We start from the raw sequence: 114,826 nt of genomic DNA, 5'->3' as shown, positions 1-114,826 counted from the left end.
TGATCGGCAAGGGGGCGCCGAACAAGCAGGGCGGTCACGACGTGCACGGTGCGCCGCTGGGTGCCGACGAAATCGCCGCCACGCGTGCGTCGCTCGGTTGGCATCTGCCGCCGTTCGAAGTGCCGGCCGATGTCTACACCGCATGGGATGCCAAGGCCGCCGGTCAGCGCGCCGAAGGCGCCTGGAACGAGCGCTTTGCCGCCTACCGCAGTCAGTTCCCGGCCGAGGCCGCCGAATTTGAGCGTCGCATGAAGGGTGAACTGCCGGGCGATTTCAAGTCGGCCGCCGCCGCGCTCATCGCCAAGACCAACGAGAAGGGCGAAACGGTCGCCACGCGCAAGGCCTCGCAGCTTGCAATCGAAGGCCTGGCCGCCGTGCTGCCGGAGTTCCTGGGCGGCTCGGCTGACCTGACCGGCTCGAACCTGACGAACTGGAAGGCCAGCAAGGCGGTGCGCGCCAATGAGGACGGCGTGCAGTTCGGCAACCACATCAACTACGGCGTGCGCGAGTTCGGCATGAGCGCCATCATGAACGGCATGGCGCTGCATGGCGGCTACATTCCGTTCGGCGGCACGTTCCTGACGTTCTCGGACTACAGCCGCAATGCGCTGCGTATGGCGGCGCTGATGAAGCTGCGTTCGATCTTCGTGTTCACGCACGATTCGATCGGTCTGGGCGAAGACGGCCCGACGCACCAGTCCATCGAGCACGTCTCAAGCCTGCGCCTGATTCCGCAGATGGACGTTTGGCGTCCGTGCGATACGACGGAGACGGCAGTCGCCTGGGTGGCGGCCGTCGAGCGTCACGACGGTCCGTCGAGCCTGGTGCTCAGCCGTCAGAACCTGCCGTTCGTCACGCGTGACGATGCGCAGATCGCCGATATCCGTCGGGGCGGCTATGTGCTGCGCGACGTGGCAAATCCGCAGATCTTGCTGATTGCGACCGGCTCGGAAATCGAGCTGGCCCTCAAGGCCGCTGATGTGTTGGCGGCTGAGGGCGTCGCGGCGCGCGTCGTTTCGATGCCGTCGGCCAACGTGTTCGACCGTCAGGACAAGGCGTACCGCGAGCGCGTGTTGCCGCGTGGCGTGTCGCGCGTGGCGATCGAGGCCGGCGTGACGGCGTATTGGCATAAGTACGTCGGCCTGGAAGGCGGCGTGGTCGGCATCGACACCTTCGGCGAGTCGGCCCCGGCCGGCGTGCTGTTCAAACACTTCGGCTTCACCGTCGACCATGTGGTCGCGACGGTCAAGTCCGTGCTTGGCTGATTTCGTTAGACCTTACGGAGAAACCCCCATGACCATTCGCGTCGCTATCAACGGCTACGGCCGTATCGGCCGCAACGTACTGCGTGCTCACTACGAAGGTGGCAAGAAGCACGACATCGAAATCGTCGCCATCAACGATCTCGGCAATGCGCAAACGAACGCTCACCTGACGCAGTACGACACGGCGCACGGCAAGTTCCCGGGCACGGTGTCGGTCGATGGCGATTTCATGATCGTCAACGGCGACAAGATTCGCGTGCTGGCCAATCGCAACCCGGCCGAACTGCCGTGGGGCGAGCTGGGTGTGGACGTCGTGCTCGAGTGCACGGGCTTCTTCACCACGAAGGAAAAGGCCGGTGCTCACCTGAAGGGCGGCGCGAAGAAGGTCATCATCTCGGCGCCGGGCGGCAAGGATGTCGACGCCACCATCGTGTTCGGCGTGAACGAAGGCGTGCTCAAGGCGACCGACACGGTCATCTCGAACGCCTCGTGTACCACGAACTGCCTGGCCCCGCTGGTCAAGCCGCTGCACGAGAAGATCGGTCTGGAAACGGGCCTGATGACCACGGTGCACGCCTACACCAACGACCAGGTGCTGACGGACGTCTATCACGAAGACCTGCGTCGTGCGCGCTCGGCCACGATGAGCATGATCCCGACCAAGACGGGCGCGGCGTCGGCCGTGGGTCTGGTACTGCCGGAACTCAACGGCAAGCTCGACGGTTACGCCATTCGCGTCCCGACGATCAACGTGTCGATTGTTGACCTGTCGTTCGTTGCCAAGCGCGACACGACGGTGGACGAAGTCAATGCGATTCTGAAGGACGCTGCTGAAGGCCCGCTCAAGGCCATCGCGACGTACAACACGGCACCGCTGGTGTCGGTCGACTTCAACCACAATCCGGCCTCGTCGAACTTCGACGGCACGCTGACCAAGGTGTCGGGCCGTCTGGTGAAGGTCAGCTCGTGGTACGACAACGAGTGGGGCTTCTCGAACCGCATGCTCGACACGACCGTTGCCCTGATGTCGGCGAAGTAATCGGGTTCGACGTCTGTCGTAAAAAAAGCCGCTGTCGTGAGACAGCGGCTTTTTCTTTGGTGTGAGGCGTCGTGCTGGACGTCGGAGGCTTACGCGACAGCAGCGGCTGTCATTGTCCACTGTAAGTACCCTTGCGCGGCGCCGTCATGCGTTTGGCACCCTGCTCTGGCTCCGATGGCGGCATCTCTCCGCAGTTCAAGGTCTGGGGCTTCGCCGACGATGCGTATGAACACTCAATACATCAGGGGCTCGGGCTTGGGGAGGATCCCAGAATGTCTTCATCGGAAGACATTCTGCCGAAACAACGTTTAATTCTTTTGACGATGCGGGCAGGGGTCTTTCGTGCAGCTCCCGTACATCGCGAGCGAGTGCTCCTGGAGCGCGAAGCCGCGTTCCTTGGCAATCAGTTTCTGGCGCCGTTCGATCTCGGCGTCGAAGAACTCTTCGACACGCCCGCAGTCAAGGCACACGAGGTGATCGTGATGATGCCCTTCGTTGAGTTCGAAAACGGCCTTGCCGGATTCAAAGTTGCTGCGCGACAATAGTCCCGCTTGCTCGAATTGCGTCAGGACACGGTAAACCGTGGCCAGGCCGATATCGAGATTTTCGTTGAGCAGATGACGATAGACGTCTTCAGCGGTCAAATGGCGCACCTCGCTGTTCTGAAAAATCTCCAGAATTTTGAGGCGCGGAAGCGTGGCTTTCAGTCCGATATTTTTCAGATCGGCGGGATTCGGCATCGCTCTACGTCCCTAGAGTACAATACAGCCCCAATAATAATGCCTTTTTGCCTTGCCCGGGCGCAAACCGGGGCAATCGGGACGGTTTGTGCCGTCAACGGGGGCGATGTGGCGGCGCGCCCGGCGTGCCGGATTCAAGTTCGATTTTTTTGAAAGCGAGTCAGATTTGCGTCGTTATCTCTCCCTTCCGCTCTCCGTCTGCGCTGCGGCGGCATTCCTGGCCCTGGCCGGTTGCTCTACGTATGACAGCGTGACCGACAAAGTGATCGGCGTGGTCACGCCGTATCGAATCAACATCGTTCAAGGCAACTTCGTTTCCAAAGAGGCCTACGATCAACTCAAGGCCGGCATGACGCGCGATCAGGTCCGTCAACTGCTCGGCACGCCGCTGCTCACAGACATCTTCCATGCGAATCGTTGGGACTACGTCTTCTACTTCAAGCGCGGCAACGCGTCGGTGGTGCAAGAGCGCCACCTGAAGGTGTATTTCGACGGCGATACGCTGGCGCGCTGGGAAGGCGGAGAAAATCTGCCGACCGAGTACCAGTTGGTGCAGGAAATCGATGGTCAGAAAGGCAAGTCGGTGAAGACCGACGCCGCTGCCCCGTCGACGGCAAGTGCTGCCGCGGCCGAAACCTCCACCCCGTCCACCGCATCGACCGCATTACCGGCCGCATCCGACGGCGCTACCGTGTCGACCGCCGCGACAGCAACGAATGCCGCTTCCGAGTCGGCGTCCAGCGCGCAGTCGGCTACCGGTGGCGCGTCGGGCAGTACGGCGACGGCTACGGGCACGGGGCTTGTCCCGTCGCCGCGCGTGACCTCCGGCGGTGGCCTGTTCTCGATGCCCAAGTAAGCTGTCTGAAGAGTCAAGAATTCCATGATGAAGATTGCGATTGCTGGCGCCTCCGGCCGTATGGGCCGGATGCTGATTGAAACCGTACTGGCGGCCGACGACGCCGAACTGGTCGGCGCCCTCGACCGCGCGGACAGCCCGGCGCTGGGCCACGACGCGGGCGCCTTCCTGGGGCGCGAGACGGGCGTCAAGATCACCGCCGATCTCGATGTGGCACTCGCCAACGCGCAATACCTGATCGACTTCACACGTCCGGAAGGCACGCTGGCGCATCTGGCCGCCGCCGAAAAGCATGGTGTGAAGATGATCGTCGGCACGACCGGCTTCTCGGAAGCCGACAAGGCGCGTCTGGCGGCCGGGGCGGAGCGCGTGGCCGTGGTGTTTGCCCCGAACATGAGCGTTGGCGTGAATGCCACGTTCAAACTGCTCGAAGTCGCGGCGAAGATTCTGAACACGGGCTACGACATCGAGATCATCGAAGCGCACCACCGCCACAAGGTCGATGCGCCGTCGGGCACGGCACTGCGCATGGGCGAAGTGGTGGCCGACGCGTTGGGCCGCGATCTGAAGGAATGCGCCATTTACGGCCGCGAAGGCGTGACCGGCGAGCGCGATCCGTCGACCATCGGTTTCGCGACCGTGCGCGGCGGCGATATCGTTGGCGATCACACGGTGCTGTTTGCCGGCATCGGCGAGCGCATCGAGATCACGCACAAGTCGTCGAGCCGTCTGTCGTATGCGCAAGGCTCGCTGCGCGCCGCCCGTTTCCTCGCGCAACACAAGACCGGCCTGTTCGATATGCAGGACGTCCTCGGCCTGCGCTGACTCAGCGTTCGCTCGCGTGACAGTTGCCGGACGTGCATCGAGGCGTCGCATGACGCGGCCCAGGATGCGCCAGCCGGCACCGCACACCGCCCTTGCAGACCCACGCCACCGCGCATGGCATGACGCATCGACGGGCATCCGTGCCAAGGTGGCCGCAAGGCCGCACCCGCTTGTCGCCGTCGCGCCGAATCCGCTGCCGGCGGCGTTATAATCATCGTTTTCCCCGGATCTGCCCCAAAACGCTAGCGTGCTGCGCGCCCTCTGCCGCGCACCGGCGGGGCCGAAGCCGAGCCGAATCCTATCCGCCGACCCATCATGCAAGAAAAATACGTTCCCGCCGACGTCGAAGCCTCCGCCCAGTCCCACTGGCAGGCGATCGACGCCTACAAGACCACCGAGCGCGCGGACAAACCGAAATTCTATTGCGTCTCGATGCTGCCGTATCCGTCGGGCAAGCTGCATATGGGCCACGTGCGCAACTACACCATCAACGACGTGATGTACCGTCAGATGCGCATGCGCGGGTACAACGTGTTGATGCCGATGGGCTGGGACGCCTTCGGCATGCCGGCAGAGAATGCGGCGATGGCCAATGGCGTGCCGCCGGCCAAATGGACATACGACAATATCGCGTACATGAAGAAGCAGATGCAGGCGATGGGCCTGGCGATCGATTGGTCGCGCGAAGTCGCCACCTGCAAGCCGGACTATTACCGCTGGAATCAGTGGCTGTTCCTGAAGATGCTCGAGAAGGGCGTCGTCTATCTGAAGACCGGCACCGTGAACTGGGACCCGATCGATCAGACCGTGCTCGCCAACGAGCAGGTGATTGACGGTCGAGGCTGGCGTTCGGGCGCGCTCATCGAAAAGCGCGAAATCCCGATGTATTACATGCGCATTACCGAATACGCCGACGAACTGCTCGGCGACCTGGACGACCTCGGCTGGCCCGAGCGCGTGAAGGTGATGCAGCAGAACTGGATCGGCAAGAGCTTCGGCGTGAACTTCGGCTTTCCTTACGAGCTGGACGGTGAGCGCAAGCTGCTGCGCGTGTTCACGACGCGGGCCGACACGATCATGGGTGTGACCTTCTGCGCGATCGCCGCCGAGCATCCGCTCGCGACGCGCCTGGCCGCCGAGCGCCCCGACCTGCAGGCGTTCATCGCCGAATGCAAGCAGGGCGGCGTGGCCGAAGCTGACATCGCCACGATGGAAAAGAAGGGCATGCCGACGGGCTTTTTCGTCACGCATCCGCTGACCGGCGACAAGGTCGAGGTGTGGATCGGCAACTATGTGCTGATGGGCTACGGCGAGGGCGCGGTGATGGGCGTGCCGGCCCACGACGAGCGCGACTTCGCGTTCGCCCGCAAGTATGACCTGCCGATCAAGCAGGTCGTCGCGGTGTCGGGCGAGACCTATTCGACGCAAGCCTGGCAGGCCTGGTACGGCGACAAGGAAAGCGGCACGCTGGTCAACAGCGGCAAGTACGACGGCCTGGGCTTCGCCGCCGCCATTGACGCCATCGCCGCCGATCTCAAGGCGCAGGGTGTGGGCGACAAGCAGGTCACGTTCCGTCTGCGCGACTGGGGAATTTCGCGCCAGCGCTACTGGGGCACGCCGATCCCGATCATTCACTGTGAGTCTTGCGGCGCGGTGCCTGTCCCCGAGAAGGATCTGCCGGTCGTGCTGCCCGAAGACCTCGTGCCGGACGGCACCGGCAACCCGCTGGCCAAGTCGGAAGCGTTCCTCAAGTGCGATTGCCCGAAGTGCGGCAAGCCGGCGCGCCGCGAGACCGACACGATGGACACGTTCGTGGACTCCTCGTGGTATTTCTCGCGCTATGCCTGCCCGGACGCCGACACCATGGTCGACGCGCGCACCGACTACTGGATGCCGATGGACCAATACATCGGCGGCATCGAGCACGCGATTCTGCACTTGCTGTACTCGCGCTTCTGGACCAAGGTGATGCGCGATCTGGGCCTGGTGAGCTTCAAGGAGCCGGCGCAGAACCTGCTCACGCAGGGCATGGTGCTCAACGAGACCTACTATCGTGAAGACGCCTCGGGCAAGAAGACGTGGTTCAACCCGCTCGACGTACAAGTGCAGTTCGACGACAAGGGCCGTCCGGTCAGTGCCACGTCGAAGGCCGACGGTGCGGACGTGACGCTCGGTGGCATCGAGAAGATGTCGAAGTCGAAGAACAACGGCGTGGATCCGCAGTCGTTGATCGATCAGTACGGTGCCGATACGGCGCGCCTTTTCGTGATGTTCGCGGCACCGCCCGAGCAGCAGCTCGAGTGGTCCGGAGCCGGTGTGGAAGGCGCGAGCCGTTTCTTGCGACGTCTGTGGGGTTTTGGCCAGTCGCAGGCCGCACTGCTGCGTCAGGCGGACGTCGCCATCGATACGGCAAACCCGGCGGCCAAGGCGCTGCGTTTCGAGATTCATGGCGTGCTCAAGCAGGCCAACTACGACTATCAGCGCGTGCAGTACAACACGGTCGTGTCCGCGGCGATGAAGATGCTCAATGCCATCGAGAGCGACAAGGGCGCGGCCGGTGCCGGCGCAGTGCGCGAGTGCTACGGCATTCTGCTGCGCGTGCTTTACCCGGTGGTGCCGCACGTCACGCACGGGCTGTGGGTCGAGTTGGGCTACGCGGCGCAACAGGGCGATCTGCTCGATGCGTCGTGGCCGGACGTCGACGAAGCCGCGCTGGTGCAGGACGAAATTGAACTCGTGCTGCAAGTGGCGGGCAAGGTGCGTGGCGCCGTGCGCGTAGCGAAGGATGCCTCGCGCGAAGCCATCGAACAGGCCGCCCTGGCGCACGAAATGACCGCCAAGTTTGGGGAAGGCAAGCCGGTGAAGAAGGTCATCGTCGTGCCGGGCCGTCTCGTGAATGTAGTGATCTGAGGCGGCAATCATTGCCGCCGGTCGATGAATTGATGACGTTTGGTGACAAGAGGGCACATCACGTGCAAATGACATCCGGGCAACGAGGCGTCGGTATGACGCGCAGGATCTTCGGTGGGATTGCCCTGCTGGGTTGCGCGCTCGCGTTGTCGGCGTGCGGCTTCCAACTGCGCGGTGCGAGCGATTACGCGTTCCACCGTTTGTACATTTCGGGCGGTGGACAGATGGCGACCGACATCTCCCGCTACATCCGGTACGGCAGCAAGGACACGGTCGTGGTGACCGAGCCCAAGGATGCCGATGCTCGCCTCGAGATCGTGAACACTGCATCATCGCGTACGGCCGTCAGTCTCGATGCCAACGGCCAGGCACGCGAATACGAGCTGCGCAGTGCGTTCACTTTCCAGCTTGTGACACCGGATGGCACGCCGATCATCCCGTTGACCACGATTCGCCTGACGCGCAATCTGCCCTACAGCGACAGCGAAACGACCGCGCGTGACGCGGAAGGTGCACTGCTCAACCGCGACATGCAGAAAGATGCGGTCGCACAGATTATTCGCCGCATGGAAGCCGTGAAGTCCTTGCCGACGACGAAGCCGGAAGAGTAACGCCTGCCGCCATGCAATTGCGTCCCGACGCGCTCGACGCGCATCTCGCCAAGACCCTCTCGCCGATCTACACGATTTACGGCGACGAGAGCCTGCTTGTGCAGGAGGCAGTGGATCGCGTGCGCGCGGCAGCGCGTGCGGGCGGCTTCACCGAGCGCGATGTGCTCAGCGTCGAGCGCAGCTTCGACTGGGGGGCGCTCGCGAATGCGGGCCAGTCCATGTCGCTGTTCGGCGACCGCAAGCTCATCGAGTTGCGCATTCCCGGCGGAAAGCCGGGCAAGGACGGGGGCGCCGCGCTCAAGGCGCACGCCGGTGCCGCGAACAGCGACGTCCTGACCATCGTCACGCTGCCCCGCCTGGATGCGGCAGCGACCAAATCCGATTGGTTCACGGCGCTCGATCGCGCGGGCGTGACGATCAAGATCGACCCGGTCGACCGGAGCCGTCTGCCGGACTGGATTGCTCAGCGTCTTGCCGCACAAGGGCAGCGCGTCGAAGCCGGTGAGCCCGGGCGACGCGTGCTGCAATTCATCGCCGATCGTGTCGAGGGCAACCTGCTCGCGGCGCATCAGGAGATTCAGAAGCTGGGCCTGCTGTATCCGTCGGGCGTGCTCGCGTTCGAGCAGGTGCAGGACGCCGTGATGAATGTGGCACGTTACGACGTGTTCAAACTCAGCGAAGCCGTGTTGGCCGGCGACGCTGCCCGGCTGGTGCGCATGCTCGACGGCCTGCGCGGCGAGGGCGAAGCGGCGCCGCTCGTCCTGTGGGCGTTGACCGAGGAAGTGCGCACACTCGCCAAGATCACGCGCGGGATGGCGGCTGGCAAGCCGCTCGCGATGTTGCTGCGCGAGTATCGGGTCTGGGGGCCGAGAGAGCGCCTGATGGAACAGGCAGCCAATCGCGTGACACCTGTCAGGCTTGCGCAAGCCCTGCAGTTGGCCGCGCGTCTGGACCGGCAGGTCAAGGGCTTGCGGGCCGATGGTCTGCCCGGCGATCCCTGGGACGGCATGCTGCAACTCGGCCTGCTGCTCGCCGGCGAGCGACCGCCGATGGCGCGCTCCGCTCGCGCACCCCGTCCGGTGCCCGCGTAGACCGCGCCCAAATCCCTGCCGAACGCCGGAGACTGGCTCCCGAGACACGGGAGCCGCGCCAGCAAGGTTCCCACAATTGACGGACAATCTGGCGCATGACCGGCGACATATCGTGCAGCGCTGTCCGATTTCCGCGACCGCGGCCTGCACCGAAAGCCAACCGAATGCACTGACGACAGCGTCGCCAAGAGAACTGCGAAACAGACGATATGGATATCAAAGCCTACATGCAATCGTTGGGCCAGCGCGCCCGTGAGGCGTCGCGCGCCATGGCGCGTGCCGACACCGCCGCCAAGAATCGCGCGCTGCTCGCGATTGCCGATGCCATCGAGCGCGATGGCGCGATGTTGCAGGACGTGAACCGCCGCGATCTCGAGCGGGCCCGGGCCAACGGTCAGGACGCGGCGTTCATCGACCGTCTCACGTTGTCCGACAAGGCGCTGCGCACGATGATCGAAGGTCTGCGCCAGATCGCGGGCCTGTCGGACCCCATCGGCGAGATCGGCAACGTGCGCGTGCAGCCGAGCGGTATTCAGGTCGGTCAGATGCGCGTGCCGCTAGGGGTGATCGGCATCATTTACGAATCGCGTCCCAACGTGACCATCGACGCGGCCGCGCTTTGCCTGAAGTCGGGCAACGCGACCATTCTGCGCGGCGGCTCCGAAGCCATCGAGAGCAACACGGCGCTGGCGGCCCTGATTGCCCAGGCGCTGGCGGCAAGTGGGTTGCCCGGCGACGCCGTGCAAGTCGTGAGCACGCCTGATCGTGCCGCGGTCGGCGAACTCATCACGATGACCGACTATGTCGACGTGATCGTGCCGCGCGGCGGCAAGAGCCTGATCGCGCGCCTGATGCAGGACGCGCGCGTACCGATGATCAAGCACCTCGACGGCATTTGCCACGTCTACGTCGACGGTCGCGCCGATCCGGTGAAGGCGCTGGCGATTTGCGAGAACGCCAAGACGCACCGCTATGGCACCTGCAACACGATGGAAACCTTGCTCGTCGACCAGCAGGCCATCGACCAATTGCCCGCCATCGCGCGCATGTTCCAGGGCAAGCAGGTCGAGTTGAGGGGTTGCGAACGCACCCGCGCGGCGCTCGACGCCGCCGGAGTGGCCGACATCGTGTCGGCGACCGAGGAAGACTGGTCGACGGAGTATCTGGCGCCAGTGCTGGCGATCAAGATCGTCGACGGCCTGTCGCCGGCCATCGCGCACATCAATCGCTACGGCTCGCATCACACCGACGCCATCGTGACCGAGGATTACACCGCCGCGATGCAATTCCTTCGCGAAGTCGATTCCGCCAGCGTGATGATCAACGCGAGCACGCGTTTCGCCGATGGCTTCGAGTTCGGTCTGGGCGCCGAGATCGGCATCTCGAACGACAAGCTGCACGCCCGCGGGCCGGTAGGTCTCGAGGGCCTGACGAGTCTGAAGTATGTCGTGTTCGGACACGGCGAAGTCCGCCAATAAGCCGCTGGTTAAGCCGCCAGTTCGTCAGAGACGTCGTATGAAACTGCAAGTGCTCGGCCCGGCCGACTTTCAAAAGATGCCGTGGAAGAACGGTTTGGGCGTGACGACCGAATTGGCGGTGGCCCGATGTTCCGGTGAAGACGGCTTCGATTGGCGCATCAGCACGGCCACGGTCGCAAGCCCGGGGCCGTTCTCCGTGTTCCCAGGCATCGATCGATCGCTGGCCATCGTGCGGGGCGGCACGCTCGCGCTCGATGTCGAAGGCCGCCCGGGCGTTACGCTCTCCACACGCACACCCCCGTACGCCTTCGGCGGCGAGTTGGCCGTGACCAGTACGCCGACGCTTGAGACGGCCGGCGTGCCCATCGACGACTTCAATGTCATGACGCGCCGCGCCGCATGGCAGCACACGCTGGCGCAGCATCGGCTCGATGGCGACGCCGTGACGTGGTCGCTGCCAACGGACGCCGACGCCGTCGCCTTCCTTTACTGTGCGCAAGGGCAGGTGCGGGCGACCTTCGCGGACGGCCAGACCGTGAGCGTGCCCGAGGGACATGCGCTTCGCGTCGACGGTGGCGATGTCTGTGAACTGCGGGCCGACGCAAGCCCCGCCCACCTCTTCCTGACGACACTTTCGCGACGGTGACCCCCTGGCCTGTGCCGTGCAGACGCCCACAGGCCGATCTCCCCCCCTTCCCATCCGGCTCGCCTGATGCCGCGCCCCGATGCGCGCCTCCCCGTCGCCCTCGTATTTTCCCTAGGCCGATCCCGATTCTTTTCCAGTCAGCGAAACGGCATACTTCCATTTATCCACAGATAAATCGAAGTTCCACCCATGAAACGCATTAACCTTCGCGTCATGCAAGGCGGGGTGGCATGGACCCGCTGAGCGACGTTCTCAACGATTTGCGAGCGGATGCGGTCGTGACAGGCCGCTTCACGTTCGGTGCGCCCTGGTCGCTGCGCAAGCCCGCGCTGGACGGTGCGCCGTTTCGCACGGCGACGGGCGAGCCGTTCTATCTCGTCGTGGCCGGCATGGCGCCGGTGCGCGTGGAGCCGGGCGACTGCGTGCTGTTGCCGCATGGGCACGAACATGTGATGTGCTCGTCGCTGGATGAGCCGCCGGTCGTTTTCGAGCAACTGATGTCCGCCCAGGGCATCGAGCCCCGGCTCGACACGCCACTCGCGTTTCGCGCGGGCGGTGCGGGGCCTGTGAGCGATCTCTACACCGGGGTGGTGATGTTCCGTGAGCGTTTGCGCAACCCGTTGCTCGCATCGCTCCCGCCGGTGATTCATATCCGTGCCGGCGATCCGGCCGTCCCCGCGCGGCTCACCACGACCCTTGCTGGCTTCATCGAAGAGTCGATGCAACGTGGCGCGGGATGGCGCGTGGCCGTTGCGCGTTTGGCCGATGTCCTGTTTATACAGATCCTGCGCGCGTATCTCGGCGCTGCCGGCGGGGCGACGACGCATTGGCTGCGCGGCATGAGCGATCCCCAACTGGGGCGCGCCATTGCCTCGATGCACGACACCCCCCAGCGGTCGTGGACGGTCGAGCAACTGGCGGATATTGCCGGCATGTCGCGCTCGAAGTTTTGCCTGCGCTTTCGCGACCTCGTGGGCGAATCGCCCATGTCGTATCTCACCACACACCGCATGTACCTGGCCGCCGAGCGACTGGCGGGTACAGGCGTGCGGATCGCCGACGTGGCCGATGCCGTCGGCTACGCGTCGGAGAAGGCGTTCACCCGCGCCTTTCGACGCTGCTACGGCCTGCCGCCGCGCGAATACCTTAGAAGCTGCGCGCTGGGCAACTAGGGCGAGCGCGATGCCGCGCTCGTGAGGGTTTTCCCGTCTCTGGACGAACGGCATCCTTTTCGGGCCGCGCGGCCGTTGTTCGCCAATTTTCTCGTTGTGAGAATTCACTCACCCTCTGCCGGTGCGCCGTGACGCGCGCCGGGGCAGACGGCAGTCACAACGGGAGAGTCAATGGAATTCCAACTCAACGGGCGGCCCTTCGTCTTCGACGGCGATGGCGACACGCCTTTGCTGTGGGTCATCCGCGATGCCGCGGGGCTGACCGGAACCAAATACGGCTGCGGCATTGGCGCGTGCGGCGCTTGCACGGTGCACCTCGAGGGCGTGGCCACGCGCACCTGCGTGTTACCCGTCTCGAGCGTGGCGGGCAAGCGCATCACGACCATCGAGGCCTTGTCGCCGACGCGCTCGCATCCCATTCAGCAGGCCTGGATCGCCAAGGATGTGCCGCAGTGCGGCTACTGCCAGTCCGGCATGGTGATGGCGGCCGCGGCGCTGCTAGACAAGCATCCACATCCGACCGATGCCCAGATCGACGAGGCGATGACCAACCTCTGTCGTTGCGCGACCTATCACCGTATCCGGGAGGCGATCCATGCCGCTGCAAAACGCTGAGCGCACCCTGGCCGCCGTCAACGAGGCCGCTTCCGATCTCCCCGCCTCACTGTCCCGTCGTCACTGGCTCAAAGGGATGTCGCTGGCGGCGGGCAGTCTGCTGATTCCGATTTCGGCGTCGTGGGTGGCCAGCCCCGAAGCGCGTGCGGCGGGCGAGAACCTCATCGAAATCAATGACTGGATCCGCATCGACGCCGACGGCACGACCGTGCTCGGACTCTCGCAATGCGAAGTCGGGCAGGGGGTCTACACGGGGCTGCCGCAGGTACTCGCCGACGAGCTCGACGCCGATTGGCGCCGCGTGCGCGTCGAATTCGTGACTGCGCGCGATGCTTATCGGACGGCGGCAGCCAACGAGGCGTTGCAGCAGTTCGTGGGCGCCTCGATGTCGGTCACGTTGTTCTACGAGCGACTGCGCATCGCCGGGGCGCAGGCGCGCGAAGCGCTGGTCGCGGTGGCCGCACATCGGTTGGGCGTTCGCACGACCAACTGCGTGACGCGCGAGGGTCGCGTCATCCATCCGCAATCGGGGCGCTCGCTCGGGTACGGTGAGCTGGCTGCCGAGGCGGCAAAGGTGCCGCTGAATTCGCATCCGCGACTGAAGAACGAAGCTGCCCATGCGCTGATCGGGAAGCCGGTGTTGCGTCTCGATACGCCATCGAAGGTCGATGGATCGGCCGTCTTCGGCATCGATGTGAAGGTGCCGGACATGCTCGTCGGCGCCGTGCGCATGGCGCCGACCACGGGGGGTGTCCCGCTGTCGGTGCGCAATCGCGACGAGGTCAAGGCGCGCAAGGGTGTGCACGATGTCGTCCAGGCAAAGGACGCCATCATCGTCGTGGCAGACGACTACTGGCGGGCAAAGCAGGCGTGCGACGCGCTCGACGTCGAATGGAAAACCGGGGCGGCGAGGGACAGCGAGACGATATTTGCGCAGCGCCGTGCCGCGCTCGTCGATGGGAAGGCGGGCATTGCGACCGACATCGGCGACGCCCCGGGGCTCATCGCTGCCGGTGCCGCAGGTACGGCCGGCGGCAAGGTCGTGACGGCGGACTATCACACGCCGTACATCGTCCACGCGACGATGGAGCCGGTGAACGCCACCGTGCACGTGCGCAAGGACAAAGGCGAGATCGAGGTCTGGGGGCCGATCCAGGGGCAGGACAAAGTTCGCTGGGCGCTCGGGGGCATCTTCAAGTTGCCACCGGAGAAGGTCATCTTGCACACGACCTTCCTCGGCGGCAGTTTCGGACGCAAATACGTGCCCGATTTCGTGATCCATGCGGCGGTGGCGTCGGCGGCGATTGGGCGTCCCGTGAAGGTGATTCGCTCGCGCGAAGACGACCTGCGACACGGCTTTTACCGCCCCTGTGCTTCTGGACGCTTCCAGGCGGTGCTGGGACATGACGGCCTGCCCACGGCGCTGCATGTGCGTGTGGCCGGGCAGTCGCTCTACAACGTCATCAAGAAGGATCACTACGAGAAGGCCGGTTACGACGAGACCATGCTCGACGGGCTCTACGACCTCGCGTACGCCGTGCCGAATCTGCGCGTCGAAGGCATCGACGTGCCGCAGCCGAACATTCCCGTGAGCTTCCTGCGCTCGGTCGGCTCCACATCAAGCGTGTTCTTTCTTGAGAGCTTTATCGACGAGTTGGCCGATGCGGCGGGCGCCGATCCTGTCGAGTATCGCAAGCGACTGCTCAAACACGATGCGCTGGCAACGCGGGTGATCGAGACGACGGCGGCGTCGGCCGGTTGGCACACGAAGGCCAGACCCGGTGTGCATCGCGGCTTCGGCTACTGCACCTATACGGGGCGCGGTGCGGCCTTCTCGACCTATGTCGCGATCGCCGTCGAGCTGCGTGTTGTGAACGACCGCTTCAAGATCGAGCGCGTGGTGTGCGGCGTCGATTGCGGCCGTGCGATCAACCCAAACCTGATCCGCGCCAACCTCGAAGGCGGCATCGGCTTTGCGCTGACCAACACGTTCAAGAGCCAGATTACCTTCGCGGAGGGCGGCGTAGCGCAGAGCAACTTCGGCGATTACCCGCTCCTGTATCTCGTCGAGATGCCGACCATCGAGACCGTGATCGTGCCCAGCGACCGTCCGCCGCAAGGTTGTGGCGAAGTGTCGCTGCCGCCGGTGGCCCCGGCCGTGGCGCAAGCAATCCGGCGCGCCACCGGCGTGCGTGCGCGTTCGATGCCGTTGCCGCAGACCGTGGCCGATGCCCGCGCGCTGACCCTTGATGGGCATGAGGCGGCGGTAGCGGGCAAGGGGCACGCCTGATGGACGGGGTCGACGCCGATGTGCTGGACGCCGTGGCGCGCTGGCAGGCCCGGGGCGACGACGTGCTGCTCGCGACCGTCGCACGGACGTGGGGCTCGGCGCCGCGTCCCGTCGGCGCGATGATGGCGCTCGCCGCGTGCGGGCGCATTGCCGGGTCGGTCTCGGGCGGCTGCATCGAGGACGATCTGCTCGCCAAGGTGGCGGGCGGTTTTCGGCCGGGCTTGCGACCGCATGTGCAGACGTATGGCGTCACCGCCGATGAGGCACACCGCTTCGGCTTGCCGTGTGGCGGCACGCTCGAATTGGTCATCGAGCGTGTGACCCCGAGCAGTGGGCTCGACGCCATGCGCGAGGCCATCGGCCACGGTCGGCTCGGGGTGCGCGAACTCGATTTGCGCACCGGGCTGGCACGTATTCGCCGTGTGACGGAACCGGCCGCGTTCGGCTATACGCCGATGCGCCTGACGGTACCGTTCGGCCCGCGCTGGCGAATCATCGTGATCGGCGACGGGCAACTGACGCAGCATCTCGTGACGATGGCGCTGCCGCTGGGGTATCAGGTCGTGATATGCGATCCCCGCGAGATCCACGAGGTGACACGCGACACCCCGCGCAGCGTCCATGTCACCCACGCGCGAGAGATGCCGGACGACTTGATCGTGCGTCTGCGTCCCGATGGCAATACGGCGATTGTGGCGCTCACGCACGACCCGAAGCTCGACGACATGGCATTGCTCGAAGCGCTCAAGTCCGAGGCGTTCTATGTCGGTGCCATCGGCTCGCACCGTAATCAGGCGTCGCGTCGCGAGCGTTTGGCGATGTTCGATCTGAGCGCGGCGCAGATCGCCCGCTTGCACGGGCCGGTCGGCTTGCCGCTGGGGGCGCGCACGCCGCCGGAGATTGCGCTGGCGATTCTGGCGGAGATCACGGCGCTGCGCAATGGCGTTTCAAGTGCCATTTCAGTCAGTCACTTGCAGGGCACGAGGGAATGCCGGGCGCGAACGGCATGATGCATCAATGGTTTGTAATCCGATATAAAAAACAGGGGATGTCATGAAACACAAGGTCTGGTTGGCAATGGCGTTGACGCTTGGGGCGGGCTGCGCCAAAGCGGATGGGCTGCAAATCTACGGCATGCTGGACAACAGTCTGGAATACCTCAGCAACGCAGGCACCGGCGCGAACGGCAGCAAGCAGTCGCTCTTTCGTGTGAATAACGGGTCTCAGGTGGCCAACCGGTTCGGCTTCAAAGGATCGGAAGATCTTGGCGGCGGCCTCAAGGCGATCATGCAGCTCGAGGCGGGCTTCAATCTCGATTCGGGACAGCTTCAGCAGGGGGGGCGGATGTTCGGTCGTCAGGCCTACGTCGGCTTGCAGAACCCGTGGGGCGCACTGACGATGGGGCGCCAGAAGAACCTGATCTACGATGCGTTCCTCGAACTCGATCCGCTCTCGTACTACAGTTATTCGCTGCCGGGGCTCGACGCCCAGTTCGTCGGCAAGGCCGACAACTCGATCAAGTACGCCGGCAACTTCAACGGCCTCAAGGTCGCTGGCCTGTTCTCGACGGGCTACGACGCCACCATCGCCAACGGCGCGCAGGTGCCGGGGCAGTGGCGCGTGGGCAAGGAGTACAGCGTGTCGGTCGGGTACGGTAACGGTCCGCTCAATGTCTCGCTCGTGTACGACCAGCAACGCGGCACGTCCGTCGCGACGCAAGGCAATACCACGCAGCGCGTGGCGGCGGGGGCAAGCTACGCCATCGGCAATTTCAAGCCGTTCGTCGGATACCGGTGGTATCTGAGCGATGTGCCCGGCGCCGCAGGCCGTAATGAACTCTACTTCGCCGGCTTGCAGTACCGGCCGGTGACCGAGGTGATCCTCTCGGGAGCGATCTACTACAACAACATCACCTCGGCCAATCAGCACCCGTACCTGCTGGCCGCCAACGCCGCGTACCTATTGTCGAAGCGCACGCAACTGTTCGCGGAAGTCGGCTTCTCGCGCAATCAGAACGGCTCCAATCTGGGGGTGACCGGCTACGGCACGAGCATTGTGCCGGGCAGCAATCAAGTCGGTGTGGCCGTGGGTCTCGCGCACTACTTCTGAGACTGGCGCAAAGAAAAAGGACACCCGGAAACGATCCTGGGTGTCCTGTCCTGTCGCCTGTCGATGACCCGGCGAGGGTCATCGTGGCGAGGGCTTAGTGACGGAAGTGACGAGTGCCCGTCATCAGCATGGCAACGTTGCGTTCGTCGGCCGCGGCGATGACTTCATCGTCGCGCATTGAGCCGCCCGGGTGAATCACGCAGGTCGCGCCCGCGTCGACCACCACGTCGAGCCCGTCACGGAACGGGAAGAAGGCGTCCGAGGCCACGGCGGAGCCGCTCAGCGACAGGCCGGCGTTCTGGGCCTTGATGCTGGCGATGCGCGCCGAGTCGACACGGCTCATCTGACCGGCGCCCACGCCCAGCGTCATGCCGCCGGCGCAGAACACGATGGCGTTCGACTTGACGTACTTGGCCACGCGCCAGGCGAAGAGCAGGTCTTCCATTTCCTTCGGCGTCGGATGACGCTTCGTCACCACGCGCAGTTCATGCGGGGCCACGTTCTTCGCATCCGGCGACTGCACCAGCAGGCCACCGCCCACGCGCTTGAAATCGTACTGGTTCACACCGTTGCCGAGCGGCACTTCGAGCACGCGCACGTTCTGCTTGGCGGCGAAGACTTGCTTGGCAGCCTCGGTGAACGACGGCGCGAGCAACACTTCCACGAACTGCTTGGCGACCGCTTGTGCGGCCGCTTCGTCGACTTCGCGGTTGAACGCGATGATGCCGCCGAAGGCCGAGGTCGGATCGGTCTGGAATGCCTTGGCGTAGGCGTCGGCCGGCGAGGCAGCCACGGCCACGCCGCACGGATTGGCGTGCTTGATGATGACGCAGGCGGGTGCGTCGAACGTCTTCACGCATTCCCACGCCGCATCGGCGTCGGCAATGTTGTTGTACGACAGTTCCTTGCCCTGGAGCTGGCGATAGTTCGCCAGCGAGCCTTCCGGCGTCACGATGTCGCGGTAGAACGCCGCGCTCTGATGCGGGTTCTCGCCGTAGCGCATGTCCTGCACCTTCGTGTACGCGAGGTTCAGCGTGGCCGGGTAGGCGGAGCGCTCGGTGTGACGCAGCGACTCGCCAAGGCTCGTGAGGTAGTTCGTGATCGCGCCGTCGTACTGGGCGGTATGGGCGAACACCTTCGTGGCCAGACGGAAGTTCGTGGCGTAGCCGACCGTGTTGCCGTTCGCCTTCATTTCGTCGAGCACCACGGCGTAGTCGGCCGGATCGACGATCACGGTGACGTCGCGATGGTTCTTCGCGGCCGAGCGCAGCATCGTCGGGCCGCCGATGTCGATGTTCTCGATGGCGTCTTCGAGCGAGCAGTCGTCGCGCGCGATGGTCTGCACGAACGGGTACAGATTCACCACGAGCAGGTCGATTGTCGGGATGTCGTGCTGCGCGAGGGCAGCCATGTGCTCGGGCAGATCGCGACGGGCCAGAATGCCGCCGTGAACCTTCGGATGCAGCGTCTTCACGCGCCCGTCGAGCATTTCCGGGAAGCCGGTGTAGTCGGCCACTTCGGTCACCTTCAGGCCGGCGTCAGCCAGCAACTTGGCGGTGCCGCCAGTGGAGAGGATCGACACGCCCTGCGCAGCGAGCGACTTGGCGAAGTCGACGATGCCGGTCTTGTCGGAGACGGAAATGAGAGCTTGCTTAATCATGACGGACGGTAGTGAAGCGGCAAAAACGGGCGACGTGGGCAAATGGGGCGTGCACCTTGCGACGTCGTCGACGCAGGCGCGCCCCGCGATGGGGCTGACGGGCGGCGCATGAATCTCGATGGCCTCCCGCTCGCGCGCAACGGCTAGAGCAGGCCGTGCTGCTGCAACTTCTTGCGCAGCGTGTTGCGGTTGATCCCCAGGTATTCAGCAGCGAGCGACTGGTTGCCGTCGGCCTTGCCGAGCACGAACTCGAGCAGCGGCTTCTCGACGACCGAGACGACCATATCGTAGACATCGTGTGGCCGTGCGCCATCCAGATCGCGGAAATACGAATCCAGACTGTCGCGCACGCATTGTTCTATGTTTGTTTTGCTCATGCGGCTAATAGCTCCCTCGGCGATTCTTGTTCATAGCAGAGGCGGTCCGAGTGCGCCTTCTGCTGTTCGAAAAACTCGTTGACTGCAGCCAACTGTTCCTGCGTGGTGTCGAGCGTATTCATCCGCTGGCGGAACGTGGCTGCCCCCGGCAGGCCACGCGAATACCACGCGATATGTTTGCGCGCGGTCCGCACACCGGTGTATTCCCCGTAAAACTCGTAATGATCCTCGAGGTGTTCGTTCATGATTTGCTGGATCTCGTCGACGCGCGGCGGCAAGGCAATCTCGCCCGTCGTGAGAAACAGCTCGATATCGCGGAACAGCCATGGACGCCCCTGGGCCGCACGGCCGATCATGATGGCGTCGGCTCCCGTAACTGCCAGCACGTGGCTGGCTTTTTGCGCCGAGTCGATATCGCCGTTGGCGACCACCGGAATGCGCGCTGCGGCCTTGACGGCAGCGATGGTCTCGTACTCCGCATCGCCGTGATAGAGGTCGGCACGCGTGCGGCCGTGCACCGTGAGCATGCTGATGCCGCAGTCTTCGGCGATGCGGGCGACCGTGAGGGCGTTCTTGTGTTCGCGATCCCAGCCCGTGCGAATCTTCAGCGTGACCGGCACCGCATCGCCCACGGCGCCAACGACGGCGGACACGATGCGGGCGACGAGCGGTTCGTTTTGCAGCAGGGCCGATCCGGCGGCGACGTTGCACACCTTCTTGGCCGGGCACCCCATGTTGATGTCGATGATCTGCGCACCGCGTTCCACGTTGTAACGGGCGGCCTCGGCCATCATGGCCGGGTCGGCGCCCGCGATCTGCACGGCGATCGGCGCGACTTCGCCCGCGTGATTGGCACGCCGCATCGTCTTCTCGCTCTTCCAGAGCTGGGCGTTCGAGGCCACCATCTCCGAGACGGCATAGCCCGCGCCGAGTCGCTTGCACAACTGGCGGAACGGCCGATCCGTCACGCCCGCCATGGGGGCGACGAACAGGTTATTGCGGAGTTCGTGGGGGCCGATATGCACGATGAAGGGAAAAGGCGGGAAAAAGTTTGTATTTTACTGCGAAAACCCATTCCCGTCGCCTAAAAAATGAGCAGGCGGGCCGGCCGGACCGCCCGGGAAGCCGGACACTCAGCCGCGCTGGCCGAACATCATCTGGCGGGCGAAAGCGGTTTTGAGCGGCGGAACGAGGTCGAGGCTGGCGAGGGCCACGCTGCGCAGCAAGGCGACGGGGGCGGCGTCGATGCCGAAGACGCGGGGCAGCAGGTCGGTGATGCGGATCGTGAGGCCGCGGTCGGCGCGACGCCGGCGGGCGAAGGCGGCGAGGGCTGCCGGGCCAGGTACGCCGCGACTGTCGCGAACGAGTGCATCGGCCAGGTCGAAGGCGTCGCGCAGGCCGAGGTTCAAACCTTGTCCCGCGACCGGGTGGAGCGTTTGCGCGGCGTTGCCGATGGCGGCGACCCGGCCGTCGACCACCTGGCCGAGGGCGTTCAGGCCCAGCGGGAAGCCCGCGCGGCCGGCAATCGAGGTGAACCGGCCCATGCGGTCGCCAAAGGCGGTGTGCAGCTCACTCAGGAACGATGCATCGTCCAGCTCGCGACGACGGTTGGCCTCGGCGTGGGAGCAGCACCACACCAGCGCGTAGCCGTTTTCCTGCGGCAGCAACGCCAGCGGGCCGTCCGGCGTGAAACGCTCCCATGCCCAGCCGATGCGCGGGAGCTCGCAAGTGACGAATCCGACGAGCGCGGTCTGACCGTAGTCTCGCGCGTGAGGACGGGCCGTCTGACGCTCGAACAGGCCGCCTTCCGCGTTCACGGCAAGCGCGGCGTGCAGCGTTTGCACGTGATCGTCGACGGTCGTGCCGAGGGTAATCGTGACGCCTTGGGCGTCCTGACGCAGGGCGATCGCGCGATAGGGGCGGAAGTGATGCAGTCCCGGTCGATCCAGTGCATCCGCCGCCTCCCGCGCCTCCCGCGCCTCCCGCCCATCTGGCGCAGCGGACGTTGACGGCGCGTGCGCGACGCGGGTGGGGACGCCCAACATGGCGGCGTCCAGCGCGCGCATCAAGGCGCCGTAGCGCACCACGTAACCCAGCGCCGGTACCCCGTGATCGAGATAATCGATTTCGGTGCTGCCGAAGCGCCGCGCCTGCGAAACGTGAATATGTTGAATCGGTGTGCTGGCGAGCCCCGCGCCGTGGTGCGGCCAGGCGCCTGCGCGTGCGAGGATCTCGCGGCTGCCATGCGAGAGCGCCAGCGTGCGCGGGTCGTCATAGCCGGCCTGCGCACCGCGCGCGTCCACCAGCGCGATTCGCAACTGCGGCGCACGTTGCGCGAGCAGCAGCGCGAGCGCCGTGCCGACCGGACCGGCGCCGACGATCGCCACGTCGAAACGGCGGGCGCGGTCGTCATGCGCCGTGTGCGCGGCCTGTTCGGTAGGTTCGGTATGCGCTGTCGACATGGCGGCAGGGGAAGCCTGTGCGTCAGTCATCAGCCACGCATCAGCGCTTCGATCTCGTCGGCATCGACCGGCACGTCGCGCGTGAGCAGCATGCAGCCGTCGGCGGTCACGACCGCATCGTCTTCGATGCGAATGCCGATGTTCCAGTAACGCTCGTCGATATCGGGCGCGGGCCGCACGTAGATACCGGGCTCGACCGTCATCACCATGTTCGCGGCCAGTGTGCGCCACGGGCGTTCGCCGTTCGGACCGTCCTCGCGGTATTCGCCGCAATCGTGGACGTCCATGCCGATCCAGTGCCCCGTGCGGTGCATGTAGAAGCGGCTGAACGACTTGTTGGCGATCACGTCGTCGAGGCTGCCCACCGCATCGCGCTTGAGCAGGCCCGTGTCGAGCATGCCCTGGGCAAGCACGCGCACGGCGGCGTCGTGGGGGGCGTCGAAGCGTGCGCCGGCGCGCGTCACGTCGATGGCGGCCTGTTGCGAGGCGAGCACGATGTCGTACAGCTCGCGCTGTGCGGCAGTGAACTTCCCGTTGACCGGAAACGTGCGCGTGATGTCCGACGCGTAGCCATCGAGTTCGCACGCGGCGTCGATCAGGCAAAGGTCGCCGTCGCGCAGCTTGGCGTCGCCCGCGCGATAGTGGAGCACTGTGGCGTTGGCGCCGGTGGCGACAATCGAGCCGTAAGCGGGGAATTGCGAACCGTTGCGGCGGAATTCGTACAGCAGCTCGGCTTCGAGGTGATATTCGCGCAGCCCCGGGCGCGACGCTTTCATCGCACGCACATGGGCTTCGGCCGAAATCTTGCCTGCGCGCGCCATGATATCGAGTTCGATGGGGTCTTTGACCAGCCGCATCTCGTCGAGGATTGCGCGGATATCGCGAGCGACAGACGGTGCCGACACGCCCGTGCGACCTTGCGCGCGCACCGCGCTCAGCCAGTGGCGGACCTGACGATCCTGCTGCGCCGAAGCCCCTAGCGCATAGAACAGCGCCGGAGCGTCGGCCAGCAGTTGCGGCACACGCGTGTCGATTTCGTCGATGGGGTAGGCCGCGTCAAAGCCGAAGGTCTCGCGCGCGGCTTCCGGGCCGTAGCGATAGCCGTCCCAGATCTCGCGCTCTTCGTGCTTCGCGCGGCAGAACAGGATCGCGTGGCCCGTGCGGCTGTCGAGCACCACGACCGCGTCAGGCTCCGTGAAGCCGGACAGGTAATAGAAATAGCTGTCGTGACGATAGGGGTAGTCGCTGTCGCGGTTGCGCGGCACTTCCGGCGCGGTCGGCAGGATGGCGACACCGCCGCCGGCCTTGCGCATCTGTTCGATGACGCGCTCGCGGCGGGCACGGTACGGGGAATCAGTCATCGCGGGCTCCATTTCGGTCGGTTCGGTCGAGGTCAAACGTGTTCAGGCGATTCTACTGCCGGGGGCGAGGTCGTGCCGCGCCTGCACGTCGGCATTCAGGGCGGCGAGCTGTGCCGGTGTGCCAACATTTTCCCAAATGCCGTCGAAGCGCTCACCGCTCACCCGTGCTGCGGCAATCGCGCGTTGGTAGAGCGGCGTGAGCGCCATACGAGTGCCCGACGCGATGTCGGCAAAGAGCCGCAGGTCGTACAGCGCAATGCTGCCGAACGTGAGCGCCTCGGCTGCAGGCGGGGCCGCCTCGGGAAGATAGAGCCGGCCGGCGGGGTCGAGCGCGAAGTCGCCGCGCGGATGAAACGGCGGGTTGGGCACCATCACCAGATGCATGCCGGGCGCGGGCTGCGCGGCCATGCGTGCGGCGTGAGGGCGCAACGCGGCATAGTCGAACGACGTGAAGATATCGCCCGCAATCGCCAGGAAGACATCGCCGCCGCCTTCGAGCAATGGGCGGGCGCGGGCGATCCCGCCTGCGGTCTCGAGCGCTTCGCCTTCGGCCGAGTAGGCAAGCCGCACGCCGAACGCGCTGCCGTCACCGAGCGTGGCTTCGATCTGCTCGCCCAGCCAGGCGTGATTGATGACGATGTCCGTGAACCCCGCACGCGCCAGCGCCTCGATCTGCCAGACGATGATCGGCTTGCCGCCGACACCGAGCAGCGGCTTGGGCGTGACGTCGGTGAGCGGGCGCATGCGCTCGCCGCGCCCCGCGGCGAAGATCATCGCCTTCATTGCGCTCATGCGGTGTGCCTCAGAACGTGTAGCCGACATCCGTGCGCTGGCCGGTCAGTGCGTCGAGCAACTGGGCGAGCGGGCGGAGCGGCGTATAGCGGTCGGCGACCTTGCGCGCATAGTCGAGGAAGCGCGGCGTGTCGGCCAGGTAGCGCGGCTTGCCGTCCCGATAGTGGATGCGCGCGAAAATGCCGAGCACTTTGAGGTGACGTTGCAGCCCCATCCACTCCGCCTGACGGTAGAACTCGCCGAAATCGGCGTCCACGGGCAGGCCGGCCTTGCGGGCACGTTCCCAGTAATACGCCAGCCAGTCGAGCTGACGCGCCTCGTCCCAACTGAGGAAGGCGTCGCGCATCAGCGAGATCACGTCGTACGTGAGCGGGCCGTAGACGGCATCCTGGAAGTCGAGGATGCCGGGTCCCACGGTACCCGGCAGACCCGGCATCAGGTTGCGCGGCATGTAATCGCGGTGCACGAACACCTTGGGTTGCGCGAGCGCGTTGTCGATGAGCAACTGATTGATCCGGTCGAGCGTCGCGCGTTGCTCCGCGCTCAGCGTCACCTTCAGGTGCTTGCCGACGTACCAGTCCGGGAACAGATCGAGTTCGCGCTGAAGCAGTGCCGTGTCGTAGGCGGGCAACACGTCCGGGCGGGACGCCTTCTGCCAGACGATCAGGGCATCGAGCGCCGCGCGCATGAGCGGGCGGGCATTGTCTTCGGTGAGGACGTCGAGATACGTTTCGCGCCCGAGGTCCGTGAGCAGCAGGAAGCCTTGCGCGAGATCCTCGGCGAGCACCTTCGGGGCCTGCAGGCCCGCGTCGGCAAGCAATTGCGAGACGTGCACGAACGGACGGCAATCCTCCTGGGGCGGCGGCGCATCCATCACGATCAGGCTCGGATGCGCGGGATTGCGGCTGCCGATGCGGAAGTAGCGCCGGAAGCTGGCGTCCGCGGAGGCCGGCGCCCACTGCGTCATGTCCAGCGCGAACGGTTCGGCAATGCTGGCGAGCCAGTGGCCGAGGGCTTGCAGACGAGAATCGGAGGCGTTGGAGAGCGAGTGGGAAGCGTCGGAAACACTCGCGGAGGCGGTGGGGTGTGCGGTCATGATGGGGGTCGTAAACGTCTTGCCATATAATACCCGATCATGTTTTCCAGACGCCCTGTTTCTCGACCTCGATCGACCGTCCCGAATGTCCCGGCAATGCCGTGCAGACACGCGGGATTGGCTGCCTGCAAGCGGCGCCTCGATTGTCACGCTGTTTGCGTACATGCCGGATAAACAAGTCCATACGAATGATGTTTCTTCGCTGCGGCGCCTGATGCGCGCGCGGCGCAAGCCGCTGGCACTGCTGCTCTCCCTGCCGGGAGTGTGGTGTTCGCTCGCCGGCGCGCAGGAAGCTCCCCCTCCCGATATTGCCAAGAGCGACGGTCTGGTGTTGCGCACGGTGCCGGCGCTCGTCGACAACCCGCTGGGTGCCGGTGAAGACGTGCCGATGTATGTGCGCGGCATGCACCTCACCGGCCGGACCAACGTGGATGCGACGGTCGATGGCGACGCCGAGGCCCGCAAGTACCGCTCGTTCGTGAAGGGCGATCGCCTGACGTACGACCAGGATTCGGACGAAGTCGTGGCGCGTGGCAATGCCCGTCTGTCGCAGGGCGGCAATCTGTTCCTCGGCCCCGAGGCGCATATGTACACCGGCGCGGGCGATGGCTACATGCTCACGCCAACCTACAAGCTCGTGACGGGCGGCGGCGGGAAGTCGGAGCGTGCGGATGTCGAGGCAAGCAACCTGGTGACGTTGCAGCACGGCACCTACTCTGCCTGCGCGTGCACGGACGACGGCAAGACGCCGGCCTGGTACATCAAGGCGTCCGAGTTCGAATTCGATCAGGAGCAGCAGGAAGGCACGGCATATAACGGCATCCTGTTCTTCCAGGGCGTGCCGATTCTCGCCAGTCCGTATCTGTCGTTCCCGACGTCGAACGAGCGCCGCTCGGGGTTCCTGGCGCCGACCTTCACGCAGTCGAGCCGCACCGGTTTCGAGCTGGCGACGCCGTATTACTTCAACATCGCGCCGAACCGTGACCTGACGATCACGCCCCGCTTCATGACCAAGCGCGGTGTGATGCTCAACGGCGACTTCCGTTACCTGGAGCCAACCTACGCCGGGTTGTTCCACATAGAATACCTGCCGAAGGATCGAATCACGGGTGATGCTCGCTACACGTTCACCTGGCAGCACAGCCAGGCGCTCGGCTATGGTGTGAACGGCTACGTCAACTTCACGAAGGTCTCGGATGACACCTATCCGGACGATTTCGGTGCGGGCACCAATTTCCAGACCGGTGTGCAGCGCGTGTACAACCGCGAAGCCGGGTTGACGTGGGCGTACGGCAATTGGTCGTTCCTCGCCCGGGTATTGAAGTATCAGACGCTCGCGCCAACGGCGCCGCAGTATGAATCGGTGCCGGAGCTGTCGGCCACGTACAACAAGCTGGACTTCCACGGCTTCGATTTCACGATGCCGATCCGGTACAACCGGTTCCAGATTGCGTCGTCGACGGGGCAGCCGAACGGCGAGCGTCTGTATGCCCAGCCGACGTTGAGCTACCCGATCCTGACGCCGGGCTACTTTGTCGTGCCGAAGGTTATCTTCAACGCGGCCGCGTACAACATCGATTATCCGAACAGCTCGACGATGCAGTCGTCGATCACGCGTACGGTGCCGACGCTCAGCCTCGACACCGGGCTGACGTTCGAGCGCCCGCTGAACCTGTTCGGCTCGGCGATGCGCCAGACGCTGGAGCCGCGCCTGTTCTACGTCTACACGCCGTACCGAAATCAGAGTTCCATTCCGATTTTCGACAGCGCGGTGTCCGACTTCAACCTGGCGGAAATCTTCAGCGAGAACTCGTTCATCGGCGTCGACCGGATTCAGGATGCCAATCGCGTGACGGCGGCGCTGACCTCGCGCCTGATTGACGCGGAATCGGGGATCGAGCGCGGTCGCATCTGGTATGCGCAGCGTTACAACTTCACCCGATCGCTCGTGACGATGCCGGGCGGCACGCCTGAGGACACCGGCATCTCCGACTTTCTGGTCGGTGGTTCGGCATTGCTTTACCGAAACATCACGTTCAGTACCGCCGTGCAATACAGCCCGAGCACGTCGGAGTTCAACCGCTCGGATGTCGGCGTGACATGGCGCCCGGGGGAACGGCGCGTGTTCAACGTCTATTACCGCTACCTCCGAAACCCGGTGCCGGTCGTGGGACAAACCGCATTGACCGTCACGCCGATCAACCAGGTCGAACTTTCCGGTCAGTGGCCGATCACACCGCGGTTGGGGGTGGTGGGACGCCTGAACTACAGCATTACCGACAAGACCTTCATCGATGCCCTGGCGGGTTTCGAGTATGATGCCGACTGCTGGGCCTTCCGGGTGGGGCTCCAGCGCTACGCGACCAATGCCACTACGACAACTTCGCGTATCTTCGCGCAGTTGGAGCTGAAAGGCTTGACCAAGTCCGGCAACAGCGCCACAGAAGCCTTCAAGGTTGGGGTGCCGGGGTATCAGGCGCCGCCGACGAACCAGATTCCTTCTCGATTCAGCAACTATGAATGACATGTTTGTGAAGCGTGCCTCGCTGCTGGCGAGCCTGTGTCTCGCTGCCGGGGTGGCGATGGCCCAGCCGGCGCCGGTCGGTAGCCGTGTCGTGGGTGCGCCGGCCTCGTCCGCCCGCCCGGTCGATTCCATCGTGGCCGTGGTCAACGACAGCGTGATTACCCGCAAGGAGCTCGACACGCGTATCGAGGAGGCCAAGCACCAGCTCACGCTCGCCAAGCGCCCGATTCCGGACGCCGATTTGCTGCAGCGGCAGGTGCTCGAGCAAATGATCGTCACGCAGGTGCAACTCCAGCGGGCGAAGGAAGACGGCATCGTCGTGAAGGATGCCGACGTTGAGCAGGCCCTTCAGCGTATTGCCGCCGACAATCACCTGAGCGTCGATCAGTACAAGGCGCGTCTGTCGCAGGCCGGGGTGCCCTGGGATGCGTTCCGCAAGGAAGTGCGCGAACAGATCCTGATGGCGCGTTTGCGCGATCGTGAAGTCGACAGCCAGGTGCAGGTCAGCGACTCGGAAATCAACACCTTCCTCGCCGCTCAGCGCGGTGCCACGGCGGCGCCGTCGGAGACCGAATACCGTCTGAGCGAAATCCTGGTGAAGCTGCCCGAAGGCGCCACGCCCGATCAGGTGAGCGCAGCGCAGAAGAAGGCCGGCGAAGCGCTGGACAAGGCGAAAGCCGGCGCAGACTTCGCAGCACTCGCGAAGCAGTATTCGGACGCCTCCGACGCCGCCAACGGTGGCGACATGGGCTTTCGCATTCCCGAGCGCATTCCCGATCTTTATCTGACGCAGATCCAGAAGCTGCAGCCGGGGACGGTGGTGCCGCAGGTGCTTCGCAGCAACAACGGATTCCACGTCATCAAGCTCGTCGAGACCCGCAAGCAAGGGGGCGAGCAGGGCATGACCGTGCCGCAGATCCACGCGCGCCACATCCTGATCCGGGTGGGCGACGGCGTGTCCGAAGCGCAGGCACGTCAAAAGCTGCTCGACATCAAGGCAAAGATTGAAGCGGGCAAGGGCGATTTCGCCGACTACGCGCGACAGTTCTCGGTGGACGGCTCGGCATCGCAGGGCGGCGATCTCGGCTGGATCTCGCCGGGCGAGACGGTGCCGGCGTTCGAGCGCGCGATGTCCGAACTCAAGGACGGTCAGATCAGCGACCCGGTGCGCTCGGAATATGGCTATCACCTGATTCAGGTGCTGGGTCATCGCGAGACGCAGGTCTCGGGCGATCAGGAGCGCAATGTCGCGATGCAGGAACTGCGGGGTCGCAAGGCCGAGCAGCAGTACCGCGACTGGTTGCAGCAACTGCGCGACAGCGCTTATGTCGACTATCGTCTCAACAACGCGCAGCAGTAAGCGCGACGTGAGACATTTCGCTCCCCCTCTCTTCTGCGCTCAGGCATGACTTCCGACCGGTCCTTCGTCCTCGCCATCACCACGGGTGAACCGGCGGGCGTCGGGCCAGAGTTGACGGTGCAGGCGCTCGTGAAGTGCCTGACCCCGTCGGGAGGTGCCACCGACGTCGGCGTCGATGCCTGCCTTGCCCATTGCCAGTTTGCCGTGCTCGGCGATACCTCGCTGCTTGCAACGCGTGCGCAGGCCGTAGGGCTGGGCGATGCCTGGCAGGCGCTGCTGGCCGGCGGCCGTGTGCGTGTCGTGCACCATCCGCTCGCCGTCCCGGCGCGGCCGGGCCGTCTCGATGCGGCCAACGGCCATTACGTGTTGGCGCTGCTCGACGACGCCATCGACGGCGCGCTGGCCGGCGCCTATGACGCCGTCGTCACGGCGCCGCTGCAAAAGAGCACGATCAACGATTGCGGCGTGGCCTTCACAGGCCACACCGAATATCTCGCCGAGCGCACCGGCACGCCACGTGTCGTGATGATGCTCGCCGGCGGCGGACTGCGCGTGGCGCTGGCGACGACGCATCTGCCGCTCGCGCAGGTCCCCGGCGCGATTCGTCGCGATGATCTGCTGCAAACCCTCGTCATCCTCAACCAGGATCTGATGCGTCATTTCGGTGTGACGCGTCCGCGCATTCTCGTGACCGGACTCAACCCGCATGCGGGCGAGTCGGGCTACCTCGGGCGCGAAGAAATCGACGTCATCACACCGGCACTGGATGACGCGCGCGCCGCCGGCATCGATGCCCGTGGCCCGTATCCCGCCGATACGCTGTTCCAGCCGCGCCATCTCGAAGGGGCCGATGCGGTCCTCGCGATGTATCACGACCAAGGGCTGCCGGTGCTTAAGTACGCGAGCTTCGGCGCCGGCGTGAACATCACACTTGGCCTGCCGATCATTCGCACGTCGGTCGATCACGGCACGGCACTCGACCTCGCGGGCACCGGCCAAGCCGAGAGCGGCAGCCTGCTCGAAGCCTTGCGCACGGCCGCCACGATGGCGACCAACGCCGCGACACACGCATCATTGACCGCAGGCGCGAGCGGCGATCCGCACGCCGCACAACCGCGTTCATAAGGAATTTTTCATGAGTAGCGCATCGAAGCGCACGGGCGTCCAACAGGGCCACGTGGCGCGCAAACGTTTTGGCCAGAATTTTCTCGTCGACATGGGCGTGATCGACGCGATCGTGGGCGCGATCTCGCCGCGCACCGACGACCTGATGGTTGAGATCGGGCCAGGACTGGGGGCGTTGACCACGCCGCTCACCGAGTGGCTCGCCCATCTGCATGTGGTCGAACTCGACCGTGACCTGGTCGCGCGGCTCACGCGCAAGTTCGGCGAGCGCGTGAGTGTGCACGCGGGCGATGCGCTGGACTTCGACTTCGGATCCCTCGTGCCGGCGGATCGTCGAGACGAAGCCCCGTTGCGCATTGTCGGTAACTTGCCGTACAACATCTCCAGCCCGCTGCTGTTTCATCTGATGCGCTACGCGGCGCTCGTGCGCGATCAGCACTTCATGCTTCAGGACGAAGTCGTCGAGCGCATGGTCGCGCCGGCGGGGTCGAGCAACTACAGCCGGCTCTCGGTCATGCTCCAGTACCGCTACTGGATGGACAAGGTGCTCGACGTGCCACCGCAGGCATTCAATCCGCCGCCGAAGGTCGACTCGGCCGTGGTGCGGATGATCCCGCGTGCGGTGGCGGACCTGCCGCAGGTCGATCTGGACGTGTTCGAGGCCGTGGTGGCGCAGGCGTTCTCCCAGCGCCGCAAGATGCTGCGCAACACGCTCCACAGTTACCGCGACCGTGTCGATTTCGACGCACTCGGATTCGATCTCACCCGTCGCGCCGAGGACGTTCCGGTCGATGAATACGTAACGCTTTCGCGCGCGATCAGTGGCGCCGGTTCACCAGGCTGATCCCGGCGAATACCAGCACGACCGCACCCGCAAAGCGCCAGCCGACCGATTCGCCGAGCACCAGCACGCCGAACGTCACACCGAAGAGCGGGCTCAGGAACGAGAACGACGCGAGACGGGCGGCGCTGTAGCGCGTCAGCATTCCGAACCAGATCAGGTAGCTCGCAAACGCCACGCCGATGGACTGATAGGCGAGGCTCACCCACGTCGTGACCGTCATCGGGCCGACGTGCACGTTTCCGGTGCCGAGTGCCAGCGCGCACAGCAATACGGCCGAAACGGCGAGTTGGTAGAGCAGCGTCTTCGACGGCGCGGCGCTGGCCAGTCGCGACGCCCGGACGATCACCGTCGTCATGCCCCAGAACACGCCGGCGAGCAGGCCCAACAGGTCGCCGGGCCACGTGGTTGCGAGGTTCGAGCCGCCGCCGTCCGAGAAGGCCACGACGATGCCACAGAAGGCGATGGCCATGCCGAGCCATTGCATCGGCCGCAACCGTTCGCTCGGCACCGTCCAGTGCAGGCCGATGGCGGTGAAGCAGGGGGCCGAGTACAGGAAGACGGCCATGCGCGAGGCGGTTGTGTGCGTCAGACCGACGAAGATACAGAGGAATTCCAGCGAAAAGAGAACGCCCGCGAGCAGGCCCGCCGGCAAGGTACCGTCGCCCGTGATGAGCTTCTGACGACGCCACAGCATCCAGCCGCCGACCAGCACGGTCGCGATCAGGGAGCGCAGGCCCGCCTGCAGCACGGGAGGCACGACGGGCACCGCCAGCTTGACGGCGACCTGCTGGCCGCCCCATACCGCACATAGGCCAAACATGATGGCGAGCGCGGCGGCATCGATCGGACGCGGTGTGGATTTCATGACGTTGGTTTGGATGGCGAGGCATCGTGAGCACGATGCGCTGGGTGGCTCATTGTCTCCGATCCGGCACACCAGGGCATCATTCTGGTGCAGGCAACATGGGTAATGCGCACAGCATTGTTGCGCGGCTCGACACAATGTCTCCCCGTTTTACGGGTTTATTGCTCTGCGCCGCGTCGATACAATGCTCCGCGGGCCATTGTGCCCACCCCGCCGTCAATTTCTGCAACCCCGCGCATGTACAAGAAAGGCTCAGCCGTCGAACTTCAGTTCTCCCCGTCACGACTCAATGATGGGGCTGGTGATCCGTACTGGATCGATCTCACGCGCGACGAGGCGCAGGCGCTGCTCGCCGCGCTGCAATCGCATTTAGGACAATCGGGACACGATGCCTTGGGCACCGAAGCACCGCTCGTATTTACGCTGCTCGATCCGGGGGCGATGCAGACGACCGAATCGACGCGAGACGATGGCGTGACGCCTGTCTTGCCGGGGGAGATGGCGCCCACCTACCGCCAATGGGTTTGCGTGATCTGTGGCTGGATTTATGACGAGGCGCTCGGCTGTCCAGACGACGGCATCGCCCCCGGAACCCGCTGGGAAGACGTGCCGGAAGACTGGCGTTGCCCGCTATGCGACGTAGGCAAGGAGGACTTCGCGATGGTGGAGTGCTGAGGCATTGCGCGGATCCGCGCGGAGGAACCCGGGACGATGTCGGGTCATTGAAGGCATCGGCCGCCGTATGAATGGGCGGCCGTCACGGTAGCGCGCTCCGCTTGTCAGACCTTACAGGCCGCCCTTGGCCGAGTGCTTCTGGATCAATTCAATCTTGTAGCCGTCTGGATCTTCGACGAAAGCGATGACCGTGGTGCCACCCTTGACGGGACCGGCTTCGCGGCTGACCTTGCCGCCGGCCGCACGGATCGTGTCGCAGGCGGCGTAGGCATCGTCGACTTCGACGGCCAGATGACCGAACGCGGTGCCGATTTCGTACTTTTCTACGCCCCAGTTATAGGTCAGTTCGAGCACGGTGTTCTCCGACTCGGCGCCATAGCCGACAAAGGCCAGCGTGTACTTGTACTCGGGATTCTCGCTCTGACGCAGCAGTTGCATGCCGAGCACGCGCGTGTAGAAATCGATCGAGCGCTGCAGGTCGCCGACGCGCAGCATGGTATGAAGCATTCGCATGGTGTTTTTTACCGATGGGGACAACGAGGATTCGATTGTACTCGTGCCCATGCAACTGAGCCGCATTCACGCGGCATTGAATTATTCTGATGATCGGGTGCGACAGACCGATCAGAATTCGGGTAGCCACTCCGGCGCATGCGACTTGAGGGTGTCGCGCGCGGCCTCAAATTCCGGGAAGATCGAGGCCACGGCTTGCCAGAAACGCGGCCCGTGGTTCATCTCCTTCAAATGCGCGAGTTCGTGCGCGACCACGTAATCGATCACGCCCAGCGGGAAGTGGATCAGCCGCCAGTTCAAGCGGATGCGCCCGTCGGCGCTGCAACTGCCCCAGCGCGTTGTGGCCGACGACAGTCCGAGCGCCGAATGACGCACGCCCAAGCGCTCGCCGTAGACCTCCAGCCGTGTCGTGAAGAGTTTGCGGGCTTCCTGTTGCAGCCAGCCTTGCACACGATCGCGCATCTGTTCCGGTGCCGCTTGCGGTGGCAGATCGAGCCAAAGCGTATGTGTGTGAATATCGTACTCTGCCGCACGTGCGCTTGCGCCGAGCCGAATCGTCAGCGTGTGGCCAAGGTACGGGAGTGTGGCGGCGTCCGCCCAGATCACGCGCGGAATGACGCGACGCGCGGCACGGTCGCGAAATTCGGCGATCTTGTTGAAGATCCAGCGTTTCTTCTCGACGACGGCTGCCTCGACATCTGCCAGCGTGACCCAGCGCGGGGCCGTAACGGCGAGTCCCGATTCGTCGATCATGAAGCCGATGGTGCGTCGTGAGGAGCGTTTGAATCGGTAGTAGATGGCATGGCCGTCGAGCACGATCACGCGTTCGCCGGTGCCGGGCTGGCGACGCGGACCCATGCCCCCTGAAGTAGGCCCCTGAAGTGGGCTCGTATCCATGGTTGACGGGTTCAATGCCGCCGAGGGGCCGGGCACGTCGGTGGCCACGCCATTCGCTTCGGCCGCCGGGTTGCCGAACAGATCGAGTTCCATCTGGGGAACAGCGGTCTCATGCCGGGAGCGGGTGTCGCGCATAGCGGGTTGAACTTTCGACATGAGACGGTCTCGGGAGGTGGCGTCAGGTCCGTGGCGTGGTGTCGGGTTTGTCCGATGAACCGGAGGCATCCGACGAATGTGGCGCGGCTTTCGCCGCTTTTGCCGTATAGGCGCTCGGGTCGATGCGCACCATCTCGCGCTCGATCCATTCCGCCACATCGGCGTTGACGGCCTCGGCCGTACGGCCTGCCGTCTCGATGACCGGCCCGATCGATACGATCACTTCCCCGGGGTATTTCACGAACGAGTTGCGCGGCCAGACGCGTCCCGCATTGTGCGCGATGGGCACGACTGGGGCGCTGGTCGCCACCGCGAGGCGGGCGCCGCCCGACTTGTACTTGTTGCGTGAGCCGGTTTTCGTTCGCGTGCCTTCCGGGAACATGATGATCCACGATCCCTCGGCCAGACGCTCGCGCCCCTGCGCCACGACCGACTGAAATGCGTCGGTGCCCTTGCTGCGATTGATGTGGATCATGCTGAGCAGGCCCAGCGCCCAGCCGAAGAACGGCACATAGAGCAGCTCGCGCTTGAATACGAAACACAGCGGACGCGGCATGAGTGCCGGTAGCGCGACTGTCTCCCAGGCCGACTGATGCTTCGACAGCAGGACCGCGGGCGTCTCCGGCAGATTTTCCCAGCCGATGACGCGGTAGCGCATGCCACACAGCTTGTCGCCGACCCAGATGACGACCTTGCACCAGCCCGCCGCGACCCAGTAGCGTCTTACGCGCGAGAGGAACGGGAACGAGATGAAGCAGACGATCGCGTAGGGAATCGTCCAGACGATCTGGAAGATGAAGAAGAGAATCGAACGAAGTTGCAGCATCGGGTCTGGGTCTGAAATAGGGTGCCGGAGCGATTGTCCTACGTGCGCGGATGCGCATCCTGGGTCATGTGGCGGGCGATCGCTGCGCCCGTCACACGCTCTTGGCGTCCTCGTCGGCGAGCAGGTCGTTCACAAACGCTTGCAGACTGTCGTGCACACGCGTGCCTTCGGGCAGGTTGCCCGCGGCGAGTGTTTTCTTGCCCTTGCCGGTCAGCACCAGGTGCGGACGCGCCCCCACCGCCGCTGCCGCCTGCAAATCGCGCAGCGAGTCGCCCACGGCCGGCACGCCGGTCAGGTCGATCTCATAGCGACGCGCGATTTCCTGGAACAAGCCGGGCTTCGGCTTGCGACAATCGCAGGCGTCCGCGGCGGTATGCGGGCAGAAGAACACGGCGTCGATGCGACCGCCTGCGGCGACGGCCAGCTTCGACATTTTCGTGTGCATGGCGCCCAATGTTGCCATGTCGAACAGCCCACGTCCCACGCCCGACTGGTTCGTCGCCACGACGACCCGGTAGCTGGCCTGATTCAGACGGCCGATGGCCTCCAGACTGCCGGGCAGCGGCACCCACTCATCCGTGGACTTGATGAACTGATCCGAGTCGGCATTGATGACGCCGTCCCGGTCGAGAATCACAAGCTTGCGGGCGGCGGGGCCGGGGGTGCGATCTTTACGCGAATCCATGACGAACGGGCTTCCGGGACAGTGGGCCGTGCTTAAGCGGCGAGCTTCGAGAGATCGGCCACGAGGTTCATCTTCAAATGCAGATGGCTGAGCAGGGCGAGGCGATTGTTGCGCAGTGCCTCGTCGTCGGCCATCACCATCACTTCGTTGAAGAACGCGTCGACCGCATCGCGCAGCTCGGCCAGCGCGGACAGGGCTTGCGCATACTCGTGCGCCCTGAACTTGGCCTCCACCACCGGCGTGACCTTGTCCAGGGCGGCGGCGAGCGCTTGCTCGGCCGGCTCGACCAGCAGCGACGCCGCGATGACGCCCTCGGGCGGCGGCGCCGTCTTCTTCAGGATGTTGCCGATGCGCTTGTTCGCGGCGGCAAGCGCTTCGGCTTGCGGCAGTGCCGAGAAGGCGCGCACGGCCTCCAGGCGCTCGATCAGATCGCTCAGATCGAGATAGATCGACGGCGACACCAGCACGGCCTCGATTTCGTTGGCCGCGTAGCCCCGCTCACGCAGATAGCCGCGCAGGCGATCGAGCAAGAACTGGTAGACGTCGCTCAGGTAGGCGTCGCCGGCGACCCCCGACGTGAATTGCTGGTAGGTCACGTTCAGCAGGTCCGACAACATGACCGGAAGACGTCGCTCGACGAGCATGCGCACGATCCCCAGCGCATGGCGGCGCAGCGCGAACGGGTCTTTCTCCCCGGTCGGTTGCAGGCCGATGCCCCAGATGCCGACGAGCGTTTCGAGCTTGTCGGCCAGCGCCACCACAAGGCCGGTGTTGCTCGCGGGCAGGGCGTCGCCGGCGAAGCGCGGTTGGTAATGCTCCGAACAGGCGCGCGCGACATCGTCCGCTTCGCCATCGTGACGCGCGTAATACGTGCCCATCGTGCCTTGCAGCTCGGGGAACTCACCGACCATATCGGTCAGCAGGTCGGCCTTGGCCAGCAGGGCGCCACGTTCGGCCAGCGCGACGGCGTTCGGGTCGGTGCCGCCGAGCATCTGCGCGATGGCACCGGCCAGTCGCACCAGGCGCTGCGTGCGCTCGAACTGCGAGCCCAGCTTGTTGTGATAGACGACGTTCGCGAGTTGCGGCACGCGGTCCGCGAGCGGCTTCTTCTTGTCCTGCTCGAAGAAGAACTTCGCATCGGCCAGGCGCGGACGCACCACGCGCTCGTTACCCGTGACGATTTGCTCGGGCGCATCGGTGGCGATGTTGGAGACGATCAGGAAGCGGTTCGTCAGGCGACCACCCTCGGCGAGCGGCTTGTCGGTGAGCGCGAAGTACTTCTGGTTCGTCTGCATCGTGAGAATCAGACATTCCTGCGGCACCGAGAGGAAGACTTCCTCGAAGTGGCAGGCGTAAATCGCGGGCCATTCGACGAGGGCGGTCACTTCATCGAGCAGCGCGTCGGGCATGATCACGTGATCGCTGCCGGCAGCGTCAAGCAGTTGCGTGCGAATGGCGTCGCGGCGATCCGCAAAGCTGGCGAGCACCTTGCCTTCGGACGCGAGCGTCGAGGCGTAGGCATCGGCATGAGCGACGACGACGTCGCCCGACGACAGGAAGCGATGCCCCAGGGTCCGGTTGCCCGAGGCCAGGCCGATGGCCGTGGCGGGCACGACGGTGTCGCCGTGCAGCGCGATCAGGCCGTGCACCGGGCGCACGAACTGCACCGTCTCGCCGTCCGGGCGCTGGTAGCTCATGACCTTCGGGATCGGCAGCTTGCCGAGCGTCTCGTCGAGCGCCGCTTGCAGCGCGTCGCCCAGTTGGGCGCCCGCGGCCGTGTAGGTGTGGAAGAAGGCTTCGGCCTTGCCGTCCATCGCGCGCTCCAGGCTGGCAACCGGCAGGTCGGCAAAGCCCATGGCAGCCAGCTTCTTCGCGAGCGGTGGCGTCGGGTTGCCGTTGGCGTCGAGGCCGACGGAGACCGGCAGCACCTTGACGCGGAGGGTCGCATCCGGGGCACGCTCGAGTGTGTTCGAGATCGTGACAGCCAGGCGGCGCGGCGTGGCGTACGGCGTGACGACGCTGGCGTCCGTGGTCAGGCCGCGCGTGCGCAGGCCGTGGGCAATGCCGTCGGCGAACGCGTCGCCCAGACGCGCCAGCGCCTTCGGCGGCAGTTCTTCGGTCAGCAGTTCGACCAGCAGGGTGCGTTGTGCGGTGCTCATCATGCGGCTTGCGTTTGGGTTTTGGCGGCGGGGGCGTTCAGCATCGGGAAGCCGAGCTTTTCGCGCGAAGCGTAGTAGGCCTGTGCGACCAGGCGCGACAGCGCCCGGATACGGCCGATGTACGCCGCACGTTCAGTCACCGAGATGGCGCCACGCGCGTCGAGCAGGTTGAACGTGTGAGCGGCCTTGAGAATCATCTCGTAGGCGGGCAGCGCGAGTTCGGCGTCGATGAGACGCTTGGCCTCGCTCTCGTAGTTGTCGAAGAAGCCGAACAGCATCGGCTGATTCGAATGTTCGAAGTTGTACGTCGACTGCTCGACCTCGTTCTGATGGAACACATCGCCGTACGTCAGGCGACGTGTGACCGGGCCGTCGGGGGTCTGTTCTTCCCATTCGGTCCACACGAGATCGTAGACGTTCTCGACCTGTTGCAGATACATGGCCAGGCGCTCGATCCCATAGGTGATTTCGCCGAGCACCGGCTTGCAGTCCAGCCCGCCGACCTGCTGGAAGTAGGTGAACTGGGTCACTTCCATGCCGTTGAGCCACACTTCCCAGCCCAGGCCCCAGGCGCCGAGCGTGGGGTTCTCCCAGTCGTCTTCCACGAAGCGCACGTCGTTCTCGGTCAGATCGAGACCGAGCGCGCGCAGCGACCCCAGGTACAGGTCGAGAATGTTCTCCGGCGCCGGCTTGAGCACCACCTGGTACTGGTAGTAGTGCTGCATGCGGTTCGGATTTTCACCGTAACGGCCATCCTTGGGGCGGCGCGACGGCTGCACGTAGGCGGCGCGCCACGGCTCCGGGCCGATCGCGCGCAGGAACGTGGCAGTGTGCGAGGTACCGGCGCCGACCTCCATGTCGTAAGGCTGGAGCAACGCACAGCCTTGCTTGTCCCAGTAATCCTGCAACGTCAGGATGACTTGTTGAAAGGTGAGCATGATGAATTCGCGCGGACGAACAGGAAAATATGCGGATTTTGCGCAGTCTTTCGGCCCGGCCGCGAGCGCGGCCAAAAGACTAAAACGTTGAATTTTAGCGGGAATTCGACCCGAATGGGGCACCGATGCCCTTCGGACAGCGCAACAGGGGGATTTTCACGTCCCCCGGCATTGTTTCGATGGCGTCGGTGCGGCTCAGACGCGAGTCAGACGCAACGCCGGCGCAACTCAGCGCGCCCGGCGTGTCATCGCCAGTCCGAGGCCCAGCGCGACGAGGGCGAGCCCCAGCGCGGGAAGATTTCCGAAGCGAACGTAAGGCGTGAGGCCGCTGTATGGCTGCACGCGGCCTGTAAGCGCGCCCGTGGTCATCGCCGGCAGACGGCCCTGTACGTGGCCGTGCGCATCGATGATCGCCGTCGTGCCGGTGTTCGTGGCCCGCAGCATCGGACGTCCTGTCTCCAGCGTGCGCATGCGTGCGATTTGCAGATGCTGGTCGAGCGCGATGGTGTCGCCGAACCATGCGAGGTTGGTCGAGTTGGCGAGCACCGTCGCGGGCGCGGGCATGCTGCGCAACGTCTGGGCAATTTCCTCGCCGAACAGGTCTTCGTAGCAGATGTCGAGCGCCACGCGCTGGTCGCCGACCGGAAAGCCGCTCGGCGTGGCCGTGCCCCGCAGGAAATCGCCCAGCGGGATGTGCATCATGTCGACGAACCAGCGAAAGCCCCACGGGACGAATTCACCGAATGGCACGAGGTGATGCTTGTCGTAGCGGTACAGGGTCATGTCGCGCGGCGTCACGCCGAACAGGCTGTTGGTGAGATCCGTGGGGCCGCGATCGGTGAGGGTGGCGCCGACAGCTCCGAGCACCACGTGCGAGCCGGTGCGATCGGCAAATTCGCGGATCGGGCCGGCCACATCGGGTGGAATGCCTTGCAGCAGGACGGGGAAGGCTGTCTCCGGCGTGATGATGAGGTCGGCTGGCGCGGCCACAATCATGTCGCGATACAGGGCCATCGCGTGATCGATGCCAGCGCGCTCGAATTTCATGTCCTGCGCGATATTGCCTTGCAGCAGTCTCACGGTGAGCGGCTTGCCTGACGGCGTGGTCCAGGCGTGCCGCGCGAGCCCCGCCCCCGCGCCGAGCAGCGCCAGTACGCCGACCACCGCGGCCAGTCGCCATGCCGGCCCAGCCGGTTGGGTCGTGCCGACGGCGGGAAGTACTGCGCGGGCGAGCCAGGCGGCCGCGAGCGCGGCGAGTCCGCCAATGCCATAGACCCCGACGAGCGGCGCAAAACCGGCCAGCGGGCCATCGACGTGGGCATAGCCGGGCGACAGCCACGGGAAGCCGGTGAAGACGGTACCGCGCAGCCATTCCGCGAGCGTCCAGGCGCCCGCGAACGCGAGGGCGCGCCACGGGCCACGGGCCGTGATCCCGCGCGTGATGACGGTCGCCAGCGCGGGGTAGATCGCGAGATAGATCGAGAACAGCACGACGGCCGCGCCGGCCATGACGCCCGGCATGCCGCCATACGTGTGCATGCTGATGTAGAGCCACCAGATGCCGGACGTGAACGACGCGACGCCGAAGCTGCCGCCGAGCCAGAGGGCGTCACGACGCGATGCGCTACGCTCGACGAGCGCGAACAGTCCCGCCATGGCGATCAGTTGCAGCCACCAGACGTCGCGCGGTGCGAACGCCAGGGTCTGCGCGATACCGGCCAGACCGGCGAGCGCACGGGCACGCCAGGCGGGCCACGAGCGCCGCTCGGGCGCTTGGAGGGTCATTTCCTGCATGGGTCGATGAAGACGTGGGTCGGGACGCAAGTCGGGGCGCAACTCAAGACGCCCATCGCGACGTCAGGCGGACGACGCATCGGCAGCAGCCGGCTCCACGCGCCGCAGCAGCAGCATGTGAACCTGACGGCCGTCGGCGCGCAGCACTTCGAACACGAGATTGCCGATACGCATGCGCTCACCGCGGCGTGGTACTCGCCCGAACTGGTGGGTGATCATGCCGCCGATGGTGTCGTTCTCGGCGTCAACGAACTGCGTGCCGAACGCCTCGTTGAACTGCTCGATCTCGGTGAGGGCACGAATGCGATACGTGCCGTCGGGCGCTGCGATGATGTTGTCTTCTTCCTCGTCGAAGTCGTACTCGTCCTCGATGTCGCCGACGATCTGTTCCAGCACGTCTTCGATGGTGATGAGGCCGGCCACGCCGCCGTATTCGTCCACGACGATGGCGATGTGATTACGATTGACGCGGAAGTCGTGCAGCAGCACGTTCAGGCGCTTCGACTCGGGGATGAACACCGCCGGGCGCAGCATGTCGCGCACGTCGAAGTCGTGATTGGCGTAGTAACGCAGCAGATCCTTCGCGAGCAGAATGCCGATGATGTTGTCGCGATTGCCTTCGTATACCGGATAGCGCGAGTGCGCCTGTTCCAGCACGAAGGGGACGAACTCGTCGGGGGTCTGTTCGATGTTGATGGCGTCCATTTGCGCGCGCGGCACCATGATGTCGCGGGCACACAGGTCGGCCACCTGAAACACGCCCTCGATCATCGCCAGCGAATCGGCGTCCATCAGGTTGCGGGCGTGGGCGTCTTGCAGAATTTCGAGCAGCTCCGCACGCGACTCCGGCTCCGGGGAAATCAGATCGGTGAGGCGTTCGAGCAGCGAGCGGGGTTTATCGGTGTTTTTTCGACCGGGTCGACTGGGATAAGGGTCGTTCATGACGGCGCGTCCAAGGTGGGCGGACGCCGAGCTGTTACAGGAAGCTCAAGGATACACCAGATGCATGGCATCTCTGCGTCAGCAACGCAGCGTTTCGCCCTACGGCGTTCGCGCCCGCGCAATGCCGCGGATGTCAGGACGATCGAGCCGCGTCAACGCGCACCGCAGCGGTGCAATACGGCTTCGAGCGCCGGGTCGGGCATGCCGGCGTCGCGCAGCGCCTTGACCGTGCGGGCGACGTAATCGTGTGTGGTGCCGTAGCGTCCCTGCGCCTGATTGAAGACCTTGCGAATAATGTCGTCAGGCAGGCGGCCGGCGTAGCTCTTCACGTCGCGTCGCATGACGAACGCGAGCGCGGACGCGCTGCGGCCGTCGGCGAGCGAGCAATTTAGCCATGCCGGACGATACGAGCCCATCGCCATCTCGCGATGCCAGAGGGTTTCGAGTTCGGCGCGCGCCCTGGCCGCCGAGAGCCGCAGCGCCACGCCTGCGCACGACCCGCCACGGTCGAGTGCCAGCACGAGTCCCGGTTGCTCCGGGGTGCCGCGATTGACGCGCGACCACAGATACAGCCCCCGGTGATAGCCGAACACGCGCGCGTGCAGGCTCTCTTCGACGGGCAGCCCGGGATTCCAGATGAGTGAGCCATACGCGAAGATCCACAGATCCTCGCGACCGTCCCAGTGGGCGAGCGCGGTGTCGAGCGAGCCGGCCAGTTCGTCCCGGCTCAGATGACGGGCGTCGCCGAGATCCGGCGGGTACTGGTTGCACCCTGGGCCGCTCGACACGCTGGCCGGCAGTGTCCCGGGGGCAGTCGGGCGGTCGGGCAGGCGATCCATGTGATATTGATTCAGGCGCGGCGCGTGTTGGCCGGTGTGCGGGACGTCGGGGTCTTCTCCGCCGCGTAAGGGTCGGCGTAGCCGAGCCCGGCGAGAATCTCTGTTTCAAGCGCTTCCATCTCCTGCGCCTCGTCGTCCGCTTCGTGGTCGTAGCCTTGCGCGTGCAGCACGCCATGCACGATCAGGTGGGCGTAATGCGCTTCGAGGGTAATGCCCTGTTCGTTCGCCTCGCGCTCGACCACCGGACAGCACAACACGATGTCGCCGGTTACCGGATCGCTCTCGTCCTGCGCATAGGCAAACGTGAGTACGTTGGTCGCGTAGTCTTTGCCGCGATAGCCACGGTTCAGCGACTGTCCTTCTTCGGCGTCGACGAACCGCAAGGTCAGTTCGGCGTCGGCGAGCAGCGCGGCCTGTACCCAGCGGCGTACGGCGGTGCGCGAGAGCAATGCCTTGTGCGCGGCGAACGCCGGACCGGCCACGAACTGGTGCGTCAGCGTGAGCGCGTGACGCGGCGAACGCGGTGCCCGCTCGCTCATGCCTTGCCTCGCGACACGCGAGCGGCGCGAGGGGCGCGGTCGGACGGCACCAACACGTCGAGGCTGGCGTCGGCGAGTTGCGCGTGCGCGTCGTAGGCATCGACGATGCGGGCGACCAGCGGATGACGCACCACGTCCACACTGGTGAAGCGGGTCACGGCGATGCCGCGAACGTTCTTCAGGATCACCTGCGCCTCCATCAGGCCGCTCTTCTGACCGCGCGGCAGGTCGACCTGCGTGGTGTCGCCGGTCACGACCGCCTTGCTGCCGAAGCCGATACGGGTGAGGAACATCTTCATCTGCTCGGGCGTGGTGTTCTGCGCCTCGTCCAGAATGATGAACGCGTGGTTGAGCGTGCGCCCGCGCATGTAGGCGAGCGGCGCGATCTCGATCATCTGTTTCTCGAAGTACTTCTGCGTCTTGTCGAAGCCGAGCAGATCGTAGAGCGCGTCGTAGAGCGGGCGCAGATACGGGTCGACCTTCTGTGCCAGGTCGCCGGGCAGAAAGCCCAGGCGCTCGCCGGCTTCCACCGCCGGACGCGTGAGCACGATGCGCTTGACCGCGTCACGCTCGAGCGCGTCGACGGCGCAGGCCACGGCCAGATAGGTCTTGCCGGTGCCGGCCGGGCCGATACCGAACGTCACGTCGTGAGAGAGGATCTGTTTCAGATACTCGCGTTGCGCGGGCGTGCGGCCGTGCAGGTCGCTGCGACGGGTGTGCAGCACGGGCGATCCGTCTTCCGTCTCACCGGCGGCAAACGGGTTGTCGTCGCCATGACGCACGCTCGGCACCAGGCCCTGACGCGACTCCACGAGCCCGAGCTGGATGTCGTCGACGGACAGTGGCTCGGTGGCGCGGTTGTAGAAGCTCTCGATGGCCTGAGTGGCGATCGCGGCGCTTTTGCCGCGAACGGCGAAGCGATGGCCGCGGCGGGAAATGGAGACGTCGAGCGCCTGTTCGATCTGACGCAGGTTCTCGTCGAGCGGGCCGCAGAGATTGGCCAGACGGCGATTGTCGTCGCGCGGGGCGGTGAATTCTTGGACGGGTGCTTTCAAGATGATCCGGTCGGGTGCCTGTTCAGATCGTTCGGGGGAGTCGCCCGGGGGCAGGCTCGGACACGCGATATCGGAGATAGGCGCGCCCGAATCTGCCGGGTCCGTTCATATTCGCAAATTTTGGTCAGTGCGTGGTGATGAGTTCGCCACGCAGCGAGTGCGGGTAGGCGAGCGTGATCACGACGTCGGTCATCTGGCCGATCAGGCTGGCGCGCTGCGCTTCGGTCGCCGGGAAGTTCACTACGCGGTTGTTCTCCGTGCGGCCCTGCAGCTCGTTGGGGTCCTTGCGCGACACGCCTTCGACGAGAATGCGCTGGCGCGAGCCGACCATGCCCTGGCTGATGCGCGCGGCGTTTTCCTCGATCACGGCCTGCAAGTGTTGCAGACGGCGCAGCTTGACCTCGCGCGGCGTATCGTCCGGCAGGTTGGCGGCCGGCGTGCCCGGGCGCGGGCTGTAGATGAACGAGAAGCTCGTGTCGTAGCCGATCTCGTGAATCATCGCCATGAGCTTGTCGAAATCCTCTTCCGTCTCGCCGGGGAAGCCGACGATGAAGTCCGACGACATCGACATGTCCGGGCGCACCTGGCGCAGGCGGCGGATGATCGACTTGTACTCCAGTACGGTGTAGCCGCGCTTCATCGCCGAGAGCACGCGGTCGGCGCCGTGTTGCACGGGTAGGTGCAGGTGGCTCACGAGCTTGGGCACCTTGGCGTAGGTGTCGATCAGGCGTTGCGTGAATTCCTTCGGGTGGCTGGTCGTGTAGCGGATGCGCTCGATGCCCGGCACCTCGGCCACGTATTCGATGAGCAGCGCGAAGTCGGCAATTTCGCCGTCGGCCCCGTCGCCCATTAAGCCGCGGTAGGCATTCACGTTCTGCCCCAGCAGCGTGATTTCACGCACACCTTGCTCGGCCAGGCCGGCGATCTCGGTGAGCACGTCCTCGAACGGGCGCGAGACTTCGTCCCCGCGCGTGTACGGCACCACGCAGTAGCTGCAGTACTTCGAGCAACCTTCCATGATCGAGACGAACGCAGTCGCGCCCTCGACCTTGGCCGGCGGCAGGTGATCGAACTTTTCGATTTCCGGGAACGAGATGTCGACCTGCGAGCGCCCGGTGGCGCGGCGTGCTTCGAGCATCTGCGGCAGGCGGTGCAGGGTCTGCGGGCCGAACACCACGTCCACATAGGGCGCGCGCTGCACGATGGCGGCGCCTTCCTGGCTGGCGACGCAGCCGCCGACGCCGATGACCAGATCCGGCTTGGTTTCCTTGAGCGCGCGCATGCGGCCCAGATCCGAGAACACCTTTTCCTGCGCCTTTTCGCGCACGGAGCAGGTGTTGAACAGAATGACGTCGGCGTCTTCGGGGGAGTCCGTCTTTTCGAGGCCTTCGGCGGCGCCGAGCACGTCCGCCATCTTGTCCGAGTCGTACTCGTTCATCTGACAGCCGAACGTCTTGATATAAATCTTCTTTGCCATTGAGTGTGCGCCGTTCGCAGTGGTTGACCTGGGGGCGTCCGCAGTGAGTGTTTCAGGGGTTCCGTCTTGCCCGCCCGCGAGAGAAAGGCGGCGGCCCAAACGCAAAAGCCGGCATGGCCGGCCTGTCCGGACCTCCGTAGCGGGGCCGGTGTGTGGTGCACGCATTATAACGCGTATAACGCGTGCACCGTGGCGGGCAGGGCGGTGGGCGACTAGCGGTTGTCCTTCATCGCGTTCGCGATGGCGCGCACGTTGTGCTGGAACAACTGGAGGTAGGTCGTGGCTTCCGGATTCTGCGACAGGGCATCGGAATACAACTTGCCGTCCACGCTCACCTTGGCGTCCCGGGCGATGCGCTGGATCAGGCGCGGATTGGAGATGTTTTCCATGAAGACGGCCTTGATGCCGGTGCGGCGGATCACGCGGATCAGGTTCGCCACGTCCCTGGCGCTGGCTTCGCTCTCGGTCGACACCCCTTCCGGGGCGAGGAACCGGATGCCAAAGCGCTGGCCGAGATAGCCGAAGGCGTCGTGCGACGTGAGGACGACACGGCGGGCGGGCGGGATCGGGGCGAACTGTTTGTTGGCCCAGGTGATCAGGTCGTCGAGCGCGCCGCGGTAATTCTTGGCACGTTCCGCGTAATAGGCGCTGCCGGCCGGATCCGCTCGCGAGAGCGCGGCGGCGATGTTGTCGGCCATCGTTTTGACACGCTCGGGGTCCTGGAACATATGCGGGTCAGGTACGGTCCTTCCCTCGTCGACCATCGTGCGGGGCTTGAGGCCGTTCGTGACGGTGACGAGCTTGCCGGGATAGTGGCTCGCCTTCATCAGGCGGGGCATCCAGCCTTCGAAGCCCAGGCCATTGACGAAGAAGAGCTTGGTTCCCGAAATCTTGGCGACATCCGCCGGGGTCGGCTCGTAGACGTGGGTGTCCTGATCGGGGCCGACGAGCGTCGTGACGTCGACGCGGTCGCCGCCGACGGCCTTGACGATGTCGGACAGGATGCTGAAGCTTGCGGCAACGGGCAGGTGCGTGTCCTGCGCGCGTGCCGGGCTGACGAGCGCCAGCGCCAGGGCGAGCAGTGTGGCGAAGCGCACCGTGCCCAGCCACGATTTGCCAGCCGATTGACCCAATCCGAACATGTTTTCCTCTCTCAAAGCGCCGGGGCCTTCGCCGTGCTGGCGTGGCCCGACGTGGCAAGCAGCGCGCCCAGGTAGGCGATGCCTGCCGTCAAAATGATGGCCGGTCCCGAAGGGCAGGCCAGGTAATACGATATCAGCAGCCCGATCACGCTCGACGCGCTCGCGACCAGCCAGGCCACGAGCAGCATGCCCGGCAGCGTGCGGGCGACTAGCCGGGCGGTCGCTGCCGGCAGCATCATGAGTCCCACGGCCATGAGCGTGCCCATCGCCTGAAACCCCGCGACGAGGTTCATCACCGTGAGCACCGTGAAGCCCAAGTGATGGCGCATGACGCTCTTGCCCTGCCCGTGACCGAGGAACGCCGGATCGGCGCTGTCGAGCACAAGACCGCGATAATGCCATCCGAACCACAGGAGCGTCACGGTTGCGATCGCGGCCACGAGCATCAGCGACGGATCGTCCACCGCGAGCACCGAGCCGAACAGCAGATGCATCAGGTCGACGCTGTTGCCCCATTTCGAGACGATCACCACGCCGCCGGCCAACGCCAGCAAATAAAAGCCGGCGAACGATGCGCCTTCGTCAAGTCGCGTGCGCCGGCTCGACAGTCCGGCGAGCAGGGCCACGAGCAAGCCGGCCACCATCCCACCGCCCGCCATCCAGGGCAGCGACAGGCCGCCGATCAGGTAGCCGATGGCCGCGCCGGGCAACACCGCATGCGAGAGCGAATCGCCCATCAGGCTCATGCGCCGCAGCACGAGGAACACCCCCACTGGTGTGCAGCCGATTGACAGCGCGAGGCTGCCCACCAGCGCATGGCGCATGAAGTCGAATTCCGAGAATGGGCCGACGATCAGATCCAGTAGCGCGCTCACCGATGGCCTCCGTGCGACGGGGGGAGCATGCCCGACGGGTGCGAGCTTGTGCGTTGAAGCGGGCCATAGGCCTTGGGCGCGCCGCCGGCGACGCGGGCGGTGTAGCCGCCGGCGCCGGACAGGCCGGCATGCGTGCCGCCTCCGGTGCTGTCGGCCGCCGGCAGCCCGCCTTGCAGGCACGCGGCCGGCGTGCCCTCGGACACCAGCCGGCCAGCCATCACGGCGACGTACGCGAAGCGCTCGCGCACCAGCGGCAGATCGTGCAGCACCGTCACCACGGTGCGCCCCTCGTCGCGCCATTGATCCAGCAAGGCAAGCAACAGTTCCGCCGAGGGCACGTCGATGCCGGTCAACGGTTCATCCAGCAAGACAATGGGGGCGTCTTCCACCATCAGCCGTGCGAAGCGGGCGCGCTGCCATTGTCCGCCTGACAACGCCTCCAGGGCTTGCGCGCGCTTGTCGGCAAGACCGACGCGCGCCAGTGCGTCGTGAACGCGGTCGAATTCGTCGCGCCCGAGGCGGCGTGCGTCGCCCGTGCGCCGCCACGTGCCGGTCAGCACATACTCCTCGACGCACATGGGGAAGCGGTGATCGGTCTCGGGACGCTGCGACAAATAGGCGACCGCGCCGTCGCAGACGATCTTGCCCGTCGAGCTTTTCTGCAGGCCCGCGAGCGCGCGCAGCAGCGTCGTCTTGCCGCCGCCGTTGGGGCCCACGACCGCAGAGAGCACGCCCGGCGCGAATGTCGCGCTCACGCGATCGAGCGCGACGTTGGGCCCGAAGTGGACCGAGAGATCATGACAGCCGATCACGACGCGACCCCCTGCACAGCCCAGTAGACGAGCGCCCAAAGCGGCAGCAGCACCAGCAACATGAGGGCAGTGCGCTCCCAGCCAGCCAGGCGGTAGAGCCAAACGGAAAAGCGGATCATGGACGAAGCATGGACAGAATCAGCGGTGGGGCGAAAAGGCAGTGCCCGGGCACAGTTTGCAACTGTGTAATAAATGCAACAAGGTTGCATTATGCCATGAAATGCCCTATGACGCCGCGCGCAAGGGACAGCGGCGCGCGGTGGCAAGAAGGACGCGTCGCGCCACGGGCCACCGCACGTTACATATCCGCGCAGCAGAGTCTGGCGAACCGGCGTAACATGAGTTCAAGCGCGATCGACTGGCACGCTGTTCGCTTCATTCCAGGGATCGGCAATTAGCAAGGTATTGATGAGACGGTGGCATGTTGCGGCGCCGCGGGCCGGTCGGGAACCCACCGACGGGGCATGAAGCCGGCGCTGCGGGCATGCCGACAACATCGAGGAGGTTCGCCCGTTCAGACATCCGGCCGTCGTCGACTTTCCGCCTGCGACACCATGCCCTCGGGCGTGACGATCGCACGACCTTCGCGACTTCGCGCAGTCGCGTCGCCTCGACGGGAAAGCACCCCATCTCGCGCCCACGTCTTCGCGTTCGTCGACGTCGTCGGGCCACCCCCTTTTTTTTCCGCAAACCACTGCGCACGGTGCGCCGAATGTCAGCCGAAAACGCTATCGAATAAATAGTATTCCTTAATAAGCGTCGAGGAAATCAAATGCCGAGGAATGCAGGCAAACCCGAGTGCGCATTGCGTGGGGAAGGCGCCGAAAAATCGCGCGATTTGTGATGTGGTTCGGTTGACGTGCGCAATGCGTAGATCGCGCGCAAAGCCCCGTGGAATATAGCGGATAGGGGATGCTTAGCGCTGCGGAAAATATCTAGCGACAGTTTTTTAGTTTTGTGCATATGATGAGGTAACGGTTGCAATTTCCGGTGACAAGTTTAAAGTCAACCTAAAGCAATTTTGAGTCGTTCATGTAAGGGAGGGGGCCGTGCGAAGGGTTTCGCGACAGTCGCTCCGGCATGTGGTGAGCCAGGTCGAAACCTTTGCGCAGTCATCCGGGTCTTAGGCAACAGAGCGGACATCGCGTCGCGATGTTTTCCGATGAGGCGGGGGTGAGGCATATGGATATTTTCAGCCACTACACGACACGTTTCGAAGCACGCAAGGAAGAGGAGTACAGCATCCAGGAATACCTGGAAATCTGTAAGAAGGACGCGACGGCGTATGCATCGGCGGCCGAGCGGATGCTGCGCGCCATCGGTGAGCCAGAGCTCATCGACACGCACCACGACCCGCGGCTCTCGCGCTTGTTCTCGAACAAGATCATCAAGATCTATCCTGCCTTCCGTGACTTCTACGGCATGGAAGACACGATCGAGCAGATCGTGTCGTTCTTCAAGCATGCCGCGCAGGGGCTCGAAGAGCGCAAACAGATCTTGTACCTGCTGGGTCCTCCGGGCGGTGGCAAGTCGTCGCTGGCCGAGAAGCTCAAGGCGCTGATGGAGGATGTGCCCATCTATTGCCTGAAGGGATCGCCGGTGCACGAGTCGCCCCTGGGTCTGTTCTCGCCCGAGGAAGACGGCAAGATTCTGGAAGAGGACTTCGGCATTCCGGTTCGGTATCTCAATACGATTCCGTCGCCGTGGGCCACCAAGCGCCTGAACGAGTTCAACGGCGATATCACCAAGTTCCGCGTGGTCAAGGTGCGGCCGTCGGTGCTGCAACAGATCGCCATTGCCAAGACCGAGCCGGGTGATGAGAACAACCAGGACATCTCGTCGCTGGTCGGCAAGGTCGACATCCGCAAGCTCGAGGAGTATCCGCAGGACGATCCGGACGCCTACTCGTATTCGGGCGGCTTGTGTCTGGCCAACCGCGGCCTGCTCGAGTTCGTGGAAATGTTCAAGGCGCCGATCAAGGTGCTCCACCCGCTGCTGACCGCGACTCAGGAGGGTAATTACAAGGGCACGGAAGGGTTTGGGGCGATTCCGTTCGACGGTATCGTGCTCGCGCACTCGAACGAGGCCGAGTGGCAAAGCTTCAAGGGCAACCGCAACAACGAGGCTTTCCTCGACCGGATCTACATCGTGAAGGTGCCGTATTGCCTGCGCGTGACCGACGAGGTGAAGATCTACGAAAAGCTCGTGAAGAACAGCTCGCTCGCCAACGCGCCGCGCGCGCCGAACGTGCTCAAGATGCTCGCCCAGTTTGCGGTGCTCACGCGACTCAAAGAGCCCGAGAACTCCAACATCTTCTCCAAGGTGCGTGTCTACGACGGTGAGAACCTCAAGGACATCGACCCGAAGGCCAAGTCGTACCAGGAGTATCGCGACTATGCCGGGGTGGACGAGGGAATGACGGGCATGTCCACGCGCTTCGCCTTCAAGGTGCTCTCGAAGGTCTTCAACTTCGACAACACCGAAGTCGCGGCCAACCCGGTGCACATGCTGTATGTGCTCGAACAGCAGATCGAGCGCGAGCAGTATGCGGGAGAAGTCGAGAAGCGCTACCTTGCCTACATCAAGGAGTATCTGACGGCGCCGTTCGTGGAGTTCATCGGCAAGGAGATTCAGACCGCCTACCTCGAGTCGTATTCGGAGTATGGTCAGAACATCTTCGATCGCTATGTGAATTTTGCGGATCTCTGGATTCAGGATCAGGAGTATCGCGATCCGAACACCGGCGAGATTCTCGATCGCACGGCGCTCAACGACGAGCTGGAGAAGGTCGAGAAGCCGGCCGGGATCACGAACCCGAAGGACTTCCGCAACGAGATCGTCAACTTCGTCCTGCGCGCGCGCGCCAACAACGCGGGCAAGAATCCGCTCTGGACGAGTTACGAGAAGCTGCGTGCGGTCATCGAAAAGCGCATGTTCTCGACGACCGAGGATTTGCTGCCGGTGATCTCGTTCAACGCGAAGTCGTCCAAGGAGGATCAGGAAAAGCACGCCAACTTCGTCAACCGTATGGTGGAAAAAGGCTATACCCCGAAGCAGGTTCGCCTGCTCGTGGAATGGTATCTGCGCGTGCGCAAATCCTCGTAACCAATCGGGGCCACTATGTCAGCAATCATCGACAGACGGCAAAACGGCAAGAACAAAAGCGCCATCAACCAGCAGCGCTTCATCAAGCGCTATCGCGACCAGATTCGGCGCGCGGTGGCGAAGGCGGTGACTGGGCGCAAGATTACCGATATCGATGGCAGCGGACAGGTCTCGATCCCGGTCAAGGACATTTCGGAGCCGTTGTTTCACCACGGACCCGGCGGGCGGCGGGAGATGATTCATCCCGGCAATCGCGAGTTCGTGGTGGGCGACAACTTCGAGCGTCCGCCGTCGGGCGCAGGGGGCGGCGGCAGTCGCGCCAGCGATTCGGGAGAGGGCGAGGACGATTTTGTCTTCAATCTCTCGCGCGAGGAGTTCCTGAAATTCTTCTTCGAGGACATGGCCCTGCCGGACCTCGCTAAACGCCGGCTCGCGCAGATTCCGGAATTCCGCAAGGTTCGTGCGGGCTACTCTGTCGACGGTACGCCGTCGAACCTCAACGTCATTCGTACGATGCGCAGCTCGCTGGGTCGCCGCATCGCGCTCACGGCGCCGTACCGCAAGCAGTTGCGCGAACTGGAGGCCGAGTACGCGGACATTGTCTCGCGCGAGGGCGACACGTCGCCGCGCGCGCTGGCGATGTTGCCCGAGATGTCGCGACTTCGCACGCGCATCGAAGCCATTCCCTACATCGAGAAGCTCGACCTGCGCTACTCGAACCGAATCATGCAGCCGCGTCCTCAGGCGCAGGCTGTCATGTTCTGTCTGATGGACGTCTCCGGTTCGATGGACCAGAGCCGCAAGGAACTGGCCAAGCGCTTCTTCATGCTGCTCTACCTGTTTCTGCGGCATAACTACGAGCGCATCGACCTGGTGCTCATCCGGCACCATACGACGGCGAAGGAGGTCAACGAAGACGACTTCTTCTATGCGCGTGAGTCGGGGGGGACCGTCGTCTCCAGCGCACTCAAGCTGATGACGGAAATCATCGCGGATCGCTACTCGCCGAGCGACTGGAACATCTACGGGGCGCAGGTGTCCGACGGCGATAACTGGGACGGCGATTCGCCCATCTGTCGCGATATTCTGATGCAGTCGATCATGCCGGCCGTCCAGTATTTCGCGTATGTGGAGGTGGCCAGCGCCGAGCCGCAGAATCTGTGGAACGAATACTTGTCGGTCAAGCAGCAGCACCCGAACTTCGCGATGCAGCGCATCATGGAGGCGGCCGAGATCTATCCGGTGCTGCACGACCTGTTCAAGAAGAAGGCGGCCTGAAAACGGTCCCGCGTCGATACCCCAACGAGGGCAACGAGGACGCATCATGGCGTATATATCCACCGGATCGGAATGGACGTTCGAGCTGATTCAACGCTACGAACATGAGATCGCGCGCATCGCGGCGAACTTCAGGCTCGACACGTACCCCAACCAGATCGAGATCATCACCGCAGAGCAGATGCTCGACGCCTACGCGACCGTGGGGCTGCCCATCGGCTACCACCACTGGTCGTACGGCAAGCACTTCCTGTCGTCCGAGCGCGGCTACAAGCGTGGGCAGATGGGGCTGGCGTATGAGATCGTCATCAATTCGAACCCCTGCATCGCGTATCTGATGGAGGAGAACAGCATGACCATGCAGGCGCTGACCATCGCGCACGCCAGCTACGGTCACAACTCGTTCTTCAAGGGCAACTACCTGTTCCGCACCTGGACGAGCGCCGACGCGATCGTCGACTACCTGCTGTTCGCACGCAACTACATCTCCGAGTGTGAGCAGCGCTACGGCGAACAGTCGGTCGAGTTGCTGCTCGACTCCTGCCATGCGCTCATGAACTACGGCGTTGACCGCTACAAGCGGCCCAAGCGCCTGTCGCTCGCGCAGGAGCAGGCGCGCCAGAAGGAGCGCGAGAACTATCTGCAAATGCAGATCAACGATCTGTGGCGCACGTTGCCCCATCATCCCCTGCACGATGACGACGAGGACGACGGGCTCGATCCTGCTGAGACCGAAGAAGCACCGTTCCCGGGCGAGCCGCAGGAGAACCTGCTGTACTTCTTCGAAAAGAACGCACCCAAGCTGGCCCCTTGGCAGCGTGAGATCGTGCGCATCGTGCGCAAGCTCGCGCAGTACTTCTATCCGCAACGCCAGACCAAGGTGATGAACGAAGGCTGGGCGACGTTCTGGCACTACACGATTCTGCAGCAGCTCTACCAGGAGAAGCTCGTCAACGACGCATTCATGATGGAGTTCCTGCATGCGCACACGAACGTGGTTTACCAGCCGTCGTTCGATAGTCCGTACTACAGCGGTCTGAATCCGTATGCGCTGGGTTTTGCGATGTTCCAGGACATCCGCCGCATATGCGAAGCGCCGACCGACGAAGACCGTCAATGGGCGCCGGACATCGCGGGCACCGACTGGTTGACGACGCTCGATTTCGCCATGCGCAACTTCAAGGACGAGAGCTTCATCCAGCAGTTTCTGTCGCCCAAGGTCATTCGCGACCTGAAGCTGTTCTCCGTGCTCGACGACGACCGCGACAGCCGCTTGCGCGTGACGGCCATTCATAACGACTCCGGCTATCGTGAGATTCGCGAGATGCTCGCGCAGCAATACAACCTCAGCCAGTTGGAGCCGAACATCCAGGTAGCGCACGTCGATCTGCACGGCGATCGCTCGCTCACGCTGCGTCATGTGCAAAGCGATCGCAAGCCGCTCGATGACAGCTTCGAAGAGGTGCTCAAGCATGTGGCGCGACTGTGGGGTTTCACGGTGCGGCTGGAGACCGTGTTCGAGGACGGCCGCAACGAAATGACCCGCGAGACCAAGGTCGAGAAGCGGCGGCGCTATGCGCTGAGTGCCTGATGAAGATTCCGTTCGTGGCGCTCGATCACGTGGTGCTTCGCACCAACGATGTCGAGCGGCTCCAGCATTTCTACATCGATGTGCTGGGCTGCACGCTGGAGAAGGTGCAGGCCGACATCGGGCTGGTGCAACTGCGCGCAGGCGACGCGTTGATCGACCTGGTCGACGTGGCCGGGGAGATCGGCCGCCGCGGCGGCGCTGCGCCTGGCCCGGAGGGACGCAATCTCGATCATTTCTGTCTGCGCGTGGAGCCGTTCGATGATGTGGCCATCCGCCAGGGACTGGCCTCGCACGGCGTGACGCTGGGTGACGTCATGCCGCGCTACGGCGCGCACGGCGAGGGGCCGTCGTGCTATCTCGACGATCCCGACGGCAATACCGTCGAACTCAAGGGGCCGCCGTTCCGCCCGCGTGGCTGAGCGTGGTGGCGTAGCGCGGCATCAGGCCGCCAACTGACCCAGCACGCTTTGGTCGCGTCCCTTGTGCTTGGCCTGATAGAGCGCCTTGTCGGCGCGCTCGAGCATCGCGCTGATGACGAGCGGCTCTCCCGGTTGCCATGTGGCAATGCCCACGCTGATCGTGATGGCCTCGCCTTTGTCGCGCGCCTTCTCGGGGAGCATGTCGGTGCTTGCGCGCTTGACCGATTCGCGAATGCGATCCGCCACGCGTAGCGCGGCGTGCTGATCGATTTCCGGCAGCACCACCGCGAACTCCTCACCGCCCAAACGCACCGCGAAGTCACTCGGCAGTCGAATGCAGTGCTGGATCGTGGTGGCGATGCGTTGCAGCACGGCATCGCCGAAGGGATGCCCGTAGCGGTCGTTGACCTGCTTGAAGAAGTCGATGTCGATCAGCAGTAAAGATAGCGGTATTGCACGTTGCTGCACCCGGTCCGCTACGAGGCGGATGCGATTGTCGAAGTAGCGGCGATTGTAGATGTGCGTGAGCGGATCGACGAATACCTTCTCGACCAGATCCGTATTCGTGAGCGCAAGCGACTGGTACTGGCGCGTGATTTCCCAGACCAGGGCGAGGGTTGCCACACCGGGCGATGCCAGTGCGAGAAGGCGTGCGGCATACCATTGATACGACGCGTCGCTGGGCGCCGTCAGTGACAGCAGCAACTCGCACAGCGAGATGGTGACGACAACCCACACGAGCAGGAACAGCTTGTGGGACAGCCGTGTGACCGCCGCGACCCGCCACCACAGCACGACATACGCGACGAAGAGCGCGTAGAGCGCGAGCGTCTCGACGCCGCCGCCGGGCAGCGGCGGCGTGGCGAGCGTGCGACCGGTGCCGACCAGCGCCAGCGACGTCGTTGCCCAGATGACGAGCACGGTGGCGCCATAGCGCGCCGCTTCCTTGTAGCCGGGTCGGATGTGCGGATCGCTGCGCGTGCGTGAATAACTACGCACACTCAGCATCACGTAAGCGGCGAAACTCGCTTCGGCCATCAGCCAGAGCCAGAAGGGGGCATGCGTGACGTGTGTCGCAATGCCGGCGAGTTGATTCGCGAGCAGTACGCCCTCGGTGAACATGAAGAGGCCGCGAAGCAGAAACGCGCATCCGAATTGCGCGAAGTATCGCTTGCCGTTATAGAGGTACTGCACGCCAAGCAGGCACGCCGTCGACAGATTGAGGATGCCGCCGGCGGAGACGAGGAAGAACGTCAATAGCGGATTCACCTCGCCCTGGATGGCGCGTGCGAGAAAGCCGGTGAGCGTGAGTGCCGCGCATGCCATCAGGATGACGGTGGCAGCAACACGATTGCCTTGTTCGGTACGGCTGATGGTACTTTTCATAGTTGTTATTCGCCAATCAACGCCCTCGTGCTTCGCGCACGATCGCCCTTTTGCCGTTCAACCATCGCGCCAGAGACTGGCCGCAAGGTCGTCGCCTCACGTGACCGTCCCGTTTCCCCGATTTCCCGCTAAATAGTTGAAAACTAAGATAAACCTCGGAGAATACACGAGTTTCTTCGGGTTGGCATCCGTTTCGGATGGTGAGCGTGACATTCCCGTTCGACCCCCACGACGGCCCGGATTTCCGGTGCTTTGCGCACCGTTTTCAGGGGGCGCTACCCCGCAGAATCGTCGCTGCGGAAAAAATTAATGCGACACAATGTTCCGATCTGCGGAACATTGGATTGGCGGAATTCGGGACGTTCACTCGGGGATTCCCGCAACGCCAATAATGACGGTGGATTGCCGAGCACACAATTGATTTGGAATCCGATATATATGAAAAAATGTGAATGGATATCACAAGTAAATACTCGGGATTCCTCCCGAATGAAGGCCGATGGGTTGGCAGCGACGTACTATCTGTACTAGAATAAAAAAAGCCAATCGCCTCGATTGGTTCATAGAAGCAGAAGCAAAAGGGTTGTCGGTGTTCCTCGTTGCGCCGGCATTCCGTTCCATCACGCAATGAGTTCGTGCAGTAGAACATTCGCGCGCTTTCAATGAGCGTGCACCGAGAGGCCCAGGCGCCCATGGCGTCGAAAGCTTGTCTCTCATGTCGCATTCGCGACGCCTGGTTCGTCACCGTTGTCTTCCACAGACCTTCGGAGCGAACACTTCACAATTCGCAAGGCAGCTAACAGTTGTCATGCTTGTTTGACCGCGTTGATACGCGGGGCGATTGCTATTGCCTCGCGCCAGCGCTGCCAACCCATTCACAGGGAGCATGAACGTGGCGAAGCAGTACCGCATTTTCTATCTGGCAGGCTTCGGTTTGCTCGGCGTTGCCGCAGCAGTTGCCTGTCTGCTGTATTGGCTGGGCGTCGACGCGCTCGTCCAATACCAGGGGGATCTGGTCTATTACACCCAGCAGCACCTCAAGCTCGTGGCGGTCTCGATGGCGATGGCGATCGTGGTCGGTGTACCTGCCGGCATGCTGATCTCACGGCCGAAGTTCGAGAAGTATGCCGAGCGCGCCGTGCAGATTTTCAATATCGGCAACACGCTGCCTTCGCTCGCCGTGCTGGCGTTATCGATGGCCGTGCTCGGCATCGGCGACCGGCCCGCCATCCTGGCGCTTTGGCTCGCGTCGCTTTTGCCCATCGTGCGCAATGCGTACGAAGGCCTGCGACAAGTGCCGCCGGCGTTGCGGGAGTCGGCGCGCGGCATGGGCATGACGCCCGCGCAAGTGCTGTTCCGTGTCGACCTGCCCAACGCCATGCCGGTCATCGTCGGCGGCATTCGCACCGCGCTCGCGATCAACGTCGGCACCGCGCCGCTCGCGTTCCTGATCGGCGCGGACAGCCTGGGACAACTGATCTTCCCCGGCATCTATCTGAACGACCCGACCAAGCTGCTGCTCGGCGCCGGAGGAACCGCACTGCTCGCGCTGGTGCTCGACGGCATCGTCGCATTCGCCAGCGGGCTCTGGTTCGCACGTCACGGCGCCCCTGCGCGCTAAGACAAAGGAGACCCATACGCATGCAAGTTTCATTGTTTCGCCCGCTCGCCGGTGTGGTGCCGCGCTGGATGCAGCGACTCGGCGCCGCCTGTCTGGCACTCGCTGTGATGGCCATGGGCGCCATGAGCGCCACCGCCCATGCCGAGACGCTCACCGTCGGTGGCAAGAACTTCACCGAGCAGTTGATCCTCTCGGAAATGACGACCCAGTACCTGCGCAGCAAGGGGTACGACGTCGAACTCAAGAATGGTCTGGGCAGTGTCGTCATGCGCCAGGGGATGGAGAGCGATCAGCTCGACATCGTCTGGGAGTACACCGGGACCTCGCTGATCGTCTACAACAAGGTCACCGAGAAGCTCGACCCTCAGCAGACCTATGAACGCGTGAAGGATCTCGACGGCAAGATCGGTCTGGTCTGGCTCAATCCGTCGACGCTCAACAACACGTATGCGTTTGCCGTGCCAGGCAACATCGCGCGCGAATACGGCATCGAGACGGTCTCGCAACTCATCGATCGGTTCCGGGCGAATCCGAAGATGCAGTTTGCCTTCGACTTCGAATTCGTCGGCCGCTCGGATGGGCTCGGGCCAATGGAGCGGTGCTATGACTTCCATCTTGCACGACGCAACATCAAGCAGATGGATCCGGGCCTTGTTTATACGGCACTCAAGAACGCGCAGATTGACGCGGGTCTCGTTTATACGAGCGACGGGCGCAACAAAGGGTTCGATCTGAAAGTGCTCGAAGACGACAAGGGATTCTTTCCGGCATACGCGGCCACGCCAGTCGTGCGCCAGGCCGTGCTCGACGCCCATCCGAAGCTTGCCGACGAACTCAACGCGTTGTCCGCGAAGATCAATAACGAGAACATGCGCGATATGAATGCCATGGTCGACATCGACCATCGCGCCGTGTCGCGTGTGGCGAGCGACTTCCTCAAGCAGGAAGGGCTGGTGCAGTGACGGCGAAGGCCCGTCACGACACCTGATAGTGATCGATTGAGGAGTCCCATGATTGAATTTCTGATCCACAACTGGCAGCGCGTCCTGACCCTTACCGGTCAGCATGCCTGGCTGGTGGCCGCCTCGGTGGGCGCGGCCATCGTGGTTGGCGTGCCCCTGGGCGTGCTGGTCACGCGTTTTCGCTGGCTCTCGGGCGCTGTGCTCGGCCTGGCCACCGTCGTGCTCACCATTCCGTCCATTGCGCTGTTCGGCCTGATGATCCCGGCCCTGTCCGTCTACGGTATGGGGATCGGCCCAGCGCCAGCCGTTGCCGCCGTGTTCCTGTATTCGCTGCTGCCGATCATGCGCAACACGAGTCTCGCCTTGCGTCAGATCGATCCGAGCATTCGCGAAGCGGGCATCGGCATCGGCATGACGTTCTGGCAGCGTCTGCGCCTGGTCGAATTGCCGCTGGCCGTGCCGGTGGTGCTGGGCGGCGTGCGCACGGCCGTCGTCATGAATATCGGCGTGATGGCCATTGGCGCCATCGTCGGGGCCGGCGGTCTCGGGGTGTTGATCACCCAGGGGATCAGCCAGAGCGATACCCGACAACTTGTCGCGGGTGCGGTCATGGTGAGTCTGCTCGCCATCGTTGCCGACACCCTGTTGCACCGCCTGCAGCGCGTGCTGACACCCAAAGGAATCCGAACCGTATGATTACCCTCGACAATCTCACCAAAAACTTCGTCCAGAAGGATGGCACGCCCATGACCGCCGTAAATTCGGTCAGCCTCGAGGTACCGCCGGGCGAAATCTGCGTCTTCCTTGGCCCATCGGGGTGCGGCAAGACGACCACGCTCAAGATGATCAACCGGCTCATCAAGCCGACGTCCGGGCGCATTCTGCTCAACGGCGAAGACACCGGCAACATCAACGAAATTGAACTGCGTCGTCATATCGGTTACGTGATCCAGCAGATCGGTCTGTTCCCCAACATGACTATCGAGGAGAACATTACCGTTGTGCCGCGTCTGCTCGGCTGGAACAAGGCGCGCTGCCGCGAGCGTGCGACCGAACTCATGGCGATGGTGGCGCTCGACCCGAAGCGCTACCTGTCGCGCTACCCGCGCGAGCTGTCGGGCGGCCAGCAGCAACGTATCGGCGTGATCCGCGCGCTGGCCGCCGATCCGCCCGTGCTGCTGATGGACGAGCCGTTCGGTGCGGTCGATCCGATCAACCGCGAATCGATTCAGAACGAATTTCTGCAGATGCAGCGCCAACTGGGCAAGACCGTCATCATGGTCAGCCACGATATCGACGAGGCGATCAAGCTGGCCGATCGCATCGCGATTTTCCGTCAGGGGCGTTTGGTGCAGTGCGCGCAACCCGATGCGTTGCTGGCGCGTCCGGTCGACGAGTTCGTGGCGAGCTTTGTGGGACATGACCGAATTCTCAAGCGCCTGCTGCTCGTGCGCGCAGAGGACGCGGCCACGCCGCAGCCGACCGTCAAGCCGCAGACGACGCTGGCCGAGGCCTACGGCATGATGGACGAACTCGATACGCGCTCGCTGGTCGTCGTCGACGAGAACGCACGTGCGCTGGGTTACATTGCGCGTCGCGACACGCGTCACGCGCTGGGGGCGTGCGGTGAGCGGGTGCGCGAATTCAAGGCGTCGGCCGTGGCGGGCGACAACCTGCGAGTGCTGCTCTCGCGCATGTACGAACACAACCTGGCATCGCTGCCGGTGCTGGGCGACGACAACCAGTATCTGGGCGAGGTCACGCAGGACTCCATCGCGGACTATCTGAGTTCAGGCAAGTCGCGCGGCAACGGTGGCGGGGCGATCACCGTGCCGCCGCCGCCGGGTGCGCCGCATGTGATCGCGAGCGTTCCTTTCGGTGCAACAGCGTAAACTGATGCGTGATTCGAGACGACGGCTTGCACGGTCGTCAGCGGGCGTACGTCGCTGACGTTCGTCCGACAATTCAGCGAATGACGGCCTGATTGTGGCCGTCTTTTTTTGTATTCCTCCGCCCGGCGGGGCGGTCGGGATAAACAGCAGGCAAGGAGTGGCAGGATGACGTGGGAAGCAATGATGGCGTGGCTCGACAACGCGCCTTGGGCACGGCTGGCCGGGGCGTTGGGGATACTGCTCGCGGTGGCGCTGCTGGTGCAGGCGGTGACGCGGTGTCTGATCGTGCGCGTGGTGCGCATCGTTGTGCAACGCACGGCGAACCGCTGGGACGATGCTTTGCTCGCGCATCGCGTCTTTCATCGCGTGGCGCGCATCCTGCCGTACCTCGTGATTCAGTTCGGTATCGCGTGGGTACCGGATCTACCGCCGAAGGCCCTCATGATCGTCGGCAATGTCGCGCTGGCGATGACGCTGCTCTACGCCACGCTGGCCATCGCCGGCGCACTCGACGCCGCGCAAACGGTCTACGCGCTCTCGGAGCATGCTCGCACGCGCTCGATCAAGGGGTACGTGCAGCTAGGCAAGATTGCGCTCTACGTGGTCGCGGCGATTGCCATCGTGGCGACGATCATCGACCGCTCGCCGTGGCTCCTGCTCTCCGGGCTGGGGGCGATGTCGGCGGTGCTGTTGCTGGTGTTCAAGGACACGATCATGTCGTTCGTCGCCAGCGTGCAGCTCACGTCCAACGACATGCTGCGCGTGGGCGACTGGATCGAGATGCCGCAAGTGGGTGCGGATGGCGACGTGGTCGACATCGCCCTGCACACGGTGAAGGTGCAGAACTGGGACAAGACGATCACCACGATCCCGACCTGGCGGTTGATTGCGGAGAGCTTCCGCAACTGGCGTGGCATGCAGCAGTCGGGCGGTCGCCGCATCAAGCGCACGCTATGCGTCGATGCGGGCAGCGTGGGGTTCCTCGACGAGGCGGAAATTGCGCGCCTGTCGCGGCTGCATCTGCTCGGGTCATATCTGACGGAAAAGCAGCGTTCGTTGGCGGATGCGAATGCGGCGCTGGGCGCGCTGGGCATTGCAGCGGCGGTGCCGGCCAACACGCGGCGGCTGACGAACATCGGCACCTTCCGTGCGTATGCGCTGGCTTACCTGAAGGCGCATCCGAACATTCACGAAGGCATGACGTGCATGGTGCGCTCGCTCGAACCGTCGGCCACGGGCATTCCCATCGAGCTGTACTGCTTCACGAACACGACGGTGTGGGCGGAGTACGAACGCGTGCAGGGGGATGTTTTCGATCATCTGCTTGCGATCCTGCCGGAGTTTGGCTTGCGCATGTACCAGAATCCGGCAGGTGCGGATCTCGTGCGCTGGCAAGGGCAGCGGGCGGCATAACCTAGCAGTGACGCGGGAATGACATCGAATGCTGGTGAGTCCGAAATACATCTCGGATTACTGCCGTTTTGCTTCAGGAAACTTCCGGAAGACTTTCGACTTTGTTGACTTGGTCCGTCCGGGCTACGACGATGCCATCTAATCCACGCAAGAGGGATCACGGGGATGACATCGAAGTGGAATATGGACGAACGAGACGAAGTGGGTTGTGTGGGGAGTGCACGACGCATGTCGCGATTGATATCGCAGTCATGCAAACAGAAAGGGCTCCCGCAGGAGCCCTTTCTGACGCAGCACAACGATCCAGCGCGTGGGCGTTACGCCGCCGATTCGTCAAGCGTCGGATAGTCGAGATAGCCGCGCGCGTCACCACCATAAAGCGTGGTGCGATCCAGTTCGTTGAACGGGCCGCCGCGCTGCAGGCGTTCCACCAGATCCGGGTTGGCGATGAACGGCTTGCCGAACGCAATCAGGTCCGCGCGGTTTTCCTTGCGCGCATCAATCGCCAGCGCGAGGTCGTAACCGTTGTTCGCCATGAACGCACCATCGAAGCGCTGACGAAGCTTTTGCAGATCGAAGCCGTTTTCGACTTCACGCGGGCCGCCAGTCGCGCCTTCGACGATATGCAGATACACGAGGCCGAAGCGGTTGAGTTGTTCGACGGCGTACGTGAACACGGGCTCCGGATGGCTGTCGCCGCAATCGTTCGCAGGGCTGATCGGTGAGAGACGAATGCCGACGCGATCGGCGCCCCACACATCGACGACGGCTTGCGTGACTTCCAGCGTCAGACGCACGCGATTCTCGATGCTGCCGCCGTACTGGTCGGTGCGATGGTTCGTCTTGTCGCGCATGAACTGATCGAGCAAATAGCCGTTCGCCGCGTGAATTTCCACGCCGTCGAAACCGGCGCGCTTCGCGCACTCGGCGGCATGGCGATACTGCGCGATGATGCCCGGAATTTCGGCGGTTTCCAGCGCACGCGGCGTCGGGTGCGGCTCGAAACCGTGCTCGGTGAAGGCCTTGCCCGCCGGTTGAATCGCCGATGGCGCGACCGGCAGGGCACCGTCAGGCTGCAGCGACGTGTGCGAGATGCGTCCGACGTGCCAGAGCTGGCAGAAGATCTTGCCGCCCTTGGCATGGAGGGCGTCCGTCACGCCTTTCCAGCCGGCGATCTGCGCTTCGGTGTAGATGCCCGGCGTAAAGGCGTAGCCCTTGCCTTGCTGAGAGATGTTGGTCGCTTCGCTGATGATGAGCCCGGCCGATGCCCGCTGCACGTAGTACTCGGCGTTCATCGGGCTCGGCACGTCGCCGGCACCGGCGCGGCTTCGCGTGAGCGGTGCCATCACGATGCGGTTGCGCAGTTCGAGCGGGCCAAGTCGGTACGGTGAGAACAGGTCCGTGTCGAGCGCAGTGAGTTGGGGGTGTTGCGAGTCCGTCATTGCTGAGGGTCCTGTGAAATTGGGGGGATGCTGTCCTGCACAAAACCTGCACAGGTTACGGCAATTCGCGCCGTCTTGCCGACGTCACCTGCGGCGGTGCCCGTCGGCGTAAAACCTCGCCTCAACGCTCGATGGCGCTTGATAGCGCCGGGTGGCGCCCGGTATTACCTGGTAGTGCATGGTAGTGCTGGGTAACGCTTGGCAGCGCCTGCCTGCGTGCGTGCGAGGCATCACGGCAAACCGGTGGCAGCATTACGCACTGGCGGGGACGGGCTGACTCGGTGCGCGCCTGGCAATGCGCAACACCATGAACGCGCCGATGATGCACACGCCGCCCGAGAGCATTGACGCCATCGTGTAGTTGCCGAGCGTGGCGCGCAGCGAGCCGGCGACCAGGGCGGCGGTTGCCGCACCGAGCTGATGTCCCGCGACGATCCAGCCGAACACGATCGGGGCCGCCGTTTTGCCGAACACATCGGTCGTCAGGCGCACGGTTGGCGGCACGGTCGCGATCCAGTCCAGGCCGTAAAACAGTGCGAACAGCGGCAGGCCGAAGAAATCGAAGCCGAACGCATACGGCAGGTAGATCAGCGACAGCCCGCGCAACCCGTAGTACCAGAACAGCAGCACGCGGCTGTTATAGCGATCCGAGAGCCAGCCCGAGAGCGTGGTGCCCACGAGATCGAGCATGCCCATCGCCGCGAGAATGCCCGCGCCCTTGACTTCAGAGAGCCCGTAATCGCTGCACATGGCGATGAAGTGCGTGCCGATGTAGCCGTTGGTGCTCGCGCCGCAGATGAAGAAGCTGAAGAACAACAGCCAGAAGTCGCGCTTGCCGGCCGCCATGCGCAGCACCGACAACGCATGCGTCAGAGGATTGCCCTGCGCGAGGGGAGCATCCGGCGCATCCTCGGGGGCGCCGACCGGACGCAGGCCGACCGATCCCGGACGTTCCGGCAGGAGAATCGCCACGAGCGGCAATACCACCGCAGCGACGATCGCCACGATCAGCACCACCGGTCGCCAGCCGTGACGCTCGATGATCGCGGCCATCATTGGCAGGAAGACCATCTGGCCGGTGGCCGAACTGGCCGTCAGAATGCCCATCGCCAGTCCGCGATGCGTGTGGAACCAACGGTTCGCCACGGTCGCTGCCAGCGTGATGGCGGCCACGCCAGTGCCACCGCCAACCATCACGCCCCAGATCAGCACCATCTGCCACGGGGCGGTCATCAGCGACGAGAGCGCCGTGCCCGAGGCGAGCAGCAACAAGGCCACCATGACCGTCGGGCGGATACCGAAGCGCTGCATTGCGGCAGCCGCGAACGGGCCGGTGAGTCCGTACAACGCCAGGTTCACCGAAATGGCCAGCGAGATAGTGGCGCGGCTCCAGCCGAAGTCGTGCTCGAGCGGCACCATCATCACGCTGGGCGTCGCGCGAATGCCGGCCGAGGCGAGCAAAACCAGGAAAATCACCCCGACCACGATCCAGCCGTAGTGGAAATGACCGTTGATGCGCCTTGCGATGGCTGCCTTCATGGCGGAAATCCTTGCGGGGGATCGGTCGCTTCAGCCGACCCGGGAACGTTTGCGGGAACCGCACTGTCTACGTTCAATGGTTCGCTTGTGACAGATCGGTAACATTAGGTTGCCATGTTATGAACCGATCGGTAACATGTCAAGTATTCGTTTGCGACGTCCGGGCGCTGTCCGGCATCGCGAATCACCGCTTTAAGGGGGTCGGAACATGGCCAAATCGACGATGCCTGTGATGCCCGATGTGCCTGAGACGCCGGATCTGGCGACATCAGGGGGAGAAACGACCGCTGTCGCGATGACCGGGAAGGCCACGAAGGCCACGAAGGCAGCGACGACCGCCAAACGCGAAGGTGCTGTGGCTCCTGCGCGCCGCGGCCGAGCGGCGACGCGTTCGGGCAAGACCGGGCGGCATGTGACGCCGGCGCCCGTCGCTCAGCAGTATCTGCTCAATGCGGCCGTGGAACTGTTCCACACCGAAGGGGTGCGCGCCGTGGGCGTGGACGCCGTCGTCAAACGCGCCGGTGTCAACAAGATGTGTCTCTATCGCCAGTTCGCGTCGAAGGACGAGCTGATCCTGGCGTATCTCGACCACATGCAGACGGCGAGTCTGGCGCGCATCGACGAGAGCATTGCAAAGCGGGCTGGTGAGCCGCGCGCACAACTGCTGCAGATCTTCGTGGATCTCGCCGAGCGGGCGAGTCGTCCCGGCTATCGGGGTTGTCCGTTCGTGAATGTGGCCGCTGAATTCCCCGACCCGGCGCACCCCGCGCGCCAGTCGGTGGCGAATTACAAGGCGGAAATGGTGCGACGCTTCACCGAACTCGCCACGGCCGCTGGTTTGCGCGAGCCCGCGCCGTTGGTCGATGCGCTATCGCTGATTCTCGAAGGCGCCTACGCGGCGAGCCAGACCTTCGGACCGGGTTCGGCGCCGCTGCGTATTTTACCGACGGTGGCGCGTCAGCTCATCGACGCCGGGATGGCGGGCGCGCTGGCGGCCGCCTGAGCACGTTCAGGCCGCGCGTGCCGTGGCGCTCCGCACGATCCGCGCGGCGTTTTGCCCGTGCGATCGTTCCTGCCTTGCGCATTCATCCATCGACTGACTTGATTCACCGCCGGCCGCGGTGCGCCTGACACAGTCGAACGGACTCAGCACGACCGAGTCCGTCCGGCGACTGACGCCGTGCGACCCACTCAGTCCGTCGGCCCCCGTTTGCCGCCCTCCATCCCCATCCAGGTAACGCCGCCTATCCGTGGATCACCACGAGCAGGCCGCGCGCGACGGACTTGCCGACATTGCGGATCGCGTGGGCGCGGTCGGCGGGATAGCGCGCGGTCTCGCCCGGCTTGGCGCGTCGCGCGAAGTGTTCGACTTCGATGTCGACCTGACCGTCGAACACCGTGAAGTGCTCGCGCGTGCCCGGATCGTGCGGCTCGGAGACGAGTGCGGCGCCCGGCTGCAGCGTCAATTCATACCACTCGTACTTGCCCGCCAACTCCATCGGTCCGAGGATCTTCAACTGATACGCATGCTCCGCGCCCGCCAGTGTCGGAATTTCATGCTTGCCGATTACCCGTACCGGTTCGGGGTCGCCCGCCGGGGCGCCCAGCAATTGGTCGAGGCGCACGCCCAGCGCATTGGCCAGCCGCCACGCCACAGCGATCGTCGGGTTGGCCTTGTCGCGCTCGATCTGCGAGAGCATCGACTTGGAGACGCCGGACGCGCGTGAGAGCGTCTCCAGCGTCATGCCGCGCTCCTTGCGCAGTTGCTGAATCATGTCGCCGACCGGCGGCGGGGCGATCGGCGACGCCGTCGAGGTTGCGGGAGGACTTGCCATATGCATTCCGGGATATTAGAATTTTTCAATATATTGAAACTAGTTCAATATAAAGTATAGTTTCCGATAAGGTGAATGGCTGCATGGTAGCAGAGCAAGCGCTCGATGCCTGCCTGGCGTTCGCTTCGGCCGGCATCCACCGATGCCATCCGATGCCACCCGATTTCCCCGGCGACGTCGCACAACGGCGCCGCCGACCGCACCAAGGAGAGGCGCACAATGACCGTACATACCCCGGAGGCCCGCGAGGGCTTCTACCGCCAACTGACCGAACGACTCGAAGACACGCGCCGCCAGGGCCTCTTCAAGCAGGAACGCGTGCTCATGTCGCGGCAGGGGCCGGAGGTCATGTGCGACGACGGGCAGACGCGCATCAACCTGTGCGCCAACAACTACCTGGGGCTCTCGGGCAGTGAAACGCTCGTCAAGGCGGCGCAGCAGGCGCTGGAAGACTTCGGCTTCGGCTTGTCGTCGGTGCGCTTCATCTGTGGCACACAAGGTCCGCACAAGGCCCTTGAAGCCCGCATCGCCGCGTACCTCGGCACGGAAGACGCCATCCTGTACGCTGCCGCGTTCGACGCCAATGGCGGTGTCTTTGAACCGCTGTTCGACGAGCAGGACGCCATCATCTCCGACGCCCTCAACCACGCCTCGATCATCGATGGCGTGCGCCTTTGCAAGGCGCAGCGTCTGCGCTATGCGCACAACGACATGGACGACCTCGAACGCCAGTTGCGGGCGGCGGTGGGGGCGCGTCATCGCATTATCGTCACCGACGGCGTGTTTTCAATGGACGGCACGATTGCCCAGCTCGACCGCATCGTGTCGCTGGCCGAGCAATACGGCGCGCTCATCATGATCGATGAATGTCACGCAACCGGCTTCATGGGGCCGACGGGGCGCGGCACGCACGAGCATCATGGTGTGCTCGGCAAGATCGACATCATCACCGGCACGCTGGGCAAGGCGCTCGGCGGCGCGATGGGCGGCTTCACGGCCGGGCGGCGCGAGGTGATCGAGACGCTGCGCCAGCGCTCGCGCCCGTACCTGTTCTCGAACAGCCTGGCGCCGGCCATCGTCGGCACGTCGCTCGCCGTGTTCGACGAACTCGAACACTCGTCGGCGCGCCGCGAGCAATTGCATGCGAACACCACGTTCTTTCGCAAGGAAGTGGCAGCGCTGGGGTTCACCATCAAGCCGGGCACCCATCCGATCGTGCCCGTCATGCTTTTCGACGCCACGCTCGCGCAGCGCTTTGCGCAGCGCCTTTATGAGCTGGGCGTGATCGCCACGGGTTTCTTCTACCCGGTGGTGCCGCAGGGGCAGGCGCGCGTGCGCGTGCAACTCTCGGCGGCGCACACGCGCGATCATCTGAGCCGTGCGCTGGCGGCATTCGCCCAGGCCGGCAACGAACTCGGCATTCTCAAGCAAGGTTGAACATGGAACGCATCCTCATCATCGGCGCCAACGGGCAGATCGGCAGCGAACTCGTCGACGCGCTGGCCGCGCAGTACGGCAATGAGAACGTCATTGCCACGGACATCGCGTCGGGGCCGTCGCGCCATGCCGTGCATTACGAGACGCTCGATGTGCTCGACGCCGCCCGACTGGCCGCCCTGGTCGAGCGCTTCGGCATCACCCAGATATTCCATCTGGCGGCGCTGCTTTCGGCGACGGGCGAGACCCGACCGCTTCAGGCGTGGACGCTCAACATGAACGGGCTGCTCAACGTGCTCGAACTGGCGCGCGAACGCCAGGGGCTGCGGGTGTTCTGGCCGTCGTCGATCGCCGCGTTCGGCCCGCATACGCCGGCCATCGAAACGCCGCAGCTCGCCATCATGGATCCGACCACGATGTACGGCATCAGCAAGCAGGCGGGCGAGCGACTGTGCGAGTACTACTTCACGAAGTTCGGCGTGGACGTGCGCAGCCTGCGCTATCCCGGCGTCATCAGCTACAAGACGCCCCCGGGCGGCGGCACGACCGATTACGCCATCGAGATCTTCCAGGCGGCGCGTCGCGGCGAGACGTACACCTGTTTCCTGAAGGAAGACGCGACGCTGCCGATGATCCACATGCCCGATGCGGTGCGCGCCACGCTGGAATTAATGAATGCGGACGCCTCGCGCCTGCGCGTGCGCTCGTCCTATAACGTGGCGGGCGTGAGCTTCGACCCGGCCACACTGGCGGCGGCGATTGCGCGCCGCGTGCCGGGCTTCACGGTGAAGTACGCGCCAGACTTCCGTCAGGCGATTGCCGAGACGTGGCCGCATACGCTTGACGATACCCATGCCCGCTACGATTGGGCCTGGCAGCCGGCCTTCGGTCTGGACGCGATGGTCGACGATATGCTCGCCAATGTGCCGCTGGACTGGCATGCGCCGGTTTTGGGACACGCTGCTTGACGGGAACGTCCAGGGATGCGAGTGACCATGACCCGGTGATGAGGGGGCCGAACGGAGAGAGGGCGATCGGGTAACGATCAGGTCGACTGGCGGAAAAATCAAGACAAACCGAGCAAGGCGCGTGCGATATCGAGTCGTACGCGCCTTGTTGCATGGCGCGCTGGAACTGCCGTGACCCTTACCTCGGGTGATGTACCGCGTAGTAAGCCAGTGCGGCGAGAACCGCACAGGTCACAGCCATGGCGCGTCGGCGCCAGCGATAGGCGGGGGTGAAGCTGAAGGCTCGCCCGCGGCCTTCTTCTTTCGAATGGTAATAGCTCATATTGCGTCTTCTAGGATCTGATGCACGGTCTTCGCCGCGGAAAGAACCTGCATGACATTGCGTCGATGCGCCCCCCGGTGCATGACACGCAGGTTCTGGAACCATTATGCGTCTGCATAAAAACGACCGCGAATCAGTATCTATACCGATACGTGTGGCCTTTTTGATACGGTCGCAATGCGGCGATCTTCGCATCGATGACGGCGATTTTTGCCCGCCATGCCCGCATCGTTCTCGCGTTCTCCCATTGCCACGGCCATCCGGCCGGGGTCTCCCACCTGGATGTCTCGAATGGCGTGAATCTTGAAATGCGAAGTAGGTGCAGATTCCACATTTCCCTGCTTGCGCGCCGCGTCACGCGCTGAAACAATGCCGGAAAACGATGGTCACGCCGATGGTCATCGCCGAGTCGTCTAAGAGATCACGCCTGGGAGGGACGTGCCATGACGCCGAGCACCCGCCGCACCATTGCTTGCGGCCGCAGCGCAACCGCTATCCAGCGCGCCGCGTTCGTCTTCGTTGTCGCCAGCCTGTGTGCGGCCAACGTCTATGCGCAGGAAGCCATGCTGCGCGCCAACAATCAGGTCTGGATCGATGCCGGTGCCCAGCAGTTGCATTACTGGGAGAGCATCGCCCCCGGCAAGAGCGATTCCGAACGGGGGACGACCGCCGCGTTCGCGCTGGGGGCATCGACCCAGCGACAGTTGTTTGGCGTGTCTAACCTGTATTTCGGCGGTTCGGTGCGTGTGTCGCACGGTAACGTCGACTACGGCGGCTATCTGCAAGATCTGGCGGGCCGCGTCGTCCAGCCGAATTACCAGATGAGCACGCGCTCGACCGCGACGGACATCACGCTCAAGGCCGGCAAGGCGATTCCATTCCAACTCGGCACCCGGCAAGCACAGGTGATTCCTTACCTGAGCTACAGTTACCGGGACTGGATTCGCGACAGCAGCCGCGACCCGAACGGCTTTTACGAGCGCTATCGTCACCACGTGATCGGTGGCGGTCTGATGGGGCAGCTCGAAGTCACGCCGAAACTCGTGGCGACCGCAGACGTCCGCGCTGGCGCGATGGTCGGTGCCTCGATGACGCTGGCGGGCTCGCAGAATACATTCAGCCTCGGCAACAAGCCGGTCGTGGTGGCGGGCTTCGGGCTCGACTACGCGGTCGCGCGCAACTTCCACGTGAATGCGAGCTACGAGTGGTCTCGCTTCCAGTACGGGCGATCGAGCGTCACGCAGGTCACGCCGGGCGTCAACGCCTACGAGCCCGATTCGAAGACGATCAACCAGACCTGGATGATCGGCGCGGGCTACGCCTTCTGACAAACGACAACGCCGTGCGCTCAAGCGAGCCGCGCGGCGTTGGCTTTTCGGCCGAACTTCGGCGCATGGCGGTCAGGTCGCGCCTTCCACGTCCTCGAGACTGAACGTCTCGGTGTGGTCGTTGTACGAGAAGATCTCGGCGTAGCGTCCCCAGTTGATGGCGGTGTCGAGCGTTTCCTGTGCGAGATCGTCCGACATCGAATCTTCCAGCTCCTGCTCGAAACGCACGCGCGGCGCCCGTTGCCCGCGACGCTCTTGCAGCACGGCGCGGATCTTCGCCGCGAGCGGCACGTGGCGCAGCAGATGTTCGGCGAACAGCACCTTGCGCTCCTGTGTACTCACGTCCACGAAACGCTTGCCCGCGACGGTCAGCAGAATGTCGCCTTCCTTGAGTTCCGCGAAGCCCAACTGGTCGAGGATTTCGGCCACGGGGAAGAGGTCGTCGACTTCGAGCAGCAGCGTCTGCGCGATTTCCGGCAAGTCGGCGCGACCGTTGTAGGGCGGGCCGGCCAGCGCTTCGAGCAGACCGGCCATCAGGTTGGTCGACACTTCGTGCAGCGGGCTCGAGAGCTCCAGCGCCATCTTCTGCGTGGTGTGCGCGTTGCGACGCGACGTCATCAGTGCATAGATATCGTCGACCATCTTGCGGAAGGCCGGATCGAGACGGTTGCGTCGATGCGGGAACGGCACCTTGATCTCGGCCACTACGCGGCCGGGATTCGACGACAGCACCAGAATCCGGTCGCACATGAACACGGCTTCTTCAATGTTGTGCGTGACGATCAGGATCGACTTGATCGGCAACTGCCGCTGGCTCCACAGATCGAGCAGGTCGGTACGCAGCGTCTCTGCCGTGAGGACGTCGAGCGCGGAGAACGGCTCGTCCATGAGCAGCAGCGTCGGATTGACCACGAGCGCACGGGCAAAGCCCACGCGCTGGCGCATGCCGCCCGAGAGTTCGCGCGGGTAGGCGTTCTCGAAGCCGTCCAGCCCGATCAGGTCGATGGCGGCGAGGGCACGGCGGCGACGTTCCTTCGGCTCGACGCCAAGCGCTTCCAGCCCGGCTTCCACGTTCTGCAGCACGGTCAGCCACGGAAACAGCGCGAAGGTCTGGAACACCATCGCTACCCCTTCGGGGGGGCCTTCGAGCGGTTGGCTGAGATAGCGGATGTCGCCCGCGCTCGGTTGAATCAGCCCGGCGATGATGCGCAGCAGCGTCGACTTGCCCGAGCCCGAACGGCCAAGCAGGCCGACGATTTCGCCTTCGTGCAGTTGCAGATTCACCCCGTCGAGCACCTGGCGCTCGTCGCTGCCCTTGCGGAAGCCGCGGCTGACATTGGCGAGCGAGAAGATCTCTTTTCCGACAATCGTTTGGGTATCGTTCGGCATCACGGTCCCTTCAATTCAGGCGAAGCTTGTTTTCGGCGATGGCATACATCGGACGCCACAGCAAGCGGTTGAACAATACGACGAACAGCGCCATCACGGCGATGCCCAGCAAAATGCGCGGATAGTCGCCCGCCTCGGTCATCTGGGCGATATAGGCCCCCAACCCGTGCGCGGCAACCTTATCGTTACCCCACTGCACGTATTCGGAGACGATGGACGCGTTCCACGCGCCGCCCGACGCGGTAATCGCGCCTGTCACGTAATAGGGGAAGATGCCCGGCAGCATGATCTGGCGCCACCACTGCCAGCCGCGAATGCGGAAGTTGGTGGCGGCTTCCTTGAAGTCGTTGGGGAATGCCGTCGCACCGGCGATGACGTTGAACAGGATGTACCACTGCGTGCCCAGCACAATCAGCGGCGAGAGCCAGATGTCCGGATTGGCGTGGAAATGGACGATCGCCACCACGAAGATCGGGAACAACAGGTTGGCCGGGAATGCGGCGAGGAACTGGGCAATCGGCTGAATGCGCTCGGCCAGCTTCGGCCGCAACCCGATCAGCACGCCCAGCGGCACCCACACCACCGACGCGATGGCAATGAGCACCACCACGCGAACCAGCGTGATCAGGCCCAGGCCGAACACACGCAGCACTTCGGCGGCGCCGACTTCGGTCAGCACGAAGGCGCAGATCTTCCAGGCGGCGCTCGCGCCCATCACCACCAGTAGCGCGGCCCACAGCCAGTCGATCACGCGCGAGAGCGGCGTTTTCGATTCGGAGTGGATCGCGGCGGGCAGCGAGAGCGGCATGCGCGTCCGTGCGAGCGTACGCAGCAACTTGCCGAACGGACGGAGCAGGAACTGAATGGCTCGGGTGCGCTGAATGACGTTGAGCACCCAGGACTCGGGGGCGGACTGCGAGACCGTGTCTTCCAGGCGGAATTTGTCGGACCACGCGACCATCGGCCGGAACAGGAACTGGTCGTAGATGACGATGACCACGACCATCGCCAGAATCACCCAGCCCACGGCGTGCAGGTCACGCTGGACGATGGCCGTGGCGAGATACGCGCCGATGCCCGGCAGCGTGACCGTCTTGTCGCCCACGGTGATCGCCTCGGACGCCACCACGAAGAACCAGCCGCCCGACATGCTCATCATCATGTTCCAGATGAGACCCGGCATCGAGTAGGGCACGTCGAGTTTCCAGAAGCGCTGCCACGGCGAGAGGCGCAGGTTTACGGCCACTTCCGACAGGTCGCGCGGCTGGGTGCGCATCGACTGGTAGAACGAAAACGTCATGTTCCACGCCTGGCTTGTGAAGATCGCGAAGATGGCGGCGCATTCGGCGCCGAGCACGCGTCCCGGGAACAGGGCGAGGAAGAACGTGACGGTAAAGGAGATGTAGCCCAGCACCGGCACCGACTGCAGGATGTCGAGCATCGGCACCAGCAGCTTTTCGGCCCGGCGGCTTTTGGCGGCGAGCGTGCCGTAGACGAGCGTGAAGACGAGCGAGGCAACCATTGCCGCGAGCATGCGCAGCGTGGTGCGCAACGCGTACTCGGGCAGGTTGGCCGGGTCGAGCGAGATGACTTCGGTCTGCAGGTTGGCCAGCGGGGCCCAGGTCTGGCGAATGCCCGACGAGCTGACCATCAGGAAACCGATGATGAGCGGGAAGGCAATGAAGTCCCAGCGGTTGGGCAGCAGGCGTCGCGCAGTGGCGGGGATGAACGGACGGGCTACGCGCGTCATCAGGACCTCGTGAGGATGAGGGGTCGGACGGATAACAGGATTCGGCGCCGGCATGCCGCGCGGCAGCGACGTGGCACGCGCGCAGGGACGGCAGCGGATGCTACCAGATTGCCCGGTAAAAAGATGTTAAAGCGCGTGTCACAGACTGGCAAACCGGATCTTCCAAGGGCGAATGTGGTTTTTATGTTGCACTGCGGGAAGGCCGGGTTTCGACAGATGATACTCGAGGGGCGGGCGGGGCCGTTCGTGCCAAGGTGGCGCGGCACCCTGAGGGGGATGTCGCGGTGGCATGCGCGGGCAAACGAGGGGCAGGGTCGGGTGGGAGGTGATGGCAAGGGGGTAAGCGCAGATAACTAGTGATCAGCCGTTGTATGTGGCTGAAAAGCGGTGAACTTTATGAGCGTGGCGCAGACCAATCTCCGCGGCTTGCTTCGCGCCGTGCGGTCGTGTAGTGTGCACCGCTCGATCGGGCCACGGCGCCAGTGGCCGGTGGCGCCTTGCGCTCCGGTTGTCGTGCGGCTTGCCGGCCCGTCCCCCTCTCATTCCCAGACAAGCAAGGATGCGCCGCATGACGACGCCATTAGACGCGCGTTGCGAGCGTGCACGACAACTGAGTGCCGCCGGCCGGCTCGACGAGGCGATTGCCGAGTTGCGCCAAGTACTGAAACAATCCCCTGAATTTCTGCCCGCCCTCGAAGGGCTCGCCTACGTCTCGCTGCGCACGAACGCTTTCGAGTCGGCCGCTGATGCCTTTGACCGCCTGATGGCGCTCGTGCCGCAGCCCGGCGCGCAGGCGAGTTTCGACGCCGCGATGGCCAGCCTGCAGGCCGGCCGCCAGATGCGTGCCGAGGCGCTGTTCGAAGCCACGGTGCAGCAGTCGCCTGACGTCATCGGCACGATGCATACCGTTGGACTGACCTGGGCGCAGGCGGGTGACAACGCGCGTGCGCTCGTTTGGTTCGAGCGCACGTCGGCCAAGGCTCCGGCGTTGTGGCAGGCGCATTTCAACCGTGGCCGCGCGCTGGGAGCGCTGGGCCGCTACGATGAAGAGATAGACGCGTATCGGCTGGCCATCGCCATCGCCCCTCAGCAGCCCGATCCGTTGGTGAATCTTGGCGTGGCGCTGCGCGAGCAGCATGCGTTCGCCGAGGCGCTGCAATGTCTGCGCGAGGCCGTGAGGCTCGCCCCGGAGCATGCCGGGGCGCGCACCAACCGGGCGCAGACGAATCTGCTGCTGGGCGACTTCGAGCACGGCTGGCATGACTATGAGTGGCGCTGGCAGGACAGCGGTCAGCGGCGGCGCTTCAGCGACCGGCTCTGGGACGGCCGCACGCCGCTTGCCGGCAAGACAGTGTTCGTCCATAGCGAGCCGGGCTTGGGCAATACGTTGCAGTTCGTGCGGTTCGTACCGCGGCTGGTCGCGATGGGGGCACACGTGGTGCTGTCGGTGCAGGCGCCGCTCGTCACGCTGCTGGGCGGCTTTGCACGCGGGGTGACGGTGCTTGGCGACCATATGCCGGTGCCGTCGTTCGACTGGCAGCTGCCGCTGCTCAGCCTGCCGCATTTACTGAAAGTGGGGGGCGATGTCGCGACACCGTTGCCCTACCTGCGGTCGAGCGCCGGACGCGAAATGATATGGCGCTCGATGCTCGGCAAGAAGCCGGAAGGCGCAATGCGGGTGGGCTTCGTGTGGCGCGCGGGGCCAATGCCTTCGGCTCCCGCGCAACGCGACGTGGGGCTGGCGCATTGGGCGCCGGTCTTCGGTGCCGACGCGCACTTCTACGCGTTGCAGGTCGATGCGACCGACGACGAGCGAGCCGAGCTGGCCCGGTATGGCAACGTGCATGACATCGGGGCGAAGCTCAGCGATTTTGCCGAGACGGCGGCCGTGATGGCGCAGATGGACCTCGTGATTGCGGTGGACACGGCGGCGCTGCACTTGGCCGGGGCGCTGGGCAAGCCGGTCTGGGGGCTCGTCGGCTTCACGCCGGACTGGCGCTGGCAGTTGTCGCGTCGGGACAGCGACTGGTACCCGTCGCTCACGCTTCACCGCCAGTCGCAACGCGGCGACTGGGATGGCGTGATGGCGCAGGTGGGGGCCGATCTCGCCACCCTGGTGCGGGGCGCGCAAGCGGCTCGGTAGCGTCCGCGGGCATTGACGCCGTTCCGATGGGGCGGCGTCGGTTGGACATGACGCGGGGATTGGCAAGATCCATCGAGATCCATGGCGATCCCTCGTAACCCATCGGAATGCGTCGGAATTCGTTGAGGCCGATGCACGCCAGGCGATATCACCCGGCGTCGGCCTGATCACTCTCATCGTCGCGCAGGCGCGTGTAGATGTTCCAGATCGAGATGAACAGGGCGGCGACGAGCGGACCGATGACGAAGCCCGTCAGGCCGAAGAGCGACATGCCGCCGAGGGTGGCGATCAGCACGACCCAGTCGGGCAGCTTTGTGTCCTTGCCCACGAGAATCGGACGCAGCACGTTGTCGACCAGGCTCACGATTGTGCCGCAGAACGCAAACAACACCACGCCCTTCCAGATTGCCCCGGAGAGCAGCAGCCACGTTCCCACGGGCACCCACACCACGGCGGCGCCCACGGCGGGCAGCAGCGACAGGAACGCCATCACTACGGCCGCGAGCACAAAGCCCTGGATGCCGAGCACCGCGAAGATGAAGCCGCCGAGCACGCCTTGCGCCACAGCCACGGCGATGTTGCCCTTGACTGTGGCACGCACGACCGTGGTGAACTGCCGGATCAGTTGGGTCTTGTGACGCTCGTCGAGGGGCAGGGCGCGGCGCACCATCACGCCGAGCGCCGTGCCGTCGCGTAGCAAAAAGAACAGCAGGTAGAGCATCACGGCGAAACTCACGAGCAGTTGCGCCGTATTCTGGCCGATGCTGACCAGATAGACTGCCACCAGGCGGCCGATTTGCGCGGCACCGTCGCCAAGCTTTTGCTGGATGGCGTTGACGTCCTGCACGCCGGCCAGGTCCATCACCCGATGGACGCTTGCGGGCAGGCGGTCGAGCAATTGCTGGAACGCTACCGTGAGTTGTGGCAGATCGGTCCGGAAGCGCACGAGCGCCGTGCTGATTTCCTGTGTCAGCATGCCGACGACGAGGGTGAGCGGCAGGATCACGATGACCAGGATCAGCGCCAGCGTGGTGAGGGCGGCCAGATTCGGCCGGCCGCGCAGGCGGGCGAGGATGCGGCGCTGCACCGGCTGGAAGAGCACGGCGAGAATCGTCCCCCAGAACACGGCGCCGAACAGCGGGAACAGAATCCATCCGAACCCGATCGTCACGGCGAACAGCATGAGGTGGAAGAACTTGCGCTGGTCGCTACGACTCGACATGAGGTTTCCTCGCAGAAGACGGCGGCACAGGCGGCTCGCCAGTCGTTTTTATAGCAGAACCGGTGGTCGGACCGATGTCGCGGATGATTTTCGCCACGAGCGGATGGCCTTCGCCGCGTCGCGAGCGAATGGCGTGGATGTCCTCGAAGACCTCGGCCGGGCGGCCCAGCCAGCGCAGGCCGCGCAGCAGCGAGACGTCGCCTGCGCCTGCCTCGCTCAGCGCAAAGACGCCCATGCCGCGCGTGGCAAATACGGCCATGAGTGCGCTGTCCTCGAATTCGCCGACGATATTCGGGCGAATGCCTTGCCCCTCGAACCATTGATCTAGCCGGGCGCGCAGCGCCGAATGGCCGGTGGGCAGCAGGACGGGCAGGTCGGTCAGGCATTGCGGAAAGGTGCTTCGCGAGGTCTGTCGCACGAGCGATGCCGGCCCGTACCAGTCGACCGGCGATGCGATCAGACGTTCGCTCGAGAGTCGCAGTGTTGGGTTGTAGGGCGCGGGTTGGCTTGCCAATACCAGGTCGAGCTTGTGGAGCGCGAGTTCGGCGAGCAATGGCTCGTGCTCGCCTTCGTGGCAGACGAGGCGCAGCGAGGGCGTGTCGAGCACTGGCGCGAGAATCGCGTGTGCAGCCAGTTTGGAGATGCCGTCGGCCAGCCCGATGGCTAGCCTTGCCACGCGGCCGCTGGCGGCCTCGCGCACGTCATCGGGGATCGACTGGCCGAGGCGAAAGATTTCCTCTGCGCGCCGAAACGCTGCCTGGCCTGGGTCTGTCATTGCGACGCCGCGTCCGGCGGGCTTGAGCAACTGGTGGCCCAGTGACTTCTCGAGCTCGCGCACCTGGGCGCTGATGGTCTGCACGGCCATGTCGAGGCGTTCCGCGGCACGGGCGAAGCCCCCTTCCTTGACGACAACCCAAAAATAGTAAAGATGTCGGTAGTTCAACATATTGAGTGGATTTCGGAAAAACCGAACTGTTATGAAGTATATAACTGGTTTTTACGAAGCTTGAGTTCGAGGATGATGCTGTTCTGAGCCCGCACCTTGCATTGCGTGTGGGAAAACGAAAAGAGATGACTGCGGCCCCCGGGGCGGTGGACACTTCGATAACCCAACAGAAACGCTGGCGCACATATATGGACTATCTGCTTGCTTTGGCGACCGACCCGGCGGTGTGGGCGGCGCTTGTCACGTTGGTGGTCATGGAGGTCGTGCTTGGCATCGACAACCTGATCTTCATTTCCATCCTCACGAACAAACTGCCGTTGTCGATGCGTGCGAGAGCGCAGCGCATGGGGATCGGGCTGGCGTTGATCATGCGTCTGGGGTTGCTCGGGACGGTGGCGTGGATCGCCAAGCTGACGACGCCGTTGTTCGAGATGTTCGGACACGGCTTCTCGTGGCGCGACTTGATTCTGATTGCGGGTGGCCTGTTCCTGGTGTGGAAGGCGACGAAGGAGATGCATCACCATGTGGCGTCGGCAACGGACGAGGCGTCAGCGGATGGGGGCGATGCGACGGCTGCGGGCACGATGGCGACGATCACGGCGCGCGCTGCCGTGATGCAGATTCTGGTGCTGGATCTGGTGTTCTCGATCGACAGCATCGTGACGGCGGTGGGCATGACGGAGCACATCCCGATCATGTTTGTGGCGGTGATCGCGGCCGTGACGGCGATGTTGTTCATGGCGGGTCCGCTCTCTCGCTTCATCGCGGCGAACCCGACGGTGGTGATGCTGGCGCTGGGGTTCCTGCTCGTGATCGGTATGACGCTGATTGCGGAAGGTTTCGGGACGCATGTGCCGAAGGGCTACATCTACGCGGCGATGGCATTCTCGGCGTTCGTGGAGGGGCTGAACATGTTGACGCGTCGCGCCAAGGCGCGCCGCAAGTCGGAGCAGACGCGCGTGCTGCACTGAGCTGCGCGGCCGTGATTGGACGGGGGGAGGCGGTGCCGGTGAGCCTTGGAGAGCCACGATGATAATGTGCTTCGCGGTGGCTGCGGCGGACAACATGTTGGTCGCCTATCGCGAGGCGTTGGTTCTCTTCGGTCAGCTCCCCGGTCCGCAAAAAAACCGTTGGATTTTCCGTTGACATGACGCCGGGTCATTGTTGACGATGTGCGAAGCCGGCTCAAGGCGTCTGAGCTCAAAGTCGATTACATCGAGGTGACCGGCCAGGATTGTATTTCGATGCCGGCCAATGGTACTCACCATTTGGCGTGTGGATCGACCACGAAAACCAGCGCGCCCAGCACGATCTTTCGGCGCACGTCGGCCTTCCGGGCCGTCACCCGGGCTTGCGCTTCCCGTTATGCTGTGGGCCACTCGTAGTTGTGCCGCGCGCGTGGTTGGGTCAGTCCTCAGCCGTTTCTGGGTTGGGTTTTCGACGGTTCCACCCTACGACGTCAGGAACTGTCAGGCAATCCTTGCGAACCTCCACTTTGTATCCGCCACGGAATCAACGGTCTGATCGTCGATCAAGCGGCTTTCGCTCGACCTTCGTGAAACGCCCATACGCCAGAAGGATCGTCGCGTCTCAAAGCGCGGATCAGCGCGACTGCAGCTTGAATCCTTCGCCGCCGATACTTGCCCGGTCCACCGCCGCGATTCGGTTGCGCCCCTGATCTTTTGCCTGATAGAGCTGTGCATCTGCCAGATTGATAAACGCTGTGACGTCGATGCCTCCGGTCGGCACAACGGTGGCGACACCGAAGCTCGCCGTGACTCGCTGACCGTGCGGGGAGCGAAGATGTGCGATGGCTTCCTCTGCGATCAGCATGCGGCAGCGCTCCGCGACACGCATGGCGTCATCGGCGTTGGTTTCGGCGAGCACAAGCACGAATTCTTCGCCGCCAAACCGGCCCAGGAACGCGTTCGGCCCGGTTGCCTCGCCGAGCACGCGCGCAAGGCGCTTCAGACACTCGTCGCCTTGAAGGTGACCGTAATAATCGTTGTACGACTTGAAGAAATCGATGTCGACCATCACGAGCGAAAGTGGTTTGCCCGATGCCGCTGCGCTCGCCCACTCGCGGGCAACGACCGTGTCGAACATGCGGCGGTTGCCGACCCCGGTCAAACTGTCGGATAACGAGAGCCGTTCGAGTTCGCGCTGGAGTTCCGCGAGCCGTTCCTCGGTGCGCTTGCGTTCGCTGATGTCGAACATGAAGCCAATCAGCGCGTCAACGTCACCATTCTCTTTGCGAACGACGTGGACAACGTCGCGAATCCACACGTAGCCGCCGTCCGCGGTAAGCGCGCGATAGTCCGCCTCGTGATCGGTGCCCGCTTGCGACTGCGCGACGCAAAATTCCACAACGGCGTCACGGTCCTCCGGATGCATGCGTGCGGCCCAGTCCTCGACCGTTTTCCACGTCGACGGCGCGTAGCCGAGCAGTTCTTCGATCTGCGGGCCGATATAGGCGAACTGCATCGTCGCCCAGTCAATCTTCCAGGGGATCGCTCGGGTTGACTCGAGCAGCGTGCGATAAACAGCGGGGTCGTCCTCGCCGGGCTGGTGTCCGGGCGGTACAAGACTGTCGTCGTGGCGCAGGAATGCGGCCTGAAGCGAACTGCAAGCTAGATCCATTACTTCGTGACTCATCGTGTTCTTCCAGTGCCGTTTGAGTGCATTATCGGCAGGTACAGCAGGGCCTTGAGCGCAGCGCGAAGATTGATTGACTGGCGCCTTGTCAGGCATGGCTTGTCGGCACAGTCGGATCGAAGGAAATCGTCCAGTTTCACGCAAGCCTTGATGGCGGCCCGGATCACTTTCTGCTGGATGCTGCTGCCACATCCGCGTCCTCTGGGTTTCCGTATAGAAGATTCGTCGTCTTTTGCTTCATGGCAACCATCCCGGGAAAGGTTCGCTCACTGGCCCTTGTCGTCAAAGAATCCGGTCGGCGGCTGACGCAATCGACGCTCGACGGGCGATTCGAGAAGGCGAGGTTGGCAGCGATCGCCAAGGCGATAGCGGGAAACCGAGCCGAACTGGTGCCAGAAATTCACACGTTCCAATTCCGTGATCTACGGGCGAAAGCGGGGACTGACAAAGAGGAGGTCGCGGGGATGGCTGCGGCAAAAGACCAGCTAGGCCACGCCGACGAACCGATGACGCGCCGGTATGTCCGGCACCGCAAAAGGGAAGCTGGTCATGCCAACTAAGTGAACGATTTGCGGAACAAATAAAAACGGCCCCCATCGCTGGGAGCCGTTCCTAATTTGGTGGCGAATCAGGGACTCGAACCCCGGACCTGCGGATTATGATTCTGTCGTAATAAATAGTGAAATCAAAGGGTTGTTGCGTCCCTTGCTCCGCAAACAAGCCAAATTTAGTGCGAAGCTACATCCGTTTTATAAGGCCTGTGCGCGCTTTGAGGAGCAAGAGTGTTGGGTATCACTGGAGCGACGAGGGAAGCGTCTGCGATGACTACAAAGCACCAGACGATTTCTTATTAATCAAACAGATACGTGATAACTTGATCTGCAAGCAAGGTCGAATGGATCATCAAAAACGCAGATCCCAAGTCACGTCGACATTCGTTTGTAGAACGCATCCACCTCAAGACGGACGGAACGCTGCCGATATCTCAAATGGTAAGTGTGAGCTTTGGTTCGGCACACGTTTGAGCGACCGATCTATAGAGGATGAAATCTTGAAGAAGCTGATTGCAGCAGTTGTGTGCGCGCTCACTTGTGCATCCGCCGTTGCACAAAACGCTACTGGTCCGAGCGCGATTTCCGTGACCGCCATGGACGTAATCAGCGGCGCGAATGGTTTTCCAGCGATAGTGGGCATCGCCACGAATACGGGGAACGCCTTGGTAAGGGACGCGTTTGTCAAATTTAATCTGTACGACGCACAAGGGAACATCGTCGGCAATACCATCGCGCATGGACAGAATATCGGACCGAGCGAGCGGTGGCGGTTCGAAGCGCCGTTCGTCGCGCGCAACGTGCAAAGCTTCAAGCTAACCGAGATATCCGCCTACTAGGTGCGGCGCAAAGGCGTTCCACGTATATAAGAAGACGTGCTTGAGGAGCAGAGCATATTGATGAAGCGAGGCGTTACGCTTCCTTAATGCCTCACATCCCCACTACGAAAGGTGCACCATGGCTGGCAAGTCATCCGAAGAGCAGGAGGCGCGTCAATATTTGTCTGCTCTTGGCCTAAGTTGTCGAATTGACAACGTGTTACTTGACGCTCAAACCTGGGGAGAAATCTACACCCTGGCGCGCAAGGTAATCGAATGCGTGATTTTTAGTGACCCGAATGAGACCGGAACTTGGCTGCGGATTGACGCGCACATGAACCGACCGGACCCGGACGGGTGGATAACAGGCTACCAACCGTTATTGACGCCGTTCTGGATACGCAAGGTGGATTTGTCTCGGCTGCAAGCGCTGGAGGACCGCCTTACGCCGAGGTTGCGTTAGCGTTCGCAGACAACACTCACGGATTGACTGCTGCCCGACTCTCGATCTGCCCCGCTCCACCAGAGACCGCATTTGCACAATGGGCGCGTCGCCGTAGCCTTCCCCTTCAATGAATCGACGGCGACTCATTAGCCGCCGACATTTGAGGCCATGATCTGAGAAACCCGCCTCAATGGCACCACCTCTGGACACGGCATCTGCCATCAGCGCGTTGCGAGTTTTTCATCACGCACGTTGCCTTGCTGTGCATTTTTACACCAACAAATATTCCGAACCGGGTCTCCATGCGCGGACTTACCGTGGGGCGAGAGGTGTTTAGTGCGGGAGCGAAATGCGCTCATACACGCACACTCGAAAAAGACAGTCGTTTCGCAGATTTTCGCGGGCGCGAAAATCGCTACGTGGCTGGTGGGCTGTGGGGCTTTTCGGCAGTGAATTCCGCTGCTTGCAGTTGGTTGCCCTAGATTCTCTTGTTCATTATGGCGACGGTCGATGCAATTGCATGCGCCATCGACCACATGTCCGCCACCGCACCATGGAATCGTCCCTGCCTTCGGTTAGCTGTCTTTGAGAGTCGCTGGGTTGGCAAGATCCTCTTGGTCGCTAACTCGTCCACGCCTGGCTGCAATCACTGCTTGCAAGCTTGCCTTGTCCATCGGGGCGACCGCTTCGATTTGGGACAGGCGCTCGAGGTCTAACTTCAAGTGCTGAAGTTCCAATTCGGCATGCTGCTCGGGCGGAATGCATGGCGCGAATTCGTACCTGGCAGCGTAAAGCTTGATGCTTAGGGCCAGGTATGCCGCGGTTGACGCGCCCGCGTTAGCTTCAGTCTCAGGATAGAACGCGCGCCCTTTCCCCTGCTGTGCCGCCCATGTGTCGGCACATAAATGGCCATATCGAGCATCCGAGGTACCGGTCACCATCCAGTACGCATACTGCGGCCAAGTTCTTGCCAATGCTTCGATCATTTCCGCAGTTGGTCGTTGCTTGTTACGTACAGCGGCCAACCAGTTAGCTGCTGGGATACCGGTTAATGACTCCAGCTCTTTCCAGCGCCGCGTCTCACTCGTGTTCATGCGGATGATGTCTGCGAATCGCTCGCGCAGATTAGACATGTATTACTCCTTGACAAAGGTGCAGGAGGTGGATAAATTCCAGCATACTCTGATAAATTATCAGAGTATGCCGTACCGATTCATGTGAATTCTAATCTACCGGGTGTGTACATGCCCCAGTTCTACCAATTTAGCGCCCACTTACTCAGGCCATAAAACGTAGTACACCTAATATAACGAGATAACCATGAGCAAACAGAAACTAACAATTCTTTCCGTCAACACCCGAAGCGGGACGAGCCAAAAAACGGGGCGAGCTTACACGATTCGCGAGGCCCAATGCATCTTGGAGCAGTCCTCGGATGGCAATTCCAACATCGTTGTAGGCGTCATAAACCTGCCTGATGCACTCGCAGACCGCCAGCCCGGCGACTATCTCGCTGAGTTCGCCCTTGCACAAGGCAATGGGAGTGATGCGGGCCGCCTAGTGCCGCGAATCATATCTCTAGTGCCTTATGGCAACCCGCGTCCTCAGCCAAAAGCCGACGCGAAGGCAGCGTAATTGTCATGCCGGCCGGCACCGCTCTGTTTGCTCTTGTCTGCGTGCCCGCCTCATCCGCAGATCAAGTGAGCACCGTCGACCAACAGGTGTGTCCGCCCGCTGATGGACAGCACTTCCGTCTTCAGCAGCAGCAGGCTTACGTACTCTCGCCGGATAGCGCGGGGTATATCGATTCGATTGTCCAGCCATTCGACTACACGGCGGCGGCTGGCTTTTGGGGGTTGGCTTTCACCACCATCATTACGTTGTGGCTGGTGAGTCATGGTGCAGGCGCGATCGTCAACTTTTTGCGGCGCGCCTGATTTTTGTTAGCGGGTTAAGCCGCTTTTTCAGGACTACATAAGATGAAGGCAAAACTGCAACAACTCAAGAAGATCGCGGCACGCACTGGTCTGATCGTGACTGGTGCGTCGGCTGTCGAGGCTCACGCAGCGACGACCGCGCCGGACTTTTCGGCGCTCACGAGTGGCATCGACTTCTCAACCGTCACAACCGGCGTACTGGCTGTGGCCGCAACGCTCATCACCGTGTATGTCGGGATCAAGGGCGCGAAGATCTTGATCGGCATGGTTCGAGGCGCGTAAGTCTCCGGCTACGCGAAGGTGCATTTTTGGGGGCTGCGGCCCCCGCTTTCGCTCAATGAGGTGGGGCGTCGTGGACTCGAATAGCGCGTGGTATCTGGTGATGTTCATCTTCGGGATGGTCTGCGCCTGGGCGGTGATCGTCGGTTTCAAGGAGTCGTGATGCGGATTAAGAACGTTGTTCTGTTCGTTTCGCTGAGCTGTGTTTTGGTGGCCCAGGTGGCTCAGGCGCAGGCGTTGCTTGCCCCGGTTGAGAACCTGGTGATCAATCGGGCGCAGGCGGCCATTATTTCTCGTGTGGCGATTGCGCGGGGTTTTGCGGCCAATGATCCGCGCATCGCGGCGACTTTGACCAGCATGAGCCAAGCATCGACGGCGCTTAGCGTGGTGAGTACGGGGGCTGCTGTGGGGCTTGGTTTCTTGGGCGCACCAGTTTGGCTGACGATTGCGGCGGGGGTTGGAATTCTCGCCGCTGGCTCCGCCATATATGCGGGTAATGTCACGCTGTCTCGCTCGTTCGACGGCAAGACAGTGACCGCCCAGCAGCCTGTTCCGCAGGGCGTCGGATCAGGTTATGTGAATGTTCCTGCGGCTGACCCTGGTGGGGGCTATATGGTCGATCCGTGGTCGTGGGCAGCGTCGGTGGGTATTCCCGTATATCACACGGTGTCGTGCATGCCGTCGGATTCGCAATGCGTGGCGTTCCCTGCTGCGCCAGCGGTAGGTCAGAAAAATTTTGACTTCGTGGCGGGCAGCCTGGAGCTTATTCCCAACACGATTTCTCAAGTCCAGCAGTATGAACAGTATTACGAGACGTTTGTGGCGAATAGTGGACTGTCAAATAGTCCGGGTGCCGACCAGATTCAAAGCGTTAGTGTGTACTGGGTACCGAATGCGGACGGCACCAGTCAAACGCTGACGAAGACGGTGAGTCGTCTGCGCTTTACGTGCGACGCGACGAGCTGCACTTGGCAACCGAAGACAACGGTGACACCGCTGACCAATTACGCGATAGGACCGGGTGTTCTGCCAATCAGTGGGACAGACCTTGCGACGATCTATCAGAGCCTTTCGCCGTCGTCGTTGAGCCAGCCCCTCACGACAGGCACGCTTGCGCAGCTTGTAAACCAGACGTGGCAGCAGGCGGCTGCACAACCGGGGTATCAGGGTTTGCCGTACTCGGTGACCCAGCCCGTTACCGCGACCGATGTTGCGCCATGGGCACAGGAAAATCCTTCCGCAATGCCCAACGTCAGTGACCTCTTCCGGCCGGCTTCCGATCCGGGCGTATCGACAGTGACGATTAGCCCTACAGTTCAGCCAGGAGGTGCCGGCTCGACTGATCCCAGTGGCAATCCAAGTCCGGGTAGCAACGTTAATGTGATCAACACGCCGAACGTCAACGTGGTCAACAAGGTGTCTGTCGATCTCGGTCCTGATCCTGGCGTGCAGTCGCCTATGTTGGAATCGCCCCCGACAATTTCGATGATTTTGTCGCCTGTGCTTAATCTTTTGCCGGATGTAAAGACGTGGGCGGTGCCCAGCCATAGCTCAGTCTGTCCACAACCGTCGTTCACGGTGCTCGGTCACTCGTACACCATGACTGCGCAGTGTGACCTTGCCGAGTCGAACCGTTCGGCCATCTATACCGTGTTCGCCGCCATGTTCACGCTCGCGGCGATGTTCATCGTGTTGCGTGCATAAGGGGAGGGGGAATTGTTCGCGATTCTGGTGTCAGCGGCCAACGTTGCGCTGGGCTTTTTGCTGCGCTCTGTCGTCGCGAAGTTCTTTCTGTACTTCGCGCTGTATTTCTTCGTCACGGAGGCCATTTCGTTGCTTCAGTCGATGCATGTGCTTCCGACAGCCGCATCGCTGGCGGGCGCGTTCGGTGCGATCGGTAGCGATGTCTGGTACTTCCTCGACCTGTGCGCATTCAGTTTCGGCGCGCCGCTGGTGGTGTCAGCCTACGTTACGCGCTTCATCATCCGGCGTTTGCCGATCATTGGATGACCTATGGCGATCAATGCATATTGCGGCGTGATGGGTTCGGGAAAGTCGTATGAAGTCGTGCAGGGCCCATTGCTCGACGCAATTGCTAGCGGACGGCGTGTCGTGACCAACGTGGACGGCATCAACGAGGCCAGAATTCACGAATACCTCATAGCGAAGGGGCGGGGCGAGCGAGCGCGTTTCGGGTCGGTGGTCCATGTGCGTACCGATGACATGAGCAAATCCGCGTTTTTTCCGGTAGAGCACGAGTCGGCGGAAGGGGCGACGGTCACGCCCGGATTTGTCGAGCCGGGCGATCTGTTGGTCGTGGATGAGGCGTGGAAGCTGTGGGCGGCGGACAAGAAAATCCCCGACGAACATATGGCATTTTTCCGGATGCATCGACACTTTACGCACGCTCAAACTGGGGTGGCCTGTGACATTGTGTTGATGATCCAGGGCATTGGCGACTTGCATCGTAAGTTGAAGGAGGTGGTGGAGCTGTCGTTTCGCATGCACAAGCTCAAGTCGTTGGGCCTGTCGTCGGGCTACCGGGTGGAGCAGTACGAGGGCTGGAAGCAGAACAACAAGACACGTGTGGGTACGTATGTGCGGAAGTACAGCAAAGACGTCTTCCCACTGTACAAGAGCTACGCCGGTGCCGGCGGGAATGAGGCTGTGGTCGACAAGCGGCAGAACGTTCTGGCGAACAAGCGTCTGTGGCTAACGCTCGCGTTCCTGGTTGCGATGACGGTTCTCTCGGTGCGCTTCCTGTGGTCGTTCTTTCATCGCGCGGCGAATGGCACGACGGCGACCGCTGCGGGGCCCGTGGCGGCTTCGGCGGTGCCGGGCGGGCCATCGGCGGCGCATTCTGAGACCGGTGTCGGCCGTTCCAAGCCATCGTTTTCGGAAAATTGGCGGATCGCCGGAAATTACAGCGGGCCGGGCGTGGCTTGGGTGGTGGTGGCTGATAGCACCGGGCGTTTGCGCATGGAAAGCCGGTCGATGTTTCAGAACACTGGGGTGGTGCAGGTGGGCACAATTGATGGCGAGCAGGTGTCGACATTTTCGGGTGTTAAACCGGAGGCCGGGGCGGTGTCTTCGGTCGGCCTTGGGGGTGGTAAATGAAGTGGGCTGCGGCTCTGATGCTCGCCGCGTCGTTCGGGTGCGGCGCGGTCGAGACGGGTGGCAGGGCGATTGTGCCGCCGATTCGGTTACCGGTTGTGGAGCCGCTTATGGGCGGCGGGTTGCCGACGTTGCCATTGATACCTTTGGCGGCGCCACCGCTTGCACCGCTCAAGATGGGCAATGCTAAGTCGGTCGATCTGCGTTTTGTGAACGTCGCTCAAGTGGTTGACCTGATCTATGCGGACATGCTGCGAAGTCAGTACGTGATCGCCCCTGAAGTGCTGGCCGACACGCGCGTGGTGTCATTCCGGTTCGAACGTACGAAAGGTGACATCCGTGACAGCCTAGCGGATTTTCTCGGCTCGCTTGGCTTCGGCGTGCTGACGAAGAGCGGCGTCGATTATGTGTTCAAACGCAAGGATGATGAGCATACGGAGCCGGATAAGCAGGTATTCGTGTACGTGCCCAAGTACCGTACCGCCGATTATCTTGCTCGCCTGGTGCAGCCTCTGTTTTCAGGTCAGTTCACGATGAATCGCTCCGTTACGGCTCCGGCCAGCTCACGCGCTCGATCGGATGCACCGCCCACGTCAGCCGCAGCAATGATCGATCAGTCTTCTGACACGATGGTTTTTCTTGGCACGGCCAAAGAGATTGGCATGTTGAAATCTTTGTTTCCGCAAGTGGACACAAAAGCTGGTGAGGTAGCGATTCGTGCTTGGGTCTATGAGGTTTCGACGGAAAGCGACAAGACCACCGGTTTTCAACTGGCCGCAAGCATTCTCGGAGGGCGTCTAGGGGTTTCGCTCGGCACGGGAACGGTGGACCAAAACACGAACGCGTTGCGCATTAAGGCAGGCTTCTTAGACGCGGCCATTTCGGCGCTGGATTCCGATGCTCGTTTTCACGTCGTTACGTCACCGAATCTCCGCGTCGCCTCGGGTAAGCGGGGGCGACTCAACGTCGGGCAGTCGGTTCCGGTGATCGGATCCGTGTCCTATCCAACATCGACTGCAACTCCTGTTCAGTCGGTGACATACGAGGACGCTGGAGTCATCTTCGACGTGCTGCCGGTCGTGAAAGATGATGTGATCGATACTGACGTAACGGTCGAAATTTCAGATTTTCAAAAAACAACGACAGGCGTGAACGGCTCTCCTACGAAAAACACGCGGAAATCAGAAACATCGATGTCGCTGTCCGACGGGGAGGTGGTGGTTATGGGCGGACTTGCGTCAGCCAAGGATTCGAACGTGCGTAGCGGCATTTCGTGGTTGCCGTCCTTCATGGACGATCGAATGGTTGGACGCTCGCGTTCTGACATTGTGCTGGTCTTACAGGTCTCGAAAATCTGAGCTATCAGGGACGCACCGGCATGAAACGCAGCAACAGTCGCCTGAGCCTGTGTCAAGGCTCGGCACAGCCGACCGCGGAGCGGCCTGGCCTTTACACAGGCTACGCCACCTCACGCTTCGGAGTGGGTTGTGCTGACCAAAGGGCGGCGCAACCCATGCCGAACATGTGCGTGATGCTTGCCGCGGGCAGCCACTTCGCGCGGCCGCCTGCCCGCAGCGGGTAGCGAGGACAGCCGGGCGCGCGAAGCGCGCTTAGATTTATATCAGTAACACTTAACGTACAAGCCGATGAAGATGCTCGCAAGCAGTAACCGCGACACCATCACAGAAAAAAGAAAAGCCCCGGCCGCTGCAACGGTTCGGGGCTAGCATAGCCACACAACAATCTGGAGTTGTCATGCTTGAAACGAGTATATCGGACTGGGCAGCGTTCCGTCGAGAGTGGTTGATTCGAGGCCGCAACTTCGGCGACGGGCAAGTCGAAGTCACCGCCACGCGATTTGATCGGTATATGGGGGCGCAGCGGCTGCACGCGATGCCGAAAGCGAAGCGCGGCGAGTCAGAGAATACGGAAGAGAACCAACTCGCTGCCGCAAAGCGAGCCAAACAACAGGTCCGACTGCGCTGCAAGGCGATTGGCGCAGATCGAATGATCACTTTGACATACCGGGAAAACATGGAAGACCGTGACCGTCTGAAGCGGGATTTCGATGCCCTTCGTCGCCGCTTAGGTAAGTTCCAAAATTTCCAATACGTAGCTGTCTCCGAGCGCCAGAAACGCGGTGCATGGCATCTACACGTTGCCGTAAAGGGCAGACAAAACTATCGCGTTTTGCGCTCCATCTGGCACTCAATCGTCGGCGCAGATAACGGCAACGTCGATGTGCGAAACCCCTTTAGGCAAAGAGGGCTGCGTCACAAGCTGGCTGCTTACCTCGGAAAGTACCTTACAAAAGACTTCGCAGAACACAAGATGAACGAAAAGCGCTATTGGACGAGCAGAGGCATCGCTGTCCCCGAGCGGCACCCGATTGATCACATCTTAAGTAACGATCCGGCTAAGGCAATCGTGATTGCTTTTGAGGCAGCGCAGGCGGTGGGTGCCAGCTTGGATCACTGCCAAGTATTTTGGAATCAGGAGCTGGGCACTTTTTGGCTAGCTACACGGGAGAGCTGATGTGATGGATTTATTCCTCTCTCCCCTAGAACTGGCCGTGTTGACCGGAAGAAAAGTAAAGTCAAAGCAAGTCGATGCTTTGCGCAGAATGGGGATCGCATTCTTTGTGAACGCTGCGGGGAAGCCGGTCGTCACTCGATCAGCGGTAGAAGGTGGGAAGGATATTGTGGTGCGAACGTCGTGGCAGCCTAAGGCGTTGGCGAAGTGATATGGGACGACGCCCTACGAAGAATCTCAATTTGCCCACTAGAATGCGGGCGCGAAAACAGCGTAGTGGAAACGTGTATTACTACTACGATACCGGTGGTGTGCCGAGGAAGGAGATCCCGCTCGGGGCCGACTATGTGGATGCGGTGAGGCTGTGGGCGGAGCTTGAGGCGGAAGGGCGGACGAGACATATTGAGTTAGTGACGTTTCGATATGTTGCTGAACGATATGTACGCGAGATCCTGCCAAGCAAGGCGCGTCGCACGCAACGCGACAACCTGCTCGAATTGGATTTCCTGTACCGCTTTTTTGACGATCCTCCTGCCCGTCTCGATGAGATTCGACCCGTGCATGTTCGGCAGTACCTTTCTTGGCGGATGGAGCAGGCGAAACGGTGGTACTCGGAGAATGGGCGACAAGCGCCTGAGCGCGCAGGGCACGTTCGTGCGAATCGAGAAATTGCGCTGTTCTCGCATATTTTCAATTTTTCGCGGGAGCGAGGATTTACTGATGGCGCAAATCCCTGCGTTGGGATTAAGAAACACCGCGAATTCGGCCGCAACGTATACGTAGAGGACGGGTTGTTTCAACGGGTATGGCAATTTGCTGATCAGCCGACTCGTGACGCTATGGATCTCGCGTATCTGACCGGTCAACGGCCTGCCGACACGCTCCGATTCGACGAGAGCGATATACGTGATGGCGAACTTTGGGTCGTGCAAGGGAAGCGTGGGAAGAAGTTACGGATATCGGTCGTAGGTGAGTTGGGCGAAGTCATCAAGCGCATTCAGGCCCGGAAAACCGGCTATCGAGTGGCGAGTTCGGCGCTGGTTGTCAATGAGAAAGGGGAGCGTATGGGGGCTGACGCGCTCAGATTTCGCTTCGATGCGGCTCGTGAGGCGGCTGGTATTGAGAAAGGACTCTTTCAGTTTAGAGACTTGCGGGCAAAGGCGGGCACCGACAAAACCGAATTGTCTGGAGATATTCGCGCCGCGCAGAAACAGTTGGGGCACCAGTCGATAACGATGACAGAACACTATGTGCGCGAGCGAAAAGGCGACAGAGTAGGGCCGACTCGATAACTTCATGTTTCGCTATTGGCGAAAAAATGTTGCTCTTTGCGAAAATTCTGCTACGCTTGTCTCTGAGGCATCGGAATAACTCGCTGCTGTATTGACCGTTCGGTCGTGGGGCGTATGCCCTAATGTTTGTCGTCGCTCGGTCTGTCCCGGTCGTACGGGGTAGGTAGGTGCGGCGCGAGAGTGCACGTCGCGAAACCGTGCACTCGCTTCGGATGTGGGGGGTAGTCCCGTCGTTTGCTCCGTTTCAGTTACATGCGAGAGCTGTCGCACCCCGCGGCGGCGTAACTGAAGGGGCCACATATGGACCTGAATACCTCCAAACGACGGGGGCTAGTCGGCAAGATGGTGTCCGTTCTTGTTCGGCCGGAAACTTGGCGCTGTGCTGTCTATGCTGTGCGCTTGGTCTGGTTGTTGGGACGGATTTACGATCAATGGCGCCACTAGCGCCCCCTGCTTTTTGAAGAAGGAGCTTGGAGCTATGTTGCATCGTGCACTTAAGCTCATGAGAACGTTTCACCAGTTGTCGCAGACAGATCTCGCGAAGAAACTGGAAATTTCGAACTCGTATCTGAGTGAAATCGAGTCAGGCATAAAAACGCCGGGCATCGACCTCCTGTCCCAATATTCCCGGGTGTTCAAACTGCCAGTGTCGTCCATCCTGCTTTTTTCGGAGCAACTGGACGAGGGGACGACCGGAAGCAAATTGCGCGTAAAGGCGGCTGACAAGATTCTGCGGTTGCTGGAGTGGGTTGCGGACAAGGAGGCGCTTGCCAATGAGCGCTAGGCCCGCTTACCCGCTCAATCAGTCGCCGTTGTTTCGGCTTTCGTCCAAGAGACGAGCTGCGGAAGTGTTGGGCATTGATCTGCAGGAGATTGAGCAATTGCTCGGTGAGCGGAACTATCGTGTATTCGTGAATGCGAAGGGGCGCACCATCCAGCATCCGATTGGGGAGCTTGCAGGGGTGCATAAACGTATTGCGTCTTTGCTGGGGCGGCTAAAAGTACCGTCCTACGTTCGATCAGTGAAGGGGGAGTCGTACGTGTCCAACGCCGGCTCGCATGTCGGCAACGGCCCCTTGATCAAGACCGATATAGCTCAGTTTTACCCGGGTACTAATTTCAGTGCCGTGTACGGCTTCTTCCGTCGAGACATGGAGTGCGCGCCGGATGTCGCTCACCTTCTGGCCCGGCTATGTTGCTTTCGGCAGCGGCATCTTCCGACCGGGAGCTACCTTAGCGGGCCGTTAGCGTTCTTCGCGCATCGTGCAATGTTTGATCGGATTTATTGTCTTGCGCTGGAGCGCGGATGCGTAATGACGGTTTACGTCGACGATATCGTCATTTCTGGTGTGGGTGCATCAAAGGAGCTGCTGTACCGGGTGCGGGGACTCATTCGTGCTGCCGGTCGAACCAGCAAGGACGATAAATCCAAGACCTTTCCCGCTCACAAGCCTAAAACTGTGACCGGGGTGATTGTAACTTCAGACGCTCTACGCCTTCCCAATTCACGTCACAAACAAATGCATGAGACTCGATTGGCCATTCGTGCAGCCGGAGGGGATAGAGAGCGGAGGTCTCTTCGCGCATCGCTCAGAGGGCGGCGGCAAGAGGCCAGCCAGATTGCCAAGTGGAACGTTCGTAACCCTGAGTCGCGTGAGTTCGAGGAGTAGTTCAGGATGAGTTGTGATTACCATCACTGGATGGTTGTCGCGCGTTTGGTTTGTTGACGGAACTCCTCATTTTGGTAGGGCGTTTAGCTTGACAAACCGGTTGAAGTCGCACAAAATCGCACTTACTGAAGACCTGCTGCCGCTGCACGGGAGACCGTGGGGGAAAGATTGGCGTAAAGCCTCTCGGGTGGTGGGACCTGAAAGTCCAGATGACTGGGTTCTGAGTCGCGAGCCGCATGCAGGCGGCTGCCACGTATGACTTAGATAATTGCGCGATTGCGCCCCAGATCTTCTTGCCCCCTGCAAAAGCAGTCCAAGACATTGGCCTCTTAGGATTTTCCTAAGGGGCTTTCTGCTTTCAAGGGCCAACGATGACTTTCGAAGAATACTTGGACCTCCTGGTCCAGACTGTAACGAAAAATATGAATCCCGTGAGCCGCTCCGTTATGGCGGCGGCCTTGGGCAATATGCTCCGGCAAGCGTCGCCGGACGTCACCTGGAAAACCTTCGGCAAGCGCACTCTCAGTGAGCTTTTGACTGATCCGAGGGTTCAGCCTCATCTCAGGACATTCGAGACCGCAAAGGGTGCTCTAGCGGTTTCGCCAGTGGGCGAGCTGCCGGCTGGGGATGTCCCTGCTATCGAAGTCTTCAATCCTCTGCGTAAGTCGGTTTGGGAGGCTTTTGTGCTGCCTTCGCCGAGCGGTCGGCGCTTTATGCATCGCGTCAACGGGGTGATCCGCGCAGGGCTGGAAATCGCGCCGGCGCCGGCAGACGATTGGGTGGAGATTATCCCGATTTCTCCGGATGAGCAGCGCGAGTGGGCGCGAGACTTCATTGCCAGTGCTGACGGACAAAATGTCGCGGGGGCGGAGCAGGCTCTGGCGACTGAGGGGTGGCACCCCTACGCATTCTTCCAGCTGCTTCGGGGGCAGGACGAGAATATTGCGCGTATGTGGAATCGCTTTCGTTCTGCGAAGGTGTCGACGCGCGTTCAAGAGTGGTTGACGCAGCACTCGTTGCCGGTGGAGCGGGGATTCCAGGGTGCTACGCGCCCTCGGCAGCAGGAAGTGGGGGGTGCGCTTCCGGGTGTTCAATCGACGCCTGTACTTGGTGGTGAGGGCCTTCGTGAGGCTATTCTGCTGGCCATTTCGACGCTCCCGCTCGAAAGGCTTCTGGAAATTCCAATTCCTGCAGGAGTGATGCTGTCCGCGCTTTCCCAGGCTAAGACGCGCTAATTAAGCGCGAGTCAAAGGAACGCGCGATGCCAGTCGTTTACATAGGTCATGCTGCTAGCCAATATGCCGGTGATGCCGCGGCTTTGGTTGAGCATTGCGTGCGAGAACCGGATGGGCACGGCGGTTGGGTGATCAAGGCGACCATTTACGAGCGCAACTCGTCGCTTAATGTGCGAGAGTTCTGTTCAATTGTGCGTCAGACTCCTGGGCCGGTCTTGTTAATTCGCCCGGTGCAAAGCAGGACCGTTGAGCTGGTGCGTGAAAAGCTCGATGGATTTGTGCCTGTTGTTGTTTGTGAGGCGTACGAGATTGGCGCCCTGAGGGCTTCAATCGCCGACGTTTGCAGGTGCCATCAAGGCGGCGAGCCGCACGAAGCCCTCGACGTCGTCGTGGCTTTTCTTCTGATGCGCAAGCTGGATCAAGAGCACATGTGGACGGGAAACGCGAAGGGGTATATGTGGGCAAGCGACATTCCGAAGGGGCGCGGCGTCGATGATAAATACAGTGGGCGGGTGCCGCACGTGCTGAACACGCTGTTGCAGGAGGGGATCGTGGTTTACAAGACCAGCAACTCCAAGCGGAAGTACGCGCTGAACCCTGAGAAGCGTGAGTTGATTTATGGGTATTTGCGCAAGCGACGCTTGCCGGATGGTCTGCATCGCAAGCTGTCACGATCCGATGAAGTTGAGTCGGTCCGTGTGCTCGATTGCTTGGACATCTACGCGGGAGCGGACGAGGGCGAGGGTGGCGAGCACTGATTTTTCGAGATGATCCCTCCTCCGATTGGTGCGAGGGATCTCGTAGTTGCCGAGTGAGCTTCGCCAGTATTCGGCAAAGGATTGCGGAGCGCGTCTGCGTTTGCGGAGCAAAGAAAAAGGGTCTAGCTTGCGCTAGACCCTTTCTGCATTTGGTGGCGAATCAGGGACTCGAACCCCGGACCTGCGGATTATGATTCCGTCGCTCTAACCAACTGAGCTAATTCGCCGTAGAAGAAAGAGTATAGGTAAGCCCCCGTGGGCTGTCAACTTATTTTTGCAAGACATCGCAAAAAAGATGTCGCCGTCCCTTGTCCCACCTCGCCGCCCCGGGTTCCAGAAACCGCAACGCCGAGACCCGAAGGCCCCGGCGTTGTCGATTTCTCTCAACCTGTCCTGCAGGTCACCCCATCAGTCGTTGGCGTAGATGTCGACGTCCTTGGTTTCCTTGATGAACAGCATGCCGATGACAAAGGTCGCGAGGGCGATGATGATCGGGTACCACAGGCCGGAGTAGATGTCACCCTTGGCCGCTACGATTGCGAACGCCGTGGCCGGCAGGAAGCCGCCGAACCAGCCGTTACCGATGTGATACGGCAGCGACATCGACGTGTAGCGAATGCGCGTCGGGAACATCTCTACCAGCATCGCGGCAATCGGCCCGTACACCATCGTCACGAAGATCACCAGAATCGTCAGCAGCACCACGACCATCGGCTTGTTCATCTGCGCCGGGTCAGCCTTCGGCGGATACCCGTCGGCCTTGAGCGTGCCGGACATGTCGGCCTCAAACGCCGCGGTCTTCTCCTTCGCATCCGCCGCCTTGCCATCGACCGACGAAATCACCTTGTCGCCGATCTTCACCGTGGCCATCGTGCCCGCAGGCGCCGCTTGGTTCTCATAGTTGAGGCCCGAACGCGACAGGTAGCTCTTGGCGATGTCGCACGAACTCGTGAACTTCGACGTGCCCACCGGGTTGAACTGGAACGAGCACTCGTTCGGATCGGCGATCACCGTGATCGGCGAGCGCGCGGTTGCCGCTTCCAGCGCCGGATTGGCGTAGTGCGTGAGCGCCTTGAAGATCGGGAAGTACAGCAGCGCCGCGATCAGGCAGCCCCCCATGATGATCGGCTTGCGCCCGATCTTGTCCGACAGCGCGCCGAAGAACACGAAGAACGGGCTGCCGATGAGCAGGGCCAACGCGATCATGATGTTCGCCGTATTGCCGTCGACCTTCAGCACCTGCGTCATGAAGAACAGCGCATAGAACTGGCCCGTGTACCACACGACCGCCTGACCGGCCGTCAGGCCAACGAGCGCCAGAATCACGATCTTCAAATTCTTCCATTCGCCGAACGACTCCCGCAGCGGCGCCTTCGATGCCTTGCCCTCGGCCTTCATGCGCTGGAATGCCGGCGATTCGCTCAGTTGCAGGCGGATCCACAGCGACACCAGCAGCAGCACGAGCGACAGTACGAACGGCACGCGCCAGCCCCAGTTGGCAAACGCTTCTTCACCGATCAACGTGCGGGTGCCGAGAATCACCAGCAGCGACAGGAAGAGACCCAGCGTGGCGGTCGTCTGAATCCACGACGTGTAGAAACCGCGACGGCCATGCGGCGCATGTTCGGCAACGTACGTGGCGGCACCGCCATATTCGCCGCCAAGGGCCAGGCCCTGCAGCAAACGCATGGCAATGAAGATCACCGGCGCGGCGATCCCCCACGACGCGTAGCCCGGCAACAGACCAACCACCAGCGTCGAGAGACCCATCAGCGTGATGGTCACCAGGAACGTGTACTTGCGACCGACCAGGTCGCCGATGCGGCCGAACACGATGGCGCCGAACGGACGCACCGCGAAACCCGCCGCGAACGACAACAACGTGAAGATGAAAGCCGCCGTCGGGTTGATGCCCGAGAAGAACTGCCGGCTGATGAAAACGGCCAACGACCCGGCCAGGTAGAAGTCGTACCACTCGAACACCGTGCCCAGCGACGACGCGAAGATGACCTTCCTTTCTTCGGCGGTCATCGGCGCATGGGAGGTGGCTGTCGTTGTAGTAGCCATGCGGTTGTCTCCTGTAATGTAAGCACGCCCCTGGGTTGCGCCCGGGCCGCTGCAGTTGATTATTGGAGGACAACCTTACCGACGTCTGACGCCAAACTGACTCGAAGCTTACGTTGCTAGGGACTTACCCTCGACTTTGGCCTGAAATTGAACGTATTTCGCGTGCTTTCGTCATGCATGCGGGTTTTCGATAGGCTCCTCGGCGAGGGGGAACGTGACGCGAATGAGGGTACCCGTTGCTTCGGGGTGCTGCGCGTCGACATGGTCGAGCACGCTCACGTCGCCGCGATGGATCTGCACGATCTCGCGCACGATGGCCATGCCCAGGCCACTGCCGTCGCTGTCGCTGCCGAGAATGCGATAGAAGCGCTCGAACACCCGCGCGCGCTCCGATGCCGGAATGCCCGGTCCGGTGTCCTCGACTTCGAGATGAACAAAATCGTCGGACGCTTCATGTCGCAAACGCACCGTCACCTTTCCTCCCGCCGGCGTATAGCGGATCGCGTTATCGATCAGGTTGTTGAGCAACTCGCGCAGCATGACCGGCTGCCCCGACAGATGCACCGCGAACGGCGGCTCCTCGAAGCCCAGATCGATCCGCTTGGCGAACGCGGCCTGAAACCAGTCCTGCATGGCGCCACGGGCAAGCACGCTGAGATTGACCGGTGTGAAGGCAGCGGCGTCGTTCGCGCTGTTCTCCGCGCGCGCCAGCGCCAGCAACTGGTTGACGAGACGCGCCGCCTGCTCGGAACTCACGGCAATCTGCGACAGTGAGCGGCGTAATTCGTCAGGCGACGTCTGGCGCAACGCGAGTTCGGCCTGCATGCGCAGCCCCGCGAGCGGCGTCTTGAGTTGATGCGCGGCGTCGGCGATGAAACGCTGCTGGAGCTTCATGTTCTGCTCCAGCCGGCCCAGCAGGTCGTTGAGCGAACCGACGAGTGGCGCGATCTCCGGCGGGGCCTGCCGCGCTTCCAGCGGCGACAGATCGTCGGGGCGCCGGGCGCGGATGTGCTCCTGCAGCGCATGCAGCGGCGCGAGGCCGCGCGACAGGCCAAACCACACGAGTACGATGGCCAGTGGCAGGATCACGAACTGCGGCAGGATCACGCCCTTGATGATCTCGTTCGCCAGTTGGCTGCGTTTGTCGAGCGTCTCGGCGACCTGGACGAGCGCCATGCTGCCGGCCGGTGTCATGTGCGGCAAATCGACGTACGTGAACGCGACGCGGATGTCGTTGCCACCCACGGTCTCGTCGCGAAACTGGACGACGCCCGGCTGAGGACGATCGTCTTCGTGCGGCAGCGGCAGGTCGGCCGTGCCGCCGACCAGTTCCCCCTTCGCCCCGAGTACCTGGAAATAGACGTTGTCGGTGGCATCGGCGCGCAGCAGGTCGCGCGCGGGCATGGGCAGCGTGAGTGTGACCTGGCCGCGATCCGAATGGACCTGTTGGGCGAGGACATAGGTGTTGGTCTCGAGTGCCCGGTCGAACGGGCCGTTGGCAATCGATTTCGCGACGAGATACGTCACGGCAATGCTCATCGGCCAGAGCAGCAGCAGCGGCGCGAGCATCCAGTCGAGAATTTCGCCGAAGAGCGAGCGCGGTGGCGGTTCGGCCTCGTGCTCGAGCGGCGCGCCGAAGCCCGGGCGTACGAAGGGATCGGCGTACGGATCGAACCGCTCGAACGCGTCGTCGGCGCGGGCAGGCGAGCCGGTGTCACGTCGTGAGGACAGACCCTCCGGCGCTGGGGGCAAACGCGACGACGCGTCCGATTCCGCAGGCGTGGCGCGATGATGGTGGCGAAAGCTCAGACGCATCGGGCGGGAAGGCTAAAGAGGCTGGGACGGCCGGGGCCGCAGTCGGCGGACTACGCCGCATTGGCAGGCGCGGCGGCCGGCTTCTCCAGACAATACCCCAACCCGCGGATCGTGGCGATGCGTACACCGCTGGGCTCGATCTTCTTGCGCAGCCGGTGCATGTACACCTCGATGGCGTTATTGCTGACCTCTTCGCCCCAGCCACACAGGTGATCGACGAGTTGCTCCTTGGAGACAAGCCGGCCCGTGCGCAGCAGCAGCACTTCGAGCAGTTCGAGTTCGCGCGCGGACAGGTCGAGCATCTGCTCATTGATATAGGCGGTGCGCCCGACCTGATCGAAGCTGAGCGGGCCGTGCCGGATGACCGTCGAGCCGCCGCCCGCGCCGCGCCGGGTCAACGCCCTCACGCGCGCTTCGAGTTCGGCCAGCGCGAACGGCTTGGCCATATAGTCGTCGGCGCCAAGATCGAGCCCCTTGACGCGGGCGTCGACGCTGTCGGACGCGGTCAGGATCAGCACGGGCAGATGGGAGTTGCGCGCGCGCAGCCGGCGCAGGACTTCGTGACCGGGCAGGCGGGGCAGGCCGAGGTCGAGAATCAGCAGGTCGAACGTCTGGGCGCAGAGCGCGGAATCGGCTTCGAGCCCTGTCTTGACGTGATCGACGGCGTAGCCCCCCTGGCGCAGCGAGCGAGTCAGGGCGTCGGCCAGAATGCTGTCATCCTCTGCGATGAGAATTCGCATGGGCGTGATAGGCTTGTGTAGGCACCGTCGCCTGGCGGCTGCGGTGTGTCTCCTGTGATGTTGCGGCGCGTGGTTCGCGGCTTTTTTTGTCGTTTCGGCGCTTTCGGACAACAGGCACTTGCAAAGAGCACTGGTTTTTTATACAGTACCAGCATTCACGCCTCACTCGAGCCGTCTCGCTCATCATATCAAAGGACGATTCATGGAAGAAAGCAAGAAAGGGTCTGCCAATCTGTCGGCCGAGAAAGGCAAGGCGCTGGCCGCCGCCCTCGCGCAGATCGAAAAGCAATTCGGCAAGGGCTCGATCATGCGTCTGGGCGACGGCGAGGTCGAAGCGGACATCCAGGTCGTCTCGACCGGCTCGCTGGGGCTGGACATCGCACTGGGCGTGGGTGGTCTGCCGCGCGGCCGTGTGATTGAAATCTACGGTCCGGAATCGTCGGGCAAGACCACGCTCACGCTGCAGGTCGTGGCGGAAATGCAGAAGATCGGCGGCACCTGCGCGTTTATCGACGCCGAGCACGCCCTCGATGTCGGGTACGCCAACAAACTGGGCGTTTCGGTGCCGGAGCTGCTGATTTCGCAGCCGGACACGGGCGAACAGGCCCTGGAAATTGCCGACGCGCTGGTGCGTTCGGGCTCGATCGACCTCATCATCATCGACTCGGTGGCGGCGCTCGTGCCGAAGGCCGAAATCGAAGGCGAAATGGGCGACTCGCTGCCGGGCCTGCAGGCGCGCCTGATGTCGCAGGCCCTGCGCAAGCTGACCGGCACGATCAAGCGTACGAACTGCACGGTGATCTTCATCAACCAGATCCGGATGAAGATCGGTGTGATGTTCGGCAACCCGGAAACCACGACGGGCGGTAATGCGCTGAAGTTCTACTCGTCGGTGCGTCTGGACATTCGCCGGATCGGTTCGATCAAGAAGGGTGACGAGGTCGTCGGCAACGAAACCCGCGTCAAGGTCGTCAAGAACAAGGTGTCGCCGCCGTTCCGCGAAGCGATTTTCGACATCCTTTACGGTCAGGGGATCTCGCGCGAAGGCGAAATCATCGATCTGGGCGTGAACGCGAAGATCGTCGAGAAGGCCGGCGCCTGGTACAGCTATAACGGCGAGAAGATCGGTCAGGGCAAGGACAACGCGCGTGAATTCCTTCGCGAAAATCCGGATATCGCCCACGAGATCGAAAACAAGGTGCGTGCATCGCTCGGCGTCACGGCGATCAACGAGACCGGCGAGATCGAAGCAGACGAGGTCTGAGGACCGCCTGCCTGTTCCGGAGGTCCCGGAGCGGCAACGCGAAGCCTGTCGGCGCCGCGTTGCCGTTTTTGTTTTCCGGTCCCCGCTTTGCGGGCACCACGATGACGTCATGATCACTCGCCGTCCTCCCCGATATCCGAATGCGCCGCCGCCCCCGCCGGGCGCCGATGCCGTTGCGGCCAAGCCGTCGCGCAAACCCGTGCTGAGTCTGAAGGCGCGCGCGCTGTCCTACCTTGCGCGTCGCGAATACAGTCGGACCGAGCTGCGTCGTAAACTTGTGCCGTTTGCCGACGCCGAGGATCCTGAGGCGCTCGATCGTGTGCTCGACAGCCTGGAGCAGGAGCGTTGGCTGTCCAACGAACGATTTGCGCAAAGCGTCGTGCATCGGCGTGCTTCGCGCATGGGGACGACGCGTATCGTCAACGAACTCAAGCAGCATCAGGTGGATGCCGACACCGTGACGGCGCTCGCGACGCAACTGCGCGAAACGGAACTGGCCCGCGCCCGTGCCGTATGGCAGAAGAAGTTTGGCGAAGTCGCCACGACCCCCGAGGCGCGCGCCAAGCAGATGCGGTTTCTCGCCTCGCGCGGTTTCTCGCGTACCGTTATCAGCAAAATCGTGCGGGGTGCCGACGATTTCTCGGACGATGATTGACACGAATTCCATTGCTTTCCTGATGGATGCCGCCTCATTCATCGGGGAAGTGCCGGCACTGCGGATGGACTCGCAACCCGCATGAATGCTGGCGTGACAGGCTGAGGCAACTCGCGTGACGCGCCATGCCACAGTTATCGCGATATGGCGTTGCACCATACGTCCGTCGCTCGCTGAATTTTGATAACCCGACCAATGGGTCGGGTAATTCAGCCTTATGCGGCGGGCTTCTGTTGCGCTGCGGCAGAGTCCCTCGCCGCCTATGCTAGAATTCAGATCTTTCCGCGTTCATGCATTGCACACTCTCGCATGCCGCTCTCTGAGCCTGTCTCTCGTACCCTGCGTCACCGCCGCGCGATCGCTGTCGAAGCGTTTTCGCGCGACGATGGCCTATGGGACATCGAAGCCTGTCTAACCGATCACAAGGATCGGGATTTTGCATTGGCAACGGGACTTCGCAAGGAGGGCACGCCGATTCACGCGCTATGGCTGCGCCTGACGATCGACGAGAATTTCGAGGTGCATGACGCCGAGGCCGTCTCCGACTGGGTGCCTTACCCTGGCATTTGCGATCAAATCGCCCCCGACTACCGTCAGTTGATCGGGCTGAACCTGCGACGCGGCTTCCGCCATGCGGTGCGCGAGCGCCTGGGCGGCGCGGCGGGTTGCACCCATCTGACCGAGCTTTGCAGTGTCCTGCCCACGGCAGCGATTCAGGCCTTCGCCGGCGAGGTGATCCACACGCCCGACACGGCGCTCAAGGCCGCCAAAGACGCCGATGCTTCGGCACCTCCTTTCCAACTCGGACATTGTCACGCCCTGCGGTTTGATGGCGAGGCGGTGCGCCGGTTTTACCCGCGCTGGTTCAACGGCCGCGCAAACGATCGAGCGAACGAGCCCACGACGCCCGCCACGACAGAAGCGGCGCGCGATGGTGCCTCGACTCGCCAGCTCGAACCCAAACTTCCAACTCAGCAAGAAGGGAATCACGCATGAAGATTCATGAGTATCAAGGCAAGGAAATCCTCCGGAAATTCGGAGTCGCGGTGCCCCGCGGCATTCCGGCGTTTTCCGTGGACGAGGCCGTGAAGGCAGCCGAAACACTCGGCGGTCCGGTTTGGGTGGTCAAGGCCCAGATCCACGCAGGGGGTCGCGGTAAGGGCGGCGGCGTGAAGGTTGCCAAGTCGATCGAGCAAGTGCGCGAATACGCCAGCCAGATCCTCGGCATGCAACTGGTCACGCACCAGACCGGTCCGGAAGGCCAGAAGGTCAATCGCCTGCTGATCGAAGAAGGCGCCGACATCAAGAACGAACTGTACGTCAGTCTCGTGGTCGACCGCATCTCGCAGAAGATCGTCCTGATGGGTTCGAGCGAAGGCGGCATGGACATCGAAGAAGTCGCCGAAAAGCATCCGGAACTGATTCACAAGGTCATCGTCGAGCCGTCCGCCGGTCTGACCGACGCGCAAGCCGACGACCTGGCCAAGAAGATCGGCATTCCCGACGCTTCGATCGCCCAGGCTCGCACGATCCTGCAAGGTCTGTACAAGGCCTTCTGGGAAACCGATGCATCGCTGGCCGAAATCAACCCGCTGAACGTGAGCAGCAACGGCACGGTCACCGCGCTGGACGCCAAGTTCAACTTCGATTCAAACGCCCTGTTCCGCCATCCGGAAATCGTCGCTTACCGCGATCTGGATGAAGAAGATCCGGCAGAAGTCGAAGCCTCGAAGTTCGATCTGGCCTACATCTCGCTCGACGGCAACATCGGTTGTCTGGTGAACGGTGCCGGTCTGGCCATGGCCACGATGGACACCATCAAGCTGTTCGGCGGCGAGCCGGCGAACTTCCTAGACGTGGGCGGTGGCGCCACGACCGAGAAGGTCACCGAAGCGTTCAAGATCATGCTGAAGAACCCGAACCTGACCGCTATTCTGGTCAACATCTTCGGCGGCATCATGCGTTGCGATGTGATCGCCGAAGGCGTGATCGCCGCCTCGAAGGCCGTCTCGCTGAAGGTGCCGCTGGTCGTGCGCATGAAGGGCACGAACGAGGACCTGGGCAAGAAGATGCTCGCCGAATCGGGTCTGCCGATCATTTCTGCGGACAGCATGGAAGAAGCTGCCCAGAAGGTTGTCGCGGCTGCCGCAGGCAAGTAACCAGAACAGTCGAAGCCGCAGCGGCGCGCGGCCCCCAAGGGGTGTGCGAACGCTGCCCGGCAACCGGATGAAGGAAATCAAGCAATGTCGATTCTGATCAACAAAGATACAAAGGTCATCACCCAAGGTATCACTGGCAAGACCGGCCAGTTCCATACCCGTATGTGCCGCGAATACGCGAACGGCAAGAACGCGTTCGTCGCTGGCGTGAACCCGAAGAAGGCTGGCGAAGACTTCGAGGGCATTCCCATTTTCGGTTCGGTCAAGGACGCGAAGGCGCAGACCGGCGCGACCGTGTCGGTGATCTACGTGCCGCCCGCAGGCGCTGCCGCTGCCATCTGGGAAGCCGTCGAAGCTGACCTGGACCTGGCGATCTGCATCACGGAAGGGATCCCCGTGCGTGACATGATCGAAGTGAAGGACCGTATGCGTCGCGAAGGTCGCAAGACCCTGCTGCTCGGCCCGAACTGCCCGGGCGTGATCACGCCGGACGAACTGAAGATCGGCATCATGCCGGGTCACATCCACAAGAAGGGCCGCATCGGCGTGGTGTCGCGCTCGGGTACCCTGACGTACGAAGCCGTGGGTCAACTGACCGCACTGGGCCTGGGCCAATCGACCGCCGTCGGTATCGGTGGCGACCCGATCAACGGTCTGAAGCACATCGACGTCATGCAGATGTTCAACGACGATCCGGATACGGACGCCGTGATCATGATCGGTGAAATCGGTGGTCCGGACGAAGCCATGGCGGCCGAGTGGATCAAGGGCAACATGAAGAAGCCGGTCGTCGGCTTCATCGCGGGCGTGACGGCGCCCCCGGGCAAGCGCATGGGCCACGCCGGCGCGCTGATCTCGGGCGGTGCCGATACGGCCGAAGCCAAGCTGGAAATCATGGACGCCTGCGGTATCAAGGTGACCAAGAACCCGTCGGAAATGGGCCGTCTGCTCAAGTCGGTGCTGTAATTTTCGTCGGACGACCGTGTTGTGCGCGCCGGAACTGGCGCGCATGCGAGAGGTCTTGAAAAGGGAGCCCGGAGCCTCGGGCTCCCTTTTTTACTATGGCGTTTCACACGCCAATCGTCTCATTCGTTCCTGAGGAAATTCCCGCCATGCTTGCGTTTTTCGCCGAGCTGAACTGGGCCGCGGTCCTGCAGATCATCATGATCGACATTCTGCTGGGGGGCGACAATGCCGTGGTGATCGCGCTCGCCTGCCGCAATTTGCCGGCCAAGCAACGTTTGCAGGGTGTCGTATGGGGCACCATCGGCGCCATCGTGCTGCGCGTGATCCTGATCGCATTCGCCGTGACGCTGCTCGCGGTGCCGTATCTCAAGGCGGTGGGCGGCGCGTTGCTGCTCTGGATCGGGATCAAGCTGCTGGTGCCCGACCATGACGCCCACGACAGTGTGCAACCGGCCGACAAGCTTTGGACGGCCGTCAAGACCATCGTCATCGCCGACCTGGTGATGAGTATCGACAACGTCATCGCCATTGCCGGCGCCGCGGAAGGGGCAGCCAAAGACCACCAGTTGCCGCTCGTCATCTTCGGTCTGCTGGTGAGCATTCCGCTGATCGTCTGGGGCTCGCAACTGGTGCTCAAGGCGCTGGACCGGTACCCGATCATCGTCATGGCCGGGGCGGCGTTGCTCGGCTGGATTGCGGGGGGACTGATCGCCTCGGATCCGGGTGTGGGCGATTGGCTGCATCTGCCCGGCGCCGCGGCCGAATACACGCATTACGTGGCGGCGGCGATCGGCGCCCTGCTGGTCGTGGTGGTGGGGCTGGTGCTCAAGCGTCGCAGCGACGCACGACAAATGCGAGCGACCTCGTCGAAATGATCGAGTCCATTCCCGGGGCCGATATCGTCGGTCGGCGGTGGTTTCTCCGGGCGCTTTGCGTCCGATCGGACGAATCGTCCCGCCGCTGACTGGGACGATTCTCCGCACCCGTACGGCGCCACCCGATTTTGATCTGTGGCAGGGCGCTGGCTGAAGGGGGTATGGCATACTCCGCCCACTTCCCCCCGATGTCCCTTTTGTTTTCATTGCTTTCGCAGGGAGTTACACAATGCGTCGTTTCGGCCACCGGACCTCCGGTATTGCCAAATCCCGGGGTTTCACCCTGATTGAGTTGATGATCGTATTGGCGATCATCGGTGTGTTGGTCATGGCAGGGGTTCCGTATCTGCAGAGTTATCTGGTGCGTGCACGTGTGGTTGAAGGGCTGGGGGCTGCGGCGTCCGCCAAGGCACTCGTGAGCGAGAACGCCATGCACGGCGCGCCGTTCAACAGCGGCTGGCAGGCGCCGAGTGCGACCGACAACGTGAATGCGGTGACTATCGATGCCGTGACGGGCAACGTGACGGTTGCCTACACGCAACGTGCCGGCGACGGAGCCCTCGTGCTGGTGCCGACGAGCGCCGCTGCCGATGGCTCGCCCAAGGCGCTGACGGTCGGCAAGGCCCCGGAAGGCCAGATTGTGTGGACGTGTTACGCCCAGGGCCGCGACGGGGCGCCGAACGGTGCGACGTTGCCGGGCAAGCTGGCACCGCCGGAGTGCCGTGCGGCGGCGCTCACCGGCAAGTCGGGCTGAAGCCGGCGCTCGGACGGATAGCGCCGAGCCCTATCGGCGCGACATCCGCGCAACGTCGGCATTACGACGCCACTATGTCGGCCCTACGACGGCCCTACGACGGCACTGCGGCGGCACTACGGGGGCACTACGGCGGCACTACGGCGGCACTGCGACGCCACTATGTCGGAACAACGTCGGCCCTACGTCGGAACAACGACGGAACAACGACGGAACAACGTCTGCCGAAGGTGGACCTGACGTGCACCTGGCGTGTGCATAACGTCGACCTCGCGTTGATATAGCGGCGATCTGGCGTTGACACAACGTTGACACAACGTTGACGCAACGGCGTTGCAACCTCGACGTGACCACCCGCGCGGCCTGCCGAGATGCCGGATTTATCGACGGCGCAGTCACACGCGACACGTATGAAATGGCTGCCCCCGGGGCGGTCATTTTTCGTTATGCTTGCGCATCTTCCAACGGGTGCATTGCACGGCGGCGATCTTGTTTCCTCCTCTGCTTCTCTCGATGATCGGGCTCACGATGGGTCTGATCTGGGCCTGGCCCTATAACCTCGTCAAGCACACTTATCCGATTTCCACCTTCTATGCGGAAGCGCTGACGTTTTCGCTGTTCGCCCTGCTGGGAGCGCTCTCAATGATCGCTGTGTGGCAGCGCGATGCGCGGGCGCTTCGCATGCCCCGCGTCACATGGATGCCGCTCGCGTTTATCGCGGTGATACTTGTGCAACGTGCCACCATGGCGACCGAGCTGCCACAACTGATGATGACGGCGCTGCTCTATGGCGTGGCGATGATCGTAGCCGTGAGTTCAGGGTTTTGGCTGGCACAACTCGGGTGGCGCGACGCGCTCATGCGATGGAGCGCTGTGGCGCTCACACTGGGGGGGCTTTACGCCGTAGGCGCACAGGTGATGCAAGCGTTCCATCTGGAAGCCGACGTCCCCTGGCTGGTGGCCAAATACTCGGTGACGGTGGCGCGCCGTCTGTTCGGCAATATGTACCAGCCGAATCATCTGGCAACGTATTTGTCGCTCGCCAGCGCGGGCGCGTTCTATCTCTGGTATCAGCGCAAGCTGCCCGCCTGGCTCTGGCTGATCGTGTGCGCCGCATTCGATATCGGTATCTGTCTGACCGGTTCGCGCACGCCGTGGCTGCAACTGGCGCTGCTGTCGGCGTTCGGCGTGTGGCTCGTGTGGATGGTACGCGCCGAGGCGGCGCGCAATATGCGCCGGTCGACGCGATGGTTTGTGCCGGTCGCGATCCTTCCCCTGCTTGCGCTGATGACGATGTGCGTCGGGTGGGCGAACGTGGCGTGGGGGCTGCAGCTTGATGGGAGCGCCGTGGCCCGCATGCAGCAGGCCGGTCAGGTGGCGGGACGCCTGAACCTGTGGGAGTACGGGCTGGCGATCTTCCGCGAGCATTGGTGGTTCGGCGCGGGCTGGTCGAACTACATCGATGCGCAGTTTGCGCTGGTCGACAAGCTCGGCCCGGTTGAGATGGCGGACAATGCCCATAACGTGCTGCTCGATCTGCTCGCGAAGACCGGCATTATCGGCGCGTTGGCAGTCCTGGTCCCACTGGGCTTCTGGTTCGCTCGCGCGGTGCGCGGCATCAAGACGGCATCGGTTGCGTTTGCCTTCGTCCTGCTCGGCATGCTTGCGGTGCACGCCATGCTGGAGTATCCGCAGCACTATGCGTTCTTCCTGCTGCCGGCGCTGTTCCTGCTCGGCCTTTGCGAAACGAAGGCAATCGACAGCGTGCCCTCTACGGCTACCGGTGCCATCAATGGCGTGATCGTGCTGTTTGCGTGTGTGGCGATTCCCTGGCTCTACCATGACTACCAGCGCGTCGAAGTGGCGTATCGCGCGGGCAAGATCGAGGCCTATCGCACGGATCCGGCACTCTTCTTCACACCGTATGGCGACTACGCGGTCACGGGGGCGTTGTACCTGAATCGCGATCAGCTCGACGAAAAGCTGGCGGCGCATCGCGAAGCGCTGGCGCTGGGGGCCGGGCCAACGATGATCAAGCGTTACATCGTGTTGCTGGCGCTCGCCGGTCGCGACGACGAAGCGCTTGAGGACATTCGGCGTCTGAAATACTACAACTCCGCGATTTTCGACGGGCAGTACGCCGCGCTTGTCCGGATGCTGCGCGAGCAGGGCGACACGCTGAAGCCGTTCATCAAACGGGTGATCGAGACGTGGGGGCGGCCCAAGGGCGAAGCGGACGACGAAGCGAGCGTGGCGCCGCAAGGGAAGTCGTCATCCCTGTCGTAACCCTCGCGGCGTGCCCCCAGTCATGAAACCCAACGCCCGCGAGAGACGCGGGTGTTGTGCATTACGGTACTGCGCAGGGAAGGCTCAATCCTTGGGGGCGTCGCCGTCTTCCTCCTGATCGGTCTCTTCGCTGCGTGCCCAGAAGAAGCGGTCGGGAAAATGGCGTCCCATGCCCGGGCGGAACGCGTTCTCCAGCACCTGTTGCAGATACTCCTGCGCTTCGCTGACGGCTTCGGGCACGGCGAGGCCGTTGGCGAGCATTGCAGTGACGGCGGCTGCCAACGTGTCGATGGCACCGGCCACGTTGTGGGGCGGCCGGTCCCAGGCGTCCTCGCGCACGACACCGCCATCGGTGTAGAGCGTGTGCGTGAACTGCGGTGCGTTGTTGTCACTCACCAGAACGAACTCGCACCCGTTTTCCAACAGGATGGCGACGGCTTCGTCGAGTGAAAGGTTCTCGTTCTCCGTGACGGTCTGGGCCAGCGCCACGGCATTGGCCGGGCTCACGACGAGCACGCTGGCCTGCGGCACGAGCAGGCTGGCCGTGGCCTCGCGCAATTCGTCCGCCGAGAGCAGATGCTCGCCGGCCAGGCCAAAGTCGGGCGCCACCACGAGGGGCGTCTCGTCGTAATCGGCCACGATCTCGGCGATGGCCGCGACGTTCTCGGCGTTGACGGCGCTGCCGACCTTGAACGCGGCGACGGGCATGTCTTCGAGCAGCATGCGGGCCTGGTCGACGACCCAGTCCGGGTCGACCGGCTGTACGTCATTGCAGGTGCGAGAGTCCTGGGCGGAATAGCCGGTGAGCACCGACACGCCGTAGCCACCCATGCTGGCGAAGGTGAGCAGGTCAGCCTGGACGCCGGTGGCCGAAGTGGGGTCGGAGAGTCCGAAGGTCAGGAGAATGGGAGGGGATTCAGTGTGCATGGAGGCAGGATAGACGGCGATCTGGTCACGCCTTGGGTTCGTTGGTACCATCACGCCTTAAATGCCCGTTTCGGAGCGCTGGAAAGCGCCGTGGGCAGCGCCCGCCGGACAACGAATGCACCGGCAGGTTCCCACTACACCGTACGACATCTCTGTCGGCGGGGCCCGAAGCGGTTGACAAAGCCATTGTAACGGAACGCTCGTCGCTGAAGAAAGCATGGAATACAAGAGCTGGATGTGCCTCATTTGCGGTTGGATTTACGACGAAGAGGCAGGTTTGCCCGACGAGGGCATTGCGCCCGGCACGCGCTGGGAAGACGTGCCCATCAATTGGACCTGTCCGGAGTGCGGCGCGCGCAAGGAAGACTTTGAGATGGTGCAGATCTGAGAACGGGCGGCCTGGCTGCCGCCTGATCCCCGAGATCCTTGCGCGTCTGCCTCGTCTGCCGCGCTTGTTGCGTTTGTCGCGTTTGTCGCGCGCACCGAAGCCGCCAATGCGTCCGATACGATCCCACCGGCTGCGTGGCACGGCGCTCGACGATCCGCCCGGTCATCGGCCGGGCCGGTCACGCGGCGGACTTCCCGCCCAAATTCACGAAGACCGGCCGCATGGCCAGGAGATGGCCTATGGTGACGCCGCAAACGCCTTCCGACACCACCATCAGCACCCCCGCCACGTCCCCGCGCGATATGCGCGACACGCCCTTGTGGCGATTGCCGGAGGTCGCAGATGCGCTGACCGAAGCGTCCGACGCGTGGTCGAACGGCCCGGCGGCGTCGCTCGGGCCGCTGCGCCGGGCCAACCGTCTGCTCCAGTCGAGCGGTCACGCCGATTGGGCGTTGCAGGGCGAACGCCTCGTGCAGGCGATCGCCGAGGCGGCCTATGGGCAGTCGGGCAGTCAGGACGCCCTGCGCAATGCCTTGCGTCAGTTCGAACGCGACATCTGGCAGGCGGGAACGCCTCCGGTGTCGGCCCCTGCGGCGGCCGATGTGCCAGCCTGTTTCGACAACTGGCCCGGTGCGCCGTCGCTGGGAGAGCTTCGCATGGCGGGGTGGGCCGTCGCGCACCCGCGCCTTGACGGCCTGCCTGCCGGTACCGCCCCGTTGCGCGCGGACGTCGAGCGCGTGCTGTTGCGCCTGTTGCGCCCCGATGCACAGGCGACCGACACCACGGCGGCACTGGGTCAACTGGCCGATTTGGCCGCGGATCTTCACCGCGCGGGTGCGACAGCGCCGCTCGATTACTGGCGTCTGGCCGCGGCATGGCTGCGGTTTGCTCGCGCGCCACTCAGTCTGGCCGACAAGCGCCAGATTGGCCGGATGAACATGGCGTTGCGCAAACAACTGACGCGGCCTGCCGTACCGGCGGCCGGCGCCACGCCCGCCACGCCCGCCACTTCCTCCACTTCCTCCACTTCCTCCACTTCCTCCGCGTCCTCCGCTTCCCTCTCTGCCGCGGCAGGCGCGGGTAACAAGGGCGCAAACGAGGCGGTTCCCGGGCATGATCTGCTCGAGGCACTCGCCACGTGGCACGCACAAGCGCCGGATCGGTGGCTGGGCAAGTTGCTGACCGATTTTGGCGTGCTGCAACACCCCGGCCATCTGCCTGAACCGCTGGCCGGTGCTGCGCAGGTCGGGCAGAAGCCGGGCACGGCGAGCAGTTCGCGCGACTGGTTGCGTATTGGGCCGCTGGCGGTGCGGCAGGACGTCTGCCAGACGTTCCTGAGCCTGGCGGACGAGGCGCTGCCCAATCTAAACGATCCGGCGGTGGTCGCGAAGGTGGCGCAATACTCGGCAGGCATCGGACTGGCGCCGGTCGCGCGGCTCGCGGCGGCGGTGGCGGCCACCGGCGAGCGGCTCGCGGTCTCGCCGCCGGCCGAGCCGGGCGGCCCGGCGGCACTGGCCATGACGGTCAAGGCGTTGCGCGGCATGCTGCATCAGTTCGCCGCCGATACCTATCCAGAGGCGCGTCCCGACCTGATCGCCGAAATGGCGGTGTGGCGTGAGCGTGCGCTGGACGCCAGCGTATTCGGGCAGCGGCTGGTCACCGGGCGTGACGTTCCGTGATAAAGTCGGCGCAAAGGCTGCCATTGGCAGCCGATGGCCGTATCACGATGCGGAAAAGGTGCGTCCGCCGACCCGCCGCACTGGTTGCGGAACGCGACACTCGGGCGGTAGACCGTCAAACAGCTTCCGATAAACTTTGGCCCTATGCCGAACGACCGTATCAACCTCACGAACCAATTTCTCATCGCCATGCCCGGCATGGCCGATCCGACGTTTTCCGGCACCGTCGTGTACCTGTGCGAGCACAGCGAAAAAGGGGCGATTGGGCTGGTGATCAATCGTCCGACCGACATCGATCTGCAGTCCCTGTTCGAACGACTGGACCTCAAGCTGGAAATCGATCCGCTGGCGCATCAGCCGGTGTTCTTCGGCGGGCCGGTGCAAACCGAGCGCGGCTTCGTGCTGCATGAGTCGACCGGCACGCCCTATAGCTCGTCGCTGTCGGTGCCGGGCGGTCTCGAGATGACGACCTCGAAGGACGTACTCGAAGCCGTCGCTAATGGCCAAGGGCCGCATCGTTTTCTGCTCACGCTCGGCCATTCGGGCTGGAGCGCCGGACAACTGGAAGACGAGATCGGTCGTAACGGCTGGCTGACGGTGGCGGCCGACCCGGGCATTGTGTTCGATGTGCCGCCGGCCGAGCGCTTCGACGCTGCGCTGGCGCTGCTGGGTGTCACGTCGTCGATGTTGTCCGCCGACGCGGGTCACGCATGACGGCAGGCAGTGCCACGGTCCTCGCCTTCGATTACGGCGAGCGCCGCATCGGCGTGGCGATCGGCAATCTGATGTTGCGCGAGGCCAGCGCATTGACCGTCGTGGCCAATCTCAACCGCGAAGTCCGGTTCGCCGAGACCGGCAAGCTCATTGCCGAATGGCAACCCGAACTCATCGTCGTCGGGCTGCCATGTCATCCGGACGGCACGCCGCACGAGATGACCCAGCAGGCCAAGCGCTTCGGCAACCAACTCAACGGACGATTCAACGTGCCGGTCGTGTGGGTCGACGAGCGTTACTCGTCGGTCGCCGCCGCGGCGGCGCTGGCCGAAGCGGGCGTCAAGGTCTCGCAAAAGACATCGCTCGACGCCGAGGCCGCTCGCATCATCCTTCAACAGTATTTCGACGAGCATGTTCCTGTCTGATACCCCCACCGGCGTCCCGACCGGCGTCACGCCCGAGTGTCGCCGCTGCGACGCCGCGTCACGCCATCTCGCTGTGGAGCCCCTGCATGGCTAACGGAATCCTCGGCCGGCGCGGCCATCCGCAGCTCAACCGCAACGGCGAGTTGAAGCATTTGCTGACGGTGGAAGGCCTACCGCGCGCCGTGTTGACACACATACTCGATACCGCCACGCAGTTCGTCAGCGTGAACGATGCCGACGTCAAGAAGGTGCCGTTGCTGCGTGGCAAGTCGGTCTTCAATCTCTTTTTCGAGAATTCGACGCGTACGCGCACGACGTTCGAGATCGCCGCCGCGCGTTTGTCGGCCGATGTGCTGAATCTGAATATCAACGCTTCGTCGACGAGCAAGGGCGAAACGCTGCTCGACACCATCGGCAACCTGTCGGCCATGCATGCCGATCTGTTTGTCGTGCGTCATGCCCAATCGGGCGCACCCTACCTGATCGCGGAGCATTGCGCGCCGCACGTGCATGTCATCAACGCGGGCGACGGGCGTCACGCGCACCCGACGCAGGGCCTGCTCGATATGTACACGATTCGTCATCACAAGGGTGACTTCCAGAATCTGACGGTCGCCATCGTCGGTGACATTCTGCATTCGCGCGTGGCGCGCTCCGACATTCACGCGCTCACCACACTGGGTGTGCCAGAAGTGCGCGCCATCGGCCCGCGCACGCTGCTGCCCACGGGCCTGGAGCAACTGGGCGTGCGCGTGTTCCACGACATGGACGAAGGACTGCGCGACGTCGACGTCATCATCATGCTGCGTCTGCAAAACGAGCGGATGAGCGGCGCGTTGCTGCCGTCGGCGGCAGAGTATTTCAAATACTACGGACTGACGCCGGCGCGTCTCGCCCTGGCCAAACCCGATGCGATCGTCATGCATCCGGGACCGATGAACCGGGGCGTGGAGATCGATTCGGCGGTCGCGGATGGTCCGCAGTCGGTCATTCTCGAACAAGTGTCGTTCGGCATTGCCGTGCGCATGGCGGCGATGAGTATCGTCGCCGCAACCCACGGATGAGGGCGCCATGAAACTGCATCTGAAGGGCGGCCGCGTCATCGATCCCGCAACCCGGACCGACGGCGTCCAGGACGTCTTCATCGCCGCGGGCGTCATTGCCGGGCTGGGCACACCGCCGGCGGATTTCACCGCCGATCGTATCGTCGACGCGGCGGGGCTGACGGTCATGCCTGGGCTGGTCGATCTGGCGGCGCGTCGCGTGACGGCCGCGAGCGAAGCGGCCGCGGCGTTGGCGGGCGGGGTCACGCGCGTGGTCTGTCCGCCCGATACCGCCCCGGTGCTCGACGAGCCGGATCTCGTTGAAATGCTGCAGTTGCGCGCGCGTGCCACGCATCGT

At 63.2% G+C, this 114,826-nt stretch carries 104 protein-coding genes and 1 tRNA gene (2 of these 105 only partly in view); 65 read left to right on the top strand and 40 right to left on the bottom strand.

What is annotated here, in order from left to right:
• On the top strand, positions 1-1,265 hold the 3' portion of the coding sequence (gene tkt / locus PEP31012_RS03575; protein WP_150587928.1) for a transketolase. Its footprint begins 748 nt before the window's first position; 1,265 of the gene's 2,013 nt are visible here — the last part of the coding sequence; the start codon falls outside the window, past its left edge; the stop codon is at positions 1,263-1,265.
• Positions 1,266-1,293: 28 nt separating this feature from the next.
• Positions 1,294-2,304, top strand: a complete 1,011-nt coding sequence (gap, locus tag PEP31012_RS03570; RefSeq protein WP_150587927.1) for a type I glyceraldehyde-3-phosphate dehydrogenase — start codon at positions 1,294-1,296, stop codon at positions 2,302-2,304.
• Positions 2,305-2,612: 308 nt separating this feature from the next.
• Here the strand turns inward: gap and fur are convergent, their stop codons facing one another.
• Positions 2,613-3,044, bottom strand: a complete 432-nt coding sequence (gene fur / locus PEP31012_RS03565) for a ferric iron uptake transcriptional regulator (protein ID WP_150587926.1) — start codon at positions 3,042-3,044, stop codon at positions 2,613-2,615.
• Between the two features lie 250 nt (positions 3,045-3,294).
• On the opposite strand from fur, the gene PEP31012_RS03560 reads away from it, so the two are divergent.
• From PEP31012_RS03560 to PEP31012_RS03505, 12 genes are all read left to right on the top strand, one after another.
• On the top strand, positions 3,295-3,900 hold the full coding sequence (locus PEP31012_RS03560) for an outer membrane protein assembly factor BamE (RefSeq protein ID WP_246171119.1): 606 nt from the start codon (positions 3,295-3,297) through the stop codon (positions 3,898-3,900).
• A 27-nt stretch (positions 3,901-3,927) separates the two neighbouring features.
• On the top strand, positions 3,928-4,725 hold the full coding sequence (gene dapB / locus PEP31012_RS03555) for a 4-hydroxy-tetrahydrodipicolinate reductase (RefSeq protein ID WP_150588076.1): 798 nt from the start codon (positions 3,928-3,930) through the stop codon (positions 4,723-4,725).
• A 315-nt stretch (positions 4,726-5,040) separates the two neighbouring features.
• Positions 5,041-7,635, top strand: a complete 2,595-nt coding sequence (leuS, locus tag PEP31012_RS03550) for a leucine--tRNA ligase (RefSeq protein ID WP_150587924.1) — start codon at positions 5,041-5,043, stop codon at positions 7,633-7,635.
• Positions 7,636-7,730: 95 nt separating this feature from the next.
• A complete protein-coding gene (locus tag PEP31012_RS03545) occupies positions 7,731-8,246 on the top strand; it encodes an LPS-assembly lipoprotein LptE (protein WP_174978092.1) in 516 nt (171 codons plus the stop codon).
• An 11-nt stretch (positions 8,247-8,257) separates the two neighbouring features.
• Entirely contained in the window at positions 8,258-9,337 is a 1,080-nt protein-coding gene (holA, locus tag PEP31012_RS03540; protein WP_150587922.1) for a DNA polymerase III subunit delta, read from the top strand.
• 209 nt (positions 9,338-9,546) lie between these two features.
• Positions 9,547-10,815: a glutamate-5-semialdehyde dehydrogenase gene (locus tag PEP31012_RS03535; protein WP_150587921.1), complete on the top strand. Its 1,269-nt coding sequence runs from the start codon at positions 9,547-9,549 to the stop codon at positions 10,813-10,815.
• 37 nt (positions 10,816-10,852) lie between these two features.
• Entirely contained in the window at positions 10,853-11,461 is a 609-nt protein-coding gene (locus PEP31012_RS03530) for a HutD/Ves family protein (RefSeq protein WP_174978091.1), read from the top strand.
• Between the two features lie 230 nt (positions 11,462-11,691).
• Positions 11,692-12,633, top strand: coding sequence for an AraC family transcriptional regulator (locus PEP31012_RS03525; RefSeq protein WP_150587919.1), 942 nt, complete (start codon positions 11,692-11,694; stop codon positions 12,631-12,633).
• 171 nt (positions 12,634-12,804) lie between these two features.
• On the top strand, positions 12,805-13,248 hold the full coding sequence (locus PEP31012_RS03520; RefSeq protein ID WP_150587918.1) for a (2Fe-2S)-binding protein: 444 nt from the start codon (positions 12,805-12,807) through the stop codon (positions 13,246-13,248).
• Positions 13,249-13,324: 76 nt separating this feature from the next.
• Complete coding sequence (locus tag PEP31012_RS03515) at positions 13,325-15,538, top strand: xanthine dehydrogenase family protein molybdopterin-binding subunit (RefSeq protein ID WP_425494920.1); 2,214 nt, start codon at positions 13,325-13,327, stop codon at positions 15,536-15,538.
• Entirely contained in the window at positions 15,538-16,548 is a 1,011-nt protein-coding gene (locus PEP31012_RS03510) for an XdhC family protein (protein WP_150587916.1), read from the top strand. Before PEP31012_RS03515 ends, PEP31012_RS03510 begins: the two co-directional genes overlap by 1 nt.
• A 43-nt stretch (positions 16,549-16,591) precedes the next feature.
• The gene (locus PEP31012_RS03505; RefSeq protein WP_150587915.1) at positions 16,592-17,647 is read left to right on the top strand and encodes a porin; all 1,056 of its coding nucleotides are present in this window, start codon (positions 16,592-16,594) and stop codon (positions 17,645-17,647) included.
• Positions 17,648-17,741: 94 nt separating this feature from the next.
• Here the strand turns inward: PEP31012_RS03505 and purH are convergent, their stop codons facing one another.
• From purH to PEP31012_RS03470, 7 genes are all read right to left on the bottom strand, one after another.
• Entirely contained in the window at positions 17,742-19,307 is a 1,566-nt protein-coding gene (purH, locus tag PEP31012_RS03500) for a bifunctional phosphoribosylaminoimidazolecarboxamide formyltransferase/IMP cyclohydrolase (RefSeq protein ID WP_150587914.1), read from the bottom strand.
• Between the two features lie 143 nt (positions 19,308-19,450).
• Positions 19,451-19,684 (bottom strand): Fis family transcriptional regulator, encoded by a 234-nt coding sequence (locus tag PEP31012_RS03495; protein ID WP_010803993.1) that lies wholly within the window; start codon positions 19,682-19,684, stop codon positions 19,451-19,453.
• The gene (gene dusB, locus PEP31012_RS03490) at positions 19,681-20,709 is read right to left on the bottom strand and encodes a tRNA dihydrouridine synthase DusB (protein ID WP_425494911.1); all 1,029 of its coding nucleotides are present in this window, start codon (positions 20,707-20,709) and stop codon (positions 19,681-19,683) included. Before dusB ends, PEP31012_RS03495 begins: the two co-directional genes overlap by 4 nt.
• Before the next feature lie 108 nt (positions 20,710-20,817).
• Positions 20,818-22,176 carry a UbiH/UbiF/VisC/COQ6 family ubiquinone biosynthesis hydroxylase gene (locus PEP31012_RS03485; protein ID WP_246171118.1) on the bottom strand — a complete coding sequence of 453 codons (1,359 nt, stop codon included), beginning with the start codon at positions 22,174-22,176 and terminating at the stop codon, positions 20,818-20,820.
• Positions 22,176-23,507, bottom strand: coding sequence for an aminopeptidase P N-terminal domain-containing protein (locus tag PEP31012_RS03480; RefSeq protein ID WP_150587912.1), 1,332 nt, complete (start codon positions 23,505-23,507; stop codon positions 22,176-22,178). Before PEP31012_RS03480 ends, PEP31012_RS03485 begins: the two co-directional genes overlap by 1 nt.
• Before the next feature lie 42 nt (positions 23,508-23,549).
• Complete coding sequence (murU, locus tag PEP31012_RS03475) at positions 23,550-24,290, bottom strand: N-acetylmuramate alpha-1-phosphate uridylyltransferase MurU (protein ID WP_150588074.1); 741 nt, start codon at positions 24,288-24,290, stop codon at positions 23,550-23,552.
• Between the two features lie 19 nt (positions 24,291-24,309).
• The gene (locus PEP31012_RS03470; protein WP_150587911.1) at positions 24,310-25,395 is read right to left on the bottom strand and encodes an aminoglycoside phosphotransferase family protein; all 1,086 of its coding nucleotides are present in this window, start codon (positions 25,393-25,395) and stop codon (positions 24,310-24,312) included.
• 163 nt (positions 25,396-25,558) lie between these two features.
• On the opposite strand from PEP31012_RS03470, the gene PEP31012_RS03465 reads away from it, so the two are divergent.
• The 4 genes from PEP31012_RS03465 to rsmA are packed head-to-tail and all read left to right on the top strand — an operon-like array spanning position 25,559 to position 31,248.
• The gene (locus PEP31012_RS03465) at positions 25,559-27,919 is read left to right on the top strand and encodes an LPS-assembly protein LptD (protein WP_174978090.1); all 2,361 of its coding nucleotides are present in this window, start codon (positions 25,559-25,561) and stop codon (positions 27,917-27,919) included.
• On the top strand, positions 27,912-29,279 hold the full coding sequence (locus PEP31012_RS03460) for a peptidylprolyl isomerase (protein ID WP_150587909.1): 1,368 nt from the start codon (positions 27,912-27,914) through the stop codon (positions 29,277-29,279). The genes PEP31012_RS03465 and PEP31012_RS03460 overlap by 8 nt, the downstream gene beginning before the upstream one ends.
• Before the next feature lie 45 nt (positions 29,280-29,324).
• Positions 29,325-30,404, top strand: coding sequence for a 4-hydroxythreonine-4-phosphate dehydrogenase PdxA (pdxA, locus tag PEP31012_RS03455; protein ID WP_150587908.1), 1,080 nt, complete (start codon positions 29,325-29,327; stop codon positions 30,402-30,404).
• Positions 30,405-30,414: 10 nt separating this feature from the next.
• Positions 30,415-31,248, top strand: coding sequence for a 16S rRNA (adenine(1518)-N(6)/adenine(1519)-N(6))-dimethyltransferase RsmA (rsmA, locus tag PEP31012_RS03450; RefSeq protein WP_150587907.1), 834 nt, complete (start codon positions 30,415-30,417; stop codon positions 31,246-31,248).
• Here the strand turns inward: rsmA and PEP31012_RS03445 are convergent.
• Complete coding sequence (locus PEP31012_RS03445) at positions 31,223-32,113, bottom strand: DMT family transporter (protein ID WP_150587906.1); 891 nt, start codon at positions 32,111-32,113, stop codon at positions 31,223-31,225. The genes rsmA and PEP31012_RS03445 overlap by 26 nt on opposite strands.
• Before the next feature lie 237 nt (positions 32,114-32,350).
• Here PEP31012_RS03445 and PEP31012_RS23870 point away from each other — a divergent pair, with 237 nt between their 5' ends.
• Positions 32,351-32,788: a rubredoxin gene (locus tag PEP31012_RS23870; RefSeq protein ID WP_150587905.1), complete on the top strand. Its 438-nt coding sequence runs from the start codon at positions 32,351-32,353 to the stop codon at positions 32,786-32,788.
• Between the two features lie 111 nt (positions 32,789-32,899).
• Here PEP31012_RS23870 and gloA read toward each other — a convergent pair whose 3' ends face one another.
• The 16 genes from gloA to PEP31012_RS24120 form a co-directional block, all read right to left on the bottom strand.
• On the bottom strand, positions 32,900-33,301 hold the full coding sequence (gene gloA, locus PEP31012_RS03435) for a lactoylglutathione lyase (protein ID WP_150587904.1): 402 nt from the start codon (positions 33,299-33,301) through the stop codon (positions 32,900-32,902).
• 111 nt (positions 33,302-33,412) lie between these two features.
• Positions 33,413-34,291: a M48 family metallopeptidase gene (locus tag PEP31012_RS03430; RefSeq protein WP_150588073.1), complete on the bottom strand. Its 879-nt coding sequence runs from the start codon at positions 34,289-34,291 to the stop codon at positions 33,413-33,415.
• 85 nt (positions 34,292-34,376) lie between these two features.
• Complete coding sequence (locus PEP31012_RS03425; protein WP_150587903.1) at positions 34,377-35,180, bottom strand: lysophospholipid acyltransferase family protein; 804 nt, start codon at positions 35,178-35,180, stop codon at positions 34,377-34,379.
• A 91-nt stretch (positions 35,181-35,271) separates the two neighbouring features.
• Complete coding sequence (gmhB, locus tag PEP31012_RS03420) at positions 35,272-35,865, bottom strand: D-glycero-beta-D-manno-heptose 1,7-bisphosphate 7-phosphatase (protein ID WP_150587902.1); 594 nt, start codon at positions 35,863-35,865, stop codon at positions 35,272-35,274.
• A 32-nt stretch (positions 35,866-35,897) separates the two neighbouring features.
• Complete coding sequence (gene glyS, locus PEP31012_RS03415; RefSeq protein ID WP_150587901.1) at positions 35,898-38,027, bottom strand: glycine--tRNA ligase subunit beta; 2,130 nt, start codon at positions 38,025-38,027, stop codon at positions 35,898-35,900.
• A complete protein-coding gene (glyQ, locus tag PEP31012_RS03410; protein WP_150587900.1) occupies positions 38,024-38,962 on the bottom strand; it encodes a glycine--tRNA ligase subunit alpha in 939 nt (312 codons plus the stop codon). The genes glyS and glyQ overlap by 4 nt, the downstream gene beginning before the upstream one ends.
• 228 nt (positions 38,963-39,190) lie before the next feature.
• Positions 39,191-40,747: an apolipoprotein N-acyltransferase gene (lnt, locus tag PEP31012_RS03405; RefSeq protein ID WP_246171117.1), complete on the bottom strand. Its 1,557-nt coding sequence runs from the start codon at positions 40,745-40,747 to the stop codon at positions 39,191-39,193.
• Positions 40,748-40,819: 72 nt separating this feature from the next.
• Entirely contained in the window at positions 40,820-41,698 is an 879-nt protein-coding gene (locus tag PEP31012_RS03400; protein WP_150587898.1) for a CorC family transporter, read from the bottom strand.
• A 152-nt stretch (positions 41,699-41,850) separates the two neighbouring features.
• Positions 41,851-42,537, bottom strand: a complete 687-nt coding sequence (locus PEP31012_RS03395; RefSeq protein WP_246171116.1) for a gamma-glutamylcyclotransferase — start codon at positions 42,535-42,537, stop codon at positions 41,851-41,853.
• Between the two features lie 11 nt (positions 42,538-42,548).
• Positions 42,549-43,076: an rRNA maturation RNase YbeY gene (ybeY, locus tag PEP31012_RS03390; RefSeq protein WP_150587897.1), complete on the bottom strand. Its 528-nt coding sequence runs from the start codon at positions 43,074-43,076 to the stop codon at positions 42,549-42,551.
• Positions 43,073-44,134, bottom strand: coding sequence for a PhoH family protein (locus PEP31012_RS03385; protein ID WP_425494919.1), 1,062 nt, complete (start codon positions 44,132-44,134; stop codon positions 43,073-43,075). The genes ybeY and PEP31012_RS03385 overlap by 4 nt, the downstream gene beginning before the upstream one ends.
• 121 nt (positions 44,135-44,255) lie before the next feature.
• Positions 44,256-45,608: a tRNA (N6-isopentenyl adenosine(37)-C2)-methylthiotransferase MiaB gene (gene miaB, locus PEP31012_RS03380; RefSeq protein WP_150587895.1), complete on the bottom strand. Its 1,353-nt coding sequence runs from the start codon at positions 45,606-45,608 to the stop codon at positions 44,256-44,258.
• A gap of 212 nt (positions 45,609-45,820) precedes the next feature.
• Positions 45,821-46,750: a metal ABC transporter substrate-binding protein gene (locus PEP31012_RS03375; RefSeq protein ID WP_150587894.1), complete on the bottom strand. Its 930-nt coding sequence runs from the start codon at positions 46,748-46,750 to the stop codon at positions 45,821-45,823.
• 11 nt (positions 46,751-46,761) lie between these two features.
• The gene (locus PEP31012_RS03370; RefSeq protein ID WP_174978089.1) at positions 46,762-47,625 is read right to left on the bottom strand and encodes a metal ABC transporter permease; all 864 of its coding nucleotides are present in this window, start codon (positions 47,623-47,625) and stop codon (positions 46,762-46,764) included.
• Positions 47,622-48,437 (bottom strand): metal ABC transporter ATP-binding protein, encoded by an 816-nt coding sequence (locus tag PEP31012_RS03365; RefSeq protein ID WP_174978088.1) that lies wholly within the window; start codon positions 48,435-48,437, stop codon positions 47,622-47,624. The genes PEP31012_RS03370 and PEP31012_RS03365 overlap by 4 nt, the downstream gene beginning before the upstream one ends.
• Entirely contained in the window at positions 48,434-48,556 is a 123-nt protein-coding gene (locus PEP31012_RS24120) for a hypothetical protein (protein WP_281355404.1), read from the bottom strand. Before PEP31012_RS24120 ends, PEP31012_RS03365 begins: the two co-directional genes overlap by 4 nt.
• Before the next feature lie 1,063 nt (positions 48,557-49,619).
• Between PEP31012_RS24120 and PEP31012_RS03360 the strand changes: the two genes are divergently transcribed.
• Genes PEP31012_RS03360 through PEP31012_RS03345 form a run of 4 tightly spaced genes read left to right on the top strand, consistent with a single transcriptional unit; the run spans position 49,620 to position 54,830 of the window.
• Positions 49,620-51,542, top strand: a complete 1,923-nt coding sequence (locus PEP31012_RS03360; protein ID WP_150587892.1) for a PrkA family serine protein kinase — start codon at positions 49,620-49,622, stop codon at positions 51,540-51,542.
• A 15-nt stretch (positions 51,543-51,557) separates the two neighbouring features.
• Positions 51,558-52,820 carry a YeaH/YhbH family protein gene (locus tag PEP31012_RS03355; RefSeq protein ID WP_150587891.1) on the top strand — a complete coding sequence of 421 codons (1,263 nt, stop codon included), beginning with the start codon at positions 51,558-51,560 and terminating at the stop codon, positions 52,818-52,820.
• A gap of 46 nt (positions 52,821-52,866) precedes the next feature.
• The gene (locus tag PEP31012_RS03350) at positions 52,867-54,411 is read left to right on the top strand and encodes a SpoVR family protein (RefSeq protein WP_150587890.1); all 1,545 of its coding nucleotides are present in this window, start codon (positions 52,867-52,869) and stop codon (positions 54,409-54,411) included.
• The gene (locus tag PEP31012_RS03345; RefSeq protein WP_150587889.1) at positions 54,411-54,830 is read left to right on the top strand and encodes a VOC family protein; all 420 of its coding nucleotides are present in this window, start codon (positions 54,411-54,413) and stop codon (positions 54,828-54,830) included. The genes PEP31012_RS03350 and PEP31012_RS03345 overlap by 1 nt, the downstream gene beginning before the upstream one ends.
• 21 nt (positions 54,831-54,851) lie before the next feature.
• Here the strand turns inward: PEP31012_RS03345 and PEP31012_RS03340 are convergent, their stop codons facing one another.
• Positions 54,852-56,216 (bottom strand): GGDEF domain-containing protein, encoded by a 1,365-nt coding sequence (locus tag PEP31012_RS03340; RefSeq protein ID WP_150587888.1) that lies wholly within the window; start codon positions 56,214-56,216, stop codon positions 54,852-54,854.
• A gap of 886 nt (positions 56,217-57,102) precedes the next feature.
• On the opposite strand from PEP31012_RS03340, the gene PEP31012_RS03335 reads away from it, so the two are divergent.
• From PEP31012_RS03335 to PEP31012_RS03315, 5 genes are all read left to right on the top strand, one after another.
• Positions 57,103-57,837: an ABC transporter permease gene (locus PEP31012_RS03335; protein WP_150587887.1), complete on the top strand. Its 735-nt coding sequence runs from the start codon at positions 57,103-57,105 to the stop codon at positions 57,835-57,837.
• 20 nt (positions 57,838-57,857) lie between these two features.
• Positions 57,858-58,799, top strand: coding sequence for a glycine betaine ABC transporter substrate-binding protein (locus tag PEP31012_RS03330; RefSeq protein WP_246171115.1), 942 nt, complete (start codon positions 57,858-57,860; stop codon positions 58,797-58,799).
• Positions 58,800-58,847: 48 nt separating this feature from the next.
• Positions 58,848-59,495 carry an ABC transporter permease gene (locus PEP31012_RS03325; RefSeq protein WP_150587886.1) on the top strand — a complete coding sequence of 216 codons (648 nt, stop codon included), beginning with the start codon at positions 58,848-58,850 and terminating at the stop codon, positions 59,493-59,495.
• Complete coding sequence (locus PEP31012_RS03320; RefSeq protein WP_150587885.1) at positions 59,492-60,691, top strand: osmoprotectant ABC transporter ATP-binding protein OsmV; 1,200 nt, start codon at positions 59,492-59,494, stop codon at positions 60,689-60,691. Before PEP31012_RS03325 ends, PEP31012_RS03320 begins: the two co-directional genes overlap by 4 nt.
• Positions 60,692-60,856: 165 nt before the next feature.
• On the top strand, positions 60,857-62,104 hold the full coding sequence (locus PEP31012_RS03315) for a mechanosensitive ion channel family protein (RefSeq protein WP_150587884.1): 1,248 nt from the start codon (positions 60,857-60,859) through the stop codon (positions 62,102-62,104).
• A gap of 317 nt (positions 62,105-62,421) precedes the next feature.
• On the opposite strand, the gene PEP31012_RS03310 is transcribed toward PEP31012_RS03315, so the two are convergent.
• Positions 62,422-63,546: an alkene reductase gene (locus PEP31012_RS03310; protein WP_150587883.1), complete on the bottom strand. Its 1,125-nt coding sequence runs from the start codon at positions 63,544-63,546 to the stop codon at positions 62,422-62,424.
• A gap of 252 nt (positions 63,547-63,798) precedes the next feature.
• Positions 63,799-65,085, bottom strand: a complete 1,287-nt coding sequence (locus PEP31012_RS03305; RefSeq protein WP_150587882.1) for an MFS transporter — start codon at positions 65,083-65,085, stop codon at positions 63,799-63,801.
• Positions 65,086-65,380: 295 nt separating this feature from the next.
• On the opposite strand from PEP31012_RS03305, the gene PEP31012_RS03300 reads away from it, so the two are divergent.
• Positions 65,381-66,088, top strand: a complete 708-nt coding sequence (locus tag PEP31012_RS03300; RefSeq protein WP_425494918.1) for a TetR/AcrR family transcriptional regulator — start codon at positions 65,381-65,383, stop codon at positions 66,086-66,088.
• A 241-nt stretch (positions 66,089-66,329) separates the two neighbouring features.
• On the opposite strand, the gene PEP31012_RS03295 is transcribed toward PEP31012_RS03300, so the two are convergent.
• Positions 66,330-66,926, bottom strand: a complete 597-nt coding sequence (locus PEP31012_RS03295; RefSeq protein WP_425494910.1) for a helix-turn-helix domain-containing protein — start codon at positions 66,924-66,926, stop codon at positions 66,330-66,332.
• A 213-nt stretch (positions 66,927-67,139) separates the two neighbouring features.
• On the opposite strand from PEP31012_RS03295, the gene kbl reads away from it, so the two are divergent.
• The 3 genes from kbl to PEP31012_RS03280 all read left to right on the top strand — a co-directional run bounded on the left by kbl (position 67,140) and on the right by PEP31012_RS03280 (position 70,975).
• Complete coding sequence (gene kbl, locus PEP31012_RS03290; protein ID WP_150587879.1) at positions 67,140-68,357, top strand: glycine C-acetyltransferase; 1,218 nt, start codon at positions 67,140-67,142, stop codon at positions 68,355-68,357.
• Between the two features lie 2 nt (positions 68,358-68,359).
• Entirely contained in the window at positions 68,360-69,325 is a 966-nt protein-coding gene (locus tag PEP31012_RS03285; protein WP_174978087.1) for an NAD-dependent epimerase/dehydratase family protein, read from the top strand.
• 765 nt (positions 69,326-70,090) lie between these two features.
• Positions 70,091-70,975 (top strand): hypothetical protein, encoded by an 885-nt coding sequence (locus PEP31012_RS03280; RefSeq protein ID WP_150587877.1) that lies wholly within the window; start codon positions 70,091-70,093, stop codon positions 70,973-70,975.
• Between the two features lie 72 nt (positions 70,976-71,047).
• Here the strand turns inward: PEP31012_RS03280 and PEP31012_RS03275 are convergent, their stop codons facing one another.
• Positions 71,048-72,364, bottom strand: coding sequence for an ABC transporter ATP-binding protein (locus tag PEP31012_RS03275; RefSeq protein ID WP_150587876.1), 1,317 nt, complete (start codon positions 72,362-72,364; stop codon positions 71,048-71,050).
• 10 nt (positions 72,365-72,374) lie between these two features.
• Positions 72,375-74,114 (bottom strand): ABC transporter permease, encoded by a 1,740-nt coding sequence (locus tag PEP31012_RS03270; protein WP_150587875.1) that lies wholly within the window; start codon positions 74,112-74,114, stop codon positions 72,375-72,377.
• 568 nt (positions 74,115-74,682) lie between these two features.
• Between PEP31012_RS03270 and PEP31012_RS03265 the strand changes: the two genes are divergently transcribed.
• A complete protein-coding gene (locus PEP31012_RS03265) occupies positions 74,683-76,257 on the top strand; it encodes a tetratricopeptide repeat protein (protein ID WP_174978086.1) in 1,575 nt (524 codons plus the stop codon).
• A gap of 148 nt (positions 76,258-76,405) precedes the next feature.
• Here the strand turns inward: PEP31012_RS03265 and PEP31012_RS03260 are convergent, their stop codons facing one another.
• Positions 76,406-77,479 (bottom strand): AI-2E family transporter, encoded by a 1,074-nt coding sequence (locus PEP31012_RS03260; protein WP_150587873.1) that lies wholly within the window; start codon positions 77,477-77,479, stop codon positions 76,406-76,408.
• Positions 77,466-78,425, bottom strand: coding sequence for a LysR family transcriptional regulator (locus PEP31012_RS03255; RefSeq protein ID WP_150587872.1), 960 nt, complete (start codon positions 78,423-78,425; stop codon positions 77,466-77,468). The genes PEP31012_RS03260 and PEP31012_RS03255 overlap by 14 nt, the downstream gene beginning before the upstream one ends.
• A 188-nt stretch (positions 78,426-78,613) precedes the next feature.
• Between PEP31012_RS03255 and PEP31012_RS03250 the strand changes: the two genes are divergently transcribed.
• Positions 78,614-79,396: a TerC family protein gene (locus PEP31012_RS03250; RefSeq protein WP_150587871.1), complete on the top strand. Its 783-nt coding sequence runs from the start codon at positions 78,614-78,616 to the stop codon at positions 79,394-79,396.
• Positions 79,397-80,027: 631 nt separating this feature from the next.
• Here the strand turns inward: PEP31012_RS03250 and PEP31012_RS03245 are convergent.
• A complete protein-coding gene (locus tag PEP31012_RS03245; RefSeq protein ID WP_150588069.1) occupies positions 80,028-81,080 on the bottom strand; it encodes a GGDEF domain-containing protein in 1,053 nt (350 codons plus the stop codon).
• A gap of 239 nt (positions 81,081-81,319) precedes the next feature.
• On the opposite strand from PEP31012_RS03245, the gene PEP31012_RS03240 reads away from it, so the two are divergent.
• From PEP31012_RS03240 to PEP31012_RS03230, 3 genes are all read left to right on the top strand, one after another.
• Entirely contained in the window at positions 81,320-81,640 is a 321-nt protein-coding gene (locus PEP31012_RS03240) for a site-specific integrase (protein WP_217427100.1), read from the top strand.
• Positions 81,641-82,131: 491 nt separating this feature from the next.
• On the top strand, positions 82,132-82,470 hold the full coding sequence (locus PEP31012_RS03235; RefSeq protein ID WP_150587870.1) for an FxLYD domain-containing protein: 339 nt from the start codon (positions 82,132-82,134) through the stop codon (positions 82,468-82,470).
• 118 nt (positions 82,471-82,588) lie between these two features.
• A complete protein-coding gene (locus PEP31012_RS03230) occupies positions 82,589-82,912 on the top strand; it encodes a hypothetical protein (RefSeq protein ID WP_150587869.1) in 324 nt (107 codons plus the stop codon).
• 557 nt (positions 82,913-83,469) lie between these two features.
• Here PEP31012_RS03230 and PEP31012_RS03225 read toward each other — a convergent pair.
• Positions 83,470-84,027 (bottom strand): hypothetical protein, encoded by a 558-nt coding sequence (locus tag PEP31012_RS03225; protein ID WP_150587868.1) that lies wholly within the window; start codon positions 84,025-84,027, stop codon positions 83,470-83,472.
• Positions 84,028-84,214: 187 nt separating this feature from the next.
• Between PEP31012_RS03225 and PEP31012_RS03220 the strand changes: the two genes are divergently transcribed.
• The 14 genes from PEP31012_RS03220 to PEP31012_RS03155 all read left to right on the top strand — a co-directional run bounded on the left by PEP31012_RS03220 (position 84,215) and on the right by PEP31012_RS03155 (position 95,711).
• A complete protein-coding gene (locus tag PEP31012_RS03220) occupies positions 84,215-84,529 on the top strand; it encodes a cellulose synthase (RefSeq protein ID WP_150587867.1) in 315 nt (104 codons plus the stop codon).
• 65 nt (positions 84,530-84,594) lie between these two features.
• Entirely contained in the window at positions 84,595-84,831 is a 237-nt protein-coding gene (locus tag PEP31012_RS03215) for a hypothetical protein (protein ID WP_246171114.1), read from the top strand.
• Between the two features lie 42 nt (positions 84,832-84,873).
• The gene (locus PEP31012_RS03210; RefSeq protein ID WP_150587866.1) at positions 84,874-85,113 is read left to right on the top strand and encodes a major capsid protein; all 240 of its coding nucleotides are present in this window, start codon (positions 84,874-84,876) and stop codon (positions 85,111-85,113) included.
• A 159-nt stretch (positions 85,114-85,272) separates the two neighbouring features.
• A complete protein-coding gene (locus PEP31012_RS03205; protein ID WP_150587865.1) occupies positions 85,273-86,814 on the top strand; it encodes a hypothetical protein in 1,542 nt (513 codons plus the stop codon).
• Between the two features lie 12 nt (positions 86,815-86,826).
• Positions 86,827-87,120, top strand: coding sequence for a DUF2523 family protein (locus PEP31012_RS03200; protein WP_150587864.1), 294 nt, complete (start codon positions 86,827-86,829; stop codon positions 87,118-87,120).
• Positions 87,121-87,123: 3 nt separating this feature from the next.
• A complete protein-coding gene (locus PEP31012_RS03195) occupies positions 87,124-88,227 on the top strand; it encodes a zonular occludens toxin domain-containing protein (protein WP_150587863.1) in 1,104 nt (367 codons plus the stop codon).
• On the top strand, positions 88,224-89,582 hold the full coding sequence (locus tag PEP31012_RS03190; protein ID WP_150587862.1) for a type II secretion system protein GspD: 1,359 nt from the start codon (positions 88,224-88,226) through the stop codon (positions 89,580-89,582). The genes PEP31012_RS03195 and PEP31012_RS03190 overlap by 4 nt, the downstream gene beginning before the upstream one ends.
• Before the next feature lie 397 nt (positions 89,583-89,979).
• Positions 89,980-90,759 carry a rolling circle replication-associated protein gene (locus PEP31012_RS03185; RefSeq protein ID WP_150587861.1) on the top strand — a complete coding sequence of 260 codons (780 nt, stop codon included), beginning with the start codon at positions 89,980-89,982 and terminating at the stop codon, positions 90,757-90,759.
• Positions 90,760-90,763: 4 nt separating this feature from the next.
• Positions 90,764-90,967 (top strand): DUF4224 domain-containing protein, encoded by a 204-nt coding sequence (locus PEP31012_RS03180; protein WP_150587860.1) that lies wholly within the window; start codon positions 90,764-90,766, stop codon positions 90,965-90,967.
• Between the two features lie 73 nt (positions 90,968-91,040).
• A complete protein-coding gene (locus tag PEP31012_RS03175) occupies positions 91,041-92,048 on the top strand; it encodes a tyrosine-type recombinase/integrase (RefSeq protein WP_343039877.1) in 1,008 nt (335 codons plus the stop codon).
• Positions 92,049-92,526: 478 nt separating this feature from the next.
• The gene (locus tag PEP31012_RS03170) at positions 92,527-92,832 is read left to right on the top strand and encodes a helix-turn-helix transcriptional regulator (protein ID WP_150587858.1); all 306 of its coding nucleotides are present in this window, start codon (positions 92,527-92,529) and stop codon (positions 92,830-92,832) included.
• 64 nt (positions 92,833-92,896) lie between these two features.
• A complete protein-coding gene (locus PEP31012_RS23545) occupies positions 92,897-93,718 on the top strand; it encodes a reverse transcriptase family protein (protein ID WP_246171113.1) in 822 nt (273 codons plus the stop codon).
• Between the two features lie 371 nt (positions 93,719-94,089).
• A complete protein-coding gene (locus tag PEP31012_RS03160; RefSeq protein WP_150587857.1) occupies positions 94,090-94,953 on the top strand; it encodes a hypothetical protein in 864 nt (287 codons plus the stop codon).
• 26 nt (positions 94,954-94,979) lie between these two features.
• Complete coding sequence (locus tag PEP31012_RS03155) at positions 94,980-95,711, top strand: hypothetical protein (protein ID WP_150587856.1); 732 nt, start codon at positions 94,980-94,982, stop codon at positions 95,709-95,711.
• 150 nt (positions 95,712-95,861) lie between these two features.
• Here PEP31012_RS03155 and PEP31012_RS03150 read toward each other — a convergent pair.
• The 4 genes from PEP31012_RS03150 to PEP31012_RS03135 form a co-directional block, all read right to left on the bottom strand.
• Positions 95,862-95,938: transfer RNA gene (locus PEP31012_RS03150), tRNA-Met, on the bottom strand.
• 181 nt (positions 95,939-96,119) lie between these two features.
• Positions 96,120-97,778 carry an MFS transporter gene (locus PEP31012_RS03145; protein WP_150587855.1) on the bottom strand — a complete coding sequence of 553 codons (1,659 nt, stop codon included), beginning with the start codon at positions 97,776-97,778 and terminating at the stop codon, positions 96,120-96,122.
• Positions 97,779-97,949: 171 nt separating this feature from the next.
• Positions 97,950-99,509 carry a sensor histidine kinase gene (locus PEP31012_RS03140; protein ID WP_425494917.1) on the bottom strand — a complete coding sequence of 520 codons (1,560 nt, stop codon included), beginning with the start codon at positions 99,507-99,509 and terminating at the stop codon, positions 97,950-97,952.
• Positions 99,510-99,643: 134 nt separating this feature from the next.
• Entirely contained in the window at positions 99,644-100,333 is a 690-nt protein-coding gene (locus PEP31012_RS03135; RefSeq protein WP_017232933.1) for a response regulator transcription factor, read from the bottom strand.
• A 202-nt stretch (positions 100,334-100,535) separates the two neighbouring features.
• Between PEP31012_RS03135 and recA the strand changes: the two genes are divergently transcribed.
• From recA to PEP31012_RS03095, 8 genes are all read left to right on the top strand, one after another.
• Positions 100,536-101,597: a recombinase RecA gene (gene recA / locus PEP31012_RS03130; RefSeq protein ID WP_150587853.1), complete on the top strand. Its 1,062-nt coding sequence runs from the start codon at positions 100,536-100,538 to the stop codon at positions 101,595-101,597.
• 109 nt (positions 101,598-101,706) lie between these two features.
• Positions 101,707-102,252: a recombination regulator RecX gene (gene recX / locus PEP31012_RS03125; RefSeq protein ID WP_150587852.1), complete on the top strand. Its 546-nt coding sequence runs from the start codon at positions 101,707-101,709 to the stop codon at positions 102,250-102,252.
• Between the two features lie 309 nt (positions 102,253-102,561).
• On the top strand, positions 102,562-103,248 hold the full coding sequence (locus tag PEP31012_RS03120) for a DUF2889 domain-containing protein (protein ID WP_150587851.1): 687 nt from the start codon (positions 102,562-102,564) through the stop codon (positions 103,246-103,248).
• Complete coding sequence (gene sucC, locus PEP31012_RS03115; protein WP_150587850.1) at positions 103,245-104,411, top strand: ADP-forming succinate--CoA ligase subunit beta; 1,167 nt, start codon at positions 103,245-103,247, stop codon at positions 104,409-104,411. Before PEP31012_RS03120 ends, sucC begins: the two co-directional genes overlap by 4 nt.
• An 84-nt stretch (positions 104,412-104,495) precedes the next feature.
• On the top strand, positions 104,496-105,377 hold the full coding sequence (gene sucD, locus PEP31012_RS03110; protein ID WP_017232938.1) for a succinate--CoA ligase subunit alpha: 882 nt from the start codon (positions 104,496-104,498) through the stop codon (positions 105,375-105,377).
• Positions 105,378-105,523: 146 nt separating this feature from the next.
• Entirely contained in the window at positions 105,524-106,252 is a 729-nt protein-coding gene (locus tag PEP31012_RS03105; RefSeq protein WP_150587849.1) for a TerC family protein, read from the top strand.
• 229 nt (positions 106,253-106,481) lie between these two features.
• Entirely contained in the window at positions 106,482-107,006 is a 525-nt protein-coding gene (locus PEP31012_RS03100) for a pilin (RefSeq protein ID WP_150587848.1), read from the top strand.
• A gap of 489 nt (positions 107,007-107,495) precedes the next feature.
• Positions 107,496-109,292: a PglL family O-oligosaccharyltransferase gene (locus tag PEP31012_RS03095; RefSeq protein WP_150587847.1), complete on the top strand. Its 1,797-nt coding sequence runs from the start codon at positions 107,496-107,498 to the stop codon at positions 109,290-109,292.
• Between the two features lie 84 nt (positions 109,293-109,376).
• Here the strand turns inward: PEP31012_RS03095 and thiD are convergent, their stop codons facing one another.
• Positions 109,377-110,219, bottom strand: coding sequence for a bifunctional hydroxymethylpyrimidine kinase/phosphomethylpyrimidine kinase (gene thiD, locus PEP31012_RS03090; protein WP_150587846.1), 843 nt, complete (start codon positions 110,217-110,219; stop codon positions 109,377-109,379).
• Between the two features lie 217 nt (positions 110,220-110,436).
• Here thiD and PEP31012_RS03085 point away from each other — a divergent pair, with 217 nt between their 5' ends.
• From PEP31012_RS03085 to PEP31012_RS03060, 6 genes are all read left to right on the top strand, one after another.
• The gene (locus PEP31012_RS03085; RefSeq protein WP_006400971.1) at positions 110,437-110,607 is read left to right on the top strand and encodes a rubredoxin; all 171 of its coding nucleotides are present in this window, start codon (positions 110,437-110,439) and stop codon (positions 110,605-110,607) included.
• A gap of 239 nt (positions 110,608-110,846) precedes the next feature.
• The gene (locus tag PEP31012_RS03080; RefSeq protein WP_150587845.1) at positions 110,847-112,286 is read left to right on the top strand and encodes a hypothetical protein; all 1,440 of its coding nucleotides are present in this window, start codon (positions 110,847-110,849) and stop codon (positions 112,284-112,286) included.
• A 144-nt stretch (positions 112,287-112,430) separates the two neighbouring features.
• A complete protein-coding gene (locus tag PEP31012_RS03075) occupies positions 112,431-113,000 on the top strand; it encodes a YqgE/AlgH family protein (protein ID WP_150587844.1) in 570 nt (189 codons plus the stop codon).
• Positions 112,997-113,425 (top strand): Holliday junction resolvase RuvX, encoded by a 429-nt coding sequence (ruvX, locus tag PEP31012_RS03070; RefSeq protein ID WP_150587843.1) that lies wholly within the window; start codon positions 112,997-112,999, stop codon positions 113,423-113,425. The genes PEP31012_RS03075 and ruvX overlap by 4 nt, the downstream gene beginning before the upstream one ends.
• Positions 113,426-113,511: 86 nt before the next feature.
• Positions 113,512-114,489, top strand: coding sequence for an aspartate carbamoyltransferase catalytic subunit (locus PEP31012_RS03065; RefSeq protein ID WP_150587842.1), 978 nt, complete (start codon positions 113,512-113,514; stop codon positions 114,487-114,489).
• Between the two features lie 7 nt (positions 114,490-114,496).
• A protein-coding gene (locus PEP31012_RS03060) for a dihydroorotase (protein ID WP_150587841.1) crosses the window boundary here: on the top strand, positions 114,497-114,826 show its 5' portion. Its footprint extends 939 nt past the window's final position; the window shows 330 of its 1,269 coding nt (coding positions 1-330); its start codon is at positions 114,497-114,499; its stop codon lies beyond the right edge, outside the window.

The organism is Pandoraea eparura (assembly GCF_902459725.1).
In the GTDB taxonomy this organism is placed as follows: domain Bacteria; phylum Pseudomonadota; class Gammaproteobacteria; order Burkholderiales; family Burkholderiaceae; genus Pandoraea; species Pandoraea eparura.
The sequence above is the reverse complement of the archived record's forward strand: the minus strand, read 5'-3'. Positions and strand labels throughout refer to the sequence as shown.

What these genes read in the sequence shown, in the direction of transcription:
- PEP31012_RS03495 (WP_010803993.1), bottom strand. Translation starts at nt 19,684, where the DNA reads ATGAGCAAAACAAACATAGAACAATGCGTGCGCGACAGTCTGGATTCG.
- recX (WP_150587852.1), top strand. Translation starts at nt 101,707, where the DNA reads ATGATCACTCGCCGTCCTCCCCGATATCCGAATGCGCCGCCGCCCCCG.
- PEP31012_RS03315 (WP_150587884.1), top strand. Translation starts at nt 60,857, where the DNA reads ATGACGTGGGAAGCAATGATGGCGTGGCTCGACAACGCGCCTTGGGCA.
- PEP31012_RS03310 (WP_150587883.1), bottom strand. Translation starts at nt 63,546, where the DNA reads ATGACGGACTCGCAACACCCCCAACTCACTGCGCTCGACACGGACCTG.
- PEP31012_RS03305 (WP_150587882.1), bottom strand. Translation starts at nt 65,085, where the DNA reads ATGAAGGCAGCCATCGCAAGGCGCATCAACGGTCATTTCCACTACGGC.
- PEP31012_RS03300 (WP_425494918.1), top strand. Translation starts at nt 65,381, where the DNA reads ATGACCGGGAAGGCCACGAAGGCCACGAAGGCAGCGACGACCGCCAAA.
- PEP31012_RS03180 (WP_150587860.1), top strand. Translation starts at nt 90,764, where the DNA reads ATGGATTTATTCCTCTCTCCCCTAGAACTGGCCGTGTTGACCGGAAGA.
- pdxA (WP_150587908.1), top strand. Translation starts at nt 29,325, where the DNA reads ATGACTTCCGACCGGTCCTTCGTCCTCGCCATCACCACGGGTGAACCG.
- PEP31012_RS03255 (WP_150587872.1), bottom strand. Translation starts at nt 78,425, where the DNA reads ATGTTGAACTACCGACATCTTTACTATTTTTGGGTTGTCGTCAAGGAA.
- PEP31012_RS03155 (WP_150587856.1), top strand. Translation starts at nt 94,980, where the DNA reads ATGCCAGTCGTTTACATAGGTCATGCTGCTAGCCAATATGCCGGTGAT.
- PEP31012_RS03295 (WP_425494910.1), bottom strand. Translation starts at nt 66,926, where the DNA reads ATGCATATGGCAAGTCCTCCCGCAACCTCGACGGCGTCGCCGATCGCC.
- PEP31012_RS03485 (WP_246171118.1), bottom strand. Translation starts at nt 22,176, where the DNA reads ATGACTGACGCACAGGCTTCCCCTGCCGCCATGTCGACAGCGCATACC.
- PEP31012_RS24120 (WP_281355404.1), bottom strand. Translation starts at nt 48,556, where the DNA reads ATGATCCGCTTTTCCGTTTGGCTCTACCGCCTGGCTGGCTGGGAGCGC.
- PEP31012_RS03425 (WP_150587903.1), bottom strand. Translation starts at nt 35,180, where the DNA reads ATGCTGCAACTTCGTTCGATTCTCTTCTTCATCTTCCAGATCGTCTGG.
- gloA (WP_150587904.1), bottom strand. Translation starts at nt 33,301, where the DNA reads ATGCGAATGCTTCATACCATGCTGCGCGTCGGCGACCTGCAGCGCTCG.
- PEP31012_RS03210 (WP_150587866.1), top strand. Translation starts at nt 84,874, where the DNA reads ATGAAGGCAAAACTGCAACAACTCAAGAAGATCGCGGCACGCACTGGT.
- rsmA (WP_150587907.1), top strand. Translation starts at nt 30,415, where the DNA reads ATGAGTAGCGCATCGAAGCGCACGGGCGTCCAACAGGGCCACGTGGCG.
- PEP31012_RS03525 (WP_150587919.1), top strand. Translation starts at nt 11,692, where the DNA reads ATGGACCCGCTGAGCGACGTTCTCAACGATTTGCGAGCGGATGCGGTC.
- PEP31012_RS03265 (WP_174978086.1), top strand. Translation starts at nt 74,683, where the DNA reads ATGACGACGCCATTAGACGCGCGTTGCGAGCGTGCACGACAACTGAGT.
- PEP31012_RS03100 (WP_150587848.1), top strand. Translation starts at nt 106,482, where the DNA reads ATGCGTCGTTTCGGCCACCGGACCTCCGGTATTGCCAAATCCCGGGGT.
- PEP31012_RS03085 (WP_006400971.1), top strand. Translation starts at nt 110,437, where the DNA reads ATGGAATACAAGAGCTGGATGTGCCTCATTTGCGGTTGGATTTACGAC.
- glyQ (WP_150587900.1), bottom strand. Translation starts at nt 38,962, where the DNA reads ATGCTCACCTTTCAACAAGTCATCCTGACGTTGCAGGATTACTGGGAC.
- PEP31012_RS03105 (WP_150587849.1), top strand. Translation starts at nt 105,524, where the DNA reads ATGCTTGCGTTTTTCGCCGAGCTGAACTGGGCCGCGGTCCTGCAGATC.
- PEP31012_RS03330 (WP_246171115.1), top strand. Translation starts at nt 57,858, where the DNA reads ATGCAAGTTTCATTGTTTCGCCCGCTCGCCGGTGTGGTGCCGCGCTGG.
- fur (WP_150587926.1), bottom strand. Translation starts at nt 3,044, where the DNA reads ATGCCGAATCCCGCCGATCTGAAAAATATCGGACTGAAAGCCACGCTT.
- PEP31012_RS03480 (WP_150587912.1), bottom strand. Translation starts at nt 23,507, where the DNA reads ATGACTGATTCCCCGTACCGTGCCCGCCGCGAGCGCGTCATCGAACAG.
- PEP31012_RS03430 (WP_150588073.1), bottom strand. Translation starts at nt 34,291, where the DNA reads ATGGAACTCGATCTGTTCGGCAACCCGGCGGCCGAAGCGAATGGCGTG.
- PEP31012_RS03355 (WP_150587891.1), top strand. Translation starts at nt 51,558, where the DNA reads ATGTCAGCAATCATCGACAGACGGCAAAACGGCAAGAACAAAAGCGCC.
- PEP31012_RS03195 (WP_150587863.1), top strand. Translation starts at nt 87,124, where the DNA reads ATGGCGATCAATGCATATTGCGGCGTGATGGGTTCGGGAAAGTCGTAT.
- PEP31012_RS03240 (WP_217427100.1), top strand. Translation starts at nt 81,320, where the DNA reads ATGGCAACCATCCCGGGAAAGGTTCGCTCACTGGCCCTTGTCGTCAAA.
- PEP31012_RS03325 (WP_150587886.1), top strand. Translation starts at nt 58,848, where the DNA reads ATGATTGAATTTCTGATCCACAACTGGCAGCGCGTCCTGACCCTTACC.
- PEP31012_RS03375 (WP_150587894.1), bottom strand. Translation starts at nt 46,750, where the DNA reads ATGTTCGGATTGGGTCAATCGGCTGGCAAATCGTGGCTGGGCACGGTG.
- PEP31012_RS03340 (WP_150587888.1), bottom strand. Translation starts at nt 56,216, where the DNA reads ATGAAAAGTACCATCAGCCGTACCGAACAAGGCAATCGTGTTGCTGCC.
- PEP31012_RS03530 (WP_174978091.1), top strand. Translation starts at nt 10,853, where the DNA reads ATGAAACTGCAAGTGCTCGGCCCGGCCGACTTTCAAAAGATGCCGTGG.
- PEP31012_RS03190 (WP_150587862.1), top strand. Translation starts at nt 88,224, where the DNA reads ATGAAGTGGGCTGCGGCTCTGATGCTCGCCGCGTCGTTCGGGTGCGGC.
- murU (WP_150588074.1), bottom strand. Translation starts at nt 24,290, where the DNA reads ATGAAGGCGATGATCTTCGCCGCGGGGCGCGGCGAGCGCATGCGCCCG.
- PEP31012_RS03160 (WP_150587857.1), top strand. Translation starts at nt 94,090, where the DNA reads ATGACTTTCGAAGAATACTTGGACCTCCTGGTCCAGACTGTAACGAAA.
- PEP31012_RS03220 (WP_150587867.1), top strand. Translation starts at nt 84,215, where the DNA reads ATGAGCAAACAGAAACTAACAATTCTTTCCGTCAACACCCGAAGCGGG.
- PEP31012_RS03080 (WP_150587845.1), top strand. Translation starts at nt 110,847, where the DNA reads ATGGTGACGCCGCAAACGCCTTCCGACACCACCATCAGCACCCCCGCC.
- PEP31012_RS03510 (WP_150587916.1), top strand. Translation starts at nt 15,538, where the DNA reads ATGGACGGGGTCGACGCCGATGTGCTGGACGCCGTGGCGCGCTGGCAG.
- PEP31012_RS03345 (WP_150587889.1), top strand. Translation starts at nt 54,411, where the DNA reads ATGAAGATTCCGTTCGTGGCGCTCGATCACGTGGTGCTTCGCACCAAC.
- PEP31012_RS03145 (WP_150587855.1), bottom strand. Translation starts at nt 97,778, where the DNA reads ATGGCTACTACAACGACAGCCACCTCCCATGCGCCGATGACCGCCGAA.
- PEP31012_RS03245 (WP_150588069.1), bottom strand. Translation starts at nt 81,080, where the DNA reads ATGAGTCACGAAGTAATGGATCTAGCTTGCAGTTCGCTTCAGGCCGCA.
- ybeY (WP_150587897.1), bottom strand. Translation starts at nt 43,076, where the DNA reads ATGAGCGAGCGGGCACCGCGTTCGCCGCGTCACGCGCTCACGCTGACG.
- PEP31012_RS03205 (WP_150587865.1), top strand. Translation starts at nt 85,273, where the DNA reads ATGCGGATTAAGAACGTTGTTCTGTTCGTTTCGCTGAGCTGTGTTTTG.
- PEP31012_RS03320 (WP_150587885.1), top strand. Translation starts at nt 59,492, where the DNA reads ATGATTACCCTCGACAATCTCACCAAAAACTTCGTCCAGAAGGATGGC.
- ruvX (WP_150587843.1), top strand. Translation starts at nt 112,997, where the DNA reads ATGACGGCAGGCAGTGCCACGGTCCTCGCCTTCGATTACGGCGAGCGC.
- PEP31012_RS03395 (WP_246171116.1), bottom strand. Translation starts at nt 42,537, where the DNA reads ATGGATCGCCTGCCCGACCGCCCGACTGCCCCCGGGACACTGCCGGCC.
- PEP31012_RS03520 (WP_150587918.1), top strand. Translation starts at nt 12,805, where the DNA reads ATGGAATTCCAACTCAACGGGCGGCCCTTCGTCTTCGACGGCGATGGC.
- PEP31012_RS03515 (WP_425494920.1), top strand. Translation starts at nt 13,325, where the DNA reads ATGTCGCTGGCGGCGGGCAGTCTGCTGATTCCGATTTCGGCGTCGTGG.
- PEP31012_RS03185 (WP_150587861.1), top strand. Translation starts at nt 89,980, where the DNA reads ATGCTTGAAACGAGTATATCGGACTGGGCAGCGTTCCGTCGAGAGTGG.
- dapB (WP_150588076.1), top strand. Translation starts at nt 3,928, where the DNA reads ATGAAGATTGCGATTGCTGGCGCCTCCGGCCGTATGGGCCGGATGCTG.
- PEP31012_RS03135 (WP_017232933.1), bottom strand. Translation starts at nt 100,333, where the DNA reads ATGCGAATTCTCATCGCAGAGGATGACAGCATTCTGGCCGACGCCCTG.
- PEP31012_RS03350 (WP_150587890.1), top strand. Translation starts at nt 52,867, where the DNA reads ATGGCGTATATATCCACCGGATCGGAATGGACGTTCGAGCTGATTCAA.
- lnt (WP_246171117.1), bottom strand. Translation starts at nt 40,747, where the DNA reads ATGACCCTCCAAGCGCCCGAGCGGCGCTCGTGGCCCGCCTGGCGTGCC.
- PEP31012_RS03285 (WP_174978087.1), top strand. Translation starts at nt 68,360, where the DNA reads ATGGAACGCATCCTCATCATCGGCGCCAACGGGCAGATCGGCAGCGAA.
- gmhB (WP_150587902.1), bottom strand. Translation starts at nt 35,865, where the DNA reads ATGGATTCGCGTAAAGATCGCACCCCCGGCCCCGCCGCCCGCAAGCTT.
- PEP31012_RS03270 (WP_150587875.1), bottom strand. Translation starts at nt 74,114, where the DNA reads ATGACGCGCGTAGCCCGTCCGTTCATCCCCGCCACTGCGCGACGCCTG.
- PEP31012_RS03335 (WP_150587887.1), top strand. Translation starts at nt 57,103, where the DNA reads ATGAACGTGGCGAAGCAGTACCGCATTTTCTATCTGGCAGGCTTCGGT.
- PEP31012_RS03445 (WP_150587906.1), bottom strand. Translation starts at nt 32,113, where the DNA reads ATGAAATCCACACCGCGTCCGATCGATGCCGCCGCGCTCGCCATCATG.
- PEP31012_RS03400 (WP_150587898.1), bottom strand. Translation starts at nt 41,698, where the DNA reads ATGAACGACCCTTATCCCAGTCGACCCGGTCGAAAAAACACCGATAAA.
- gap (WP_150587927.1), top strand. Translation starts at nt 1,294, where the DNA reads ATGACCATTCGCGTCGCTATCAACGGCTACGGCCGTATCGGCCGCAAC.
- PEP31012_RS03065 (WP_150587842.1), top strand. Translation starts at nt 113,512, where the DNA reads ATGGCTAACGGAATCCTCGGCCGGCGCGGCCATCCGCAGCTCAACCGC.
- miaB (WP_150587895.1), bottom strand. Translation starts at nt 45,608, where the DNA reads ATGGCAAAGAAGATTTATATCAAGACGTTCGGCTGTCAGATGAACGAG.
- sucD (WP_017232938.1), top strand. Translation starts at nt 104,496, where the DNA reads ATGTCGATTCTGATCAACAAAGATACAAAGGTCATCACCCAAGGTATC.
- PEP31012_RS03075 (WP_150587844.1), top strand. Translation starts at nt 112,431, where the DNA reads ATGCCGAACGACCGTATCAACCTCACGAACCAATTTCTCATCGCCATG.
- PEP31012_RS03545 (WP_174978092.1), top strand. Translation starts at nt 7,731, where the DNA reads ATGACGCGCAGGATCTTCGGTGGGATTGCCCTGCTGGGTTGCGCGCTC.
- PEP31012_RS03230 (WP_150587869.1), top strand. Translation starts at nt 82,589, where the DNA reads ATGGCTGGCAAGTCATCCGAAGAGCAGGAGGCGCGTCAATATTTGTCT.
- recA (WP_150587853.1), top strand. Translation starts at nt 100,536, where the DNA reads ATGGAAGAAAGCAAGAAAGGGTCTGCCAATCTGTCGGCCGAGAAAGGC.
- thiD (WP_150587846.1), bottom strand. Translation starts at nt 110,219, where the DNA reads ATGCACACTGAATCCCCTCCCATTCTCCTGACCTTCGGACTCTCCGAC.
- PEP31012_RS23870 (WP_150587905.1), top strand. Translation starts at nt 32,351, where the DNA reads ATGTACAAGAAAGGCTCAGCCGTCGAACTTCAGTTCTCCCCGTCACGA.
- purH (WP_150587914.1), bottom strand. Translation starts at nt 19,307, where the DNA reads ATGATTAAGCAAGCTCTCATTTCCGTCTCCGACAAGACCGGCATCGTC.
- PEP31012_RS03120 (WP_150587851.1), top strand. Translation starts at nt 102,562, where the DNA reads ATGCCGCTCTCTGAGCCTGTCTCTCGTACCCTGCGTCACCGCCGCGCG.
- PEP31012_RS03505 (WP_150587915.1), top strand. Translation starts at nt 16,592, where the DNA reads ATGAAACACAAGGTCTGGTTGGCAATGGCGTTGACGCTTGGGGCGGGC.
- PEP31012_RS03470 (WP_150587911.1), bottom strand. Translation starts at nt 25,395, where the DNA reads ATGACCGCACACCCCACCGCCTCCGCGAGTGTTTCCGACGCTTCCCAC.
- leuS (WP_150587924.1), top strand. Translation starts at nt 5,041, where the DNA reads ATGCAAGAAAAATACGTTCCCGCCGACGTCGAAGCCTCCGCCCAGTCC.
- PEP31012_RS03260 (WP_150587873.1), bottom strand. Translation starts at nt 77,479, where the DNA reads ATGTCGAGTCGTAGCGACCAGCGCAAGTTCTTCCACCTCATGCTGTTC.
- PEP31012_RS03360 (WP_150587892.1), top strand. Translation starts at nt 49,620, where the DNA reads ATGGATATTTTCAGCCACTACACGACACGTTTCGAAGCACGCAAGGAA.
- glyS (WP_150587901.1), bottom strand. Translation starts at nt 38,027, where the DNA reads ATGATGAGCACCGCACAACGCACCCTGCTGGTCGAACTGCTGACCGAA.
- PEP31012_RS03280 (WP_150587877.1), top strand. Translation starts at nt 70,091, where the DNA reads ATGACGCCGAGCACCCGCCGCACCATTGCTTGCGGCCGCAGCGCAACC.
- PEP31012_RS03465 (WP_174978090.1), top strand. Translation starts at nt 25,559, where the DNA reads ATGCCGGATAAACAAGTCCATACGAATGATGTTTCTTCGCTGCGGCGC.
- holA (WP_150587922.1), top strand. Translation starts at nt 8,258, where the DNA reads ATGCAATTGCGTCCCGACGCGCTCGACGCGCATCTCGCCAAGACCCTC.
- kbl (WP_150587879.1), top strand. Translation starts at nt 67,140, where the DNA reads ATGACCGTACATACCCCGGAGGCCCGCGAGGGCTTCTACCGCCAACTG.
- sucC (WP_150587850.1), top strand. Translation starts at nt 103,245, where the DNA reads ATGAAGATTCATGAGTATCAAGGCAAGGAAATCCTCCGGAAATTCGGA.
- PEP31012_RS03535 (WP_150587921.1), top strand. Translation starts at nt 9,547, where the DNA reads ATGGATATCAAAGCCTACATGCAATCGTTGGGCCAGCGCGCCCGTGAG.
- PEP31012_RS03225 (WP_150587868.1), bottom strand. Translation starts at nt 84,027, where the DNA reads ATGTCTAATCTGCGCGAGCGATTCGCAGACATCATCCGCATGAACACG.
- PEP31012_RS03250 (WP_150587871.1), top strand. Translation starts at nt 78,614, where the DNA reads ATGGACTATCTGCTTGCTTTGGCGACCGACCCGGCGGTGTGGGCGGCG.
- PEP31012_RS03275 (WP_150587876.1), bottom strand. Translation starts at nt 72,364, where the DNA reads ATGCCGAACGATACCCAAACGATTGTCGGAAAAGAGATCTTCTCGCTC.
- PEP31012_RS03170 (WP_150587858.1), top strand. Translation starts at nt 92,527, where the DNA reads ATGTTGCATCGTGCACTTAAGCTCATGAGAACGTTTCACCAGTTGTCG.
- PEP31012_RS03460 (WP_150587909.1), top strand. Translation starts at nt 27,912, where the DNA reads ATGAATGACATGTTTGTGAAGCGTGCCTCGCTGCTGGCGAGCCTGTGT.